General features: G+C 32.5%; 99 protein-coding genes (1 of these 99 running past the window's edge). 30 read left to right on the top strand and 69 right to left on the bottom strand.

The annotated features are described in order from the left end of the window. From Q0910_RS20725 to Q0910_RS20745, 5 genes are all read right to left on the bottom strand, one after another. Positions 1 to 266 (bottom strand): hypothetical protein (locus Q0910_RS20725; RefSeq protein WP_299220842.1); only part of this gene is annotated, 266 nt, incomplete at its 3' end. Positions 267 to 448: 182 nt separating this feature from the next. After that, complete coding sequence (locus tag Q0910_RS20730; RefSeq protein ID WP_299220845.1) at positions 449 to 886, bottom strand: hypothetical protein; 438 nt, start codon at positions 884 to 886, stop codon at positions 449 to 451. Positions 887 to 981: 95 nt separating this feature from the next. Next, positions 982 to 2,118 (bottom strand): hypothetical protein, encoded by a 1,137-nt coding sequence (locus Q0910_RS20735; protein ID WP_299220848.1) that lies wholly within the window; start codon positions 2,116 to 2,118, stop codon positions 982 to 984. A gap of 309 nt (positions 2,119 to 2,427) precedes the next feature. Continuing rightward, the gene (locus Q0910_RS20740) at positions 2,428 to 4,650 is read right to left on the bottom strand and encodes a response regulator (RefSeq protein WP_299220850.1); all 2,223 of its coding nucleotides are present in this window, start codon (positions 4,648 to 4,650) and stop codon (positions 2,428 to 2,430) included. A 532-nt stretch (positions 4,651 to 5,182) separates the two neighbouring features. Beyond that, on the bottom strand, positions 5,183 to 7,399 hold the full coding sequence (locus tag Q0910_RS20745) for a response regulator (protein WP_299220853.1): 2,217 nt from the start codon (positions 7,397 to 7,399) through the stop codon (positions 5,183 to 5,185). 336 nt (positions 7,400 to 7,735) lie between these two features. Here Q0910_RS20745 and pbpC point away from each other — a divergent pair, with 336 nt between their 5' ends. Next, complete coding sequence (gene pbpC, locus Q0910_RS20750; protein ID WP_299220856.1) at positions 7,736 to 10,021, top strand: penicillin-binding protein 1C; 2,286 nt, start codon at positions 7,736 to 7,738, stop codon at positions 10,019 to 10,021. Between the two features lie 62 nt (positions 10,022 to 10,083). Here the strand turns inward: pbpC and Q0910_RS20755 are convergent, their stop codons facing one another. The 8 genes from Q0910_RS20755 to Q0910_RS20790 form a co-directional block, all read right to left on the bottom strand. Next, positions 10,084 to 10,989 (bottom strand): hypothetical protein, encoded by a 906-nt coding sequence (locus Q0910_RS20755; protein ID WP_299220859.1) that lies wholly within the window; start codon positions 10,987 to 10,989, stop codon positions 10,084 to 10,086. A gap of 285 nt (positions 10,990 to 11,274) precedes the next feature. Continuing rightward, positions 11,275 to 11,745 carry a CYTH domain-containing protein gene (locus Q0910_RS20760; protein ID WP_299220862.1) on the bottom strand — a complete coding sequence of 157 codons (471 nt, stop codon included), beginning with the start codon at positions 11,743 to 11,745 and terminating at the stop codon, positions 11,275 to 11,277. An 18-nt stretch (positions 11,746 to 11,763) separates the two neighbouring features. Further along, a complete protein-coding gene (locus Q0910_RS20765) occupies positions 11,764 to 12,261 on the bottom strand; it encodes a hypothetical protein (RefSeq protein ID WP_299220864.1) in 498 nt (165 codons plus the stop codon). Positions 12,262 to 12,301: 40 nt separating this feature from the next. After that, positions 12,302 to 13,135 (bottom strand): DUF2911 domain-containing protein, encoded by an 834-nt coding sequence (locus Q0910_RS20770; protein WP_299220867.1) that lies wholly within the window; start codon positions 13,133 to 13,135, stop codon positions 12,302 to 12,304. A 23-nt stretch (positions 13,136 to 13,158) separates the two neighbouring features. After that, a complete protein-coding gene (locus Q0910_RS20775) occupies positions 13,159 to 14,262 on the bottom strand; it encodes a helix-turn-helix domain-containing protein (RefSeq protein ID WP_299220870.1) in 1,104 nt (367 codons plus the stop codon). 76 nt (positions 14,263 to 14,338) lie between these two features. Then, a complete protein-coding gene (locus tag Q0910_RS20780; RefSeq protein WP_299220873.1) occupies positions 14,339 to 15,037 on the bottom strand; it encodes a hypothetical protein in 699 nt (232 codons plus the stop codon). Between the two features lie 106 nt (positions 15,038 to 15,143). Further along, positions 15,144 to 15,812, bottom strand: coding sequence for a nucleoside-diphosphate sugar epimerase (locus Q0910_RS20785; protein ID WP_299220875.1), 669 nt, complete (start codon positions 15,810 to 15,812; stop codon positions 15,144 to 15,146). 143 nt (positions 15,813 to 15,955) lie between these two features. Next, positions 15,956 to 16,468, bottom strand: coding sequence for a hypothetical protein (locus tag Q0910_RS20790; RefSeq protein WP_299220878.1), 513 nt, complete (start codon positions 16,466 to 16,468; stop codon positions 15,956 to 15,958). Between the two features lie 214 nt (positions 16,469 to 16,682). Between Q0910_RS20790 and dinB the strand changes: the two genes are divergently transcribed. Both dinB and Q0910_RS20800 read left to right on the top strand, forming a co-directional pair. After that, positions 16,683 to 17,780: a DNA polymerase IV gene (gene dinB, locus Q0910_RS20795; RefSeq protein ID WP_299220881.1), complete on the top strand. Its 1,098-nt coding sequence runs from the start codon at positions 16,683 to 16,685 to the stop codon at positions 17,778 to 17,780. Between the two features lie 54 nt (positions 17,781 to 17,834). Beyond that, a complete protein-coding gene (locus Q0910_RS20800; protein ID WP_299220884.1) occupies positions 17,835 to 18,584 on the top strand; it encodes a hypothetical protein in 750 nt (249 codons plus the stop codon). A 5-nt stretch (positions 18,585 to 18,589) separates the two neighbouring features. Here the strand turns inward: Q0910_RS20800 and Q0910_RS20805 are convergent, their stop codons facing one another. The 3 genes from Q0910_RS20805 to Q0910_RS20815 all read right to left on the bottom strand — a co-directional run bounded on the left by Q0910_RS20805 (position 18,590) and on the right by Q0910_RS20815 (position 22,176). Then, a complete protein-coding gene (locus Q0910_RS20805) occupies positions 18,590 to 19,735 on the bottom strand; it encodes a methionine aminotransferase (RefSeq protein ID WP_299220887.1) in 1,146 nt (381 codons plus the stop codon). Between the two features lie 453 nt (positions 19,736 to 20,188). Further along, entirely contained in the window at positions 20,189 to 20,347 is a 159-nt protein-coding gene (locus Q0910_RS20810) for a hypothetical protein (RefSeq protein WP_299220890.1), read from the bottom strand. Positions 20,348 to 20,499: 152 nt separating this feature from the next. Further along, positions 20,500 to 22,176, bottom strand: coding sequence for a helix-turn-helix domain-containing protein (locus Q0910_RS20815; RefSeq protein WP_299220893.1), 1,677 nt, complete (start codon positions 22,174 to 22,176; stop codon positions 20,500 to 20,502). Positions 22,177 to 22,478: 302 nt separating this feature from the next. Between Q0910_RS20815 and Q0910_RS20820 the strand changes: the two genes are divergently transcribed. From Q0910_RS20820 to Q0910_RS20830, 3 genes are read left to right on the top strand one after another with little or no spacing between them, the layout of a single operon-like run. Next, positions 22,479 to 23,144: a succinate dehydrogenase cytochrome b subunit gene (locus tag Q0910_RS20820; protein WP_299220896.1), complete on the top strand. Its 666-nt coding sequence runs from the start codon at positions 22,479 to 22,481 to the stop codon at positions 23,142 to 23,144. Positions 23,145 to 23,154: 10 nt separating this feature from the next. Next, the gene (locus Q0910_RS20825) at positions 23,155 to 25,170 is read left to right on the top strand and encodes a fumarate reductase/succinate dehydrogenase flavoprotein subunit (protein ID WP_299220899.1); all 2,016 of its coding nucleotides are present in this window, start codon (positions 23,155 to 23,157) and stop codon (positions 25,168 to 25,170) included. A 6-nt stretch (positions 25,171 to 25,176) separates the two neighbouring features. Beyond that, entirely contained in the window at positions 25,177 to 25,923 is a 747-nt protein-coding gene (locus tag Q0910_RS20830; RefSeq protein WP_299220901.1) for a succinate dehydrogenase/fumarate reductase iron-sulfur subunit, read from the top strand. Positions 25,924 to 26,023: 100 nt separating this feature from the next. On the opposite strand, the gene Q0910_RS20835 is transcribed toward Q0910_RS20830, so the two are convergent. The 3 genes from Q0910_RS20835 to Q0910_RS20845 all read right to left on the bottom strand — a co-directional run bounded on the left by Q0910_RS20835 (position 26,024) and on the right by Q0910_RS20845 (position 29,598). Continuing rightward, positions 26,024 to 26,191: a hypothetical protein gene (locus Q0910_RS20835; protein ID WP_299220904.1), complete on the bottom strand. Its 168-nt coding sequence runs from the start codon at positions 26,189 to 26,191 to the stop codon at positions 26,024 to 26,026. A gap of 190 nt (positions 26,192 to 26,381) precedes the next feature. Continuing rightward, a complete protein-coding gene (locus Q0910_RS20840) occupies positions 26,382 to 27,212 on the bottom strand; it encodes a cupin (RefSeq protein ID WP_299220906.1) in 831 nt (276 codons plus the stop codon). Beyond that, positions 27,196 to 29,598: a M28 family peptidase gene (locus Q0910_RS20845; RefSeq protein WP_299220908.1), complete on the bottom strand. Its 2,403-nt coding sequence runs from the start codon at positions 29,596 to 29,598 to the stop codon at positions 27,196 to 27,198. The genes Q0910_RS20840 and Q0910_RS20845 overlap by 17 nt, the downstream gene beginning before the upstream one ends. A 311-nt stretch (positions 29,599 to 29,909) precedes the next feature. Here Q0910_RS20845 and Q0910_RS20850 point away from each other — a divergent pair, with 311 nt between their 5' ends. Beyond that, positions 29,910 to 30,380, top strand: a complete 471-nt coding sequence (locus tag Q0910_RS20850) for a CBS domain-containing protein (protein ID WP_118459419.1) — start codon at positions 29,910 to 29,912, stop codon at positions 30,378 to 30,380. Positions 30,381 to 30,389: 9 nt separating this feature from the next. Here the strand turns inward: Q0910_RS20850 and Q0910_RS20855 are convergent, their stop codons facing one another. The 14 genes from Q0910_RS20855 to Q0910_RS20920 all read right to left on the bottom strand — a co-directional run bounded on the left by Q0910_RS20855 (position 30,390) and on the right by Q0910_RS20920 (position 50,070). Further along, positions 30,390 to 31,103: a GIDE domain-containing protein gene (locus Q0910_RS20855; RefSeq protein ID WP_299220910.1), complete on the bottom strand. Its 714-nt coding sequence runs from the start codon at positions 31,101 to 31,103 to the stop codon at positions 30,390 to 30,392. A gap of 1 nt (position 31,104) precedes the next feature. Continuing rightward, the gene (locus Q0910_RS20860; RefSeq protein WP_299220912.1) at positions 31,105 to 31,455 is read right to left on the bottom strand and encodes a hypothetical protein; all 351 of its coding nucleotides are present in this window, start codon (positions 31,453 to 31,455) and stop codon (positions 31,105 to 31,107) included. 146 nt (positions 31,456 to 31,601) lie between these two features. After that, complete coding sequence (locus Q0910_RS20865; RefSeq protein WP_299220914.1) at positions 31,602 to 33,080, bottom strand: cellulase family glycosylhydrolase; 1,479 nt, start codon at positions 33,078 to 33,080, stop codon at positions 31,602 to 31,604. 263 nt (positions 33,081 to 33,343) lie between these two features. Next, complete coding sequence (locus Q0910_RS20870) at positions 33,344 to 34,246, bottom strand: histone deacetylase (protein WP_299220917.1); 903 nt, start codon at positions 34,244 to 34,246, stop codon at positions 33,344 to 33,346. A gap of 6 nt (positions 34,247 to 34,252) precedes the next feature. Continuing rightward, positions 34,253 to 35,749 (bottom strand): hypothetical protein, encoded by a 1,497-nt coding sequence (locus Q0910_RS20875; protein ID WP_299220920.1) that lies wholly within the window; start codon positions 35,747 to 35,749, stop codon positions 34,253 to 34,255. Positions 35,750 to 35,863: 114 nt separating this feature from the next. After that, positions 35,864 to 36,682 carry a hypothetical protein gene (locus tag Q0910_RS20880; protein ID WP_299220923.1) on the bottom strand — a complete coding sequence of 273 codons (819 nt, stop codon included), beginning with the start codon at positions 36,680 to 36,682 and terminating at the stop codon, positions 35,864 to 35,866. Continuing rightward, on the bottom strand, positions 36,683 to 37,570 hold the full coding sequence (locus Q0910_RS20885; RefSeq protein WP_299220926.1) for a DUF488 domain-containing protein: 888 nt from the start codon (positions 37,568 to 37,570) through the stop codon (positions 36,683 to 36,685). It lies immediately after the preceding gene. Positions 37,571 to 37,592: 22 nt separating this feature from the next. Further along, a complete protein-coding gene (gene metG / locus Q0910_RS20890; protein ID WP_299220929.1) occupies positions 37,593 to 39,659 on the bottom strand; it encodes a methionine--tRNA ligase in 2,067 nt (688 codons plus the stop codon). Between the two features lie 193 nt (positions 39,660 to 39,852). After that, the gene (locus Q0910_RS20895) at positions 39,853 to 41,466 is read right to left on the bottom strand and encodes a DUF1501 domain-containing protein (protein ID WP_299220931.1); all 1,614 of its coding nucleotides are present in this window, start codon (positions 41,464 to 41,466) and stop codon (positions 39,853 to 39,855) included. 7 nt (positions 41,467 to 41,473) lie between these two features. Next, a complete protein-coding gene (locus Q0910_RS20900; protein ID WP_299220934.1) occupies positions 41,474 to 42,934 on the bottom strand; it encodes a DUF1800 domain-containing protein in 1,461 nt (486 codons plus the stop codon). 476 nt (positions 42,935 to 43,410) lie between these two features. Then, positions 43,411 to 45,024 carry a DUF1501 domain-containing protein gene (locus tag Q0910_RS20905; RefSeq protein ID WP_299220935.1) on the bottom strand — a complete coding sequence of 538 codons (1,614 nt, stop codon included), beginning with the start codon at positions 45,022 to 45,024 and terminating at the stop codon, positions 43,411 to 43,413. Positions 45,025 to 45,031: 7 nt separating this feature from the next. Further along, positions 45,032 to 46,492 carry a DUF1800 domain-containing protein gene (locus tag Q0910_RS20910; RefSeq protein WP_299220938.1) on the bottom strand — a complete coding sequence of 487 codons (1,461 nt, stop codon included), beginning with the start codon at positions 46,490 to 46,492 and terminating at the stop codon, positions 45,032 to 45,034. 391 nt (positions 46,493 to 46,883) lie between these two features. Continuing rightward, a complete protein-coding gene (locus Q0910_RS20915) occupies positions 46,884 to 48,518 on the bottom strand; it encodes a DUF1501 domain-containing protein (protein ID WP_299220941.1) in 1,635 nt (544 codons plus the stop codon). Between the two features lie 7 nt (positions 48,519 to 48,525). Beyond that, positions 48,526 to 50,070 carry a DUF1800 domain-containing protein gene (locus tag Q0910_RS20920; protein ID WP_299220944.1) on the bottom strand — a complete coding sequence of 515 codons (1,545 nt, stop codon included), beginning with the start codon at positions 50,068 to 50,070 and terminating at the stop codon, positions 48,526 to 48,528. Positions 50,071 to 50,172: 102 nt separating this feature from the next. On the opposite strand from Q0910_RS20920, the gene Q0910_RS20925 reads away from it, so the two are divergent. The 11 genes from Q0910_RS20925 to Q0910_RS20975 all read left to right on the top strand — a co-directional run bounded on the left by Q0910_RS20925 (position 50,173) and on the right by Q0910_RS20975 (position 61,124). Further along, positions 50,173 to 51,069, top strand: coding sequence for an LD-carboxypeptidase (locus tag Q0910_RS20925; protein ID WP_299220946.1), 897 nt, complete (start codon positions 50,173 to 50,175; stop codon positions 51,067 to 51,069). A 1-nt stretch (position 51,070) separates the two neighbouring features. Then, positions 51,071 to 51,430: a YraN family protein gene (locus Q0910_RS20930; protein WP_299220949.1), complete on the top strand. Its 360-nt coding sequence runs from the start codon at positions 51,071 to 51,073 to the stop codon at positions 51,428 to 51,430. 27 nt (positions 51,431 to 51,457) lie between these two features. After that, the gene (locus tag Q0910_RS20935; protein WP_299220951.1) at positions 51,458 to 52,354 is read left to right on the top strand and encodes an aldo/keto reductase; all 897 of its coding nucleotides are present in this window, start codon (positions 51,458 to 51,460) and stop codon (positions 52,352 to 52,354) included. A 139-nt stretch (positions 52,355 to 52,493) separates the two neighbouring features. Continuing rightward, a complete protein-coding gene (locus tag Q0910_RS20940) occupies positions 52,494 to 53,618 on the top strand; it encodes a helix-turn-helix domain-containing protein (protein WP_299220953.1) in 1,125 nt (374 codons plus the stop codon). A 56-nt stretch (positions 53,619 to 53,674) separates the two neighbouring features. Further along, positions 53,675 to 54,151 carry a DUF4440 domain-containing protein gene (locus Q0910_RS20945; protein WP_299220955.1) on the top strand — a complete coding sequence of 159 codons (477 nt, stop codon included), beginning with the start codon at positions 53,675 to 53,677 and terminating at the stop codon, positions 54,149 to 54,151. 1 nt (position 54,152) lies between these two features. Beyond that, positions 54,153 to 55,523, top strand: coding sequence for a serine hydrolase domain-containing protein (locus Q0910_RS20950; protein ID WP_299220957.1), 1,371 nt, complete (start codon positions 54,153 to 54,155; stop codon positions 55,521 to 55,523). Between the two features lie 329 nt (positions 55,524 to 55,852). Then, on the top strand, positions 55,853 to 56,776 hold the full coding sequence (locus tag Q0910_RS20955) for a hypothetical protein (RefSeq protein ID WP_299220959.1): 924 nt from the start codon (positions 55,853 to 55,855) through the stop codon (positions 56,774 to 56,776). Positions 56,777 to 57,149: 373 nt separating this feature from the next. Then, positions 57,150 to 58,172, top strand: a complete 1,023-nt coding sequence (locus tag Q0910_RS20960; RefSeq protein WP_299220961.1) for a hypothetical protein — start codon at positions 57,150 to 57,152, stop codon at positions 58,170 to 58,172. Between the two features lie 570 nt (positions 58,173 to 58,742). Then, a complete protein-coding gene (locus tag Q0910_RS20965; RefSeq protein WP_299220963.1) occupies positions 58,743 to 59,864 on the top strand; it encodes a helix-turn-helix domain-containing protein in 1,122 nt (373 codons plus the stop codon). A gap of 80 nt (positions 59,865 to 59,944) precedes the next feature. Continuing rightward, entirely contained in the window at positions 59,945 to 60,865 is a 921-nt protein-coding gene (locus Q0910_RS20970) for an SMP-30/gluconolactonase/LRE family protein (protein WP_299220965.1), read from the top strand. Positions 60,866 to 60,953: 88 nt separating this feature from the next. Then, positions 60,954 to 61,124 (top strand): hypothetical protein, encoded by a 171-nt coding sequence (locus Q0910_RS20975; RefSeq protein ID WP_299220967.1) that lies wholly within the window; start codon positions 60,954 to 60,956, stop codon positions 61,122 to 61,124. Positions 61,125 to 61,232: 108 nt separating this feature from the next. On the opposite strand, the gene Q0910_RS20980 is transcribed toward Q0910_RS20975, so the two are convergent. The 3 genes from Q0910_RS20980 to Q0910_RS20990 form a co-directional block, all read right to left on the bottom strand. Next, the gene (locus Q0910_RS20980) at positions 61,233 to 61,598 is read right to left on the bottom strand and encodes a hypothetical protein (protein WP_299220969.1); all 366 of its coding nucleotides are present in this window, start codon (positions 61,596 to 61,598) and stop codon (positions 61,233 to 61,235) included. Between the two features lie 87 nt (positions 61,599 to 61,685). Further along, a complete protein-coding gene (locus tag Q0910_RS20985; protein ID WP_299220971.1) occupies positions 61,686 to 62,882 on the bottom strand; it encodes a serine hydrolase domain-containing protein in 1,197 nt (398 codons plus the stop codon). 89 nt (positions 62,883 to 62,971) lie between these two features. Beyond that, entirely contained in the window at positions 62,972 to 63,883 is a 912-nt protein-coding gene (locus tag Q0910_RS20990) for a helix-turn-helix domain-containing protein (RefSeq protein WP_299220973.1), read from the bottom strand. A 293-nt stretch (positions 63,884 to 64,176) separates the two neighbouring features. Here Q0910_RS20990 and Q0910_RS20995 point away from each other — a divergent pair, with 293 nt between their 5' ends. Continuing rightward, positions 64,177 to 65,229: a hypothetical protein gene (locus tag Q0910_RS20995; RefSeq protein WP_299220975.1), complete on the top strand. Its 1,053-nt coding sequence runs from the start codon at positions 64,177 to 64,179 to the stop codon at positions 65,227 to 65,229. Between the two features lie 393 nt (positions 65,230 to 65,622). On the opposite strand, the gene Q0910_RS21000 is transcribed toward Q0910_RS20995, so the two are convergent. The 8 genes from Q0910_RS21000 to Q0910_RS21035 all read right to left on the bottom strand — a co-directional run bounded on the left by Q0910_RS21000 (position 65,623) and on the right by Q0910_RS21035 (position 76,564). Beyond that, positions 65,623 to 65,901, bottom strand: coding sequence for a hypothetical protein (locus tag Q0910_RS21000; protein ID WP_299220977.1), 279 nt, complete (start codon positions 65,899 to 65,901; stop codon positions 65,623 to 65,625). Between the two features lie 399 nt (positions 65,902 to 66,300). Further along, positions 66,301 to 66,912 carry a hypothetical protein gene (locus Q0910_RS21005; protein WP_299220978.1) on the bottom strand — a complete coding sequence of 204 codons (612 nt, stop codon included), beginning with the start codon at positions 66,910 to 66,912 and terminating at the stop codon, positions 66,301 to 66,303. A gap of 106 nt (positions 66,913 to 67,018) precedes the next feature. Beyond that, positions 67,019 to 68,440 carry a sulfatase-like hydrolase/transferase gene (locus Q0910_RS21010; protein ID WP_299220980.1) on the bottom strand — a complete coding sequence of 474 codons (1,422 nt, stop codon included), beginning with the start codon at positions 68,438 to 68,440 and terminating at the stop codon, positions 67,019 to 67,021. Positions 68,441 to 68,625: 185 nt separating this feature from the next. Further along, positions 68,626 to 71,994, bottom strand: a complete 3,369-nt coding sequence (mfd, locus tag Q0910_RS21015) for a transcription-repair coupling factor (protein WP_299220983.1) — start codon at positions 71,992 to 71,994, stop codon at positions 68,626 to 68,628. 166 nt (positions 71,995 to 72,160) lie between these two features. Beyond that, positions 72,161 to 72,955 (bottom strand): tryptophan-rich sensory protein, encoded by a 795-nt coding sequence (locus Q0910_RS21020; RefSeq protein ID WP_299220986.1) that lies wholly within the window; start codon positions 72,953 to 72,955, stop codon positions 72,161 to 72,163. Positions 72,956 to 73,212: 257 nt separating this feature from the next. After that, positions 73,213 to 74,355: an aminotransferase class V-fold PLP-dependent enzyme gene (locus Q0910_RS21025; protein ID WP_299220988.1), complete on the bottom strand. Its 1,143-nt coding sequence runs from the start codon at positions 74,353 to 74,355 to the stop codon at positions 73,213 to 73,215. A gap of 150 nt (positions 74,356 to 74,505) precedes the next feature. Further along, entirely contained in the window at positions 74,506 to 74,679 is a 174-nt protein-coding gene (locus tag Q0910_RS21030) for a hypothetical protein (RefSeq protein ID WP_299220991.1), read from the bottom strand. A gap of 139 nt (positions 74,680 to 74,818) precedes the next feature. Continuing rightward, positions 74,819 to 76,564 carry an AraC family transcriptional regulator gene (locus Q0910_RS21035; protein WP_299220994.1) on the bottom strand — a complete coding sequence of 582 codons (1,746 nt, stop codon included), beginning with the start codon at positions 76,562 to 76,564 and terminating at the stop codon, positions 74,819 to 74,821. Positions 76,565 to 77,006: 442 nt separating this feature from the next. Between Q0910_RS21035 and Q0910_RS21040 the strand changes: the two genes are divergently transcribed. The 3 genes from Q0910_RS21040 (at position 77,007) to Q0910_RS21050 (ending at position 78,176) form a co-directional block, all read left to right on the top strand. Beyond that, positions 77,007 to 77,525, top strand: coding sequence for a hypothetical protein (locus tag Q0910_RS21040; protein ID WP_299220997.1), 519 nt, complete (start codon positions 77,007 to 77,009; stop codon positions 77,523 to 77,525). Positions 77,526 to 77,638: 113 nt separating this feature from the next. Continuing rightward, on the top strand, positions 77,639 to 77,800 hold the full coding sequence (locus Q0910_RS21045) for a hypothetical protein (RefSeq protein WP_299220999.1): 162 nt from the start codon (positions 77,639 to 77,641) through the stop codon (positions 77,798 to 77,800). Positions 77,801 to 78,023: 223 nt separating this feature from the next. Next, complete coding sequence (locus Q0910_RS21050) at positions 78,024 to 78,176, top strand: hypothetical protein (protein WP_299221002.1); 153 nt, start codon at positions 78,024 to 78,026, stop codon at positions 78,174 to 78,176. A 644-nt stretch (positions 78,177 to 78,820) separates the two neighbouring features. Here Q0910_RS21050 and pdeM read toward each other — a convergent pair. The 5 genes from pdeM to Q0910_RS21075 form a co-directional block, all read right to left on the bottom strand. After that, positions 78,821 to 79,459 carry a ligase-associated DNA damage response endonuclease PdeM gene (gene pdeM / locus Q0910_RS21055; protein WP_299221007.1) on the bottom strand — a complete coding sequence of 213 codons (639 nt, stop codon included), beginning with the start codon at positions 79,457 to 79,459 and terminating at the stop codon, positions 78,821 to 78,823. 75 nt (positions 79,460 to 79,534) lie between these two features. Next, a complete protein-coding gene (locus Q0910_RS21060) occupies positions 79,535 to 82,015 on the bottom strand; it encodes a ligase-associated DNA damage response DEXH box helicase (protein WP_299221010.1) in 2,481 nt (826 codons plus the stop codon). Positions 82,016 to 82,081: 66 nt separating this feature from the next. After that, positions 82,082 to 82,411, bottom strand: a complete 330-nt coding sequence (locus Q0910_RS21065; RefSeq protein ID WP_299221013.1) for a GIY-YIG nuclease family protein — start codon at positions 82,409 to 82,411, stop codon at positions 82,082 to 82,084. 4 nt (positions 82,412 to 82,415) lie between these two features. Continuing rightward, positions 82,416 to 84,086, bottom strand: a complete 1,671-nt coding sequence (locus tag Q0910_RS21070) for an ATP-dependent DNA ligase (RefSeq protein WP_299221016.1) — start codon at positions 84,084 to 84,086, stop codon at positions 82,416 to 82,418. Beyond that, positions 84,083 to 85,111: a ligase-associated DNA damage response exonuclease gene (locus tag Q0910_RS21075; RefSeq protein WP_299221019.1), complete on the bottom strand. Its 1,029-nt coding sequence runs from the start codon at positions 85,109 to 85,111 to the stop codon at positions 84,083 to 84,085. Before Q0910_RS21075 ends, Q0910_RS21070 begins: the two co-directional genes overlap by 4 nt. A gap of 268 nt (positions 85,112 to 85,379) precedes the next feature. Between Q0910_RS21075 and Q0910_RS21080 the strand changes: the two genes are divergently transcribed. Beyond that, positions 85,380 to 85,811, top strand: a complete 432-nt coding sequence (locus Q0910_RS21080) for a TerB family tellurite resistance protein (protein WP_299221332.1) — start codon at positions 85,380 to 85,382, stop codon at positions 85,809 to 85,811. 37 nt (positions 85,812 to 85,848) lie between these two features. Here the strand turns inward: Q0910_RS21080 and Q0910_RS21085 are convergent, their stop codons facing one another. The 5 genes from Q0910_RS21085 to fbp all read right to left on the bottom strand — a co-directional run bounded on the left by Q0910_RS21085 (position 85,849) and on the right by fbp (position 90,385). Then, positions 85,849 to 87,387 carry an ATP-binding protein gene (locus Q0910_RS21085; RefSeq protein WP_299221023.1) on the bottom strand — a complete coding sequence of 513 codons (1,539 nt, stop codon included), beginning with the start codon at positions 87,385 to 87,387 and terminating at the stop codon, positions 85,849 to 85,851. A 4-nt stretch (positions 87,388 to 87,391) separates the two neighbouring features. Then, positions 87,392 to 87,883 (bottom strand): Rab family GTPase, encoded by a 492-nt coding sequence (locus Q0910_RS21090; RefSeq protein WP_299221025.1) that lies wholly within the window; start codon positions 87,881 to 87,883, stop codon positions 87,392 to 87,394. Further along, positions 87,870 to 88,694: a cell envelope biogenesis protein OmpA gene (locus Q0910_RS21095; RefSeq protein WP_299221028.1), complete on the bottom strand. Its 825-nt coding sequence runs from the start codon at positions 88,692 to 88,694 to the stop codon at positions 87,870 to 87,872. Before Q0910_RS21095 ends, Q0910_RS21090 begins: the two co-directional genes overlap by 14 nt. 17 nt (positions 88,695 to 88,711) lie before the next feature. Then, entirely contained in the window at positions 88,712 to 89,065 is a 354-nt protein-coding gene (locus Q0910_RS21100) for a fructose 1,6-bisphosphatase (RefSeq protein ID WP_299221030.1), read from the bottom strand. 309 nt (positions 89,066 to 89,374) lie between these two features. Next, a complete protein-coding gene (gene fbp, locus Q0910_RS21105; protein WP_299221033.1) occupies positions 89,375 to 90,385 on the bottom strand; it encodes a class 1 fructose-bisphosphatase in 1,011 nt (336 codons plus the stop codon). A 176-nt stretch (positions 90,386 to 90,561) separates the two neighbouring features. Here fbp and Q0910_RS21110 point away from each other — a divergent pair, with 176 nt between their 5' ends. The 3 genes from Q0910_RS21110 to Q0910_RS21120 are packed head-to-tail and all read left to right on the top strand — an operon-like array spanning position 90,562 to position 94,201. After that, the gene (locus tag Q0910_RS21110) at positions 90,562 to 91,041 is read left to right on the top strand and encodes a GNAT family N-acetyltransferase (protein WP_299221036.1); all 480 of its coding nucleotides are present in this window, start codon (positions 90,562 to 90,564) and stop codon (positions 91,039 to 91,041) included. Between the two features lie 44 nt (positions 91,042 to 91,085). Then, positions 91,086 to 92,339 (top strand): aspartate kinase, encoded by a 1,254-nt coding sequence (locus tag Q0910_RS21115; protein WP_299221039.1) that lies wholly within the window; start codon positions 91,086 to 91,088, stop codon positions 92,337 to 92,339. A gap of 53 nt (positions 92,340 to 92,392) precedes the next feature. Further along, a complete protein-coding gene (locus Q0910_RS21120) occupies positions 92,393 to 94,201 on the top strand; it encodes a lysophospholipid acyltransferase family protein (RefSeq protein ID WP_299221041.1) in 1,809 nt (602 codons plus the stop codon). 54 nt (positions 94,202 to 94,255) lie between these two features. Here Q0910_RS21120 and Q0910_RS21125 read toward each other — a convergent pair whose 3' ends face one another. From Q0910_RS21125 to Q0910_RS21150, 6 genes are all read right to left on the bottom strand, one after another. Beyond that, the gene (locus Q0910_RS21125) at positions 94,256 to 94,681 is read right to left on the bottom strand and encodes an arsenate reductase ArsC (RefSeq protein ID WP_299221089.1); all 426 of its coding nucleotides are present in this window, start codon (positions 94,679 to 94,681) and stop codon (positions 94,256 to 94,258) included. Between the two features lie 18 nt (positions 94,682 to 94,699). After that, entirely contained in the window at positions 94,700 to 95,197 is a 498-nt protein-coding gene (locus tag Q0910_RS21130) for a GNAT family N-acetyltransferase (RefSeq protein WP_299221093.1), read from the bottom strand. Then, positions 95,198 to 95,683, bottom strand: a complete 486-nt coding sequence (locus tag Q0910_RS21135; RefSeq protein ID WP_299221095.1) for a DUF6428 family protein — start codon at positions 95,681 to 95,683, stop codon at positions 95,198 to 95,200. It abuts the gene before it with no gap. Positions 95,684 to 95,716: 33 nt separating this feature from the next. Further along, positions 95,717 to 96,040, bottom strand: coding sequence for a metalloregulator ArsR/SmtB family transcription factor (locus Q0910_RS21140; protein ID WP_299221097.1), 324 nt, complete (start codon positions 96,038 to 96,040; stop codon positions 95,717 to 95,719). 85 nt (positions 96,041 to 96,125) lie between these two features. Further along, positions 96,126 to 96,512 (bottom strand): TM2 domain-containing protein, encoded by a 387-nt coding sequence (locus tag Q0910_RS21145; protein ID WP_299221100.1) that lies wholly within the window; start codon positions 96,510 to 96,512, stop codon positions 96,126 to 96,128. Between the two features lie 152 nt (positions 96,513 to 96,664). Then, positions 96,665 to 97,090 carry a MarR family transcriptional regulator gene (locus Q0910_RS21150; protein ID WP_299221103.1) on the bottom strand — a complete coding sequence of 142 codons (426 nt, stop codon included), beginning with the start codon at positions 97,088 to 97,090 and terminating at the stop codon, positions 96,665 to 96,667. A 204-nt stretch (positions 97,091 to 97,294) separates the two neighbouring features. On the opposite strand from Q0910_RS21150, the gene Q0910_RS21155 reads away from it, so the two are divergent. After that, positions 97,295 to 98,242 (top strand): hypothetical protein, encoded by a 948-nt coding sequence (locus tag Q0910_RS21155; RefSeq protein WP_299221105.1) that lies wholly within the window; start codon positions 97,295 to 97,297, stop codon positions 98,240 to 98,242. On the opposite strand, the gene Q0910_RS21160 is transcribed toward Q0910_RS21155, so the two are convergent. The 8 genes from Q0910_RS21160 to Q0910_RS21195 form a co-directional block, all read right to left on the bottom strand. Next, positions 98,237 to 98,620: a VOC family protein gene (locus Q0910_RS21160; RefSeq protein WP_091411717.1), complete on the bottom strand. Its 384-nt coding sequence runs from the start codon at positions 98,618 to 98,620 to the stop codon at positions 98,237 to 98,239. The two genes, Q0910_RS21155 and Q0910_RS21160, sit on opposite strands and share 6 nt — an antisense overlap. A gap of 50 nt (positions 98,621 to 98,670) precedes the next feature. Then, positions 98,671 to 99,129 carry a DUF1801 domain-containing protein gene (locus tag Q0910_RS21165; RefSeq protein WP_299221107.1) on the bottom strand — a complete coding sequence of 153 codons (459 nt, stop codon included), beginning with the start codon at positions 99,127 to 99,129 and terminating at the stop codon, positions 98,671 to 98,673. Between the two features lie 10 nt (positions 99,130 to 99,139). Continuing rightward, on the bottom strand, positions 99,140 to 99,661 hold the full coding sequence (locus Q0910_RS21170; protein WP_299221109.1) for a DUF4199 domain-containing protein: 522 nt from the start codon (positions 99,659 to 99,661) through the stop codon (positions 99,140 to 99,142). Positions 99,662 to 99,811: 150 nt separating this feature from the next. Then, positions 99,812 to 100,228: a response regulator transcription factor gene (locus Q0910_RS21175; protein ID WP_299221112.1), complete on the bottom strand. Its 417-nt coding sequence runs from the start codon at positions 100,226 to 100,228 to the stop codon at positions 99,812 to 99,814. Between the two features lie 276 nt (positions 100,229 to 100,504). Further along, a complete protein-coding gene (locus Q0910_RS21180; RefSeq protein ID WP_299221115.1) occupies positions 100,505 to 101,125 on the bottom strand; it encodes a hypothetical protein in 621 nt (206 codons plus the stop codon). Continuing rightward, positions 101,119 to 102,081 carry a 2-hydroxyacid dehydrogenase gene (locus Q0910_RS21185; protein WP_299221117.1) on the bottom strand — a complete coding sequence of 321 codons (963 nt, stop codon included), beginning with the start codon at positions 102,079 to 102,081 and terminating at the stop codon, positions 101,119 to 101,121. Before Q0910_RS21185 ends, Q0910_RS21180 begins: the two co-directional genes overlap by 7 nt. 64 nt (positions 102,082 to 102,145) lie before the next feature. Beyond that, positions 102,146 to 102,763 (bottom strand): glycoside hydrolase family 19 protein, encoded by a 618-nt coding sequence (locus Q0910_RS21190; RefSeq protein WP_299221120.1) that lies wholly within the window; start codon positions 102,761 to 102,763, stop codon positions 102,146 to 102,148. After that, positions 102,760 to 103,542, bottom strand: a complete 783-nt coding sequence (locus Q0910_RS21195; protein WP_299221122.1) for a hypothetical protein — start codon at positions 103,540 to 103,542, stop codon at positions 102,760 to 102,762. The genes Q0910_RS21190 and Q0910_RS21195 overlap by 4 nt, the downstream gene beginning before the upstream one ends. A gap of 182 nt (positions 103,543 to 103,724) precedes the next feature. Between Q0910_RS21195 and Q0910_RS21200 the strand changes: the two genes are divergently transcribed. From Q0910_RS21200 to Q0910_RS21210, 3 genes are all read left to right on the top strand, one after another. Further along, complete coding sequence (locus tag Q0910_RS21200) at positions 103,725 to 105,398, top strand: tetratricopeptide repeat protein (RefSeq protein ID WP_299221125.1); 1,674 nt, start codon at positions 103,725 to 103,727, stop codon at positions 105,396 to 105,398. A gap of 151 nt (positions 105,399 to 105,549) precedes the next feature. Beyond that, a complete protein-coding gene (locus Q0910_RS21205) occupies positions 105,550 to 114,369 on the top strand; it encodes an immunoglobulin-like domain-containing protein (RefSeq protein WP_299221127.1) in 8,820 nt (2,939 codons plus the stop codon). A 283-nt stretch (positions 114,370 to 114,652) separates the two neighbouring features. After that, positions 114,653 to 115,087, top strand: a complete 435-nt coding sequence (locus Q0910_RS21210; protein ID WP_299221130.1) for a hypothetical protein — start codon at positions 114,653 to 114,655, stop codon at positions 115,085 to 115,087. Positions 115,088 to 115,153: 66 nt separating this feature from the next. Here Q0910_RS21210 and Q0910_RS21215 read toward each other — a convergent pair whose 3' ends face one another. Further along, on the bottom strand, positions 115,154 to 115,343 hold the end of the coding sequence (locus tag Q0910_RS21215; protein WP_299221133.1) for a Gfo/Idh/MocA family oxidoreductase. Its footprint extends 899 nt past the window's final position; only the last 190 of its 1,089 coding nucleotides appear in the window; its start codon lies off the right edge, out of view — the gene reads right to left on this strand; it ends in the stop codon at positions 115,154 to 115,156.

The raw sequence follows: 115,343 nt of genomic DNA on the forward strand, positions 1-115,343 counted from the left end.
CCAAAAACAAATGTTTTTATTTTCAAGTCTTCCAGTTGAACACCAAAATTTGTTACTTTATCACAAATATCAACCTTCAGAGTATTTTCTATTAAATTCAGAATACTATCCGGTTTCGAGTCTAATTTGAATTCAAAAAGTTTTAATTCCGTATTTGGTTCTATTAGTTTAAGTTGATTTTTACAGTATCCTGATTTAAAATCATTCCCGCAACTATAAATTAGTATTGTAAGTATCAATAATCCAATAAAACTTATTTTTTTCATAATGATGTACAACGTTTAATATATGTGTCGTAGCAGGGCAAAATGTTACCCTGATTTTCGATATTTCTGCGCATTGGTTGCTACTTTTTCCAGTTTTGCAAACATTGCGCCATTGCAAAAATACTTAGACCATTCGATTTATCACTTAGCTGCTATGATCACATATATGGTGTTACCCACATTTATTTTTCCATTCGACTAAATTCAATTCTTTCCGTTTCGCAATTACCTAAGTTAGTTCTCCCCCAAACGTATTCCGTCAAGTTTTCACAATCAACGTATATTTTTCCGTTTTGGATTTTAAAACTTTTAAGTTTAGGTCTTTTTGATGGTGGAAAATTAGTTTCCAGTTCTGTTATTAAAATTTCATTGTCTTTTATGTTAATCGTTCCATTAACTGACATTTTACGGTTTTTGCTTTCCTCAAGAGTTTCTTCAGAGTCAGATATTGGCCATTCATTCAGGACAAAGATTTGTATTGAGTCCATTTCAGAATTTATATAAAGTTCATAAAACAAATCATTATTCTCCGCTTTGAAATTCCCTCCGTTTTTGAATCCTGTTTTATTGCAACTTTGAAGTAATAAAATCAGAAATAGTATTGACAATTTTCTTTTCATTCTACGTTTTGTCTAATTGTGGGTAACGATTAATATAACAAACGTTGCTGACTCGAAGAGCAGCTATGTTTTGTTATATAGTGTTATAAGCTTTTTTACTTTTCAGATTCCAATTTTTCCAGTCTTGATTGTAATTCAAGGAGTTTTTTATTTTGATCTTTTAATACTTCAATTTCTTTTTGCTGTTGAATTGTATAAAGAGTCAATTCCTCGATTTTTTGGAGTAACTTAGAATCCATTTCACCTAGGAAAATTCCATTTTCTTCTACTTCCTTTGCACTTGGTATATCTTTTAAATGACCATTTTCTTCGATATGATTTTCTACTTCTTTAAGTGTTGGTAATTTGTAATTGTCATAGAAAACAAAGTCTGACCAACCAGTCTCTACTTTTATTTCTTTTGCTCTTATTTTTCCATTTACTGCCAGTTTCCAAGCCCCTGGGTTAATTGTTCCAATTCCCACATTACCTCCGTGAGGTTGGATTAAAGTGTTTTTCCAACCTGTACCTTGATCAACTGAAACCATAACTCCAGCGTCAATATTCTTATCGTACCCAAGAGAAATAGTTTTTGTAATATCAGAAGGATCTGCAACAGCTAAGACTTTTGGAATACTTGGACCTTCTACTTGATTAGTCCCAGATATAAACAAGGTAGACAACGGGTTTGTTGTTCCAATGCCTATTTTTCCGTTTTTTAAATTCATTAAATTTTCATTTAACCCACCGTTTCCACTAATGTTAAAAGCTCCACTAAACCCTGTTTCTTTTATTGAAAAGCTGTTATCTTCATTTGGAATTAATCTCCAACTTTTATTAATATTTGGATTGGTAATTCTTAATCCTCCATTAACTTCTAGTTTTTCATTAGGTGTAGTTGTTCCAATTCCAATATTACCGTTACTTGTAATTCTCATTTTTTCGAAATCACCTCCTCTAGTGGAGAAAGTCATAGCTCCAGCACCTAAAGCAGTATTCTCTATACCTAAAGAGCCATATTTGGTATTAGTAGTAGTTGTTACAAAGTCAATTACGGATTTGGTCCCAATTGTAGCATTTTTGTTCTTAATAGTAATTCCAACCTCCCCTCCTGGATTTATGTCCTCAATTTGCAATCTGGATATAGGCGTGGTTGTTCCTATTCCGATATATCCATTTGGTAGTTCAGTAATTTGAGAATTTGCTCCAAAAGTAACTGCTATTAAAGCAATTATTAATGTTGTTTTTTTCATAATGTTTTTTTGTTTATTAATGATCTATATAAGTAAGTGTCTCATTATTTTAAATTGTTACTACTAAATTATGAGAAATTGCTTATAACATGGTTATATACGTACTAGTACGCATATTTCTTTTATATATTCAATTATAAACGATTACAAACGTATAATAAACGTTTAATTCTACGGTTAATTTTTAGTATCCGCTCAGAAAGTAACGTAAAATTCCCTACATCACAAAATAAGATGGATATGAACAAGGTGTTTTGTACTATATTTCCTGGATTAAGAATAAGATCTGATATAGTAACCTTGGATTGGTTAGGTATTCGTCTCAGAACTGTTAATGATCAAATTTTTATGGATAGCATCTCTAAGATCATTTTTGTTTAGCGGTTTATTGATGAGGTCATTCATACCTGCTTTTTTACATTCATCTCCTACTTCGCTTAATTCTGAAGCAGTTAAGGCAATAATAGGTGTAGTTGTATCAAATTCCCGAATTTTTAATGTCGCCTGCATACCGTCTAGCACAGGCATATTAATATCCATCAGCACTAAATCAAAAGTTTGGTTTTTCAAAATTTGAACAGCTTCCAATCCGTTTTCTACCATCGTACAATCACAACCAATATTTTTTAATAGGTTTTTGGTAACCAATTGATTTACCTTATTATCTTCTGCAACTAGAATTTTTGCAGAGATACTTCCTGTTTTTTCTGGATTTTTAGAATCACTTACTATATCATTTAGACAATCTTCAATCTCCACGTCTAGATCAAAGTAAAATATGGATCCTACATCTTTTTTGCTTTCGAAATGAATCTGACTACCCATTACCTGAACCAGATTTTTAACAATAGATAATCCTAGACCAGTTCCTTGTTTATTGTCATACACACTGCCGATTTGAGAAAACTCTTCAAATATGTATTCTTTGTGGTCTTCTGGTACTCCCATACCTGTATCTTCTACCTCATACCGAAGTCTAACAGTTTTCGTATCTGTCGATAAAGGTTTAATTCGGAGCCAGATTTTTCCTTTATCCGTGAATTTGATAGCATTCCCAATTAAATTAATCAAAACTTCGGATATTCGTAATGCATCAATATTAACTAGTTTAGGGATGCTATGGTTATACTCCAGAATTAATTGATTTTCCTTTTTTTGAGCTTGGTACTCAAAAGATTGTAAAATGTTTTGAGATAATGAAAATAGATCTGTGGGAGTCTTGACGAGTTCTCTTTCTTCAGAATCTATCTTACTTATTTTTAGCACCTTATTGACTAAATCTAACAGGTAATCTGCAGAAAATTTCAATGAATTAAGTAGTTTTTTATCTTTTTCTGTTTTTGCATCATTCTCTAACAAAATAGAAGAAATACCGACTACACCATACAATGGTGTTCTTAATTCGTGACTAATAGTGGATATAAATTGCGATTTAATCTTACTTAACTGTTCGGCTTGTACCTTAGCTTCTTGGAGTTCAGCGTTTTTGATTTCCAGAATCTCGGATATTTTTTTCTTAGATTTATATCCTCTGTAATAAAAGAAAACAATTCCTGCTAATAAAAGTAAGCCTACGAAAGAAATATAATTAATAGTTTTATTATTCTTGGCAATGTTTTTTAATAATTGTTTTTCTCTTCCGGCAGTTTCTAATTCTTGTTCATACTGATCAATTTTGAATTGAATTTTTGCCGTTTCTTCATTTTTTATTCTTGCCTCTTTAAAAACTTTGAGCTCACTTGCATAGAACTTTTTTAAATCTGCATTTGCTTTGGGATAATCCCCAAAATTTTCATACATCTGCGCTCTATATCGATAGAAATAACTTTTCCCCTTTTGCCAATATGCTTCTTCGCTTTCCAGAGTTTGAAACATTTTCTCAAAGTTTTCTTCGGCCTTTTTGAGATTCCCTAAATATGCATAATTACGTGCTCTAACAAGATGTAATGAGCTTTTTCCTAATATGTCATCTTGATGAATAGTACTGGCAATACTATCCACTTCTTTTAGATAAGGTGCAGCTTCATCAAAGCGATTCAGATCCATATAGGTCCAGATCAAATTGGTAAGCGGAATGATAAAGTTGTTTGACGGGACCTTACCTCTTGCTATATCTGCTCCTCTTTTATAATAAATCAAAGCATTTTCATAGTCTTCATTATCCTCATAATATAGATTAGCTAAGCTTTGCAAAATATAGGGCAATAATCTTTTAGACTCTGATTTGTCGCTGTACTCCAGCGCTTTTTGCAAATGTGTTTTCGCATTTTCATAGTCAATAATTTCGTATTGTACATTACCCATTACTAAGTAAGAATGGGATAAATAATGATAATGATTAAGTTTTTTTGCAATAGTCGTGGCCTTGAAAGCTAGTTCTAGGGCTTTGTACATCTCGTTCTCCATCATTAACTCCTCTGATGTTCTGATAAGAACCTCTAAGGTGTCAATTTTCTCAAAAGACGGTCTTTCTTGCGAAAAGGAAGTTAGAGAAAGAATAAAAATAAATATGTAAATAGTATTTCTTTTCAATGCAAAACAATTTTTAGTAAAAATAGATATAGTAAACAAGAAAGTTTCATATCCCATTTTAAATTACGTAAGCCACAATATTTCGAGTTAGATTTGAACAGACTTTTACAGCTAAATTGTTTTTAAGAGTCATATAATTTAATGAAATTATAGGGTTTTTCTGTTATAATTTAAAAGAAAACTAATGATTATACATTCTTATTTGTTGTTAAAAAGGGGATATTTCCTCTTTTTTTTGACAAGTGTAGTTGAATGAATTAAATATGTTCCGAAACCTAGTACTAGAGAATTAAATGTAAGGTCATTACAAAAAACTTTGAAGTGGTTCAAAAGATTGTTTCTTTAATGAGTAGATTTATGAATCTTGACTTACTAAATAGATATAGGAAAATAATAAATACTTATTTCTAGTTCACGGAAAACAAAATAAAATAATGAAATTAGATTTAAACAAAGAAGTATCAAGAATGGAAGAATTTTTCACATCATTTTATTAACCATTTATTGTTGTTAAATACTGTGATCCTGTGTTTTAGATTTCGTTTTCAGGACTATTAATGATTAAGTTTTTATGGATCGCATTTCTAAGGTCGTTTTTGTTTAACGGTTTATTGATGAGGTCATTCATACCAGCTTTTTTACATTCATCTCCTACTTCACTTAATTCTGAAGCAGTTAATGCAATAATAGGTGTAGTTGTATCAAATTCCCGAATTTTTAATGTCGCCTGCATACCATCAAGGACAGGCATATTAATATCCATTAGGACTAAATCGAAAGTTTGCTTTTTCAAAATTTGAACAGCTTCAAATCCGTTTTCTACCATCGTACAATTACAACCAATGTTTTTTAATAGGTTTTTAGTAACCAATTGATTTACCTTATTATCTTCTGCAACTAGAATTTTTGCAGAGATACTTCCTGTTTTTTTCAAATTTTCCGAATCACTTACTATATCATTTAGACAATCTTCAATCTCCACGTCTAGATCAAAATGAAATATGGATCCTACATCTTTTTTGCTTTCGAAATGAATCTGACTACCCATTACCTGAACCAGATTTTTAACAATAGATAATCCTAGACCAGTTCCTTGTTTATTGTCATATACACTACCGATTTGAGAAAACTCTTCAAATATGTATTCTTTCTGATCTTCTGGCACTCCCATACCTGTATCTTCTACCTCATAACGAATTCTAACGGTCTTCATATCTGTGGATAACTGTTTGATTCGGAGCCATATTTTTCCTTTATCTGTAAACTTAATAGCATTCCCAATTAAATTGATCAAAACCTCGGATATTCGTAATGCATCAATATTAACTAGTTTAGGGATACTATGGTTATACTCCAGAATTAATTCATTATCCTTTTTTTGAGCTTGGTACTCAAAAGATTGTAGAATGTTTTGAGATAAAGAAAATAGATCCGTTGGAGTCTTGGTAAGCTCTTTTTTCTCGGAGTCTATTTTGCTTATTTTCAAAACCTTATTAACTAAATCGAGCAGGTAATCTGCAGAAAATTTTAGTGAGTTTAGTAATTTTTTATCTTTTGCCGATTTAGTGTCATTTTCTAACAAAATAGAAGAAATACCGACTACACCATACAATGGTGTTCTTAATTCGTGACTAATAGTGGATATAAATTGCGATTTAATCTTACTTAACTGTTCGGCTTGCGCCTTAGCTTCATAGAGTTCCGTATTCTTTAATTCAAGAATTTCACTAATTTTTTTCTTAGATCGATAAGCTCTAAAATAAAAAAATAATACTCCGATCAATAGTAATAGGGCTGCGGAGGATATAAAAATAATAATTTTGTTGTTTTTATCAATGTCTAGTAATAAGGCCTTTTCCCTTTTGGCTACCTCAAGCTCTCTTTCATATTCATCTACCTTAAATCTGAACTTTGCAATTTCCTCGTTCTTGGTTTTTGCGTTTTCAAAAACTTTATGGTCATTTTTCAATAATTTTTTAAGATCCTGTGTAGCTTTGAAATAATCCCCTATATTCTCATACATTTGTGATCTATAGTCATAAAAATAACTTTTACCTTTAACCCAGTAGCTTTCTTTTTCTAATTGTTTCAAAGATTCGCTAAAAGCTTGTTCAGCTTTACCGATTTCTTTATTGTTGGAATAGTCTCTTGCCTTAAGAAGGAACAAGGAGCTCCTGTCTACTTGTAAGCTATCTGGAATTGTTTTTTCAATACTATCTGCTTTTTTAAGATAAGGTTTTGCTTCGTCAAATCTATTAAGATCCATATAAGTCCATATCAAATTATGTAAAGTAATCTGATAATTATCTGGATAGCGTTCTTTATTAGTTAGTTCTAGTGCTCTTTTGTAATAAACCAGAGCATTTTTAAAGTCCTTATTGTCATCATAATATATATTAGCAAGGCTATGTAATATGGCAGGTAGGAGTATTTTTTCTTCTGTTTTTTCTGTATATTCTAAAGATTTTAGCAGATTTTTTTTAGCATTTTTATAATCTATGATTTCATGTTGAATTGTTCCCATTATCATATAGGAACTCGATATGTAATAATTATCTTGTACTTCGTGTGCATAACTAACAGCTTTAAATGCGTATTCCAAAGCCTTATACATATCGTTTTTGTAGCTTAACTCTTCTGCAGTTTTTAACAAATAATCGATACTGTCATTTTTTTCAAAAGAAATATTTTCCTGTGATAAAGAAGAATAGGAAATAAAAACTATAAATAGAAAATAATATTTTTTCAACACAAAAAAGATTTTATCAAATGGATAACAGACCTTAAAATGTACAGATGCTTTCTTGTAGCACTTGTAGTAATTGTTATTATCAAAAGGATTCGTGTGAAGAATAATACCTGATAAATGCAAAATCCCATAAGTTAGCGAATTTATGTATTCTTTTGATATAATTAAGAAAGAAAAATTTACGAAAGGAATTTTTTCATAGACTATAAAGAATCTTTTATTTACATAAATTTTAGTACCATTGTCTAAATATATTAATTGTCGGTAATAGTGTTGAATACTCTTAAAAATTATATAAAGAAACACCCTAAACGATTCGTTATTATTGGAATATTAATGATTTGGTACTATTTCTCCTTACCAAAACCATTGTTTGATGATCCCGCAGCAACAGTGATTGAAACTAGATCCGGTGAATTACTAGGCGCTAAAATTGCTTTAGACGGGCAGTGGAGGTTTCCTGAAACAGATAGTGTTCCAGAAAAATTTGAACATTGCATACTCGCATTCGAGGATCAACAATTTTATAGACATGTTGGATTCAATCCGGTTTCTATGATAGAGGCTGTAAGCGAAAATATAAAGGCAGGTAAAGTAGTGCGTGGAGGAAGTACTATAACACAGCAAGTAATACGATTAGCTCGAAAAGGACAAAAACGAACCTATTTTGAAAAACTAATCGAACTAATTCTATCCACAAGACTGGAATTTGGAACTTCTAAAGAGGAAATTTTAAAGCTTTATGCTTCTCATGCACCTTTTGGAGGAAATGTGGTGGGGATTGATATGGCTTCATGGAGATACTTTGGTCTTCCTGCACACCAATTATCCTGGTCAGAAAGTGCAACACTTGCTGTTTTACCCAATGCTCCTTCACTAATTTATCCCGGAAAAAACCAGCTAAAGCTATTAGAAAAACGAAACCGACTACTCAAAACATTGTTAGAACAGAAAACAATTGATTCTATAACCTATGATTTATCTATAAGTGAATCATTACCTCAAAAGCCATATAGTCTTCCGCAAACCACGCCTCATTTACTAGATCGACTAGCTAGAAAAAATAGAGGGAAGCGATTACGAACTACAATTGATGTATCACTACAACAGCAGGTAAATCAACAAGTAAAAAGACACTATAACATTTTGCGCCAAAATGAAGTATATAATATGGCGGTTTTGGTATTAGACGTAAAGACTAGAGAGGTTTTAAGTTATGTAGGTAATACACCAACTGACAAGACGCATCAAAAAGATGTGGATATCATTCAAGCTGGCAGAAGTACCGGAAGCACACTAAAGCCTTTATTGTATGCCGCTATGATGGATAAAGGTGAATTATTACCAGAACAATTGGTGTCTGATGTACCTACAGTTATAGCAGGATATGCTCCTATGAATTATGATGAAACCTTTAGCGGAGCTGTTCCCGCGAATAGAGCTTTGGCAAGATCGTTAAATATACCTGCGGTTAGATTGTTACAACAATATGGATTACAGCGATTTCGGGATGAAGTACACGCTTTTAGAATTAAAGACCTTTCGTACAGCGCAGATCATTATGGATTATCACTAATTGTTGGCGGCGCCGAAGGAAATCTTTGGGATTTATGTAAGACGTATGCTGGATTTGCAGGGACATTAAATCATTATGAAAATACTTCTAGCGAATATTTTGTAAATGAATTTGCAGAACCCATAATTCTTGCTGACAAAAAGGTTGATTTTGGTAAAAAAGTAAAACAAAAACCAATATTTGGCGCTGGAAGTATTTGGCTAACTTTTGAGGCTATGAAAAAAGTAAATCGCCCGGAAGGTGACGAGGCATGGGAATTCTACGATTCTTCACGAGAAATAGCTTGGAAAACAGGAACTAGTTTTGGCAATCGAGATGCGTGGGCGATTGGTGCCAGTAAAGATTATGTGGTAGGTGTCTGGATTGGTAATGCAGATGGAGAAGGAAGACCAGAACTCACAGGATTAAACTCGGCGGCACCTGTTTTATTCGATGTAATTAATTTATTACCTAATTCTAAATGGTTTCCTGCTCCGTATGATGATTTGGTACAGGTAAATACTTGTACCAAAAGTGGATTTTTAGCCGGAAAAGAATGTCCAAGTAAGGAAATGTATATTGCTGCTGCTGGAACTAAATCAAAACCCTGTCCATTTCATCAATTAGTGCATTTAGATCCCACAAAACAATATAGAGTGAATTCTTCTTGCGAATCGGTAGATGCCATGATTCATGAACCTTGGTTCGTATTACCTCCTTTACAGGAATATTATTTTAAAACTAAAAACGCTGATTATCGATCTTTGCCTTCATATCGATCAGATTGTACAAAGGAATTGTTAGGAAGTATGGATTTTATTTTCCCCAAAGGCAATAGTAGTGTCTATTTACCCAAAGGATTTGATGGCAAAACAAATGAAGTAGTTCTAAAAATAGCGCATACGCAGCCAGAAGCGAGAGTGTTCTGGTATATAGATAATCAATTTGTAGGTGTGACCAAACAGTTTCATGAAATGGCTGTAAAACCAACACCCGGAGAACACCTTATTACTGTTCTGGATGAAAAAGGGAATGAATTAAGAAGGAAGATAGAAATCAAAGAATAGCATCATAAAAGCAGCCATAGAGCAATTACAATTCTATGACTGCTTTTTTAATTTAGAAATAGTTATAATGAAGAATACACCAAGCCGAAACTTAATGCGGATTCTTTACTAAAATTACGACCATCTAAAGTACTTGTGTAACCAGTAGAAACCCCTAGCTTATTCTTATATATGGGAATATATAAATTAAAAGAAAGGTTTGTGAAATCTACTTCGGTTTCTGGAAGTATATTAGGACCTCCTGCTTCAGCAAATTCTGGCGTTCCAATATCTAATCCAGACATAGAGTCCTGTATTTCTAAATTAGCGTGGACATAAAAGAATGGATTATAATATCCTAACTTAAATCCGTATAACACAGCATTGGGAATATCAAAATCTTTACTATCTCGATTACTATATCCTACTTGAACCTCTGTAAAGATGTTAAGCGAACTGATGTAATTTAGAATAACTGCACCATTGATAGTGGTTGCTTCATTTCCTAAAGAGAGAACTCCTGCTCCTTCATAATCACCTATTGGAAATGTGATTCCTGCTGCTCCACCTAGCGTAACTTTAGAATTACTATTTAAAGGCTTTTCGAAAATTTTTGCTTTTGCAAAAATTCCTAAATCTTGAATACCATCTACCTGATCTGTTTGTTGTACAGGATCAAGAACACCATCTTGACTTTTAGTAGAAATATAAGGTAATGTTACTACTGTGGATAACCAATCATTAACAGTATAAGAGGCGTATAATGAGAAGATATAAGAAGAAATATCTCCTAATCCGGCAGGGTTTCCTTCTGATAACTCAGAACCTCGATAAAACTGATCAAAACTTTTGTAGGAATAAGTCGGAGCAACAGTCAATGTTTTTTTTTCTGAATAAAATCCATTGATTGGAAACTGAGCGATTGCAGTAAAAAGCGGGCAAAATAGCATAAGCCCTAAAATGTAGTGCATTATTGATTTGTGTAACATGAAATATATTTTTAGGTTAATAAGACGTTTTAGACGGGAAATATCACCTAGGTTAACACGTAAAAAATGCAAAGAATATGTTAATTCAAATACTGTTATTTTCTAAGACTTTTTTTTATTGATTTCTTGTTTTTGAAGAAGTTTTTTTGGGGAATTTTCGTTTTTAAAAAAATATGAAACAAATTTTTGAAGAATTGATTTTTTGTTAAGATTTGTGGTCTATCAAAAAATAACATTTAATTGTGAGTTTAGTTATAGTGCTTTTTGAAATTATTTTTAATAGTTTTAATTCCAGTTTTTAAAAGGATCCTTACTCAATTGAGAATTATAATACCTCGGATTTCCGGTAACTTCTTTTCCTAACCAATTGGGTTTTGTAAAAGCTTCGTTTTCATCACTTAATTCGATTTCTGCAATAGTTAATCCTTTATTTTCCTCAAAAAACTCATCTACTTCGATAATATGATTACCAGACGGGATTTCATATCTCGTTTTTTTGATGACTCCTTTTTCGCAAATGTTTATAAGTGCTTCCGCTTCAGTAACAGGAATTTCTTTTTCCCATTCAAAGCGTGTAGTACCGGACGCATTACCAATACCTTTTACAGTAATAAAAGCCAGTTTTCCTTTAATTCGAACTCTAACCGTTCTCTCAGGATCGGTATTTAGAAATCCTTGTACAATAAGGGTACTTTTTTTAGCTTCTTGCTTGTAGATTTCTGATGTAACTAAGAATTTACGTTCTATTTCAATCATAGTTTTTTGATTCTTAACTTATTTGATGCGAAGCATCAATGCTTCATATGGACTACAATCTCCAATATTTTTTTCATAAACAAACGCTATCTCAGCTTCTTTTTTACTCGAAGCTTGTATCCTAATTATAATTTTGAAATCTTCTTTTTGATCTTCGAATTGAATAAATGAAAATTTATAATCTCCTTCTGGATATGAATTAATTTTGGGACTAATTTTTAAATCTTTACGAACAGCATTTCCACTACACTTACCTTCGCATAGTTGATTGTCATACATTAGATCATATTGGATTTCAGACAATGAAATCCAGTTAATACCTAATTTTTGAAAAAAATCATCATCTGTACCCTCTGCTTTAGCCAGAAAAACCATGTCAAATGAATTATCTGATGTCTTGGTAATTTCATTTTTCTCAGTTATAGAAGATTCTGGTTTTTCTTCAATCTTAACTTCGGTATTTGTTGTATTCTTACAGCTTGTAAAAACAAATACAAGTAGAAATAGATACTTCATTGTATTTAAGTATTAATTTAATCTGCGAGAAAGATATTGTTTATCTAGACCATTTTTTGATGTTTTTTTCATTTAATCTGATAAAGTCTTTGTTTTTTGCTTTTTTAGATAATTCCAAAGATCTTTTGGCAGCTGTTATAGCTTCTGTTTTTCTATCTAAATCAGCGAGGATTAACGCTTCTCTATACACCTGAAAAAATAGTGGATTCTTACCTTTAGTAGCTTTTTGGATATAGGTTAAAGCTTTATCCAAATCTGTTTGTGCTTCGTGCAGGTATAATGCAGCCTGGAAATATTCAAAATCAGTTGGGCCGGAAATGGTTTTTTCGATACTTGCCATTGTCTTTTTGTGTGTATCAAATTTTAGTGGTAAGGCTATTTTGACCTGATCCCAAGCAAAAACCAACTGCGAACTATCTAAAGTGATTTGATCAATATAGATCATAAAGGTCTCTAAGACTTCATTTAGTTCGATATGCTCAGCAGTAAAACTGGTGATAGGCGTTTGATCTACATAGGTGTTCCAATTGCCAGATTTATAGGTGTAAAAATATACTTCCCAAGTGTTTTTTCCTGGTTTAGTAAGAACAGCGTAAGAACCTTTTTTTATAGATGTTTCAAAAATGGTAACATCATCGGTAAAAGTGATCTTAGTTGCGGCATTAGCACCGGTTCTCCATAGTTCATTATAAGGGATGATACCATTTTCTCCAAAAATAGTTCTACCTCTTTTACTGGGTCTGGAATATTCGATTTCGATTTCAGTCAATCCAACTGTTTGCGCAGTCTTTGACGTTGGACTGAGTGCAGGAACGGTAAGTTGGGCATTAACTGTTGCTACAGTAATAATGCTGATAAAAAATATTTTGAACATAATTTATTGAAATTTTGATATGATTAAAGATTAGAAAAATATTCTTTTGGGGTAGTCCCCATTAAATCTTTAAACGATTTGTTAAATGTAGTTTTAGAGTTGAAACCTGCCTCTTGTGCAAGTCCAAAGAAAGTCATGTTTTTAGCTTGATCTGTTTTTGCCAAGGCTATAAATTCTTTGATTCTATAGTAGTTTACGTACTCAAAAAAGTTCATGCCTATTCGTTCATTAAGTAATCGAGCAATCTCGGGATTACTTACTCCTAGCATTTCTGCCAATTCTGATTTTAGAAGTTTTCTATTTAAATATGGTTTTCTTTCCTCCATTAAACTCTCTAATTGAGATTTTAAGGTATCTAATTCTGGGTTTGATAATTTGGATTGCGCATATTTTTTTGGAGTTACTAGCTGAGTAACTTTGAATAACTGAGGTTCTTTTATACTATAAAATGTAATAAATAGAATAATAAGAGCTATGCTTATCCATATTACCTGCCAAGCAGATTTTTCTAAGAACTGGTATCCCAAGAGCCAGTATATAAACATACTAAACCAGCAAAGCATACAGATTCCTATAGCTATCAGAAAATTTAAGAAAAACTGAGATTTTACAGTATAACTTAATTCATTTTGGATGTCTTTTCTAAATTTTAAAAAGATTCTAAAACTTAAGACCCAGTATGTGATGTTAAATAGTAATCCAGTGGCAATAAAAAGTAAGGTAAATCTAAATTGCTCTCCACTTTCCAATCTTTCTTGTAATACGTCGTCAGATGGGAGGATAAAAGTGGCAGTTACAAATGTATTATACACCAAAGCTGGCACGTAATGTAGTAATTCTTTATACGAGAACTGCTTGTTTAATAAACTGGATCGAGTAAATAGGTAGATCGTAGCACCAAATAAGAGTGTTGCGAATTCAGAAAAAATAACCCATCGGTAATTATCTCCGAAGAAACCAGATATGTATAATATACGACCGCTTAATCCTATCGCTAAAACAAGTACTAAAAAAGCAATATATCTATTGATGCTTTTTCTTTTTTTTGGAGAAAAAACATAAATAAACAGTAAAAACAAACTTTGAAAATACCCGAAATAAACTAATTGATTAAGGAATGATTGCATATTGGTAATAATCTGTTTCTTTTGTTTACCCAGCTGATGCTTTAAAAATTACAAAACATAAACTGGGTTTAATATACTAGTTTAATACAAATTGATTTACATGTAACACGCCTTTGTGATTCATGGTAAGGTTTTCTTTGTAAAAAGCATCAAATTCTTGTTTATTCTCCCATTGAGTGATAACTAATAAATCGGGATTATGATAATACCCCAAAGGTGATTTTCCATTGGTTAATTGAAGAATTTTTTTTCCTCCTTTTGCTTTCGATTTTTGTAACCAAAGTTCTGTGAATTTTTTGAACGATTCAGTATCTTTTTTCCAGTAAGATGTAGCTACAATATATTTACTCCTGTCTATTTTGAACGAAATGTCTTTTGGCATTTCATAGTAGGTTAAATTAAATATAGACCACATATTTCTACGTTGTACATGGAAATCCGGAACTATATCTTCAATTTCTGAAATAAATTGTTCACGATTTTTTAAGTCATTCCATTTGCCAAAAATAAAAGTAGTAGGTTGAATGTTTCCCTGAGTTGTTTCTTTGATACTAAATCCAGGTTGTGGTCGATAGGTTCTTTTAAAAGCTACAGGGAAGGCGGTCTTTTTGTATCTTTCAAAGTCTTTTTCGATATCTGGTTTATTGGTTAGTAAGAGAATATCTAGAACTTCTCCTTTTTTAAAGTCAAAGGATTTTACATTGGATTGAGCAACAAGACTTGTTGTTAACAGACAAGTCAAGAAGACTAGGGTGAAATTTTTTAATAACTTCATTGTTTGTTTTTTAATGATTCATAATTTTCAAACAAATGTAGAAGCTGTTATGGATATTCAGTAATTATAGGAGCTCAGAAAGATACGGATACCGTATATGAACCAATTAGATGCCTTTTTTCGTATGAATTACTTTGATTTGATCAGAAACTACTCTTTTACTATTGAATTCATTGTTCGCTAACCATATCATTGCTGAAACGATCGTTTCAGGATGAATCGAACGATATTTTTTTAAAGATCCGAGCAATAGAGGATTTATTACTTTCATTAACTGTTTAAAGAAATATTCTCCAGTTCTTTTTTCATGTCTTTTACCACTAATTAATGACGGTTGCAAAATATGTGTTTTAGGAATTTCCATAGTTAAAACTGTTTCTTCCATTTCGCCTTTGGTACGATTATAAAATACCCGACTTTTTGGGTCCGCTCCTAAAGCAGAGATAATTATAAAAGTTTTAATATTGTTTTGCTTACAAAGTTGCGCTGCTGTTACCGGAATACCATAATCAATGGTGCGATACAATCCTTTATCTGGGGTTTTGGCATTCGTAGTTCCAATACAACAAAACACTTCATCTCCAATAAAATCTATCGCAATAGTTTTTAATTGAAGCATGTTAATTAGATGTTCTTCTATTTTGGGATGAGAGATTCCGACAGTTTTTCTGGAGAACAACTTAATTTTAGAGTAACGATCATCATCGAGTAATGTGTCTAAAAGAATTCTTCCTGTTAATCCTGTTGCTCCTAATATGATTGCTGTTTTAGCCATCTTACAAATTTAACAAGAAGAATCGTATGTCTTACGAGATAATTAAGACCAATCTTGTATATCTTTTATACAATGCACTAAGCACCTCAAAGATATGGGTAGCTCATTTCCTTTTTTGTTGTAGTAAAAAAATGATGTTAATGTTAATTTTGCGCTACCATTACCATACTGCTTGGTTTGCAGTCTTCATTTTCACCATCTTGGGAAAGAGATAGATCAACAACAGCTTTATCTTTGTTTGTAGAATCTATGTGTAAAACAATTTTATAACCTTGTTTGCTTTCTTGGTATTTTTTAACTTCGAAAGAAGCCCCCTTATAACTATTCATAAAAGGTTCTTTACCGGGTTTTAATGCCGTAGCTTTTCCGCCAATAGTAGTTTTTTTACAGGACTGATTCTCAAACACAAGCGTATATTGTATAGTGTCCTCTGATAACCAGGAAACAGATAATTTCTGGGTAATGTTACCAGTTTTATCGTTTTGAGTAGCTATATATGTTTTTTGAGTAACAGTTACAGGGCTATTTTCCTCGTTTGTAGTATCAACCTCTTCTGTAGGGTTAGTTTCGCTTAATTTATTATGGTTGTCAGAAGGCTTACTTTCTGATTTACAGCATATAAAAGCAAAAAGTAGGAGTAGGGTATAATTTTTCATTTTTTAAATATAATTTAGTTCAAATTGATTGGGATCAATAAAGCAAGATATTATTTTTATCTGATAAAATCCTTACAAATATAAGAATATCATTTTTTAGAAGTATTTAATACTGGAATATTTGCTTAGATGCTTTTGTAATGAAGATTTAAAGTCAATCGATTATGAGCTCTTTTGAATAGTTTATATCCACTATTTTTGTAGGAGACAAATAATGAAAAGTCAGAGAAAAATCATACACGTAGATATGGATGCATTTTATGCATCTGTTGAGCAAATGGACAATCCAGAGCTTAAGGGAAAACCTCTGGCTGTAGGTGGTGGTGGAAAGCGTGGTGTTGTTAGTGCTGCGAGTTATGAAGCACGCAAATTTGGTGTTCGTTCTGCAATGCCTGGGTTTACTGCCAGAAAGTTATGTCCTGATTTGCTTTTTGTGAGGCCAAGATTTGATCGGTATCAGGAGATTTCGAAACTAATCCGTAAAATATTTTTTGAGTATACAGATTTAGTGGAACCTTTATCACTTGATGAGGCGTATCTCGATGTAACCGAAAATAAAAAAGGAAATCCCAGTGCATCTTTAATCGCTCAGGAAATCAGACAACGAATTTTTGATGAAGTAGGATTGACCGCATCGGCAGGAATATCTGTCAATAAATTTATCGCCAAAGTTGCTAGCGATTATAACAAGCCTAACGGCCAGAAAACCGTAAATCCAGAAGAAGTCATAGAGTTTTTGGAAGACCTGGATGTTAAAAAATTCTACGGAGTAGGAAAAGTGACACAAGCTAAAATGTACCAATTAGGGATTTATACCGGAAAGGACTTAAAAACGAAATCAGAAGAGTTTCTGACCCAACATTTTGGTAAATCCGGAGGACATTATTATAAAATTGTTAGAGGAATTCATTTGAGTGAAGTGAAACCAAATCGAGAACGAAAATCTCTTGCTGCAGAAAGGACTTTTAGCGACAATATTTCTTCTGAAATATATATGCTGGAACGACTAGAAAATATTGCAGAGGAATTACAAAAGCGCTTAAAAAGAAGTAAAGTAGCAGGGAGAACAGTGACGCTAAAGATTAAATATAGTGATTTCACACTTCAGACCCGAAGTAAGACATTACCTTATTTTGTAAATGATGCAGATATACTTTTGGAGACGGCAAAGGAATTACTATATCAATCAGAAATGAAGAACTCAGTGCGATTGTTAGGAATTTCACTTTCTAACTTAAATACGGGTAAGAAAGATCAAAAGAAAATAGAAAAACAAGAAGTAGAGATTATTCAGTTAAGGTTTGATTTTTAGAAACTATAATTTGATAAGGAAGAGTTTCTAATTAAACTGTAATTTGCACGTATCATGACTATGAGTAAAAAGGCTAAATTTAGGGTTGCGATTACAGTTGTTTTATTGATACTTTTATTTTTGTATCACCTAAGTCCATATAAATTAGAATTTCTTGGACACTACAATAAAATATGGGCACATAGAGCTAATAGTACAGAAAAACTTCATTCGGCATTACAATATTTTAGAGGAGTAGAATTAGATTTGATATATGATGCAGAAGGGGATTTTTTGGATATAAATCATTCCACTTCAGAATCAATAGGTTTAAAATTTGAAGACTATTTTGACACTTTGGATAAAACGCAACATCCTTTACTGTGGTTAGATATCAAAAACCTGAATAAGGATACAGCTGGCGATATTTTAGATAAATTACTCCGGATTTTCGGGAAAAGAAATTATCCCTTGCAAAATATTTTAATCGAAACACGTTATGCGGAGGCATTGCCAATATTTACCAAAGAAGGGTTTAAAACTAGTTATTATTTGCCATATGATTTAAGGAAAAGAGATGAAGATAAGTTACAAATTGTGATACGAAAGATTGAAAAAATCTTAAAAGAACAACCTAATATTGGAATTTCGACAAATCATAAGGATTATAGAATCATAAAGGAACATTTTCCAAATCGCATAAAATATATTTGGGTTTTGGTACCCATCCTGAATATTGATTTTTTCACTACCAAAGAGATTCTAAATGATGAAAAAGTTGAGGTTGTATTGGTAAATTATAATGCGCTAAAAGGGAATCGATAAGATTTTTATATGTTACATAAAATTTCTGCTGCGCGTTTTAATGTATCTTCTGTTTTTGCAAAACAAAATCGTAGTACTTTATCATCCTGTTGATTTAGATTAAACACAGAAACTGGAATTGAAGCGATTTTGTGTTCTTTTGTTAGTCTTTCGGCGAAAGCCACATCACCTTCATCGGTAATAGCAGAATACTCTAACAATTGGAAATAAGTTCCTGCTGCAGGAATGTATGAAAATCTGGAATCTTTTATTAATGATAAGAATATATCTCTTTTTTCTTGATAAAAATCCGGCAGGGATAAATAATGTTCAGGTGTTTTTAGATATGCTGCCAATGCATATTGCATAGGATGACTACTGCAGAATACGTTAAACTGATGCACCTTTCTGAATTCTACCATCAGATCTCTAGGTGCTATACAATATCCCATTTTCCAGCCAGTTGTATGAAACGTTTTACCAAAAGAAGCTGTAATAAAAGCTCTTTCTGCTAATCCAGGAAATCTGGCAATACTTTGATGTTCCTGACTATCAAAAATAATATGTTCATAGACTTCGTCGCTTAGTAAAATAATATCAGTATTTTTTAATAAAGCTTCCAGCTGAAGCATGTCGTTTTTTGATAAAACAGTTCCCGTTGGGTTATGAGGAGTGTTGATGATGATCATTTTTGTTTTGGACGTAATTTTACTGGCAACTTCCTTCCAATCAACGGTAAAATTAGGTGCTGACAACTGAATCGGAATGATCGTTCCGCCGAATAATTCTATAGAAGGTTCATAAGAATCATAGGCTGGTTTAAAAACAATAACTTCGTCTCCGGGATGAATAAATGCTGAAATAATGGTAAAAATAGCCTGCGTAGCTCCAGAAGTAATCGTTATATCTGTTTCGGGATGGTAATTGCTATTGTAAAGAGCATTAGTTTTTTCCACAATCACCTCTCTTAAAGACAATAAACCAGACATAGGAGCATATTGATTATGTCCTTGCTGCATGCCAATGGTCACTAAATCAATTAGTTTTTTGTCAGTTTTAAAATTTGGAAATCCTTGAGAGAGATTAATAGCTTCATAATCATTTGCCATTTTACTCATTACAGTAAAAATTGTAGTAGATACGTTGGGCAATTTTGTTTGGATATTCCTCATAGTTATAAATCAAAAAATAGAAGGTATAAAAAAACCCTGAAAATGACAGGGTTTACTGTTGAGAAATTAAATTAATATCTAAAATATATGGCAATAACCTTGGTTACATCTATCTGAAAAATCGCCTGTTACTTCCCAACAATCCTGTGATGTTTCACAACGTAGATTTGTTCTGCAATAATAGCCTCCGTTGATAGATAGTTGTTCTGATTTGTCCAATTTGGCAACGTCTTTTAATTTTAGAATTTTTGATAACATAATTTTGTGTTTTAAACTATTGATGTTTTACCTACTCTATTAAAAGGTTTTCGGTTTACCCTTGTTAAAATCAAGTACTCATCATACAGTGATTTTCAACTCAAGTTATATCGAAATCAATAGGTAAAAAAACAAAACATCCGTATTTTTCGAAAAATACGGATGTAAAATAGGGGTTAATTAAGAAGTTTGATTTTAATAAACGTTATCACAAAGACAAATACTCTCGTGAGTACCCATATCAGGTTCAATTACTTCGCAATCCCCACCTTTTATCTTATACATAGAATTTGTGTTGATCTTAGCGATAGTTAGCTTTTGTAAGGTAATTACCTTTTGTTCTTTTGTTTTCATGATTATAATATTTAAGTTAAACAATGAATATTAAATCAAGGTACTTTTAATACCTGGTAATTCATAAATTGGTAACCGTATTTTAAAGAAATTAAGGTGAAGTTTAGAGGTTAGATTAGTTGTTTTTTTATTGCTTTCTAACTGTTTAAGCATTATGATTTTTTTTTGGAATCCTTCGTCTGATTATTTATTTTTTTAATATAATACGAAGGATTTAATCCAGTTTTTGATTTAAAATGTTTAGTAAAAGAATTATCCGTTTTATATCCAATTTCTAAGGCAATTGATTTTACCGAAAAAGATCTAAATTTTCTATCGTTTTTTAATCTTTTTAGAGCGTATTCAATTCTTAAATCATTTATATAATCGTTAAAACTATTTGCCTTATGTGTTTTAATGATTTTAGATAAATAGGTAGTATTCGTTTTTACTTTTTTGGCCATTGATCTTAAATCACAATCGGTATTTAAAAAAAACTCTTGACTTTCTAGCTTATGCAATCCGTTAAGAACATCATTAACTTTTTTGTCATCAATTATAATAGCCTTAGGATTGTTCTTTTCTTTGGATTCTAAAGTGTTTATTTTTTGTATTAATGTATCAAAACGCACTTTATTATTTTTTTGTTTTCTGAAGTATTTAAAAAGAATGAACATCAAAAAAACACAGACGAATAGTAGTATAAAGAACACATACTCCTTATAACGTGCTTTTAATTTGTTTTCTAGTTTTTGAGTATTCTGCTTATGTAATTTATTTACTGTTTTATTTGTTGCATCTTGAAACTGCGCCTGTAGTACTACGACTTTCTCTAAGTATATTGATTCTTGTTTTTTGTCAATTACTTTATAGCATTTTGCGAATAACTTATTTATATCTATGAATCGTATGTTTCTTGAATCTTTTTCTTCTAATAGAGGTTCGGTATTTTTTAAATAAGAAATAGCTTTGTTGTATTCTTTTTGCTCATAAAAACAACTTGCCAGAAAATAATAGAGATTTAGTATTGATTTTTTTTGGGTAATCTTCTTATTTATCAGAATATCCTCAGCTAAATATAAATGCTCCAATGCCTGAGGTAATTTATTTCTATTAAATGATACGATGCCTTTTTTAGTTAATAAATCAATATGTCCAATAGAATAATCTAAAGATTCTGACATTGCTATTCCTATATCTGCATAATGTAGGACTGAATCATATTTTTTTTGATCGAGATATGTTTCACTAATTATGGTAATAAATTTAACGTGGTCTATGCTATTTTTATAAGATGAATTTTCAATAAGTGATAAGGCGTTTTTACAAACCTCTAACGCTTTATCCAATTGCTGCATTCTTCTAAGAATCATTGCTATTCCAGAATTTACAGCAAGTTGATATTTTATATTTTTATTCTTTTGTAAAATTTTTAGTGCGAGATCATAAGAATCAAGGGATTTTTGATTTTTCCAATCTTTCAGATAAGCATTCCCTAATTTTATATAACATTTAGATAAAAATGTATCGTCCTCTATTTTTTTTGCAAGTTTGGCGGTTTTGTTCAAATAATAAGTACTACGTTCATATTCTTCTTTATTATAGAAGAATGAAGCTATGTTATAATATTGTTGAGCTAAAATTAGATCGCTATCAGAAATTTTATTAAGAGCACTTTCATATACTTTACTTTCTTGGGGATTAGAACGTTTTATATATGCTACAATTTGTTTCGGAGATTTAGTCGTTAAGCTATCTGGTATACTTATTTGAATTCCATTAGCTAATACACTTTTGCTAATGAATAAGAATGTGATAAGAAAACATGTTGACAGGAATTGTTTCGTCAAAAAAGTCATTTATTTAAAATTCGATGATTTCTCAAAAGTAATGTTTTTCATTTTTTAAGTTATTACAGAAAATAATAACTTCCGAAAGTGTTGTGTTAGGAAAAATTTACACGATTATAAAAAAGTAATATTGTCTTTTGTTTAAAGATAGTATTATATTTCAAACGATTTCGTAATGAAAACTCAACAAAATTTAAAATCTATTTTAATTCATTATAAATACTGTATTACTGGTTCAAAATCTTGTTAAAAACAAGTTTGAAGCTTATTTTTGCTAATCAAATTTTTAAACATTCTTTATAATGAGTGGATTGATAAAATCTTCAATAGCTAGAAAGGTTGCGATGGCACTTTCGGGACTTTTCTTAGTATTTTTCTTATTACAGCATTTTACCATCAATTTTACTTCTGTTTTTAGCCCAGATACTTTTAACGAATTATCGCATTTTATGGGTACAAATCCATTGGTGCAGTTTGCTTTACAGCCAGTATTAATTTTTGGGGTAGTTTTCCATTTTATTATGGGATTTGTTTTGGAAATAAAAAATCGAAACGCTAGAGCAGTTAAATATGCAAAATATAACGCTGGAGCAGGTGCTTCCTGGATGTCCAGAAATATGATTCTTTCCGGATTAGTGATTTTGGCATTTTTAGGGCTACACTTTTACGATTTCTGGATTCCGGAAATAGTACATAAATATATAGAGTTCGCACCAGAAGACCCTTCACGTTACTATCATGAATTGACAGAGAAATTTGTAAGTCCGGTACGTACTGGATTATATGTGCTGTCTTTTGTTTTCTTGGCATTACATTTATGGCACGGGTTTGCATCATCGTTTCAATCTGTTGGTTTCAATAACAAATTTTCTGTTGGAGCAACTAAGTTTGCTAAGGTATTTTCGATTGTAATCCCACTAGGATTTATTATCATATCCTTAGTCCTTCATTTTAATCATAATCACTAAAACCACTATTATGTCAATTTTAGACTCTAAAATACCAGAAGGTCCACTGGCAGATAAGTGGACAAAACATAAAAATACAATTAACCTGGTGAATCCAGCCAATAAGCGTAATATTGATGTTATTGTTGTTGGTACTGGATTAGCAGGAGGAAGTGCTGCTGCTACACTGGCAGAACTTGGATATAACGTAAAAACATTTTGTTATTCTGATTCTCCACGTCGTGCGCACTCTATTGCGGCTCAAGGAGGAATCAACGCAGCAAAAAATTATCAAGGAGATGGTGATTCTAATTACCGTCTTTTTTATGATACTGTAAAAGGAGGGGATTATCGATCTAGAGAAGCAAATGTTTACAGATTGGCTGAAGTTTCAGGAAATATCATCGATCAATGTGTCGCTCAAGGAGTTCCTTTTGCACGCGAATATGGTGGGTTATTGGACAATCGATCATTTGGTGGTGTATTAGTATCACGTACTTTTTACGCGAAAGGGCAAACTGGTCAGCAGTTATTGCTTGGGGCATACTCAGCGATGAACCGTCAGATCAACCGTGGAAAAATACAAGCTTTCAATCGTCACGAGATGTTAGATCTAGTGAAAGTTGATGGCAAAGCAAGAGGAATTATTGCCAGAAATTTGGTAACTGGAGAAATCGAACGTCATTCTGCACACGCTGTAGTATTGGCATCAGGTGGATATGGAAACGTATTCTTCTTAAGTACCAATGCAATGGGAAGTAATGTGATGGCAGCCTGGAGAGCACACAGAAGAGGAGCTTTCTTTGCAAATCCATGTTATACACAGATCCATCCAACATGTATTCCGGTGTCAGGAGATCATCAGTCTAAATTGACTTTAATGTCAGAATCTTTACGTAATGATGGTCGAATTTGGGTTCCAAAAAGAAAAGAAGATGTAGAAGCGATACGTGCTGGTAAATTAAAACCAACACAATTATCCGAAGAAGAAAGAGACTATTACTTAGAACGTCGTTATCCTGCATTTGGTAATTTGGTTCCTCGTGATGTAGCTTCTAGAGCGGCAAAAGAGCGTTGTGATGAAGGTTTTGGAGTAAACAAAACCGGAGAAGCTGTGTATCTTGATTTTGCTGCTGCTATTCAACGATACGGGAAAGAAAAAGCATTGACTTCAGGAATTCATAATCCTACTGCAGAACAAATATTGGAATTTGGAGAAAAAGTTATCGAAGAGAAGTATGGTAACTTATTCCAGATGTATGAGAAAATTGTGGATGAGAATCCGTATAAAACTCCAATGATGATCTATCCGGCTGTACACTACACAATGGGAGGTCTTTGGGTAGATTATAACTTACAAACTACAGTTCCTGGTTGTTATGCTGCTGGAGAAGCTAATTTCTCTGATCACGGAGCAAATAGATTAGGAGCTTCTGCATTGATGCAAGGATTGGCCGATGGATACTTCGTATTACCATATACTATTGGAGATTATCTATCTCACGATATACGTACCGGAAAAATCCCAACGGATACACCAGAGTTTGATCAAGCTGAGAAAGATGTAAAAGATCGAATTGAGAAGCTAATGGGTGGATCCGGAGAGCATTCTGTTGATTATTACCATAAGAAATTAGGTAAGATCATGTGGAATAAATGTGGAATGTCTCGTAATGAGAAGGGATTAAAAGAAGCAATTGATGAAATAGCTGCTTTGAGAGAAGATTTCTGGAAAAACGTAAAAGTTCCCGGAGCCGCTAATAGTATGAATCCAGAATTGGAAAAAGCCGGAAGAGTTGCTGATTTCTTGGAGTTAGGAGAATTATTTGCAAAAGATGCTTTGGATCGTAACGAATCTTGCGGAGGACATTTTAGAGAAGAATCTGTTGAACAAGATGGTGAACAGAAAGGAGAAGCTCTGAGAGATGATAAAAACTTTAAATACGTTTCTGCCTGGGAATATAAGGGAGAACCTAAAGATGCTGTCCTTCATAAAGAAGACTTAGTATTTGAAAACATTGAATTAAAAACACGTTCTTATAAATAAAAAGCTATGAATCTTACATTAAAAATATGGCGTCAGAAAGACGCTCAATCCAAAGGAAAGATAGTAGAGTATCCAATCTCTGGAATTGAAGGAGATATGTCTTTTTTAGAAATGCTAGACGTGTTAAACGAAGAGTTGATTACTAAAGGTGAAGAACCTGTGGTATTTGACCATGACTGTAGAGAAGGTATTTGTGGAGCTTGTTCATTACAGATCAATGGAGAGCCTCATGGACCAGATAGGTTGATAACCACCTGTCAGTTGCATATGCGTAAGTTTAATGATGGAGATACTATTTTTATTGAGCCATTTAGAGCGAAGGCGTTTCCGGTTGTTAAAGATTTAATGATTGATAGGAGCTCTTTTGATCGTATACAGCAGGCAGGAGGATTTATTTCTGTAAATACTTCAGGTAATACTATTGATGCTAATGCGATCCCTATTCGTAAGGAAGATGCAGATGAAGCAATGGATGCAGCAACCTGTATTGGTTGTGGAGCATGTGTTGCGGCTTGTAAAAATGCATCTGCGATGTTATTTACTTCGGCGAAAGTGTCACAGTTTTCATTATTGCCTCAAGGGCAAGTAGAAGCTACCGAGCGTGTAATGGCTATGGTAAACCAAATGGATGAAGAAGGATTTGGTAATTGTACGAATACTGGAGCTTGCGAAATAGAATGTCCTAAAGGAATTTCTTTAGAAAATATTGCTCGTATGAATCGTGAGTATATGAAAGCTAGTTTGAAAGGGTGATTTATTTCTGAAATAATTATTCTTTAAAATATAAAAAGCCTCTGATAAAACAGAGGCTTTTACATTGGATGTTTTTACTAAATCGCTTAATTAGGATAGCCTATCCTTTTCCGATAGCGGCATTTAAAACGCCACCTTTTATATTGGAATTCATCTCAAGATCACCACCTATTTCACTTCCGTTGCCATTTCCACCATAAATTGATGATAAATTGACTGTTTTATAACTTGCAAAGTTACTAATAGCAGTTGTTTTTTGATTTTTCATGACATTTTAAGTTTTGTGATTACACTAATTTCCCTGTAAGTTTAAGTAAAAAAAACAAAAACTATTAAAGTTGTTTGAATTTTTCTTTTAAATAGAAAGATTTCATAGTTATAAATTTGATAATGGATTTGCTTTGCCTAATCCGTATGGAGAGGGATAATTAATTGATTCCCTTATCAAACGGATAGAATCAAGGGTTTTTATCGAATAAATTCAAATTCCTTTTAAAAGTATATCCCAAAACTTTTAAAGTCTTATCAGAATTAACAATCTTCCCTTTTGAAAGAGTTTCATAATCATAATCAGGAATAGGTAGTTCCATTTGTTTGCAAATCATACTATAATACTTAGCTTTTGGAGGATGCTCTGGATAGGATGTATTAAAAACATCATTCCAATGATCCATTTCTATTATTTTTTTGATAACACCAATACAATCTTCTCTATGAATAAGGTTTATGGGTGCAAGTGGATTTTTGATATTTTTCCTTTTCGAAAGCATAGTTGCTGGATGTCTTCTGGAATCAAATAAACCGGCAAAACGAAGAATAGTAGTTTCAAAGTTTTGATTATCTCGCAGGATTTTTTCCGTTTCTATTAATTGTTTTCCGGCATTTGAAATAGCATTTGGACACGTTTCAGATGTAATCAAAGGAAAACCTTCAAGATCTGCAAAAACCGATGTAGAGCTAATAAAAAGCACTTTTTGGATAGTAGATTGCTCAATGATTGGGATTAGATGTTGGATTTTGCCTACAAAATTACTTTCTGGATTTCTTCTTAACCCTGGAGGTATATTGATAATCAGGATTTCACTTTTGGCTAGAAAAGAATCAATAGCACCTTTAGGACGATCTTCTGTGACTTCCGTTAGGTACGGATCAATACCCTGATTTTTAAGGTTAACTAATTTGTTTTTTGAGGTTGTGGAACCTTTAACAATGTGTTTTTCTGTAAGTAAAGCTTTTGCTAATGGTAATCCTAACCATCCCGTACCTAGGATACTAATTTGTTTGCTCATTATCTTCTGATAAATTTTGAGATTGATCTGTTTGCAAAGATGTAGAATCCTGAGGTTTTTCAACATACTCGAATCTCAATGTTTTTTTAATTGTAATGGCATCATTAAGCACAAAGGGTTTTGGAATCATCGTTTCAGAACGTTTTGAAACAGAGAGTAGATCATTTTCCAGCAGATCATATGAAGATTCGTATACAACAATTTCTGGTACAGAATCCTTATGAAATTGCATTCTTAGCTCTAAAGGTTCATTATTTCTTAGGTGATATGTTAACAAACGGTTACTCCAGCGATTAGTGAATGCATTGTATACAGATCCATCTTTATAGGTTACATCTTTTGGAGCAACTCCATTTGCCAATAAACTTTCAAAATTAAAAGACTTACGCATAAACAAATCAATCCTGTTGATATCGCGTTGAGGACGTAGGCAAATATCCAGTATTCTTTTATCTCCCTTTATACTATCAAAAGAGGTTTCAACTTTTACAGATTTAATATCTTTTAGGGGAGCATTATTCACATAGTTGAAGGAGTTACTGTATTTACTCTCAATAGTATTTTGATTCCAATCTTTAGCTAGATTTTTAAGTCGATCTATATGGTTTTTTGTCCAGGAATCTAATGTATGGTCATAAGACGCCCAATACGCTTTATTTTGGTCTTCGTGTACTATATATACTAAACTATTTGGTTTTTGCCTTTCTTCAGTGAAATCAGACTTAAAGTGAGATGCCCCAAGGCATACTAATGCTAACACAAATATAACAGTGCCCAACATACTTTTTTTAGTATAAAAACCTACTACAGGTAAGAGCAATGTACAAAGTAAAACTGTTAACACTGATGAAGCAAAAGCAATTTTTAATCCTAAAGCAACTGGAAATGTCGCGATAAACGGTACAATCATAAAAATAGCCGGCAGACATAAAATGAGCATTAGTATTGGAAATGGTCTTTTCTGATTAATCAAAACAAACTGACATAGAAGACAGAGAAGTACAGGTATGATAAAATAACTAGCACCTTCTAAATAAACAGCAGCAGCTCCACAAATTAGGATCCAAAAAAACAAAGGAGCTACTAATATACTAGGTAGTTCCTCTTCATTATCAAAAATACTATATACTTTAAAGAAAGCAGCGACAGCCAGTAATACAGCTCCCGCTATGTAGTAATATCCGTTATATGGAAAACCATGCAAGATATCATTGTATTCTGGATATATGATCAATGCCAATTTCCAAAGTCCGAAACCTAAAACTCCAGCTAAACCTACAGAAATAATAAATGCTAAAAACCCACTTCCGACTTCTCCTGCATTAATACGAAATCTAGCTTTTCCGTACATTATGAAACCTATAAATAGTAAAATTGCTAACCCGAGTAATGGATAAATCCAACTAAATGGATATTTAATAACCTTAAATATTGGGGCGTTAAAATATAAAAAGTCCTCTTCTGATTTCAGATTCGTAATATCAGAATTGGAAAAATAGGTTAATAGCGGCATTAAATAACTACCTTGATGTTGTAGTGTATTCAGATCTAGATTTTGCCAGGTATCATTGGCGGTATGATAATCAAAGTGATCATCAATAAAAGCAAAATTATATCCTTCTATATTTCCATGTCTCCTAAAAACGGTTAAATCAGTGTCATTAGGTAATAATTTATAAATACTATAAGCCAATGAGTTTGTTACCGGAAACTGTGGATCAGCTTTTATGAATTCTTCAATCATCTTACCATTCTTACCATTGGTTTCCATCAGCATATAGGAATTTCCTCCACTTCCTCTGGCTTCAAAATTTAGTACAAGACCTACATCTTTTGACCAAGGATGTTCGGTTACAAAGAGATCAGCACCATTTAAGCCTAATTCTTCACCATCTGTAATACATATGATAATATCATTTTTAGGAGTTTTGTTTTGTGCTATATATGCTCTAACACCTTCTAAAATAGTTGCAACTCCACTTCCTGCATCACTTGCCCCATAAGAAGAATGCTGACTACTATCGTAATGTGAGAGAAGGAGTAATGCCTTACTGTCTTCTGATGTACCTTTGATTTTGGCAATAATATTTTGAGGTTTGCTCATACTACCTTTATCACCGATAGAAAAACCTTCCTGAATTTCGGGTGACAAGCCCAGTTTTTTGAGTTCTTCTATGATATAATCTTTAGCTTCGTCGTGCGCTGGGCTACCTAAGTAATGGGGTTTCTCAGATATTTTTTTGACATGTTCTAATGCCCGCAAAGTAGAAAATTCTTGTTCAGGAGTATCGAGACCAGAAATTTGTTGAGGCATACTACTATAAAAAGTATACCAAACAGATAAAACAATTAGTAAAAGTGTGAGTACTGAAAGAATTTTTTTCATCAGTTATTGGTTGTTTGTGTTAGTTTGTATGAAGAAATGTAGGGTAAGATTTTATAACAAAAATGGAAGCATGAAAAAGAAATGTTAGTAATCTCACTTTTATCAATTTGATTCCTATTTGCCTCATTTATTTAATATCTATTAAGATAAGTGTCACGAGCGTTAGTTTTTTTAATAATAACTAATATTTATCTATTTTATTGGTTGCGATAAAGGTAATAAAATAAGATTTTACTATTATAAATGTTAAAAATCCATTGAATAAGTAATGTAAAATGACTATATTTAAGATTCACTAAATCACTATTATTATGGGAATTATAAGTTTTCAGGGCGCTAGATCTAAGGTAAAAAAACAAGATAATACACCAATTAAAGTTTCGGATTATATGACCAGAAATTTGATTACTTTTTCTCCAAAACAGTCTGTTTTGGAAGTAATGGAGTCATTAGTAAAAAATAAAATTTCAGGTGGTCCGGTTGTCAATGAACAAAATGAATTATTGGGTATTATTTCTGAAGGAGATTGCATCAAACAATTAAATGAAAGTCGTTACTATAATATGCCTATTGATGACGCCAATGTAGAAAGGTTTATGGTAAAAAATGTGGAAACCATTGATGGAAACATTAGCATTTTTGATGCTGCAAATAAGTTTTTAGAGACTAAAAGAAGACGATTTCCAATTTTAGAAGATGGCAAGTTAGTAGGGCAGATCAGTCAAAAAGATGTAATGAAAGCTGCTCTAAAAATGAATAGCCAAAATTGGAGAGATAAGTAGAACTAGGTTCTATTTCTTTTTTAACTCTTGTGCTTTGGGATCATCTGTTATGATTAGCTTGTTTTCACTATTACCAGATATGTATAAACTTTTAGAAGAGTATGGATCGAGATTATGATCGGACTCTTTCCAATTTCCTGTACCCAATATTGTAATTTTTTCTCCTATTTCAATGACTCCTTCTCTATAACGTATGCTTTTGTTAAAACCAAACAATCCAGTACTATCTTTACCATGTGATTGTAGATATTGTTCTAAAAATTTCGGGGCGTCATTCCAGGTTCCTGATGTATATTCTATGTCTTGATCAAGATAAACAGTTTTAGCGCTTTTCGGAATTTTTGTAGAGACTATAGCTTTATCACCCTGACTTTCAATGATAAAATCCTGAAATTCCTCTTCTTGAATAATGGTTCTCCAGGAACTGCTTTTTCCATTGCTTCTTTTTTCTTCTACCTGTATTTTATAATACAAACATTTCCTTTTTCCGATAGGAGATATAAAAGGTTCATTAATAGGAAAAGCTTTCCCCTTGATTTTTATATATTCATTTTCTTTACAGAGTTGAATTTTCTTGAAAGGATACTCCTTTAATTTCCGGAGCATTCTGTTTTTCTTACTGTATATTTGCGAAAAAATTAGAAATATAATAACTCCAAAAAGGAAAATAAAAAAGAAACCTCCGTTTCCCAGATCAAGTTTTAAAATGTTAAGAACATACATACTAGCTATTTCTTTTGACTAAGGCGTAATATTCATTTTCTAGCGGAAGGTACCCTTGGTCATATACAAAATAATATATCGTACCGACTTTAGTTGTATAAATGCTAGTGAAATGTTGAAAATCAAACCCTTTAGCGATAAGTTTTGATCTGGTAGTTTTTGTTTTCTCGTTGGGATTGAGTTCTTCTAGTATCCTATAGTTTTTTCTAAGGCGATTATTAATATTTCTTACCAGGTTTTTACTATCCTTATTGATTTTATTGTTAAAAGCATTTCTGCAGTAATCACTACAGAACTTTTTATCTGCTCGACCGATAATTTTTTCGCCACATTCCGGACAGTCTTTTTGCATTGCGTTATATTTAAATCAGCAAGATACAATAATCCGATTTAATCGTTTGTAATCGGCTTCTGTGTACACTATTTTTTTAAGTATTATAAACAAAAAAGCAACTAGTTACCTAACTAGTTGCTTTTACATTAGTTTAGCAAGATCTGTTATTTAATAAGTATTTTTTTAGTGAAAGTTTCTTTCGAATTTGCAAGAGTTATCTTAGACATATACATCCCTGCAGCTAGTTTGGAAACATCATATGCGTAGCTGTTAGAAGACAATACTTTATCATCAAGTAGGTTTACTTCTCTTCCGTTAAGATCATAAATACCTATCGTTGCAATAGTTCCTTCTTTAAAATTAAAGTTTACTATTTGGGTTGCCGGATTCGGATATACGCTAAATGAAATATCTGATAGATCATTTACACTTAATACGTTACCTGCAGAGCAGTTAGGGATTGGATTTGATAAAATTGGCTGTAAATAATCCATTTTCCATTGCACTACGGTGGTCCAATCATCGGCTAGAATACCTCCTGTGTCACCAGAGTTAGGGTTTAACGCCCAAAAGGTAAAGTGCAATTTTTTTTCTTTTATAAAATCTATAAACTTTGCAAACCAGATTTCATCTAGTCCACCTTGCCCTTTTATCCCTAATTCTCCAACAAGTAAAGGAGAGGTTCCGTTAGTATTAAGGAAGTTAAATTGTTCTTCCCAAATGCCTGGCATATTCTCAGGGAAATCAGGAGCGGAGAACCAAGTTTGTTCAAAAACTGTTGGACCATATTCGTGAGGTGAATACATTAATTTGTTTGGGTTACTTAAAGTAATTGGATAATCTCTTGCACCTTGTAAGTTTCCTCCCCACCAATAAGAAGTTTGTGTACCATCTGGTTTTGTATAAGCCTCAATTCCTTCTACCATGATTAATACATTAGGATTTGCTTCTAAAATTGCATTTCCACATTTTTCGGCAGCCATTCTCCAATCTGTAGCCGGATCATTGTTACCCCATCTAGCTCCTAGAGGATTGTCAATTTTTCCATTTGGTTCATTATTGATATCCATACCAATAACGGCATCATATTCTTTATAACGGTCCGCTAAAAATACCCAATCATCAATCCATTGTTGTTCTGAAACATTATCAGTATACCATAATTTTTCAACGAGATATGCATCAGGATTTCTAGAGTGGCAATCAAGAATTATTTTCATATCATTCTCCTGACACCACTTTACCACTCTATCTAGTAATTCTAATGGAGTACTGTAATTTGCTTCTTCCTCATTCATAGGTGTTACACCAGTATACGGATCAGTGCCATAAGAACTGATGTTTATAGAAGCACCATCTCTTAGCATCATATTGTGCCAAGGTATTCTAAAACAATTAAAACCTAGGTCTTTGGATTGTTGTAAAACACTTTTGTGATCTCGAGACCAGATTCCATGAAAACTGCTGAGTTGCGTTTCGAAACCAAACCAGTTAACTCCGGCTAGAATTACTTCATTTCCATCAGCATCTAGCAATTTATTGCCACTTGTAGATAACCAATTGCCTTCGCAATTATCAGTTTGCGAGGTAGCATTGATACATATAAGCAATGCACTCAATAGGGTAATGTAAAAACTTTTCATTTTGATGATTTGTGTTACGGTTAATAAGCATCTATAACGATTGCGAAAAAGCTTTTAGTATTTCATTATTAGCAGTATTGTACATAAATTGAATTTTTATGGAAAACCTTTTAATCATTTTGATTTTTAGTGTTTTATCTATTAAATCTTTAGTTTGTTTAGAGATTTCGTAATAAAAAAAGTAAGAATTCTTTGTTGTAAAGTAATTAGAATAGATGTGTATGGGATATAACTTACAAGTGTTTTTTCTTTATTACAGAATATTAGAAATAGATGTCTTGTGCTAGCCTAAAAGTGTTAGCATGTGCGTCAATGATAATTTTGATATCTGGGGAGTATCCGCCACCCATAGAGCACATTACCGGGATCGAGAGATCTTTACAAGTTTGCAGTACAAAACGATCTCTTTCTTTGCAGCCATCAATCGTACAACCCAATCTACCAAGTTTATCTGAAGCCAAAATATCTACACCACAGAGATAATAAATAAAATCTGGTTTTTGGTTTTCTATAAGGGTAGGAAGGGTTTCTTTTAAGATTTTTAAATAATCTGCATCTTCAGTTCCATTATCAAGAGGGATGTCTAAGTCGGATTGTTCCTTCTTAAAAGGGTAATTACTAGCTCCATGCATTGAGAATGTGTAAACATCTGCGTCATTCTCAAATATCTCAGCGGTTCCGTTGCCCTGATGTACATCCAGATCAACGATTAATACTTTTTTTGCCAATTGCTTTTGCAATAAAAATCTTGCTCCAATAGCTTGATCATTTAATAAGCAAAAAGCCTCACCGCGATCAGTATACGCGTGATGCGTTCCGCCTGCAATATTCATAGAGATTCCATATTTTAATGCATATTCTGAAGCTTTAATGGTACCATCGGCAATGATTACCTCGCGATCTACAAGCTCTTGGGATAAAGGAAATCCAATTTTGCGTACCGCTTTTCGATCTAATGTAAGTTTCGTGAGCTCTTTATAGTATTCTTGGGTATGAACAGCTAAAATAGGTCGAGAATCAGGTATTTGAGGTGTAAAAAAGTTCTCTTCTATACAGGTGCCTTCATGAAGCAATTGTTTAGGTAACAACTCATATTTAATCATCGGAAAACGATGCCCTTCCGGTAAAGGATGTTTGTATATAGGATGGTATGCTATCTTAAGCATAGAGAGCTATTCTTTGAAGCTATATAATTCATAGGTTCTTTTTTTGGGATCAAAGAAACCGTAATGTAATCTGTCCTTATGTAAAAAGATATTAACCGCTTTCGTTTTGATGTCTAAATTGTCTTCGAATTCAAATAATCGATCATAACCATTCTTTTTAATATCGCCTTGTATATGATTAAAGTTATTATCAAACAAACAGTTGATATATGTAGATTTTGTAGTTGTATAACTACTATAGTTATAGAACGTCGGATTAAAACCTATCCATACACCAGTAGAACCGCCAACAGTCCCTCCCATACCAAATCCACCATTAAAACCATTCATTCCAGCATATCCATTACTGGTAGTAATTTCTTTTGTACCTCCAAGCACGATATTATATTCATTGTCTACTTTGTACACCGATATCCCTAAATCGGAGGAAGAGATTTTTCTAAGATATTTGGATGTTTTTTCCATTTCTCTAACTCGATTTTCTGAAAAACCAGGAAGTATACCTCCTCCTTCCTGAATGATAGGAGAGTTTTTAAATCGAATCGTATCTTCTTTGGTTACTTTATATTCTTTAATTATTTTTTCAGTCTTAAGATCTAACACAGTAAACTTCATTTTTTGGTTAGAACTGGCAATCTGAAAAAGCTTATTGTCGAATATATATGAATTACTTTTACGATATCCCTCTTCAGTTTCAGACGGCTTATCATAAGATTTTACAATAGTTTCAAATGTTTCTAGATCAATAAAGCACAATTGAGTTTTTTTATGATCATAGTCAAAACTAAAAACCAATTTATTGTTAAACTGATATAGTTTGTTTTCTTTTGAAGTCGTTTCAATAACATTGGGATTACTTCCTTCTATTTTTTCAATATCTATAACTGAGCGTGAAATTCCACCAGCATCAGAAAGCAACAAATAGTACGCATTTATAGTGTGATTTCTGCTTCCGGGATTTGGATATTCTAATTCTTTTAAAGAAACTGTGTTTTTAGTAGGTGTAAATTGTTTATCAAAAGTGTAGATATTCAGATCCGACGATTTTTTTGTAATGGTGATTATATGAATTTTATTATTGTAAACAACACTTTCTACATATTTCTCCCCTTTAATTTTAAAGTCTAAAAATGTGTTTTTAGCTGTTTTTGTGTCAAAGTCAAAAGTCTGTACACCAAATTTAGTGCTCCAACTATCACTGAAGAAAATGGAATACGTATTTCCTTCAATATTATACCCTAAGATGTATCTGTATTTAGAAGGGATTGTTTTGGTAGAAATCTTAGATGTATTGGAATAACTACTATCTAACAAATGTGCGTGAAACTGTCTGCCTTCTTCTAGTAAAAGCATTAAATCACCAGTAAGTTGATTAGGTAATGCATAAGACTCTTTTTTAGATTGAAATTTCACAAAACCATCTTCTAGTTCAAATACTTTCTCTTGTGCACTGGCAAAAAAACATATAGATAGTAAGCTAAAAAGTATTATATATCGTTTCATTTTTTATAAATAAGTTCCTTATATATGTCAATTTTCTAGGCAATAACTCATATTTAATCATCGAAAATCATACTATTAATACAAGCTTGTATATAGGATGACATGCCGCTTTAATTATAAATTTAGACTTAATTGCTTTTCCAATTTTGGATAAAAAACGCCAATGATTACAAAAGGATTTGTAGCTCTTCTCCTATGCCATTGCATAGTTGTTCCAAGGAATAAATAGATATCATGCTCTTTAGTAAATTGGTTAAAATATTTCTCCTCTACCTTAGCAAGAGCTATTTTCTCATCTTCATTGGAGTCTTTTAAACAATTCCAATATAATTGAAAAATTTCCCAATCCTCTATCATTAACCTACTGGAGACTCCCTGGTCATCTTCAAAAGTATAATAGAATTTATAAGGAACCTTTGGAATTAGTTTTTCAGGATCACTTTCGATTTCAGCAAATAAATCCGTCTGTTTTCTTAGTTCTTTCCACTCGTTTTTCCATTCTGCGTCATCTGCTTCATATTCAAACCTTGTAATTTGCGAAGGCTTAAAAGTTACTAAAGAAACATTTGTAGGACTTTTAGAATCATCAATAAATTTAGCTTTATTAGTATAAATATTCTTTAAGCAAATTTCCTTTCGTCTGCGCCAATAATTTTTGGTATCTATTTTGTCAAGAATCTTTATGTCATAACTATTGGGGGAATGACTTTCAGGGCGAAAATCGTCAGTTCTAACTTTTAAATCAATTTCAATCCAAGTATACTTTTTAAAACCAACATTTTTCTTTAAATCTTTTAGAAAGCTTAATGGAACGGGGTAAATTCTGATCCAAGAACCATCTTCTAAAAAACCTGCTGTGCAAACTAATTCATCATAACTCCTGGAGGGTAATGGATAAGTGGTAACAGAAATTAGTACTTTAGTTTTTGCCATTTAAATATGTTCAAGTTTATATTTAAATGTTTCAAGATTTGCAATAGATTCGGATAGATGTTTTCTATGACATTGGCATATATTAGCTTCAAAACATGTTAAAGCAATTCTTTCCTTTTGCTCTAATAACTTAAGAATTTCTAATTGAGTATTCTTAGTAGTTGCAAGTTTGTTTTTTTTGTACTCTTCAAAAAGAGTATCATAATCTGACTGTCCATTTAATTTTCTTCTTTTATCAGATTCAATGCCCACATCAGGAAAGTGTAAGTACTCGATTCCAACACCATTGCAAGCGTTTTCAAGTTGCTTTTTGCTAAAACCATATTTCATGCTCAAAGCATTTTTTCTAACATCACAAAGTAACTTCACATTATTTCTAATTAGCTTATTAAGGTATTTCTCTAATGAAATTCCTTCATAACCAATTGTAAACAATACAGTTTCATTTTCTGAAGACCTATAGTTGTTTAAATTTTTCAGTTCTTCACTATTTAAATACTTTTCCGTAATTATACTATTAATGGCATAATAGGGATATCTTTTGTAGGTAAGCTCTATTAAATCATTATTAGTTTTTTTACCGTAAATAATCTTGAAGTCGGATATTATTTTTTTGTCTTGTTTGTTTAATTCGTTCAAATAATTATGATCGTTTTCCTTTTTCCAATTTTTATCATCTGAATTTACTATTCCATATTTTTTTAATGTCAATAGATCTTGATTAGCTTGGAAAGAATAACAGCCATATTTATATGGTACAAAATCATAGGTTTTTCTCTCAGGTTTGTATCTACTATATAAAAACAAAAGTTTCTGCAATAAAATTTTGTCAAGTTTGTTGTCAAAAACTTGCAATAAGGAAAGAACTATTTTTCTTCGATAATACATTTCGTAAAGTTAAGAATACAATTTAACTAATCACTGCTCCAGGATTGACTCCATCTTCATCCGGATTTAGAAATACTAGTTTTCCATTAGGAGTTTCTGTCATAAGAATCATTCCTTCGCTTTCTACGCCTCGTAATGCACGTGGAGCAAGATTTACTAAAACAGTTACCTTTTTACCAATCAAATCTTCAGGTTTAAAGTGTTCTGCAATTCCTGAAACGATCGTTCTAACGTTAATTCCCGTATCTACTTTAAGGACTAATAACTTCTTAGCCTTTGACATTTTCTCCGCTTCTACAATAGTTCCTACTCGTAGGTCCATTTTAGTGAAATCCTCAAAAGTTGCGGTGTCTTTTTGTGGTTCTATGGTTTTATTTTCAGCTTCGTTGGCTTTTTTAGTAGCTTCTAACTTATCCAGTTGTTTTTGGATATCGGCATCTTCGATTTTAGAGAATAACAGTTCTGCTTTTTCTATTTTATGAGCCGCTGGAAGTAACACTTCTTTGGTTGCAATTTCGTTCCAATACGTTTTTAAGTCATCAGAATTAACAGCTAGAATATTCTTTAGTTTCTGAGAAGTAAATGGTAAAAAAGGTTCTGATAAGGTGGCTAAAGCCGCAGCAACTTGTAAGCCGACATACATAATGGTTTTTACACGTTCTGGATCTGTTTTGATAAGCTTCCAAGGTTCTTCGTCTGCCAGATATTTATTACCCAATCTAGAAACGTTTAGCAATTCCTGAGAGCCTTCTCTAAAACGATATCTTTCGATAGAACTACTAATAACACTTGGATATGCTCTTAATTCAGTCAATGTTTGTAGGTCTACTTCAGAAAATTCGTTTGGAGCAGGAACTACACCATCATAGTATTTGTTAGTTAGTACAACAATTCGGTTGATGAAATTTCCAAAATTACCTACCAGTTCATTATTGTTCCTATCCTGGAAATCTTTCCAGGTAAAATCATTGTCCTTAGTTTCTGGAGCATTTGCCGTTAAGGCATATCGCAATACATCTTGTTTGCCTGGAAAATCTTCTAAATATTCATGTAACCAAACCGCCCAGTTCTTTGATGTAGAGAGTTTGTTTCCTTCCAGATTTAAGAATTCATTAGCAGGTACATTTTCCGGTAAAATATAACTACCTTCCGCTTTTAGCATACTTGGAAAAATAATACAATGAAATACGATATTATCTTTACCAATGAAATGTACAAGCTTAGTATCTTTATCTTTCCAATAAGGTTCCCAGTCTTTTCCTTCTCTGGCAGCCCATTCTTTAGTAGAAGATATATATCCAATCGGTGCATCAAACCAAACATATAATACTTTTCCTTCTGCACCTTCTACAGGAACAGGAATTCCCCAATCTAAATCACGAGTCACTGCTCTTGGTCTTAACCCATCATCAACCCATGATTTGATCTGACCATATACGTTGGTTTTCCAATCTTTTTTATGACCTACTAATACCCATTCTCTAAGAAAATCTTCATATTGATCTAATGGTAAGAACCAGTGTTTAGTCTGTTTTAAAGTTGGTTTTGCTCCAGAGATAGTCGATTTAGGGTTTATTAAATCTGTTGCATTTAATGAACTACCACAATTTTCACACTGATCTCCATAGGCTTCTTCGTTTCCACATTTTGGACAAGTACCGGTAACAAATCTATCGGCAAGAAACTGATCTGCTTCTGCATCATATAATTGCTCTGATGTTTCCTCAATAAATTTTCCATCTTCATATAATTTTTTGAAAAACTCTGAGGCTGTTTCGTGATGAATAGGAGCAGAGGTTCTGGAGTAATTATCAAAGGTAATTCCGAAGTCTTCAAAAGATTTTTTGATGATTGCGTGATACTTATCTATAATTACTTGAGGGGAGACTCCTTCTTTTTTTGCACGCATAGGGATGGCAGCACCGTGCTCATCACTACCACAAATAAACGCCACATCGTTTCCAGTGATTCTAAGGTATCTAGAATAGATATCTGCAGGAACGTAAACTCCCGCAAGGTGACCTATATGGATAGGTCCGTTTGTATATGGTAAAGCTGATGTAATTGTATATCTCTTAGGTGCGTTCATAATGCTTGTAAAAATGAGGCACAAAGGTACTAAACACTGAGATAAAATAAGAAGGCTTTATTTAATTAATATGAAACTTAAATAATGTGCTATTGCTAAAGGTATTTGAAGATCTTTTACATATAAAAAATAAAAAACAGTATCAGAAATTAATCTGATACTGTCTAACATAAAATTAGGATTTTGAATCCAGTTATAAAATCATTACCGGTTTGCTATATTGTTGCTTACCTTTTGTAATTCGATATGCATAAAATCCTTCAGATAACCTAGTCTTAGCGGCCTCTTTTACATTAATAATATACTCTCCTTCTAAGAGAAGCTCATTTTTTAAATTTGTTATTTTTTGGCCGGTTATACTATATAAATCTACATTAACATGACCAGCTTTAGCATTGGTAATATGAATAAAAGATTGATTACCGGTATAAGTGACCGTATGACTTAAGTTTTGCAAATCCGGAATTTCTTCATCTATACCTAGACTATTACAATTAAAGCCTAAGTTGAGAGAATTATATTGTTGGCCTAGAAGAACTTGATCTACAACATTACCGTCTATGCATAACCATTCTTTCATTATGGAAGCATAAACTTGTCTAAAATCATTTGTATTATATAGATTCCCTCTTCCGTTTAAATTTGATAAGTCTGGATGTTCTCCTATAAAACCATTACCAGCTAATCCAGTTCCAAAAAGCATCATAGGAGCAGCAGTACCGTGATCTGTTCCGCGAGATCCATTTTCTTTTACCCTTCTTCCAAATTCTGAAATAGTCATAGCTACAACTTTATCATCCCATCCTGCATCTTTAAGATCATCATAAAAATGAGCCATTGTTTCTGATAGTTGGGTAATAAGCTGTTCCTGTCTACTTAACTGGTTATTATGAGTGTCAAAACCGCCTAGAGTCACAAAATATACTTTAGTTCCTAAATTACCCTTTATTAGTCTAGAAACCACACTTAATTGTTGCGACAATTTATTGTCGGGATAGTTTCCAAAGTCAGATGTGCTTTCATAGGCATCATTAATGACACCAGCATAGGTAAATGTAGTATTAGCAACACCTCTTAAAAATCCTACTTTTTCTCCGTGTGTGCAATCCGAAAGATTACTTAAATCATAAAGAGATCCATTTTGAGCAATTTCATAGAGTTTTTTAGGGTCAGCTACAGAAAAAGCAAAGTTATTTTGATCTCCATTAAATATGAGATTACCACTGCTTCCTATTTGGATCGCGGCTGGACGTTCTGGAGGGTTTAGTAAATAGTCTGGATACAAGCCTTCAAAATATCGTCCCATCCATCCGGTATCTTCCTGATCTGTTACATCAGAAGTTGCCCAAATATCAGAACCGGTAAAATGTGACAATGAACTTTCCTCATATCCAACACCATGAACTATTTTCATTTTGCCATCACCCCATAATTGCTGAAATTTATTGGCATAATTGGGCATTCCATAATCATCATTAAGATTGAATAGTTGATTTTGTTGTATTCTTATATTAGGACGAGCATTGGCATAAGCATCGTATTGATTAATCGGGACCACAGTATTTAATCCGTCATTACCTCCTTTAAGTCTAACAATAATAAGGACTCTATCTGTTTCTGATTCGTTCAAGGCAACGGATAATGGTGAAGGATTTGATACAGATAAGGCTGTGTTAGCAAATGCTACTGTACCTCCACCAACAATGCCCAAAGCCTTCATAAATGAACGTCTATTCCATTTTTTATGTTCCTGATTATTACAACTATCAGGTTTAGGAGGGGAGTTTTTATAATGAGTATTACACATGATTTTTCTATTTAAGTTGGAATTCGGGAATCGTTATAAGAAATTGTAAAAGTCTGTAGACTTGCCTGGGAGCGGTATTCCAGTCAAGATTCCAGGTACCATCTTCAAAATAGTTTTCAGGAACCTGATCTTTAAAAATTTCTAATCCTTGACTATATTCCGTAGCACTTAGTAACTCTTTAGATAGAAAATTATCCATAATTGATCTAGATACTAGTTCCACGTCATTAGAGTTTCCATTAACTATGCTTTTAGCTATCATTCTGAATTGCTCTCTATTATGATCCCAGGCTTTAAATAAAAACAAACGAATTCTATCCCATCGAATTGTTATTGTACCTGAGCTTATCCAGTCTTTATCTCCTTGCCAACCAGCAACATCTACAGGACTTAGTAACTCTTGTCCTAGTTCTGTACACCCAAAACGTATTATGTTGATAAATTCATAGTCTGGCGCCATTTCAACATGTAGTTCTTTAAAAAAATTGACTTGGATATCAATAGGGCTTTTAATAACTACGCCTAAACTTTTTTCATTAAAGAAATGTTCACTCTTAAACAATTGTCTCAATACAGGAGCAATTTCGAAGTTATTGTTCAGAAAGGTCTGTGCAAGTTGATTTACAATGTCTTCGTTTATAGCAGGGCTAATAAAATAACGATAGAATTTGCCACATATGAATTTTGCAATTTGTGTAGGCCTTTGCTCAAACAAAATCCGGATAACATCATAATAATCCCAATTACCTTCTTGACCAAAAATGATCTTTTCATTATTGTCAAATTTATTTCGATCAAAGGTAATAGGTCCTAACCTTAGTTCTCTTTTATTCCAACCGGTTAATGCTCTGGAAGTTTCAACAATATCATTTTGGGTATATCCATTATCTACACCTAGTGTAAATAGTTCATAAAGTTCTCTAGCATAATTTTCGTTAGGACTGTCTTTTATATTTTCAAATCCATTTAGATAAATTAACATGGCCGAAGAAAGACCTATATCAGAAGTAAAATCTTTAAAGTTGCCCAAAGAATGGAGTTGTAATAAATTAAAATATTGAAACATATATGCAGGACTTCTATAAATAACATCCTCTGTTACAAAATGATTGCTCCAAAATAAAGTAAGGCGATCTCTAAGATTATTTTGAAACATATCTGCTACCATTTGGTTTTTCCAGTCTATTCGGTAACTACCTAAAAGTTCTGGTCTGGCATCAAAATCTTCTTTTGTCCAATAACCCCATTCTGGTGCTGGAGTTGGGTTTAGATTCAAAGCTTCATCAATAAGATTATCAATTAATGTAGAAGGATTTTGATTAAGAGCACTGTCCACCATTTCGGGAGTTGCTCCAAAACCAAGTCTTCTATACAAATGATTAACCTTTTGTCTATCCCAGGGATTAGAATTAGTAGGAGAGTAGACATTTAATGAGGCAACGTTACATGAGGTATCTGTTGTGATCATAAATGATTTGGGTTAGTTAAATATTTATTAATTGCTTAGTACAACCAAAGCAAGTGATGTTCTTCACTTTATTTATACTTTACAAACTGCAAGAAATATTTTTACACAATAATGCTGAAATAAAAAAGGTTAAATAGAGTCTAGATTAAACAATCTGGACTTAATTTAGTTTAAGGAAGCTTGCAAATGTTTGAATCATTGAAGAGAAATATGTTTTTAATCTCCTAATGTCAATTATAATATTAACCCAAGCACATTGATATAAAACCAAATAGAACAAAAATTTACAGATTATATATGTTTTTAAATGACTGAAGCAATAAACACTGAGATAAAATAAGAAGGCTTTATTTACTTAATATAAAACTTAAATAATTTGTTATTACTGAAGGTGTTTGAAGATTTTTTTACATAAAAAAACAGTATCAGAAATTAATCTGATACTGTCTAACATAAAATTAGGATTTTGAATCCAGTTATAAAATCATTACCGGTTTGCTATATTGTTGCTTACCTTTTGTAATTCGATATGCATAAAACCCTTCAGATAATCTGGTCTTAGCTGCTTCTTTTACATTAATAACATGTTCTCCTTCTAAGAGTATTTCATTTTTTATTGTAGCTATTTTTTGTCCCGTAATGCTATATAAATCAATATTTACGTGACCTACTTGAGTGTTGGTTATATGAATAAAAGATTGACTACCAGTATAAGTAACCGTGTGGCTAAAATTTTGAAAATCAGGAATTTCTTCATCTGTACCAAGACTACTACAATTAAAGCCTAAGTCGAGAGAATTATATTGTTGGTCCAGAAGAACTTGATCTACAACATTACCATCTATACATAACCATTCTTTCATTATCGAAGCATAGACTTGTCTAAAATCGTTAGTATTATATAGATTTCCATTTCTGTTCAAGTTAGATAAATCAGGATGCTCTCCGATAAAACCATTACCATCTAAACCAGTTCCAAAAAGCATCATAGGAGCAGCAGTACCATGATCCGTTCCACGAGATCCATTTTCTTTTACCCTTCTTCCAAATTCTGAAATTGTCATAGCTACAACTTTATCATCCCATCCTGCATCTTTAAGATCATCATAAAAATGAGCCATTGTTTCTGATAGTTGAGTAATAAGCTGTTCTTGTCTATTTAACTGATCATTATGAGTATCAAAACCACCTAGAGTCACAAAATACACTTTAGTCCCCAAATTACCCTTTATTAACCTAGAAACCACACTTAATTGTTCTGACAGTTTATTGTCTGGATAGTTTCCGAAATCAGATGTGCTTTCGTAGGCATCATTGATAACACCTGCATACGTAAATGTAGTATTAGCAACACCTTTTAGATACCCTACTTTTTCTCCGTGTGTGCAATCCGGAAGATTACTTAAATCATAGAGAGATCCATTTTGAGCAATTTCATAGAGTTTTTCAGGGTCAGCCACTGAAAAAGCAAAATTATTTTGGTCTCCATTAAATATGAGATTACCACTGCTTCCTATTTGGATTGCTGCTGGACGTTCTGGAGGATTTAACAAGTAGTCAGGATATAGGTTTTCAAAATATCTTCCCATCCATCCAGTATCTTCCTGATCCGTTACATCAGAAGTTGCCCAAATGTCGGAACCTGTGAAATGCGATAGTGCACTTTCCTCGTATCCAACGCCGTGAACTATTTTCATTTTACCATCACCCCATAATTGCTGAAATTTATTAGCATAATTAGGCATTCCATAATCATCATTAAGATTGAATAACTGATTTTGTTGTATTCTTATATTAGGACGAGCATTAGCATAGGTGTCGTATTGGTTAATTGGGATCACAGTATTTAATCCGTCATTACCTCCTTTAAGTCTAACAATAATAAGCACTCTATCTGTTTCTGATTCGTTAAGAGCAGCTGACAGAGGCGAAGGTTTTGATACAGATAAGGCCGTGTTAGCAAGTGCTACAGTTCCTCCTCCTACAATACCTAAAGCTTGTAGAAATGAACGCCTGTTCCATTTTTTATGTTCCTGATTATTACAACTATCAGGTTTAGGAGTGAAGTTTTTATAATGAGTATCACACATGATTTTTCTATTTAAGTTGGAATTCGGGAATCGTTATAAGAAATCGTAAAAGCCCGTAGACTTGTCTGGGAGCAGTATCCCAATTAAGACTCCAGGTACCATCTTCAAAATAGTTTTCAGGAACCTGATCTTTAAAAATTTCTAATCCTTGACTATATTCTGTGGCACTTAGTAACTCTTTAGAAAGAAAATTATCTAAAATTGATCTGGACACAAGCTCCACATCAGTAGAATTACTACCCATAATATTTATTGCAAGTGTTCTAAACTGTTCTTCATTATGTCTCCACGATCTCCATAAATACCAACCAATTCTGTCCCATCTTGTAGTTAAGGTACTAGAATCAATCCAATCTTTATCTCCTTGCCAACCAGCAACATCCACGGGTTTTAGTAATTCTTGCCCTAATTCCTGACATCCACCTCGTATTTTGTTGTTAAATTCAAAATCTGCTGGTAATTCAAAATTTAGATCTTTAAAGAAATTAATCTGTATATCTGTAGGACTTTTAATAAGGACACCTTGACTCTTTTCGTCAAAAAAATGTTCACTTTTAAATAATTGTCTTAATACCGGTGCGATTTCGAAGTTATTATCCAGAAAGGTCTGTGCAAGTTGATCAACAATATCTTCGTTTACAGTAGGGCTAATAAAATAACGATAGAATTTGCTACAAATGAATTTTGCAATTTGTGTGGGTCTTTGCTCGAACAAAATCCGTATAACATCATTATAATCCCAGTTACCTTCTTGGTCAAAAATTATTTTATTTTCATTATCAAACTTGTTATTGTCAAAAGTGATTGCTCCCCAACGTTGTTCTCTTTTATTCCAGCCGGTTAGTGCTCTGGCAGTCTCGACAATATCATTTTGTGTGTATCCATTATCTACACCCAAAGTAAAGAGCTCATAAAGCTCTCTTCCGTAATTCTCATTAGGCCTATTTTTCGTGTTTTGATATCCATTTAAGTAAATTAACATGGCCGAAGAAAGTCCTATATCTGAAGTAAAGTCTTTAAAATTACCTAGCGAATGAAATTGTAGTAGATTGTAATATTGAAACATATAAGCAGGGCTTTGATATGTATTATCTTCTGTTACAAAATGATTACTCCAAAATAAGGTAAGACGATCCCGGATATTATTTTGAAACATATCTGCTACCATTTGGTTTTTCCAATCCCTTCTATATGAAAAAGGATTTTCTGGTGTGGCATCAAAGTCATCTTTTATCCAATAACCCCATTCTGGTGCTGGAGTTGGGTTTAGATTCAAAGCTTCATCAATAAGACCATCAATTAGATTTGAAGGGTTTTGATTAAGAGCAATGTCCACCATCTCGGGAGTTGCACCAAAACCAAGTCTTCTATACAAATGATTAATCTTTTGTCTATTCCAAGGATTTGTATTAGTTGGAGAATAGACATTTAATGAAGCAACATTACACGAAGTATTTGTTGTCATCATAAAAGTTTGTGTTAATTAAGAATATTGTATTAGTTTAATTTTTGAAACGTAATTATTTGACAGTTAGTTTCTTATTAAGAAACATTTAGCCATTATTATGAAAATTTTTGATTTTGTTCGCTATGAGAACAAAACCCTTCTACTTATTACCAAAATAGACTTAAACTTATGGATTTAGTAAATGATTATACGTTTGCTTTTAGTATACGTTGCTAATTAGCGAGTATTCGTTTTTAGAGTAGTATTTGGATTGCTAAAAAATGTTAAAATAGCTTATAATTTTCTTAAAAACAGGGTTTTACTATTTTGGTACTTCAGCTTATGTTGAAACAAAAAAGCACTAATTATAAGTAAATAATTAGTGCTTTTTAAAAAGTAGTGTTTTTTCTTTCTAGGAAATCATCAGTGATCTGCTAAATTCACCTGTTCCGGTTTCAATTCTATATACATATTGACCTGTACTTAATCTGGTTCCGGCGGATTCTTTTACATCTATAATGTGATCTCCTTCCAGAAGCATTTCATTTCTTAACGTGGCTACTTTTTGCCCAATGATGTTAAACAATGTAATATCTACGTGAGTTGTTTCTGGATTATTGATATTGATAAAGGTTTGTCCTCCATCATAGGTTACTATATGCGAAAGTGTTTCTCCATCTCCAGGTATGTTTGGGCTAACTCCACCACAAGTAAATCCTAGGTCCAATGATTCAAACTCTGCACCAAGTAATGCATTATTTACTGTGTCCGAATCGATACATAACCATTCTTTCATAATGGTAGAATAGATTTGTCTAAAATCATTGGTGCTTTCTGCATTAAAACCAACGTTAGGATTTTCAGGGAGTGTAGGGTGCTCTCCTATAAAACCATTACCATTAAGTCCTGTTCCAAAAAACATCATCGGCGCAACCGTACCGTGATCAGTTCCTAAAGAACCATTTTCTACCAATCTTCTTCCAAATTCAGAGATTGTCATAGTCAAAACTTTATCATCCCATCCAGAAGCTTGTAGATCTGCATAAAAATTACTAATCCCTTCAGAAAAAGAGTTCAGTAGTTGTTGGTGTCTTTGTATTTGATTGTTATGAGTATCAAATCCACCCAGCGTAACCATATATACTTTGGTACCTAAATTTCCTTTTATTAAACGAGCAACAATTCGCATTTGTCTAGCGAAATTATCATCTTCTAAATACCCTCCAAAATCTGTAGATCTATTAAAGGCTTCAGAGATTGCTTCGGCATACGTATAGGTTACATTGGTGCTTTCTCGTATAAAATTTAATCGATCACCATAGGTGCAATCAGGAGCAGGGTCTAGACTATACCCTAAATTGTCAATATATTGTTCTAATCTTCTTGGATCTGAAATAGCAAATGAGAAATCATTTTCCGGACCTCTAAAAATTAGGTTTCCAATACTACCTATCTGAATAGATGGTGGACTTTCTGGTGGGTTAGTAATATAACTAGGGTATAATTCCTGGAAATACCTACCCATAAATCCAGATCGCTCTTCTTCGGTTAGATTGGTATTTGCCCAAATATCTGTTCCTCTAAAATGAGATAAGGTTTGATCTTCATAACCAACTCCGTGTGCAACTTTCATTTGTCCATCTCCCCATAAGTTTTCTAACTTATTCATAGGTTTAGGCATCGCATATTCATTTTCTTCTAAGTTTATGAATTCACTTGGAGGAATTTTAATTAGCGGTCTGGCATTTGCATAAATATCATATTGATTTACTGGAATAATAGTATTGTAACCATCATTTCCACCACCTAACCTGCAGATGATTAATATTTTGTCAGTTTCAGCTTGACTTAAGGCTAGTGATAACGGTGAGGGTCTGGAAACAGTAAGATTTGTATTTGCTAACATCATAGATCCACCTCCTACAAGTCCTAAGGCTTGTAAAAATGATCTACGATTCCATTTTTTATGTTCGTCTGGATTACAAACTCCTTCTTTGGAGGTTGTTTTTGTTGCTTTTATATTGTTGGGGTGATGCGTATTACACATAAGTTTATTATTTAAGTTGGAATTCAGGCAATTCATCGATATGACTAAGTAGCGCATAAAATTGATCAGGAACTCCTGACAAATCTAAGGTCCAAAGAAATGGAGCTACTGCATCTGGTTCGTAATAATTTTCCGGATAAAATTCCTTAAAAATAGCTAAGGCTTCATCAAACAATGTTTGATCTTCTAATCCTCTAGGTAGAAAATAATCTAGAATTGCTTTTACTACAACGCTTACCTGTTCGCCTTGTAAAGTATTATTTACGAAACCGTCTGCTAAGGTCCCGATAGGCAGTTGATTTAAGAATTGACCAAATTGTGCCTGATTTTGGGAGTAAGAAGTATTAAGAATGTTTTGAACACCTTCCCATCTACCAATTAAATAATCCGGACTAATCCAATCTTCATTTCCTTGCCAGCCTTCTACATCAATTGGATTAAGTACTTCTTGTCCTATAGTAGTGGTTCTACCTAATAAGGAGTTTAGTGAATCCAGTGTAGGTGGTGATTCGAAATGTAATTCGTTAAAAAAGGAAACGAATAAATCAATAGGACTTTTAATAATTGCACCGATTGCTTCTCGATCAAAAAAATGTTCACTTTTAAATAATTGACGAAGTACGGGGACAATTTCGAAGTTATTATCAATAAATGTCTGCGCCATTTGTGCTACAATTGCCTCATTACAAGTAGAACTGACAAAGTAGGTATACAATTTGCCACAGATATAATTAGCAATTAGTGTTTCGCGCTGAGTGAATAAATGAGCGATTACATCATCAGGACTACCAAGACCGTAATATCCAAAATTGGCAGTTTGCCCAAAAATATCTTTGGTATCATTACTAAATTGTTCTGGATTAAAGGTAATAGGTCCCCACGCAATATCATTAGTCTCTACCCAACCTGTAATGGCTTTAGCAGTTTCGATAATATCGTTTTCATTGTATCCATTATCCACACCAAGTGTAAATAGCTCATACAATTCTCTAGCGTAGTTTTCATTAGGTCTATCTCTGGTATTTTCATCACCATTCAGATAAACTAACATAGCAGAAGAAATACCTATATCATATACAAATTGTCTAAAATTACCAAGCGAGTGAAATTGTAACAGATTGTAATATTGATATTGATAGGCAGGGCTTCTGTAGACTTGGTCTTCGGTTACAAAATGATTACTCCAAAACAATGTCAATCGGTCTCTTAATCCGTTTTGAAGAAAATCATATATCATTTGTCTTTTACCTTCATCCTGGTAAAAGTTGATATCATTATCTTCATTAGCTTCTTCTGCAGCTTCGAATTGATCTCGATTCCAGAAACCCCATTCAGGAGGAGCATTAGGAGCCAATGCAATAGCGGCATCAATTAAAGAATCCACTAATGCTGATGGATCGTTTTGATTTAAAGCATCAGTTACTTGAGTTTTAGTAGCTCCAAAGGCAACTCGGCGGTATAAGTGATTGATTTTACTGACATTCCAGGGGTTCTCGGATGTGGGAACATAGGGGTCCAAGGATGCTAAGTTACAAGAAGTATCAGAGATCATAGGCAATAGGTTTATTAGTGTTAAGGGACGATTTTCACTGTAATATAATAGTTTAGAACGAAAACATTTGTTAATTAGTATTATAAATTGAAATTTTAAGAAATGTTGAAGCCTGACTTTGTAAGAAAAGGAGATAAAATAGCCATAGTTTCTACAGCAAGAAAAATTATAAAAAAAGAGATTAATGAAGCCATTGAGGTATTAAAAAAATGGGGTTTAGAACCTGTGATTGGTGACACTATTGGGCTAGAAAACAATCAATTTGCAGGTACTGATGAAGAGCGAAGACTGGATTTTCAGAAAATGCTAGATGATCCCGAAATCAAGGTTATTTGGTGCGCGCGAGGCGGTTATGGGACTGTGCGAATAATTGATTTATTAGATTTTTCTACCTTCATAAAACATCCCAAGTGGATTATAGGGTATTCTGATATTACTGTATTACATGCTCATATTCATAATTTTAATATCTCCACCATACATGCGGCGATGCCTGTGGATATTCATAAAGGATCTGAAGATGCAAGAAAATCGCTAAAGAGCACGTTATTCGGAAAAATGGTGGATTATATCATTCCCGCTTCAAAAAAGAACAAGTGTGGGAATTGTAAAGGAACACTTATTGGTGGAAATTTGTCAATTTTATATGCTTTATGTGGTTCGGTTTCTTCTATAGATACCAAAGGTAAAATACTTTGTATTGAAGACTTAGATGAATATTTGTATCATATTGATAGAATGTTACAGAATCTAAAACGTAATAGATATTTTGATGATTTAAAGGGACTGATTGTCGGTGGTATGACCAAAATGCACGACAATAATATTTCTTTTGGAAAAAATGCTAAAGAAATCATATTAGATATTGTAAAAGAGTATGATTTCCCAGTAGTATTTGATTTTCCAATGGGACATATAGAAGATAACAGAGCATTAGTTTTAGGAGCTGAAGTTTCTATAGAAATGAATCAGAATTCCGTAACGCTAAAATATATCTAGTATGGCAGAACATAATACACTGGGCAAAGAAGGTGAAAAATTAGCGGTAACGTTTTTACAGAAACATGAATATAATATTCTGGAAACGAATTATAGATACCTGAAAGCTGAAATTGATATTATTGCCCAAAAAGGAGATACTATTATAGTTGTAGAAGTGAAAACCAGAAGCACACCCGAGTTTGGAGATCCTCAGGATTTTGTAAAACCAAAACAAATACAGTTATTGGTAAAAGCAATTGATCATTATGTAGTGGAGAATGATCTGGATGTCGAAGTCCGTTTTGATATTGTTGCAATCATAAAAAATAAACTAGGAACCAGAATTGAACATCTCGAGGATGCTTTTTATCATTTTTAATAGTATTTATTTAATAGAATAAAAGAAATGAACTATCGTAAACTTGGTAATTCAGAATTGAAGATTAGTGAGGTGTCTTTTGGATGTATGTCGCTACAGGAAGATTTTAATATTACAGAGAAATTGATACATCTGGCTTTTGATAAAGGAATTAATTATTTTGATACTGCTGATTTATATCAACATGGTCAAAACGAGGTGATGTTAGGCAATGCAGTTAAAGATTTTAGAGATAAGGTACTCATTGGAACAAAAGTTGGAAATCAGCCGCGCAAAGACGGTAATGGTTGGGATTGGAATCCTAGTAAGGAATATATCATAAAGTCGGTTGAAGAAAGTTTAAGAAGATTACAAACTGACTACATTGATCTTTATCAATTACACGGTGGTACTATTGATGACCCTATAGACGAAACTATAGATGCTTTTGAAATATTAAAAAAGGGAGGGAAAATAAGATACTACGGGATCTCGTCCATACGACCCAATGTGATTAGAGAATATGTAAAGAGGAGTAATATTTCTAGTGTTATGATGCAATACAGCCTCTTAGATAGAAGACCAGAAGAATCCTGCTTACGTTTATTACAAGAAAATAATATTGGAGTACTGACAAGAGGATCCATAGCCAAAGGATTATTGGCCGGAAAACCACCAACGGACTATTTAAATTATACTATTACAGAAGTAAAAAAGACGATTGATTTGGTAAAAAACATATCCAGAGATAATAGATCAATGTGCCAAACGGCTATTCAATTTGTATTGGAAAACATTTCCGTAACTTCTTCAGTGATTGGTGTTCGAACTAAAGAACAGTTGCTCGAATGCGTATTAGCTTCAAATATTAAAAGGTTGTCAAGTGAAGAATTAATATTGCTTCAAAATAGTCTGAAGCCGAATCAATATGATAATCATTTGTAATGTAAAAAGAGTGTTAGGTCGTTAAAATAATATACACCATTATGTTTTTAATGAGGTAGTAAACGGTATGATTGTGCCCAATCGGTCGCTTATATTTCTAAATTCTCTTAGATTTGAAAGGTAACTCTTAACCTTGTGTATGAATTCATTTGGAATTATAGATTTAATGTTGTTTTTAGGAATTAGTCAAGGTGTTTTCTTGGCTATTACATTGCAATTTTTGTCAAATAAAAATCGCTCTGCAAATTTCATTTTGTCTATCATTCTATTTTTCTCTTCTATTATATTAATAGGAAGGTTATATTATTTTGTTTTTAAGGATAGTGTGTTTTTATGGCGATTAGGAATGCTTGTAGATAGCGCTATATATTTATTTGGACCTCTATTGTATTTGTATGTTAGGCGAATGATAGTCAGTTCCAAAGAGAAGCCAGTTCTAAAGTGGGTAGAGTTTATTCCATCGGGATTACACTTAATCTATGTACTGTGGACTTATAGCTTATCTATGAATGAAATTTCTGAGATGTACCACGATGGTTTCTTTGTAATTCCGTATTTTATTGTAGAGATTTCTATTATCACTGTATTCACAACCTATATAGTAAAATGTTTCATGCTATTACGAAGATTTCGATTGGCAGAAGAACGAGTCTTATCTTTTCATCAAGAAATATATTTTTATCTGATTACATTGGTGGTGGTTTTTTCTGTTTTAACGTTCTTTTGGTTCTTAAACCTGACAATAAGTTTTATTATAAACGTATACAACCCATATTTTAATTACAATATTGTTTGGTTATGTGTTCCTGTAATAATGTATGTTGTAGGTTTTTATAGTTTTAAACAACCAGAAATATTTAGAGTACCTATTTTTTATCCCAAAAAAGATCTAACCAGAAATAGGCTTGGGAAAGACAAAATCGAAACACTTACTAGTTCATTAGAGCATTTGTTAATTGTTGATAAAGTTTATCTGAATCCAAATCTTACCCTCAGAAAACTAGCTGCAGAACTAAAAGTATCTTCTAACGATTTATCGTGGTTTCTAAATAAAATACACAAGTGTAACTTTTACGAATACATTAATAAATATAGGTTACAAGAGTTCATTGCTAAGATTCAAAAAGGAGAACACGAGCGACATACTATTTTAGCATTGTCGTTTGATTCCGGATTTAATTCGAAATCAACTTTTAACAAAGCTTTTAAGACGATATTAGAAGATACACCTAGTAATTTCATTAAAAAGATGTCCAGTATTTAAGTCTTTATTTTTAGAGTGGATAAGAATAATCAGTCATTAATCAAAAAATAAAATCAATGAAGAAACTAAAAATCAAAAACTCTTTTTTATTAATGTTTGTGTCGCTTTTTAGCATGCTCTTTTCGCAAAAAACAATGGCTCAAAAAGACATTTCTTCTTTAGAATTTAAAATAAGAAAAATGGACAGTTTACTTTTTCAGGTAGGGTTTAACGGATGCAATAAAGAAGTTTTTAAAACTATTTTGACAAAGGATATAGAGTTTTATGATGATCGGTCAGGTTTAAACACTTCTCTAGAAAAGGAACTAGCCTCATTTAATGATAAATGCTCAAAACCTTTTTCTGTTACTAGAAGATTAGTTTCTCATACGATTCACGCTTTAGGAGATTATGGAGCTCTTCAAAAAGGGACGCACAACTTTTATGTAGACGACAAAAAAGTAGAGACGGCTAAATTCATTACTATATGGGAAAGAAAAGATACTATTTGGATTGTAAAACGTGCTATCAGTTATGACCATAAGAACCTATAATATGAGAGCAACGTTATTTTTTTTCATACTACTCGGTATTGTTATAACCTCTTGTAAAGAGGGAAATAAAAATCACAAACAAGTTGAACCTTCTGTTTTTAAGGATAAATACAGTGTAAAACTAGATTCACTTATACCCAATCTTTTGTTAGAATATAAAGCACTATCGGTTGGTGTTGGTATTATAAACAAAGGAGAAATAGAGTTTATAAAAGTATATGGAGAACATCAAAAAGGGATCAAAGCACCCCAAAATACTTTATTCAATATTGCCAGTATTACGAAACCAGTTGTAGCCACTGCAGTTTTAAAATTAGTAGAACAAGGGAATTGGGATCTTGACGAACCACTTTATAAGTTCTATGTAGATCCTGATGTTAAAGAAGATAGTCTTTCTAGAATGATAACGACTAGACATTGTTTAAGTCATACTACTGGATTTAAGAATTGGCGATGGGATGAGAAAAATGGAAAGTTGCGGTTTAATTTTAAACCTGGAGAAAAATTTCAATATTCTGGAGAAGGAATGGAATATCTACGACAAGCGGTAGAGGGTAAATTTGGTATTGGTTTAGAAAAAATTGTTGATTCCCTTGTTTTCAAACCTCTAAAGATGAAAGATGCTACTATGGGTTGGATTAAGGATGGTGATACTGCGAGATTTGCAAAATGGTATAATAGTAAAGGGATACTTCATCAAATACCTCATAAAACTGAAAAAATTAATGCAGCAGATGATATGATTCTAACCGTAAAAGATCTGGCATTATTTGGTCAAGCCATCATGGATCAAACACTGCTTAAAAAATCTATTTATGATGAAATGGTAAAACCGCAGTCTGCAATAAATAAAAAACTTAATCAAGGGTTAGGCTGGGTTGTGTATAATGATTTACCCAATGATGAGATGGTTTTAAACCATGATGGAGGTGATCCAGGTGTTGTTACAACACTTATTTTATTACCAAAAAATGAAAGCGGAATTATTGTATTTGTCAATAGTGATAATGGTGCAGGTATAACCAATACGATTACAAAAGAAATAATGATTCATGGGACTGATATTATTGAAGGGCTGCATTGGGATAATAAAATACCTCAAGAGATAGCTATAGAAGATGAGTTATTGTCAAAATATACGGGCACATATCGTACGGATAGAGAATTTTCTATAACTTTTGATAAATCAGGAAATACCCTTATTACTGAAAGTGATGTTTTTCCTAAGCTAAAACTACATGCAAAATCAAAAAATGAGTTTTTTGCACTTCCTTATGAGATCTATTTCAAGTTTATCGAAGAAGAAAATAATATGAAATTTCAACTTTTGACAAGTGAAAATATAGTAGAGTTAGAGGGACTTAAACAATAGTAATACCAATTTGGGGGTATAATAAACTTCAAAAATAATATGTACAGATACATCTGTGATTTTTGGTTTTAGAGATACATATTTCTCCTTGATCATTATAGTTTTTATGAAGCTGTCCGAAAAGCACAATATTTACAATACTGTCACATTGAGCGGAGTCGAAATGTACTAAAAACCAAGTGTAGTTATTTCTCGACTCCGCTCGAAATGACAGAGAAATCTACTTTTCAGACAGCCTTATAAAATAAGAACAATGTCTTAATGTGCCCAAAGCGTTGATTTATAATATGATTAGGAATTAATATTGGAGAAACTTTAAAATCATTATTATGAAACAATTTAAAAGAACATTCAAATGGGTTTCCTTATGCAGCGTGCTAATAGCACTAATTTCTTGTTATGGAGATGGTATTGATCCTAAATTAGAAGTAGAAACAATTGTCAGCAATTTTGCAGCGAATGGGGCTGTATCTGTTGACAGAAATGGAGATGTGTACGTTTCAGAGTACGGCAGATTCGTTGATACTGGCGGCAGTGGAACTCGAGTTTTTAAGTTAGATGCTACAGGAAGAATCTTAGACACAATACAAGGTTTATCTGGTCCTATGGGTACAGCAAAAGACTCTAAAGGAAATTTATTTGTAAACAATGCAAATAATACAATTAATGGCCAGGTTCTAAAAATTACACCTACAGGAGAAAGAGAAGTGATTGCTACAATTGATAGTTGGCCGAGTAGTATGACAATTGATAGACAGGACAATCTTTATATTTCTAATTATACGGCACCAACGGTACACAAAATTTCTGCTACCGGTGAAGTGATAGAATATGCGAACGATCCAAGATTATTAGGAGGAGTTGGAATTGATTTAGATAGTAAGGGAAATGTAATCGTGGCAAATTTTTATACAGCCGACATCTATTCAATCGATAAAAATGGTGAAATTTCACTAATAGCGAATATTCCTAATATTGTTATTCAGAATTTTGGTATCGGTTATATCACTGTAATTAACGACGTTATTTTTGCTACTGGAATAGCTGTAAATTATGTTTACAAAGTAACCTTGGATGGTGAAATTGAAATAATTGCTGGTAATGGAGAAGCTGCACAGGTAGATGGTTTACTGTTAGAAGCATCTTTTAGTAATCCTAATGGAATAGCGGCAAATAAAAGGACAAAAACATTATATATCTCTGAATATACTGGAGTGGGAGGATTACGTAAAATTGATTTAAAACCTTATTAATGCTGTATTACTTTGTGTAGATCAATTGGTGAACCTGTTTAATTAATTGTTATAAGGCTAATTCGAATATTAAAAAGATCGAAATCTTCAGGTCTCGATCTTTTTTTAGTTATGGGTAACAAAAAATAGTATTAGGAACTTTTAAGTAACAAACCTCATTCGCGAAGAGTAGACAAAATCCTGATTGTCTATAAAATGTTCAGGAATTAATCATTTTTAAAATCAAAAATTATGTTACAAAACATTCTCCACATCAGAATCTGATTAATTCTTAGAGCTAACGAGTGAAAAAATCGCCTGAAAACAGGAATTCATAATTAACTGATTATCAATAACTAAATTTGATGTTAGTTGAGATTAAAAATCAACAAAAATGAAAATCAAATCATTACTTATACTGTTATTTGTTTGTTATCAAAGTTTCTCTCAAGTTTCAGTTGGTCCTAAACACATTGGTAGGTCTTCAAAATTCAAAAAAGGAACATTAGACAAATTCAAAAATACAGAAACTGTTTTTGTATTGTCTGATATATATGACAAAAATACTTACGAAAAAATATTGAAAGACTCTTGGAATGTTACTCCATATAAATTAGTGAATAAAAAAGATTTTGATATTGAGGATTATTTAAGTGATAAATATTCAATAGCTCGATTAGTTGGTTTTAAGAGAATAAAACAAATGAAAACAGGAGGAACAGCGACTTCCTTATTCACCTATATTGATTTTAAAATATACGATAAGGAAACCATTTTCAAAAAATTAAATAAACTTTCCGAAAAAAAAAGAGCTAAGAAAAAGAATAATATTATTAATCGTAATTCAACTAACATTGCTCGTTTTTATATTTTCCCAAAAGATGATTTCATTAGTACTGCATTAAGTCAAGATACGGAAACTATTGTTACTTCTATGTACACAGATGATATATTTTTCAATTATAAACCTGGTTTGTTAAAAAATTATTTTCAGAAAATAAATAGACTAATCAAGAAAGAAGAAGAGTATTGGATGTACAAAGATGATTATCAATTAGAACTAAAAAAACTAAACTCCAATAAACTCTATATTCCTTCATATATGACTATAAAATATAATGGCTGGACTGGTCAGGATAGTGAAGAAGATGATGAGAACATTAAAAAGATTTTTAAAAAATATGAGTTTCAATATGAAATTTTACAAGATAATGACTTGAGTGATAGAATAATGAATAATGAAGAAATTTACTATTTAAGATATGTAAGAATGAACGCAGAACGTTTTTTACAAGTTGTCAATTCAAAATCAGGTGAGATTTTATATAGAAACTATATAACTGGACTCTCCTATAAAATAAAATCCAAACATATATCCGATCTGAATAATAAAATTAAAAAAGCTTTGAAAAAATAAAGAGCAATTGATAACACTATACAAACAAAACACAACTCCCTTTCGGTCATTAACGTTTGTTATATTAACCGTTGTAAAACATTCAACACATCAGAAGGTATAGAAATTCTTACCAAGAGCAAACAAAAAGTAATTATAGCAGGACAACGTTTTGTATGTACTTGCGGGTTTAGTGGAGGAGGAATGCCTACCTATATTGAGGGTGCCACAATTGGTGAGGCATTACAAATGATGGGCGGAATCTGCAATGGACAAGGAGCTCAATGTAATGAAGCATCTTCTATGGCAGGAGCATCATAAATAAAACAAAACCTGAAGAATAAGAATAGTTCATTATTCTTCAGGTTTTTATGGAAAACTCTCTAAAAAAAAGGGGAATTTTCTTCTTTTATTTGTGTCCTATTGCTGAATACAAATTAATCTTAAAACTAAATTATTAGCTGTTAAATTAAGAACAACTGTAACTTTTATAGTATAAGATTGTTTATAGTAAGAAGTATTTGTGTACCCAATCGGTCGCTGATATATCTAAATTTATTTAGATTTGAAATATAATTTTTAACTGCATATATGAATTCTTTTGGAATAGTAGACCTAGTATTATTTTTAGGAATTAGTCAAGGTATTTTTTTGGCTATTACTCTTTCACTACTCCATAATAAAAACAAATCAGCTAATAGAGTATTGTCTTTTATATTACTCATAGCATGTATTATGCTTGTCGGAAGAGTATTTTATCCGAGATTTAATGGAGCATTTTTTTTCAGAATAGCAGGATTTGTTGATACATTGATTTTCGTTTTTGGACCTTTATTATATACCTACATAAGAAGATTAACCTTTTATGAATCCCCAGATTATAAGATTCCCTGGTATCATTATATGCTCGCTTTTCTACATGTAATGTTTTTTAGTTGGACGTTGTCGTATTCTATAGAAGAATTGAAAACGATGGCTAACGCAGGAGATTTAGGTCTTATTTATTTTGTTATAGAGACTTTAGGTTTAATAAGCAATGTAGTATATACAATTAAATCATACTATTTACTTAGAGTTTATAAAAGAGAAGAAAAAAAGAATCTTTCTTATTCACAGAAAATTCAAACTTATATTAACTTTTTTTTGTTAGGAGTTTCTTTTTTTATGGTTTTATGGATGATTAGCTATACAAATACTTTTTTTGTACGCCGTAGAGAACTATCGTTTATTAGTTATCATTTAATTTGGGTTTCAATACCTGTATTTATTTATATTATTGGCTTTTTTAGCTTGAAACAACCAGAAATATTTAGAGTTCAGCTTATTAAGAAAAAAACGATTTCAAAAGAAAGATTGAATGGAGAAGAATTAGAAACATTAAAGAAAAGTTTAGAAGATTTAATGGTTCATAAAAAAATATACCTTAATAATGAACTTACATTAAAAGATCTTTCTAAAGAGCTTAACGCTTCTACTAATAATGTATCATGGTTACTCAATAATATACATAAGTGTAGTTTTTATGATTATATAAATAAGTATAGAGTCCAAGAGTTTATTTCTAAAATTCAAAAGGGAGAACACTTTAATCATACCATTTTGGCTTTGTCATTAGATTCGGGTTTTAATTCGAAATCAACTTTTAATAAAGCTTTCAAAATGATTAAGAATGATACCCCAAGTAATTATATCAAAAGATTAAAAATTACCTAAAAAAGGTTTTACAGGATACACACGGTCGATTATTAAACGCTTTTGATTCAATTTTGAGCATAACTTTAAAATTAAATCAAATGAAACGAACAGTTAATTATTTTTTCATAGTTAAGAAAGCAATCTACTCTTCAATTATGGTACCCGCTCTTATTTTGTCTTTATTCCTTATTTCCTGTAGACCTGGAGAGGTCCCTAATATAAAAACTACGGTAGAGACGGTAGTTGATGGTTCAATTTCTGATGGGTTGGCTCTAGATCGCAAAGGAAATTTATATGGTTCTGATTTTTATGGAAACACAGTTTACAAAATGACTCCTTCTAGAGAAGTAACAGTTTTTGTAAATGGTTTGGTTTCCCCAAATGGGATTGGTATTAATAAGAATAGCGAAATTTATATTTGTGATAATTTTGGAAACGCTATTTATAAGTATTCAGAAGAAGGTACACAATTAGATAGTATTCCTGCAATTTCTCCTGCTGGTATAAAACGAATCCCAGGGACTAATGATATGTTATTTGTAGAGTACAATACCAATACGATTAATATATTATCAGAAGACAATACAATTACTAAACTACACGAAGGAGCGCCTATTAATGGACCTGCCGGAATTGCCTTTGACAGAAGAGGGAATACGTATATAGGAAATTTCAACGACAGAAAAATTTATAAATACAAGGATGGAAACCTGACTTTTATTGCTGAGCTTCCTGCTGGAGCACCAAATGCTAATTTCTTAGGGTTTTTGACGTATGCGAAAGGTTTTCTTTTTGCAACTCAGCTGGGAGAGCATAAGATTTATAAAGTCAATCTTAACAAAGAAAATGAAGTTGAGGTATTTGCAGGAAGTATATTGGGTAACGATGATGGAGATATTTCTGAAGCTACGTTTAATTTTCCAAATGGAATTTTGGCAAGTCCAAATGGCAAAGTTTTATATGTGTCAGATGCCGGCACAAATAATCTAAGAATTATTGAAAGTAGCATCGATTATTAATTTAGATCATTAATAAATTAGGGGAATTTTCCTATTTTATTTTGTAACTTACTCTCACAATGCAAATTAATCTTAAAACCAAATTATTATGTTAAAATCAATTTTAACTCAACAAGGAGTAAAAGAATTAAACAAAAAACAACAACAGTCTGTTAATGGAGGAGGAGGTTTAAACTCCGAATGTCACTCAGATAGTGAGTGCGACCATCCATTAATCTGTGCAGGATGTTTATGTAGACCAGTTGGTGGACCGTTTTAATTAAAGAAGAATAATTTTTAAGGCTAATTCAAATATTAAAAAGGTCGGAATCCTAAGATTCCGACCTTTTTTTTATTCTTTTAATATAAAAGTTTAGGTTTTTCATCTTCACATGCTACTCCATATTGGCTTTGGCTCAATTGAACAATCAGAGATGATACCCCATTTTTTATTAAACACATCTTCTAAATCTGTATATGCGTTCACTTTTTTTAGGAAATCTTCTACATCGATAGTTGTGGAATATGCTATATAATCCTTCGGTCCTCCACAAGCTTTAGCTCCAATTGCCGTATATGTCCAATTAGTAGCATCTATGCAGGAGGTACTGTTGGCAATGGTTTGTATTTCATTAAGCATTGCAACAAGGACTTGTTGCTCTTGTTCCATTGAGGAAGTTGTATCGTCATCATCATTACAACTATTAAAAAGAGTAGCAAATAAAGCGATACCAATAACCAATAAATTTCTCATTTTTTTACCTTTCTTAAATGATTCATTATTTTAAAAAAGGTTGCGTAGCATAGTTCTTTACTTAGGAATCTCACTTTTTCGAATATGTCATTTTTTGGTTATAAATATTTTTGCTAGCTCGTATGAGTAGGTAAATAAGTCGGATGTGGTGCCACTTCGATTCATTAATATGGATATTGATAAATTATATTCCGGAAATAGAATAAAGACGGATGTGGAACCTGCGGCAGTTCCAGCGTGGTGAATGATTTGTACTTTGTGGTTTTGGTCAAACATTTTTTCGGTAAAGCTGTTACGCCATCCCATCGCATAGTTTTGTTTATTGATTTCGCCTGTGTCTAATTGCACTGGTTCTATAAGAGTTTCTGTGGTGTCTTTATCTAAAAATTTATGGTTTAGAAAAGCATTACCAAGTTTTACAAGAGCTGTTGGCGTAGCAACAAATCCGCCTCCAGCCCATTTATTACTATTATTGACTTTGAAAGTTTCTTTGTACATGTTTTCATCTACATCATAAAATTTTGAAATATTCTTTGTAGGCATAGAGGATGTTTCACCATTGATGTGTTTAATATTTAAGGGACTAAAAACGGCTACTTCCATAAAACTCAAAAAATCTTTACCAGAAGCACCTTCCATCATAGCACTGAGCAAAGTATAATTGTACGAACTATAACTAAAATCTGTACCAGAATGAAATAGTAGCGGAGAATCACTAAAGATTTCTATACTTTCTCTAACGCTGGTATATTCTTCATTATTAAGGTGTTCCCATATAGGAAAGCAAAAACAAGTACCGTAATTTCGTATTCCAGAGGTATGTGATGCAAGCTGTTTTAGTGTTATTTCAGAGAGTTTCTCGTTCGCGTAGGGGACAAGTTCTTTGACTTTAGCATCCCGATGTAATGCGCCACTCTGCAGAAGCACACCGAGTCCTAATGAGGTTACCGCTTTTGATGTACTTCCGATTCTGAATTTTGTATCCAATCGTATTTCTGTAGCATTTTGGATATCTTCATATCCAATAGCATTAGACCAAATGATCTTTCCGTTCATTCCGGCAGCGACCGATAATCCTGGCGCTTTAAGATGCGTAAACATTTCTTTTAAGATACTATCGGCTTTTTGTTCCATTTCATTATCGTGATTCTCGATGGGTTCTAACTCACTAATCTTTGGAAAGGTATTCCAGCCCGATGTATAGGTCATAATAGGTTCAAAAAGAAAGAAACATAAGATTAGAATTGGTAGGATTACAGAAGTGATTATGATGCATTTTTTCATGATGATGCTCGTTTTGAAATTTGACAAATGATTTCCTGTCATTGAATCAGTATTCAATGATATTTTAATGTGAATAAATACCAGTTAGATTATTCGGTGGCCAGCGTTTTTTCTTTAGCCTTAATCATCTCACAGACTTTAAAAAGTAGAATGATTTCTAATAAAATGGTGGGTGTAAGAAATACCAATCCAACAAAAGATAGCAGTACAGTGGTCATGAATGCATAGGTAATGATTTCGAAAATCCCCGTAACTGTGGCGATGGTTCCTAAAGCATTCTTAAGCCTTAAAACAGATATCCCAAATAAGATTCCTATGATTCCGTAGGTCATGGCTTCTGCACCGATAACAATATGATAATCAAAATCACCGATGTATAAGGAAATGATGTCAAATCCATAAAACAGAATGGTGATAAAAATGAACATGAACGCAGTTATTTTTAGCAAGTAGTTTTTAAAAATCTTTCCGGTAAGTACAAAACCACGAGTAAAAAGAACAATAGAAGTTACTAAAACTATTTTCAGAAAAATATATAGCCACTGATTAATTACCATCTCATTTTCTTCAATTCGGTAATAATCTACTATAATTTCTACAAAACCAACCAGAAAATATATAATACCACTAATCCAGGCAATGTTTAGTTGTCTTGTCAGAAAACTTGCTTCTTTTTCATCATCTATTTCGAGTAGAAATATCTTTTTAAATTCTTTTGTTACTTTAGAATTTTCAGTTTGTATTTTTTCCAGGTCGTAATCCAGTGCAGACAAAATTGTTTTTATCGTATAGCTTCTAGGTGTTACTTCACCGGCTTCAATTCTTTGTATGGTTCTAACACTAATATTACATTGTTCGACTAACTCTTCTTGGGTAAGTCCTTTTGATTTTCTGAGTTCTGATATTTTTATACCTAATGCTGGCTGTTCCATGATCTTTAAGTTTTTAGTTTCTGTTGAAGTAGAATTCTCTGCAGTAGAATTACTAGAACTTGTTTTCATTTGATACAGCAATATTAAGTTTCAGAATTAGTTTCTCAAATTTTTTGTCTTGACTTTGACCCGACATTAACCTGACACTTCCTTTTAATAAAGGGTTTCAGGAGTTTTGTGTTTTTCTTTTGAGTTAGAAATATAGGAATTATTCTAATATCTAAACTCATGTTTTTTGATTAAGTGGGTAACAAAAATTTAGATAAAGAACTTGATAGTAATTAAACTCATTCGCGAAGAGGAGACAAAAACCTGATTGTCGATAAAATATTCAGGCATTAACTTTTTTAAACCTTTATAAAATGAAAAAAATAACAACGTCAAAACTGCTTCAGATATTAGGAGTTTTTTTATCTATAATGATTGTTACCTCTTGTGACAATAATCAGGAAGAACTTTCTTTTGAGGAAGATTCTATAGAAATATCGACAGCCTCACAAAAGACTACAACATTACCAAATAGATTTCAATTTTATTGCGGAGCCAGTGGAAATGATAGGATCATTAGTTCTAATAGTATTACAGGAACGGGAAGCTGGACCTCTGGTAGATATGTTCCTGGAGCAGGTCTTACTAAAACACATATTAGTGGCACTCAATACGGAAGTAGGGTAGCCATTGTGTATAGAGGTCGTAGTAATACCGGTAAAATTTATTATACCATTTCCAATAATGGAACTGATTTTAGCACAGAAAGAACAGTTCCTGGTGCACTAACATCTAATAAAGGATTAATTAGAACGGTATCCAAAAACGGAGAACTATATGTGTTTCATACAGGAAAAACATCGACCGGACGTATTTTCATGAGCAAATTTAATGGTACTAGTTGGACGACGAGTAGACCAGTGACTCCAAGCATGAGTTTTAACGATTTTGACATAATAGAAAAAAATGGAGTATTTCTATTGGCTATGATGGGTAGTGTGCATTTAAACTATTTACGTAGTGTAGATGGGTTAAATTTTCAAGACTTAAACATTAATATTAGTATTCCTTTTCCTGAATTTCAGTCTCCCGGTAACGCTCTGGATATTGCCATAACCTCAAGAACCGATTCCAGAAGATTGAATCATGTTGTGATTAGAACAGATAAAAACGAAATGTGGACATCTTCTTTTGGCAATTCCTTAATCCCTAACACTTTCCAAAAAGTAGAAGTCAGACCAAGGGATTATGCTAAAACAGATCAACGTCCAGGAATTGCTACTAATGGAACTCAAGTGATATTGGTATATGAAGGGAATAGTTCTAGTAATATATACTATGCTTTTAGAAACGGATTTTTTTGGTCACAGACTAAAACAGGTATAAAAACAAAAAATTCTGGAGTAGATCTTTTATACATTAATTGAAAATGAATGACGTTTATTATTAGTTTCATATATATTAATAACGTTAGCCTCTATACCTGGATACCATCTCATCATTTTTTTGGTAAGGTTCTCAAAAGGCAGATATAATCCTATTGTCTGGATAAAAATGAGTAGGTCAATCATTATTGAAAAACACAAAAAATTAAAACAGGCGGTCCAAAAACCGCCTGTTTTATCATAAAATTTAAACCTTTTTTTTGAAAAGCGGTATTATCTCTAGTAGAACTACTAGAAGTTGTTTCTATCTGATTCAGCAATATAATTGTAAGAAATAGTGTCAATTATGCGAACGTAAGAATCTGTTTTTTTAAAAGATATATACGCTATAGTGAACTACTTTTTTTTACAGGAAACAGCAATGTACATAAGATTTTATGCGCACATTTTTAAGTTATTCAGATAACTTTTAACTTCTATATACATAGCTTCTTTGCTATACATATCATCGATGTTATTGCTGTAATGATAACCAAATGAATAATTCATGGAAAATTCTTCTATATTAATGAGTTCCGGATAACTTTTGTAGTTCTCTATTTCCTCGGCAAATCTTCTTTCTATATTAGAATAATTAATTGTATAAAGTTTATGGCTATTTAGTAGTATTGCTAAAGATTCCTTTAAAAAACTGAATTTCTCCTTTCTTTTCATAGTCTAAGTTGGTTTTGTCCTTATAATTCGAAATAAAGTTAAAAATAAAATGAATATTTCCTCATTTTTTAGTGATGACTAGTATCTAAAACATCGATTAAGTGTAATTTTTTATCGACTAAAGGAGTTAATTGTAATAAAATGTGATCATGTTTACGTCATTCAAAAATTTTGAGTGTTCTCATAGATAAATTGCGGAGGCTGTAAAACCTTTGCTATTCATTCCCGCACCACCATTATAATCAGTTAGGGTTCAGCCTCTCCAAATGTTTCATGATTGATCTTAGAAGGATGGACTTGCTACATATCCACTATTTTGAGCCAATACAATGATCGAATTGAATAGCGATAATATGATAAAACCTATGTTTTTCACTTAATAGAGTTTCTTGAGAATTATTATTCAGTTTTAAACAAAATAATCTTTACTGAATTATCAAATAATCTTCTATACAAAGATAAGCGCTGTCTCAGGGATTTTATGTTCTTCAATTCAGCGAAAATCCATAGATTTTTATCCTTTTCAGGAAAATAGAAGCTTAAAACGGAATAATCAATAGCATTACTGGAAATCATTGTTGTTGGATACTTACTCAGTAAACTTTGTAGTTCTCGTATTTTAACTTTTAATTTTTCTCCTTCTAATAGACTTAAATCCGAAGGGAAATAGAAAGAAGTATTAAACCCTTTATTTTTAAAATGATTCAAATACTTTATGTTCGGAGATTCAACAATTACATTCTTAGGGTTAATTATATTTTTATCTGTCAATTCTTTTAGATATTCGGAAGCTATAATAGCATTTTCAGGAGTTAGATTTTTTAGATCTAACCAATATAGTAGCTTAGGGTTTTCGGTTGATTCTGCAAGGTATCCTCTTAAATATAGTCCTTTAGATTGTTCAGGAGGATGATAGATGTCAAATACCATAGAATCTGATTTGAAAACGACATCTAATTCAATTCCTTTATAGATATATTTTGCTTTTTCGAGTTTTTCTAAATTATTCACTCGATGAGCCCATATTTTATCCGAAAAAAATAATTTTAAAATGAAATTCGAATAAAAACAAAAAAGGAATAGCCCAATAACTAGTATGCAGACACTCCAGATATTTCTATTTTTCTGAAGTCTTTTTATATATTTCATCAAAATTTTTATTTTCCTGAATAATTCTAGGCCTTTCAGAAAATTCCTCGTTAAATATACTTCGATTTTTGTCAAATCCGTCAAATTTTATTTCACTTAGATCTGATACAGCCTGTATTAATTCATCGGTCATGAATTTATTACGAAGATTAAATTTAGGTTTGCGTAAACTTCTATATTTAGGAGAAACCCAAAGAATAAATGGTATTTCATACATTGATTTTGTTGCAGAACCTTCGAAATGACCGAAAGAATCGTCATTTTCATAAACTTCTTCCCCATGATCTGCAAAGTATAATACATAAGATGTTGTATTACTTGCTTTAACCTCTTCAATAATTTGTCTAACTACAAAATCATTATAGCGTATTGCATTGTCATACTGAGAAATTATTTGCTCCTTTTCATCATGAATTTTAGAAGGGATAAAATGATTAAATTCTTTAGGATAACGCTTATTATAGTCAATGTGAGTGCCTAAAAGGTGAACAAAAATGGCTTTTTTGGATACAGAATCGTTTATGGCTTTTTTCAATGGTTTTATCAATTGATAATCATAAGAGGTTTTTTGATTATAATTAGCAATGTTAATAAAAGTTTGAACATCGGCCCCTCTAGCGATTTTTGTTAGCCGGGTTTCATGTAAGCCTACAGGCCTTTGATTAGATAACCAATACGTTTTGAAACCTGAGGCTTTCATTAATTGGATAATACTAAGATCATTTAATTTTGAAGGGTTTTCATAATTACTAAGAGTAAGGACTTTAGTTAAGGATTTTATGGTATATGTATGGGGGCTTATTACATTCTCAAAGACGAAAAGCTCCTCTATTATTTCATCTAATTTTGGAGTAGTATTTCTACCGTATCCATACAATCCCATTTTATTTTTTGTAGTAGATTCCCCAATAATAAATACATAAGTTTCTTCTGTCGCAATCTCATTTCTATTGATGTTATAAAAAGAATGGTTTTTAGTGTTTAGTCTAAAACGATCAAATTTTTTGGTCTCTTGATGGTATTGAACAGTTGTTTTTATAAAAAGATAAGGTACGTTATAGGTAATTAACTTTGTGATTTTTAAAAATATAATTGATGCAAGTAGAATACTAAAAATACTCCCGTATCGAAATATTTTTGTTGAATCAGGAAGAAAAATGTAATCATTAAACCATTTTTTAATCTCAAAATAGCTAATTAAAATTATGGCAAAAATAATTATAGAAAAGCTTATAATATTTATGTTGAGATAGGCACTGATGAATTCCGAAGCTTCATTTAGATTAGTTTCAACCAAAATATAAATACACGAAGGATTAAAGGTAACTCCATATAGATAGTAAAAAATACTTTCAAACCAGATAAATAGTCCAATACTTGTATATCCCAAAAAAAATAAAATTCTTTTTACTTTATAATTTTTAAAAAGGAAGAAAATAATTAAGAAGAGAGTATAGAAAATAATATTCTCGACTAAATTATATACTCTGCTAATGTTGAATTCCTGGAATATAATCTCAAAAAAGAAAGCGAGTACAGCAGGGAAAAAATAAATAATTAAATAAAAATATTTTTTCATTCGCTATGTTGCTTATTTGTGGATGAAAAATGAAAAGGCTGCAAAACCTTTAATCCTTTATTCACCGTATCTATATTTTCGAAAGTTACTAATAATCTCAGTCCATTTCTAGTATTTTTTTCCTTCATTTTGCACTTGTCAGGATTTTTCTGTACAAATTGTAACACCCTGGAAAATGTAGGAGTTTGATAGAAACCGGATTGTTGATCACTGATAAAATATCCGATCAGTTTATCTTGTTTCATAATGATCTTTTCTAATCCGATAGAAGTGGCAATCCATTTGATACGCACAGAATTTAATAAATCCACCGCCTGATCCGGGATTTCCCCAAAACGATCTACCAATCGTTTCTCGTAGGCTTGCAGCGCTTCTTCATCTTTGATCTCATTGAGTTCTGTATACAGATTGAGACGTTCGGTAATATTGTTGATATAGTCATCCGGAAAGAGCAACTCAAAATCAGTATCAATCTGCGTATCTTTTAGATATACTTTTTCTTTTTGATCATCTTCATATAAGTCAGCAAACTCATTTTCTTTGAGTTCTTCGATTGCTTCATTTAGTATTTTTTGATAGGTGTCAAAACCAATTTCATTGATAAAACCACTCTGTTCTCCACCTAATAAATCTCCTGCACCACGAATTTCCAGATCCTTCATAGCGATATTAAACCCACTACCTAAATCCGAATGCATTTCTAATGCGGTGATACGTTTTCTGGCATCATCGGTCATCGCAGAATATGGTGGTGTAATGAAATAACAAAATGCTTTTTTATTACTTCGACCTACACGACCACGCATCTGGTGTAGGTCTGACAGTCCAAAGTTATTGGCATTATTAATAAAAATAGTATTGGCATTGGGCACATCTAGTCCGCTTTCTACAATGGTAGTAGAAATCAATACATCAAATTCTCCATTCATAAAGGAGAGCATCAAACCTTCTAGTTTTTTGCCTTCCATCTGTCCGTGACCTACGGCAACTTTGGCATCCGGAACCAGGCGTTGCACCATTCCGGCAACTTCCTTGATATTTTCAATACGATTATGAATAAAATATACCTGTCCACCGCGTTGTATCTCATAACTTACAGCATCTCTAATGGTTTCTTCTGTAAATCGAATCACATTGGTTTCTATTGGATATCGATTGGGCGGAGGTGTGGTGATGGTAGATAAATCCCGAGCTGCCATCAAGCTAAATTGTAAGGTTCTTGGGATAGGTGTAGCGGTTAAGGTAAGTGTATCTACATTTTCTTTGATGGTTTTCAGTTTATCTTTTACCGAAACTCCGAATTTTTGTTCTTCATCAATCACCAGTAATCCCAGATCCTTAAATTTTACATTTTTATTCACCAATTGATGGGTTCCTATGATGATATCAACTTTACCAGCAGCTAGATCTTCCAGCGTTTCTCTTTTTTGTTTTACCGTTCGGAAACGGTTTACATAATCTACCACTACCGGAAAATCTTTCAGGCGTTCCCTAAATGTTTTTGCGTGCTGAAATGCCAGAATCGTTGTAGGAACTAGTATCGCAACTTGTTTTCCGTTATCAACTGCCTTAAAAGCGGCTCTGATAGCAACTTCGGTTTTACCAAAACCAACATCTCCACAGATCAGTCGATCCATAGGTCGTTCACTTTCCATATCCGCTTTTACATCTGCTGTAGCGGTACTCTGATCCGGAGTGTCTTCGTATATAAAAGAAGCTTCTAATTCGTGTTGTAAATAACTATCCGGATTGTATTGAAAACCTTTTTGCAATTTTCGCTTTGCATACAACTGAATCAAATTAAACGCAATATGCTTTACTCTTGCTTTGGTCTTTTGCTTTAGGGTTTTCCAGGCTTTGGAACCTAACTTATAGATCTGTGGCGGTTTGCCATCTTTACCATTAAATTTTGAAATCTTATGAAGCGAATGAATACTGAGATACAACACATCTCTTTCTCCATATATCAGTTTGATAGCTTCTTGTTTTTTGCCTTCGACATCTATTTTTTGTAACCCACCGAATTTACCAATTCCGTGATCGATATGTGTTACGTAGTCACCAACTTCGAGGTTGGTCAATTCTTTGAGCGAGATAGCTTGCTTTTTAGCATATCCACTCTTTAGATTAAACTTATGATATCGCTCAAAAATCTGATGATCGGTATAGCAGGCTATTTTACGATCGTGATCAATAAACCCTTGATATGCAGAAAAAACAATCGTTTCATATTGTTTTACATCCAGGTCTGCATCATCAAAAATATCATGAAAACGTTTAGCTTGTTGATCACTTACGCAGAAGATATAATTCTTATAGCCTTCTTCGTGGTTTTCATTCAGGTTTTTGATTAGTAAATCAAATTGTTTATTGAAAGAAGGTTGCGGTTTTATGTCAAACTTAATCGCATAATCAGCTTTGGTCAGTGGTCGACTTCCTATTTCGATTAAGGTAAAATCCAGTAATTGCTTTTTGATTAATGCTGAAGAAGCAAAAAGTTCCTCTGGAGTTCCGTGTTTGATATCCTCAGACAGCGTTTTGAAAGCTTCTTTAGCTTTTTCAAGATTTTTGTCGATTCTCGCGGAAAGCAGGTCAATATCTTTAGCAAAAACCACAGTTTTAGAAGCGATATATTTCAGAAAACTTTCACGAGTTTCCTGCATTGCTTTATTTTCCACATTCGGAATGATAGAAATTTTCTTAATCTGATCTGTAGATAATTGCGTCTCTACATCAAAGGTTCTGATACTATCAACTTCATCCCCAAAAAACTCTATACGATAGGGTTCATCATTACTAAATGAGAATACATCTACAATACCACCGCGAACCGAAAATTCTCCAGGTTCGGTTACAAAATCTACTCGTTGGAATTGGTATTCGAATAATACTTCATTGACAAAATCCAATGATAAGGTATCGCCAATTGCAATCTTCAGTGTATTTTTCTCCAGCTCTTTTCTGGTGACTACTTTTTCGAATAAAGCATCCGGATAGGTAATAATCAGCGCAGGTTTTTTTCTGGAATTAATTCTATTCAGCACTTCTGCTCTTAAAAGAACATTCGCATTATCCGTTTCTTCAATCTGGTAGGGTCTGCGATAACTTCCTGGATAAAACAATACATTTTTATCTCCAAGTTGCTGTTCTAGATCATTAAGATAATATGCCGCTTCTTCTTTATCATCAAAAACACACAAAAAAGGGGTGTCTGCTTGCTCAAAAGCAGTTGAAATTACAAAGGATAAAGAGGATCCGATAAGACCTTGTAGATGTGTTTTACTTTCGGATTGGGCAATAGCATTCCCTAGTTTCTGAAGAGACAGAGACTGTGCAAAGGTTTGCGTGATTATATTTTTACTCACGTAGCAATAATTTTAAACAAATATACTATCATTCTTTTAGTTATAACAAGCCTGTATATAGTGATACGGACTAAAACCAAATATTTTTTAAAGTTTTGATAAGAAACTTTCGCAAGTTTCCCGTTTTGAAGTTAAATTCTAGTAACATATTCTAGTTAAAAAGAAATTATCTAAATCGCTCTATCAATTTTTTTCCAGGATTGGTGGTTCTATTCAAAAATCCATGAACACCAGCGGCAAGTACTAATATAATAGCACCTATAATTGCTGTGTACGCGATGGAAGTATAATCACCGTTATGTCTTACATATATTGCTGTTAGTGCCCATGCGCCGACCAATGCAAATTCTCGCATATTTCTTTTGATAATCATATAAATATTAAGAAGCACGGCTATTGTAATCATCGTAATGGTCCAGCTAACTTCGGAAATACCAAAACCATTCCAATCAATTTTAGAGAGGTATGCGGATATATTAGCAATGGTAGCTACAGCAATCCATCCAGAATATAAACAAATAGGCCACCAAACAAAAGCAATGGTTCCGATAGGAGCATCCCAGCGTTCCATATTGGTGTTAATAATAATTTTTAGTAATGAAATCAATATACCTATCATAATTAGTACAGAAAGTCCAGTAAATTCATAAACGAAAGCGAGTACCCAACAACCGTTTAGTAGATTGGCAATCATAAACCAATACGAAGTTTGTTCTATAAATTCAGCTTTTTTTGAACTAAGAAATGCATTTCTTATTTGATAGATGGAATATGCAATTAAACCAAGAAAAATAATCCCCCAGATTGCAAATGCATAGCTGGCAGGAGTAAATAAATTATCATATGTATTACTCAATTCTCCAATAGTTGTATTATTAAATCTAAGTGCTTGTGAAAGGTAATTTATGGCTAAAACAAATACAACAGATAGTAGATTAAGGATCGCTAATATTTTCTTCATGATATTATTTTACGCTTCTAAAGGTAGTGTAAAAGACTCATACAGCTTAATCCAAAAGAGTAAATTGGTGTCTTTATAGCTTGAATTCGATTGTAATAGATGAATTGAAAAAAGCCGTCAAATTGAGTGATTTTTCATAGTGAAACGAAGAAAAATTGTATCGAAATTAGGCTTTTGATTTAAAATCCATTTGTCTTCGATACAATCCGCCTGAGGCGGATCTGACTGACGTAAATTTTCTTATATCGAGCGCAGGTTTATATAAAACAATTCAATAGTTTCTCAAAATCTTCTTCGGTATTATACACATTACAAGAAACTCGCATAGCATTTCCTCTAAAAGAGACAAAAATTTGTGCTTCCTTCAATTTTGCCTTAATCTCTTCTACATTGATATGATTAGGAAGATAGATTCCGAATAAATGATACGCTCTATATGCATCATCTTCGATAAAACATCCTAATTCTCGGAGTTTCTGTACAGCATCTTTGGAAATACTTTTTCCATATTCCTGAATGTTTTTTGGTTGCCATTCGATCAATTGTTCGACGGCTTTTATCATCATCGGCGTTAATACAAAATTACTAGATTCTCCAACAGAGTATCGAGCTGCTTTTTCCTGATATTGATCTTCGTATTTTGTAAGTCCAGAAAAGTCTTCGCTATTATATCGGTTCATCCAATTATGTTCGATCGGTGTTCCATTATTAAAAGCATCACTGTAATAAGCCATGCCAATAGCATAGGGGCCTAATAACCATTTATAACCACCACAAACCAAAGCATCTGGCTCAATTTCTTTTATAGAAAATGGCAATGCTCCAACGCTTTGCGTTCCATCAATGACTACCATCGCGTTTACGGTTTTGGTTTTCTCGCGAATAGCTTGCAGGTCAAATAAAGTTCCATCTGCCCAGTGTACTTGCGGCATTGCAATTACTGCGGTATTTTTAGTGATAGCTTCCAGAATATTTTCATTCCAACACTTACCTCTATTTTCTAATTCGATAGGAGGTTTAATAATTTTGATGGTTGCATCATTTTTCTTTGCAACTTCTTGCCAGATATATACATTGCTAGGAAATTGTTCATCTACTAAAATGATTTCATCCCCTTTTTTAATGGGCACATTATTAGCTGCATTAGCAATACCATAAGAAACCGATGGAATGATCGCAGTATTTTTATAATCCTTGGCGTCAATGAGCGTTGCAAAACGCTGTTTCAGAGTTTCTTTTTCATTAAAGAAATCTTCAGGGAGGATTTCGTTAGGATGTGCTTTTCTTTTTACGGATTGTACACCTATTTCGGTTACCGATTTCAATTGAGGAGCCATATAGGCTCCATTGAGATAGGTAATTTCTTCGGATAGATCAAAAAGATGTTTTTGGTGTTGCATGTACACTTTTTTAGTAAAGAACTAAAATTAGTGTATCGATATCATATGTAAAAGTGTTTATGAAAACATTAGGAATACCTTGTTGTTTTATTGAATTCTTGATATACTTAAAAAGTTTAATGCCTTTTACTCTTTTAAATAAACTTTATTTTATCCGTTACAATTATCTTCTGAATCGAGAAGTTCAGTATTCGTTTTAGTTGAAATGCCTGTACAATTTAAGGTTTCTGGATACATAATAGGAAAACTTCCTCCTTTAATATGGTGCAGATTATTTAGTCTGGTAATAACTATTTTTTGTAGGCTTAATTTTTTGTTTTTCATTCTCTTTTTTTAATATGACAGTTCGTATTATTGTTGATTCGAAGATAAGTAGACTAATACAATTACATCTTACTTTTTTATGACTTTATATCCGTTTTCGGTGAAAACGGGGTGATAAAATGAGATTATTATAAATGGTTTACTGATCGTTATAGTTCGCTTCAATTTGTTTTTCTAATTCTTTAATGAAATAAGAAGGGTGTATTCCATTTTGTTTATAAAATGCTTTAGAGAATGCATCCGTAGTATTAAAACCCATTTCTTGTGCAATTGCTTTTATCGTATAGTTTCTAAATTTAGAGTCTGTTTTAAGTCTTACTATCGATTGGTCTATTCTAAGACCATTGATGTAACGATTAAATGATTTCTCTTTATAGGTATTAATAATTTTAGATAAATATTTAGAATTAGTTCCAAATCTTTTTGCTAAAATATTTACGGATAAATCAGTTTGTATAAATCCTAATTCATCTTCAAAACTAGTTAATTTGTCAAGTATCTCCTTTATACTTTCTTCAGGAATAGCAAGTTTAGTTTTTTCGGCTTTTGGTATTATTGGCTTGTCTTGTTTTGCTTGAGAATCAGGTTTGTGATACAGTGTTTCAAAACGTCGTCTGTATTGCCTTTGTCTACGATGATTAATCAACCATAAAACAAGTAATAAAAGACTAATAATAGTTAATATGCTAATGATTGTATACGATGTTTTTTTTCCGGTCTCCAAGCTGTCTATAATTTCTTGTTTTTCGGAAAGTAGCCTCGGCGTATCATAATTTTGTACTACGGTTTTTATTAGATATCGATAATTAGTGTGTAGTACACTGTCCACAGTGATTAGCTGTTTGATATATTTTAATTGATTATCCTTATCGCCTAACTCTTTATAATAATTGATTAAGATTTCATAATTCTCTCGATTATTTGGCATAATCTCAGATATTTCTTGAAATATATCGTCCACTTTTATATGTGCAGCAATAGCGTCTATTTCTTTTCCTAAAGCCGTTAATGTCTTTCCATAAAAAAAATAAGCCATAGATAGATTAGCCTTATCTTCGTTAATTTTCAATTGTTCAATAGCAATTGATAAACTATCTTTTGCCTTGATAAAGTTTTTTTTATCAAATAAATTAATTCCTTCATTTAATGTAAAGTAATACTTGAAACTTTCGTCATTAAACTTTATAGATTCTGTATAGCCAAGAGTATTGATAGAAGTCGCTGAATCTAGTTTTTTATTCAAATTATAAGCATCAGATAATGCAAATAATGTTCTCAAATAGGTCCTTGGTTTTTTTTCTTTAATTTTTGAATAATATTGATAACATTGTCTAAGTTCTACTAATGCTGTTTCGTATTCCCCAATCCTACTTTTTAGGACACCAATATTTTTTTTGCTAGCATAAAAAAGATGAGTGTTTTCAAATTCTTTTGCTTTTTCAATGGTTTTAAGATACAAATCAAGGGCTTTCTTAAAATTACCTCGATTATATGCTATTGCGGCTTTATTATAATATGCAAATGTTGGATAAGACTTGGTTCTTAAGTTATTTGCATATAGAATCATACTATCCGCATATTTTTCAGTAATTTTTTCATCCTGAGTAATACGTGAGAAATAATAGAAGCCATCTGCTATTTTGGAGGTGTCCCTATCTTTTTTTGCTTTGAATAAATATGATTGAGCATATATTATTGCTTTTGATGAATCCTTTGCATTCTTGAATACCATTTTTTTTAGATATGTATATTCTTTGGTAAGTAAGCTATCAAAAGAGGTTTGAAAAGCAAAAACAGTGTTGGTGTTAAGAAATAAAAACAGTATTAAAAAAAGAACTGCAAAATGTTTAATTCTTATGCGTGACAAAGCAATGGCAAATGGCATATCTGACTATTTTTGTCGTACAAACCTAAAGATTTAGTATATAAAAAACTAACATTTAACTTTTTGTGTTTCATCACTTTTTTTGATTGATGTCTATTTTGTAGGGCTGTTTCTTATTGTAAAATTTGACATTCCTTGGTTCGGTGTTTATTGTTTTGATTTTTAAGTATTTATATTTTTTTTATAACTGTTGATTCCCAGAAAACATACTGTGTTTTCCCTGAAAGTCAGTTTACTTCATTTGTTTTCTTTCTATAGTCGCTTTTATATTTGTTCTCGACACAGTGATAATTATTTAAAAGAATTCGTACAAAATAAATAGTAAAGATTCGATTATAATTAATTTATTATTCTCTCCTTCGAATCAATATGAAAATCTAGACAGAATTCCTGAATGTCTATAAATGCTTAGGAAAATACAAATCATTAATTACTTGTACTCATGAAAAAAATCATTTTTGTCCTGTCTCTTTTTCTTGTTATTTCATGTAATAAAGAAGAAGATTCTGAAGAATTTTTAGATCGAAACGAAGGATCCTTAAATGCATCCGAAAAAGTGGATGCGTTGGAGCGTTTAGCGTTAGACTTTATGGATACTGCAGAAGGAAATAATGGTATCGAACTAGATGAAAAAACTAAGCTTAAATTGAAAAAACTTGCTTATTTAATTTTATCTGATATAAAGAAATTGAAAGAGGAAGACTTTAGAAAATGTGCTTATGGAGGTTCTCTTTGTGACGGGCCTTATTATGATTGTATATGGTGGGCTGCTTCTTGGGATAATCTATTACGTAAGTGTAATGGTCCTGAAGCTGATCGACCTTTTAATTGTGATCAGATTAGAGAAGACTATTTGGCAAATATAGACGAAATTGAAGCTACATATATTAGATGTACTAATCAATTTAATAGTTGTATAAGCAGTGCCTGCGGAGGAGGAGGTCCACAAGGTCCGCTATAGAGTTTTACAGAACTTGTCTCGCTCAGAATAAAGGTTACATAAAAATCTTAGACAGAATTCCTGAATGTCTATAAATGCTCGGGAAATTATACAAATTATTAAACAACTTGTTTATGTTAGAAAAGATTTTAAAATTAGAAAACACAACAAAACTTAGTATCAAACAACAAAAATCAATCAATGGAGGTTGGGGGTCTGCAGGTTGTTTTCCCCAATGCGGTCCTGGTGGTGGCGTTCCTAATTTAGGAACTCCTGGAAGATGTACTTGCTATTAATTAATTTTCGTCGGGTAGTGCAAATTTGTAAAAACAGATGTACATAATAATGGTATGGCTGTTTTCGAAAAAAAGAGATTATGTATCTCAACCAGATTTTTGAATCTATTCTTAAAACAAGGTAAGAATTAATACTTTAAGTCTTGGAAGATAAAATTCAGACAGAATTCCTGAATGTCTATAAATGCTTGGGAAATTATACAAATTATTAGATAACTTATTTATGTTAGAAAACATTTTAAACTTAAAAGGGATAAGTCAATTAGACAGAAATCAACAGATCATTGTAAAAGGAGGTAATAAAAACGCAAATGACAGTCCTTTTGATGAAGAAACACCAGGTGGAGGTTGTTATTCAACTGGAGGTTGTCATTAAAAGTAAAACAGCATAGTTTAGACTTAAAAATACTTGTTTTTTGAACAAGTATTTTTTCTCGACAAAGGGCTATTTTTTTACAGACTTAGTTTAAGAGTAGCTTTTAGATGTTTTGGGCTTTATTAATCTGAAAATCAAAGACGTAGCAAAGAAGATTCTTGGGGTAGAATTCTTTGAGTATGCTCTAGAATAAACATAAGGAATATAGCTTATTACAGTGAGTTTGTCATCAATCAAAAAAAGTACGGATTTTTATTTCATAGGGATATTCATATTAAGACAGAATTCCTGAATGTCTATAAATGCTTGGGAAATATATAACTCTTAAATATCTAAAATTATGTTAGAAAAGATTTTAAAACTTAACGGAATTCAAAAATTAGAAAAAAAGCAGTTGAAAGATATAACTGGTAATGGGTGGGAAATACTTTGTAGTTCTAATTTTTGTTACCCTCACTGCTCAACTATAGGTTCAGCTTGTCATTAAAAATTATTGAGAACAAAAAGACCGTTATGAATACGGTCTTTTTTAATATTATATATTTAATTATTGATTACCTGAGGACGTAAATATGTGAGATCTTTGATAGATTAAATAGTCAGAAAAGCAAAAAAATACTTTTGATTTTGCACATGCTATTCTATTATTGATGCACTAAAATAACTTCCTTTTTGGTGATAGCATATATTTTAGTTTTTTCGGTAGGTTTTAGTGTATGATTACCGGTAAATTCTCCAAAAGCAGGTAGAATCAATTGATTTTCTTTCTGATAAAAACAAGGTAAGCGAAGACGCTGTTTACCTAGTCCGCCTAAAAGTACTCCAGGATGAATATGACCACAAAAATTGAAAAGTCCCTCTCTTTCTTCTGGATGATGACTAAGCAAGAAATTATCTAAAATCAATTCTGAACCTATTTTGATTCTAAGTTCTTCGTATTTACGAGGTGAGATAATATCATGGTTTCCTACAACAAGAAGAATTTCAGAATTCATTTTAGAAACCCAATCAGAAAACAATAACCACTCATTATTAATGTAACTATGGAACAGATCTCCTAAAAAACAAATTGTTGAAGGATTAAAAAAAGAGATTACCGTATCTAATTGTTCAAAGTTTTTGAGAATTGCTTCTTGTGGTACTGCACTGCCATGTTTTCTAAAATGTGAAACTTTACCAAGATGTAGATCAGCAATCAATAACATGTTTCTTTCTTCCCAGAACATAACACCAGTTGGGTGAAGAATAAAGGTTTGATTTTGTATCTGTATGGTTTGGTTCATTACTGAAATTAGTTTTCAAATAACACCTCCCTCAATCCCTCCTTTTTAGGAGGGAAGGTTTAGTTTCTTAAGCAATCATTTTTTGGTTAACAAAGCTACCATCTTTTTAATACGATCTTCTAGTTTTTCACTAGATAATTTTTCTCTTGAGAACCGATCAGTAATAATTGGAAATGAAAAGGGAGTAGGCTTTTTGCACGATTTCCAGACGATGGATTGCCGTTCAATTCTTTCCAGGGCTTTTTGTAATCTTCCTTCTTCTAATTGATGTTCGAAGGTTTCTGTAAAAGCCTGTCTATATAATAAATTTTCGGTCTCATAATCTCTGAATACATCAAATAGTAATTGTGAACTAGATTGTAGATGTTTGGTTTTTAACATTTTATCAGGATACCCCGTAAAAACCATCCCTGATATTACTGCGATATCTCTAAATTTACGTCTGGCCATTTCTGTAGCATTCAGACTTTTTTGAAGATCACTATGCATTTGATCCTTAGTAAAAAGATCGTTATCTATTACTTGTTGCATATCAATTTTCTGATCTGATAGTAGTTCAAAACCATAGTCGTTAAATGCTATAGAAAAAGAAATAGGAAATAAAAGACTAATTCTATATGCTAACAAGCTTCCTAAAGCTTCATGCACAAATCGACCTTCGAAGGGGTAAAAGATGGCATGATATCCTTCTCGTGTTTTAAAGGTTTCAATTAAGAATTCATCGGGTCCGGGAACAATACTTTCTAATCGTTGTCTTTCGAATATGTGAGACAATGATTTTAATTCTACTGATTGGGTGTTTATATTTTTAATTTGAGATGAAGAAGCAGTATATAATTCATTACGCAGTAATTCAGACATTTGGGAGGTAAGTGTCAATCTACCGCCCATCCAACTTGGAACTTTAGAAGTTTTCTTAGAGGATTTACGTACTAAAACCTTCATCTCTTTTATACGTACAAGTTCCAGATTTCTTCCTGCAAAGGTAAAAACATCTCCAGGGTTTAATTTTGAAATAAACCATTCTTCGATACTGCCAATATAGCCTCCTTTAAGATATTTAACCATTAAAACTGCATCGCTAACGATCGTCCCGATCTGTAGCCGATGACGCATCGCAATCCCTCTATTATTTACTTTGAATAATCCATCTTCTAGAATTTCTACTTTCTTATACTCATCATAGCTTTGGAGGCTTTGACTACCTTTGGTTATAAAATTGAGGATCCATCTCCAATCATCTTCAGAAATGGCTTGATAACAGAAGGTGTTTTTAACTTCATGATAAATATCTTTTGGATAAAATCCATCAGAAACCGCAAGTGTAGTAAGGTATTGGATAAGTACATCAAAGCTATTTAGATAGGGAATACGATCTTCTACTGTATTATGTTTTACAGCTTGCTGTAGCGCAGAAGCTTCGATCAATTCTATGGCATGAGTTGGTAAAAAATAAATAACACTGGTTTTACCAGGTTGATGTCCACTACGACCTGCACGTTGCAGAAATCGCGCGACTCCTTTTGGGCCTCCAATCTGAATAATTGTTTCTACTGGAGCAAAATCAACACCTAGATCGAGACTTGATGTACATACTACTGCTTTTAGGGATTCATTACGAATAGCTTGTTCTACCCAAAGCCTTGTTTCTTTGTTGATACTGCCATGATGCATGGCCATTTCTCCTGCAAATTCGGGATATCTTTGTAATATTTTTTGAAACCAAATTTCACATTGACTTCTGGTATTGGTAAAAAGTAAGGTGGTTTTACTTTTTCTGATGATCGGTACTACTTCATCTAATAAGTGAATTCCTAAGTGGCCACGCCAAGGGAAAGTTTCCATTTCATCAGGAATAATACTTTTTACTTTGATTCTCTTTTTGAGATTTGCTTTGATCAAAACTGAATTTTGTAGTGCTTCTGATTGATGTCCTAACAATACTTCTCGAGCCTGTTCTAGGTTTCCAATTGTTGCCGAAATTCCCCAAATTCGAAGATCTTTTGATATCGTTTTTAACCTTGATAAGGCCAATTCTATTTGTATACCTCGTTTCGTGCCTAATAGTTCGTGCCACTCATCAATAATAATGGCAGAACAATCTTTGAAGGTTTTGTCATATCCCTTTGATGCTAAAAGTAGTTGTAAACTCTCGGGTGTGGTAATGAGCAAATCTGGCATAGATCGCCTTTGTGCTGCTCGTTCTTTTTGGGAAGTATCACCCGTTCTTATTCCGACTGTAAGTTGTGTGTTTAGATCTTCAGCAACTCTTTCTGTCGCTTGTTTAATTTCTTGGGATAATGCACGTAGTGGTGTAATCCAAATGGCTTTCAATCCTTTTTTATGTTTGGTTTGATAATCAGGATTATTTTTGATGTAGTACAGAACAATAGGAATCCAAAGCGCGTAGGTTTTTCCGCTTCCTGTAGGAGCGTTCAATAATCCATGTTTGCCTTGTAGAAATGCTTTCCAACTTTGCTTTTGAAAAGGAAAAGATTTCCAATGTTGTTGTTCGAACCAGGATTCTGTAATATTGAAGAGTTCTTTTTGCGTCATATTACGAGCGAAGCGAAGTAATCTGTTTAATTTTAGTTCTGGACATATTGAAGCGAAGTAATCTGTTTAAATTTTGTTTTTCAGTTCTCTTAATTCTAGATTTTGATCGATCCAATCAATTGATAAATCTTCCCAATCAGGATTTATACTATTTATTAATCTTTCTTTTCTTTTTCTATTTCCTGCTTTTAATTGTTTTTCTCTTTCAAAGGCTTTTTTAACCGAGTCAAGCTCTTCAAAATAGACTAACATGTAACAGTTGTATTTCGCAGAGAATGAATTTTTAAAAGTCTTGTTTTTGTGTTCATTCATTCTTCTAATGATGTCATTTGTTGCTCCAATATATAATACAGTTTTATTTTTATTGGTGGTTATATATGTATATCCTTTGTTCATTTGATCATGTATTCTTTTGCTTTGATTTAAGTTTTAGTTGTGTTTTAACAGATTCCTTCACGGTGTTCGGAATTAGTACTTTCAAATCTTCTAAGGAGTTTGCCTCTTTTATTTTTTTATCCTGTCGCCATCTCAGAATTCTTGGAAAACGAGTAGCAACACCGCTCTTATGTCTTTTGGATAGTGCGATTCCTTCAAAAGCAATTTCGAAAACTAACTCTGGAGTTACGCTTCTTACTGGTCCAAACCGTTCTAAAGTGTTTGCTTTTATAAACTTATCTACTTCTCTGAATTCAGCATCGGTAAGACCAGAATAAGCCTTTGCAAAAGTGACTAACTCTGTTTTTTCTTCGTTCCAGAGCCCAAAAGTATAATCGGTAAAAAGATTTGATCTGCGACCATGTCCCCGCATTGCATAGGTTAACACCGCGTCTATAGTTAAGGGGTCTACTTTCCATTTCCACCAATCTCCTTTTTTGCGACCTACTAAATAAGGAGAATCTTTTCTTTTTAGCATCAACCCTTCGGATCGTACTTCTCTGGATCGGTTACGCTCATCAGCCACTTCCTTCCAAGAGGTAAAAGTCATTTTTTCTGAGAGAAGAAGTGGTATTATGGATTCTGGATCAAGTCCAGAATGACAGGTCTCTTGAAATAGTTTTTCCAATAAATCACGACGTTCAGAAAAAGGAAGGTTTCTAATATCTTTTCCTTGCCATTCTAAAAGATCATATGCTTTTAAAATTACTGGAGTTTTTTCGAGTAAATTTTTAGAAACGGTCTTTCTGCCGATTCTAGTTTGTAAATCATTAAAAGTTCCAATTTCTCCGTTAGGAAAAGGTAAGATTTCGCCATCTAATACAGTTCCGTTAGGTATGATATTTAAAAACTTCTGAAATTCTGGATACTTGTCCGTTACCAATTCTTCGCCACGACTCCAGATAAAAAGTTCATTGTTTCTGATAATAACTTGTGCTCTAATACCGTCCCATTTGTGTTCTGCATACCATTCTTCTGCATTCCCTAGATTTGAAACTTCGTTTTCGATGGCATATGCAAGGTAGAAGGGATAGGGTTTCGAAAGAAAGTCAGATTCTTTTTCTTCTAATACTAAATCCTGAAATGTGATTGTATTGGGATTCCAATTCCCCATCAATTTATAGGCTAAAATATCCTCATCAATTTGTGTAGCTTTCGATAAGGCACGTGTCATTAATTTTTGACTTACTCCAATCCGAAACCCACCGGTAATAAGTTTTGTAAAGACAAAGCGTTCATAGTAGTTAAGAACTGTCCAGTTTTTCTGAAGATATGTACGTTTTTCTTTATCAGACTCTTTTTTCAGTCTAATCATTTCCTGAAGAAATTGAGTAAGCGTTTTTTCAGAGCTTTTTTTTGAGATCGGAATTACCAAAGCAATGGTTTCTGCCAGATCTCCTACAATATGATATGATTCTTCAAACAGCCAAAGTGGGATATTCGCTAATTCTGAAGCCCACGTTCTTAGCAATGTTGTATTTACTGGTCTTGGAGGTCTACGATGCGAGAGTATGGCAATAGTCCAAACTTTATCGTCTTCTGGTGCTTGCTCAAAATAAGATGCCAGTGCATTTACTTTTACATTGGTTTTGTTAGTGCTGTCTAAAGTTTTGATAAGGTTTGCAAATTGCTTCATTCAACTACCTCACTTTCTTTTTTAGATTCCATTTCAGCGAGCTCTCCTTCGTATTGCGTTTTCTCTGTTCGGGCATCATAGCCAATTTCCCGAAGATATTTAGAGAATATTTCGGTATATCCGTGTGTGCTTATAATTTTAGTAGCTCCAGTTTCTTTAACAGCAGTTAATAATCCATCCCAATCACAATGATCGGAAAGCACGAATCCTTTATCAATAGCTCTTCTTCGGCGAGCACCTCTAAATGTCATCCATCCACTAGCTGAAGCGGTTACATATGGAACCATTTTTCTTATCCAAGTACTGCCATGGGTACTTGGTGGGGCTATAACTAAGTTTCCAATAAGCTCTTCTTTTTTAGTTTCTTTTGTGATTAAGGTAGTTTCTGGAAAATCTATCATAGGTCTTATAACATTCGTCATATTCTCGATAGCACCGTGTGTATAAATCTTACCAATCTCGGGGTTTAGGTTTTTTAATAATCTTTGCGCTTTTCCAAGGGAATATCCAAACAAGATAGAGGTTTTTCCTTCAGCTTTATTTTCTGCCCACCATTGGTTAATATTTCCGAAAACCTCTTTCTGGGGAGTCCATTTGAATGCTGGTAAGCCAAAAGTACATTCAGTGATGAATGTGTTACATTTTATAGGTTCATAAGGAATAGAAATACCATCATCTTCTATTTTGTAATCTCCTGTAAAGACCCAGACTTCTCCTTTGTGTTCAACCCTAATCTGTGAGCTTCCGATGATATGTCCTGCAGGGTGAAAACTAAACTTTACATTATTTACTATGAATATCTCTCCATACTTTTTTCCAATAACTTTGATGTCTCCTAATCGATGTTTTATGATTGGGATATTGGTGTGGTGCGTTATATACTGTTTATGTCCCCATCGACTGTGGTCTGCATGTCCGTGCGTAATAATAGCTTTATCTACAGGTTTCCAGGGGTCCAAATATACTTTTGCCGCCGCGCAGTATATTCCTTTATCTGTAAATTGAAGCAAGGGGGTTTTACTCATTTTCGACAATAAAAATTGAAAATTATCAGAAAGTTAATAATTAGTAATCTTCTTATCGTGCTTTTTTGAAAGTATTAGTAATTGTTCTACTTTTTTTAAATGGAGTACGTAGATATTCTTCTTTACCCTATGATTGAGATATTCTTGAAATAGCTCAATGAGTAAAACTATATATTGAGAATAGGTTTTGATTATAAAAACACCTGTTTTAAATTTTAAAAGGTGTAGAGTTTAGTTATATTTGCGGCAAATTAAACAAAAGTACATGATGTCTATATCTGATTTATTTGATAGTGGTTTTCAAAAACGAAATCAAGATCATTTTGCTGCGATCGTTAGAGTAGCTATGAGTGATGGAATAATAACGGATGAAGAAAGAGCTTTCTTAGATCGATTAGCTCGAAATCTTAATATTTCTGAGAATGATTATAAGGAAATATTAAAAGATTACGCTTCTCGTCCTATCAATCCTCCAACAAGTTATGATGCAAGATTAGAAAGACTTTTTGATTTAGCTAGAATGGTATATGCGGATAATATAAAAGGAGATGATCAAGTTATTTTATTAGAAAAGTTATGTATAGGACTAGGTTTTAGATCAGATAATGCTAAGTATGTTGTAGATAAAGCCCTTTCATTAGTAGACAAAGAAGTAGATGTAGATACTTTTGCGGATGAGATTAAAAATATGAACCGATAACTTTTATCGTTTCAATAAATTATATAAAAAAGCCGCTTTATAAAGCGGCTTTTTTAGCTATTTGTTTAACTATTTTGTAGATTAAATCTTCTTGTTCAAAAGGTTTGGCAATAAAGTCATCCATTCCAGATCGAAGACATTTGTCTCTTTCTATTTGAGTAGATTTTGCCGTAAAACCTATTATAGGAACTTCTGAAATTACTTTGTCTCCATAGTTGTTTCTTATCATATGGGTTGCCTGATATCCATCGACCTTGGATAGTTTTAGATCCATCAACACCAGATCATAATTTCTTCTTTCCAGATAACTGATAGCTTCTTCTCCATTAATAGCTACATCGACAAAGAAACTACCATGACTGATCAGGATCTTCATGATTAAAAATTGAGTAGCTTCTTCATCTTCTACTAGCAGTACTCTGAATTTCTTTTTAGATTCCGGTAGACTATATTTTTTCTTTTTCTTTTCGGGAGAGGATTTTGTAACTTCAAACTTAAAAGGTAATTTGATATCGAAAATGGTTCCGTGTTCCGGTTTACTTGTTACTTTAATTTCTCCGCCAAGTAGATCTACCAAATCTTTTACAATTGCTAATCCTAATCCTGTACCTGAAATTTGTTTATCCTCATTAAAACGCGTGAATCTATCAAAAATAGTTGCAAGGTTTTCTGTCTGTATTCCTAATCCAGTATCTTCAATTTTAAAGCTAACGCTTAACTTATTGGTGCGTTGATAATTTTTAGTAACCGAAAGACTTACTTTGCCTTCTTCTGTAAACTTGAAGGCATTGTTAAGAATGTTGTTTAAGATCTGAAATACACGGGTTCTATCTCCAATAAGATATTCCTGGATGTTAGGATCAATATAAGTTTCGAATTCTATCTCTTTATCTTCAGCTAGTTTAACATAAGTTTCTTTAAAACCTTCTACAAGATTAATAAATAGAAACCGCTCTTCGACAATCTTAATTTTACCGGATTCTATCTTAGCAATATCAACCATATCCTCAATCAGGCTATTGAGGTGCAAGCTTTGCCGCTTTATGATTCTTGCTAGTTCTTCTTGTTCAAAATTTAAGTTTGTTTTTTCTAATACTTCTATAAATCCTAAAATCCCCGTTAATGGTGTTCTGATTTCATGATTTATATTGGAAATAAAACTATTTTTAAATTTCTCTTTTTCAAGAAGGTATTGATTCTTAAGTTCTAATTCCTTACTCTTAAGAATAGATTCATTTTTCTGTTGAGCTATTTTGTTAAGCTCATAATATTTTGAGGTATAATCAAATAGTAGAAGGATAACCTCCTGAGCGTTTACCTTTATTGTTACATCACAAATTTTTTCAAGTTTTCCATCTTCTAGATGAATGCAGGGGAAATTATATGTAGTTTCTTCTTTTTCAAAATCCTCAATAAAACTTTTTAATATTTCAAAAAAAGGATGCGCATCATAGATAGAAGTTCCTACTTTCCATTGGAATACATTTGCATCGGTTTCCTTGATTTTTCCATCATGATGAACTACAGTGCATTGTGTTTTTTGATTAAATAGCAACCTTTCTTCTTGATATGTCATAATACTAGGCAGTTATTTCCTTGGCAAGATCTAAGAAGAAATCCTGCACATTTTTATTAGTTTTTGCACTCGTTAAACAATCAACAACAATATTTTGTTCTTTGAACTTTGTTATAGTTTCCTTTTCATTCACTAAATCTAATTTATTACCTATAACCTTAATCTTTACTTTTGGATGGTTTTTAGCTAGATACGCCAGATCCTTATTAAGGTCTTTATAGGTATCAATTCTGGTTAGATCAAATACATAAATAAAAGCATTGGATCCCAATAGATATGATTTTCTTGTATCTTCTATATCTGCGTGACCTTCAGTATCCCAAATGATCATAGATAGTTCACGCCCATCAGGCATTTCGATTACTTTCTTTTTTATCTGAACACCAAGTGTTACTTTATAATCTTCAGAAAATTCGTTGTCGATAAAACGTCTGAATAAGGACGTTTTTCCAACACCAAAGTGTCCTAAAAGCACTACTTTTTTAGACAATTTCATCTTCAAAATGTTTTTTTAATTTTTTAGTAAAAAGCTCACTGTTTTCTAGATCTCTTTTGGAAATATTATGTTGAGCAAAATTAATAATTTGATCTTCTAATACCTCTTTAAACATCATATTATATGCACCAGAAATAACGGCGGCAATATAATAAGAATAAAAATTTTGTACGTGAATAGTATATAACTCGTATTCGATTGTTTCGAGGTTTTGATTTCCTCCCTGAAAAGCATCTTCTACAAAGCTTTTAATAGCGGTTAGCATACCAGCGACCATATCCTTGTCTACAGTGTTTTCTGATAAAGGGCTGTAGTCTGCTATCAATAATCCAGAATCTTTTTCAATGACGAACATTTGGATCAACCTTGGTTTTGCATAATCAGTGATGACTAAGTCACCATCACTAATTCCTTGTGCTCTAGCTTTGGTTCTTTTAAACCAATTTTTGAAAGAGAAAGCCTGTCGGGTTTTTTTATTAATATTTTCACTCAATATTTTCATCTCGTGTGCGATATATTTCTTTATCATCTTACCGATAATAGGAAACAACGCTTCGACTACGGCATCCTGTGAATTTTTGATTTCTTCTTTTAAAGCTTCTGTAATGGTTGGCCCCAGAGTTTTGGGTATTTCCTGAACAAATTCTTCTAATTTATCATCTATAATAGGGTCAACCTTATGAGAAAGTTCTTGTTTTTGATGAACTATTTTACTTAGTTCATCGACTTTTTTTGCAATGGAGTCTGCATACTCCTTCTCTTCAGTAAGAAGAAGTTCTTTAAGAATCTTAAGTTTATCCTGCTCTTCCATAATCTAGGATAGACAGATTACTTCTTGTTGATTTTCTCTCCCATAGCGATCAGGAGATCACCTAATGTTTTTCTATCCACCTTTTTATCATCCAGCATTTCTACCTTATCCTCCAGATTATCCTCCAATTCTGTAATTCTAATATTGATATCAGTACTAAGATTGTCTATTGCCTGGTTTAATTCTTTACGAGTATTTTCGATGAAATCTTCAAGCTCCTTTTTTTTAGAAGAAATATCTTTTTTTACTGCATCAAATTCAGAATTGTAAGCTGCAATATTCTCTCCGAAGATTAGGTTCTTTATTGCTTCTATTTTTGAAGATGGATCGTTTACTACTTTTTCTTCAACAGCCTTATTTTCTTTCGCCATTTTGGTTAATTTATGTTGTTGTTTTTATGAGCTATACGTAAATTTAACATAAAAACATTAAAAACTAGGGTTATGGACTGATAATGTTAAATGTTGTTTGCTTTTATGACGAGTAAGATAGATTTATTTAACCATAGACCTTAAAGAGGTTATGTGGGGAGAACTCTTTTGGTTTTTTATCTATAGTACAAGAATAATAAAAAATAATAGTATTCAGTTTGTTTATCTATCATTTTTTTTGAATGATAGATAAAATAAAAATGAGTTTAAAAAAAATGTAGAAATGACTTTCTGGAATTCTCGGATCTTTTATGATTCCGTTGCCTTCATAAAAGATTCTACTTTTTCTACCATATTTTTACTACCACAAATAAAGGGAGTACGTTCATGTAATTCTGTTGGTTTGATCTCTAAAACTCTTCTGAATCCATCACTGGCAGATCCTCCTGCTTGTTCTGCTATAAAAGCCATAGGATTACATTCATATAATAAACGAAGTTTTCCATTAGGAGATTTAGATGTACTTGGATACATGTAAATTCCACCTTTAATCATATTACGGTGTATATCACTCACTAATGACCCAATATATCTAGAAGTATATGGGCGGTCTTCTTTTTCTTCTTGACAGTATTTTATATAGTCTTTGATTCCTTGCGGGAAATGAATATAATTACCTTCATTTACTGAGTAAATGTTGCCATCCTCAGGAAATGTCATATTAGGATGTGATAAATAATAGGTTCCTAAAGCTGGGTTTAGCGTAAAACCATTAACACCATGTCCTGTAGTGTATACCAGCATTGTCGAAGTCCCATAAATAATATAACCCGCAGCAACCTGTAAATTACCTGGTTGTAGGAAGTCATCAATAGTCACAGGTGTTCCTGTAGGGGTTACTCTCCGATAAATCGAAAAGATGGTCCCAACCGAAACATTAACATCGATATTAGAACTACCATCTAATGGATCCATAAGAACAACATAATTGTTCCTGTGATCACTTTTTTGCCCTTTAATGGTAATAAAATCATCATTTTCTTCAGAAGCTATTCCACAAACAATTTCTCGATTTGTAAGTGTATTGATAAAGGTTTCATTAGCAAGAACATCTAGTTTTTGTTGATCTTCTCCTTGTATATTAGTCTCACCAATCGCTCCTGTAATATCAACCAAGCCAGCCTTGTTCACCTCATGGTTTACCATTTTTGCCGCTAAACGAATTGAATTGATCAATCGAGAAAGTTCTCCACTGGCATATGGGAAATCTTTTTGATTTTCAATAATAAACTCTCCTAAGGTTTGGTTTTTTCTTGCCATCTTGGTTATGTTGATTTTGTGCAAAAATATTATTTTTTAGATAACTACAACGTTTTCGCTATCCTAATTTGTTAAACTTTTTTAAGAATTATAAAAACTGAAATTAGATTGGTATAACATTGTAAAATTGTCTGGTTTCTGATACATATTTTATAGTTTTGATAAACTTTTGACCTATGGATTATATAATTAGAGATGCTGTGGCCGATGATATGCCACAAGTACTAACACTTATTGAAGAATTAGCAATTTTTGAAAAAGAACCGGATGCTGTAGACGTAACAGTTAAGGACTTAATCAAAGATGGTTTTGGAGCACAACCATTGTTTCATTGCTTTGTTGCCGAAACAAAGGATGAAATTGTAGGTTTAGCATTAGTTTATTTTAGATTTTCTACCTGGAAGGGAAAAACAGTACATCTTGAGGATCTCATAGTTAGAGAGTCTATGCGAGGAATTGGTGTCGGAATGGCATTATACAAAAGAGTTATGTTATATGGAAAAGAAAAAGGAGTAAAAAGAGTCGAATGGAATGTTTTAGATTGGAATAAACCAGCGGTTGATTTTTACTTAAAAAGTGGTGCTAAAATTCTGGAAGGATGGCAAGTTGTGCAAATGGATGAGCAAGGATTAAATGAATTCGTTTCGAAAATTTAATATTGATCTATGGAATCTGAGATGGTCACAAAATTAATATATTAATGAAAGTTTTTAAGTTTGGTGGAGCATCTGTAAAAGATGCTAAAGGAGTAAAAAATGTAATCGAAGTATTAAAGAAAGTAGGTAATTCTAATATAGTGATTATTGTTTCTGCAATGGGTAAAACTACCAATGCTTTAGAAATTGTTGTAGATCATTACTTAAACAATAGTCGAGAACTTAAAAACTCCATAGATTTTATAAAGAAATATCATATTGAAATACTAAAGGATCTTTTCGAAAATAAACAACATCCGGTGTTTGAGAAGGTCAATTCACTTATTTCGGATATGGAGACCACGCTAAAGAGAAATAAGTCCGTTCAGTATGATTATGTATATGATCAAATAGTTTGCTACGGAGAATTAATTGCCACAACGGTAGTTAGTGAGTATTTATCTTTAGAGGGATATGCTAATAATTGGTTGGATGCCAGAGAAGTTATCAAGACAGATGATATCTATCGCGATGCAACGGTTAACTGGGAGGTAACTCAACAAAGTATTACCGAAAAAGTAGATAAAAAGGGGTTGACAATAACACAAGGTTTTATTGCATCCGATGCTAATAATTTTACTACCACATTAGGTAGAGAAGGTAGTGATTATAGTGCTGGGATTTTTGCATATTGTACAAATGCCAATAGTGTATCTATCTGGAAAGATGTTCCTGGAGTACTTAATGGAGATCCAAGAGTTTTTGAGAACACTAAGTTGCTTTCACAAATTTCGTATGAAGAAGCTATAGAATTGGCTTTTTATGGAGCTTCGGTGATTCACCCAAAAACCTTACAACCATTACAACGAAAAGAGATTCCTCTATATGTTAAATCATTTATTAATCCGCTGGATGATGGTACTTCTGTTAAAAAAGGGCAAAGATTAGTACCTCACATACCTTGTTTTATTGTGAAGAAAGATCAAATATTGCTGTCACTTTCTTCGTTAGATTTTTCTTTCATTGTAGAAGATAACATAAGTGAAATTTTTAGTCTTTTTCATACCTATCACTTAAAAGTAGATCTTATTCAGAATTCTGCAATAAGTTTTTCTGTATGCTTGGATGATAAATTCAATCATTTTGATCAATTGTTGTCACATTTAAAGGCAAAATTCAGCGTTGTATATGAAAAAAGTGTGTCTTTATACACGATTAGACACTTTGATGAAGAAGCAATACAATCTTTAGAAGAAAACAAGGATATTTTGCTTAAACAAAGTACAAAAGAAACCTATCAAATGGTTGCAAAACAGTAAGATGTCCTATTGCATGATTTTGTTATATTTGTAGTTAGCACAAAACGTATTTAATGGCGGTAGTCACCTCAAAAGAAGTAGCCAAAGGGCTTAAATTGGATAAACTTGGCTTTATTGGCACTTTTATTGGTTGGATGATTCTAAAAATCACTCGGTTATCAAAAGTTAATCGCCATTATGATAGTATTAGCCACTTAGAGGGTAAGGAATTTGTTAATAAGGTTTTAGATATTTATGGAGTTACTTTCGAAATTCCACCAGAAGACCTAAAACGATTACCTAAAAATGGTGCTTTTATTACATTATCAAATCATCCACTTGGTGGACTAGATGGGATCTTGTTGCTTAAATTAATGTTTGAACATCGTTCTGATTATAAGATAATAGCGAACTTCCTTTTACATAATTTTTCTCCTTTGAAGCCATATATCATGCCTGTTAACCCTTTTGAGAACAGAAAGGAAGCAAAGTCAAGCATTAAAGGAATTAGAGAAGCAATTTTACATCTTAAAGACGGAATGCCATTGGGGATTTTTCCTGCAGGCGAGGTATCAACCTTCAAAGAAGGTAAACAATATGTTGATAAACCTTGGGAAAAAGGAGCAATGAGACTTGTGAAAAAAGCAAAGGTTCCGGTAATTCCGATATATTTTCACGCAAGAAATAGTAGGCTTTTTTATAAGCTGGCATCGATAAATGATACATTGAGAACAGCTAAACTGCCTAGTGAACTTTTTTCGCAAGAGAATAAAGTAATAAAGGTTAGAATTGGTAATCCAGTATCTGTTAAAGATCAGGAAGAATATAGTAATATAGAGAATTTTACAAATTTTTTACGTAAAAAAACCTATATGTTGGCTAATCCTTATGAGAAAAAGACATTGATGGAGTCTATACCTCAAAATTTAAAACTTCCGAAATCTCCAAAAGAAATTGCCTCTGGAGGAAGTATTAATTCTATCGAATCCGAATTAGAATATTGTCGTAACAATGATAAGCGTTTATTAGCTAGTAAAAACTATGAAGTTTTTCTAGCTAAAAAAGAGGTGATACCTAATGTTGTTCATGAAATAGGTAGGTTACGAGAAATTACTTTTCGAGAAATTGGAGAAGGAACAAATCAATCCATCGATTTAGATCCATTTGATGATTATTATCATCATATGTTTTTATGGGATATAGGAGCAAAGAAGATAGCAGGTGCTTATCGCATGGGAATGGGTAATGAAATCTATGCTAACCTAGGTATTGATGGGTTTTACTTACAAGATCTATTTAGGTTCGAACCAGAACTTCATAAAATGATGAGCGAATCCATAGAAATGGGTAGAGCTTTTATTATTAAAGAATACCAGCAGCGTCCTATGCCGTTGTTTTTACTTTGGAAAGGTATTGTACATTGTACACTCCGTTTTCCTGATCACAAATACTTAATTGGTGGAGTAAGCATTAGTAATAAGTTTAGTAATTTCTCTAAATCATTGATGATTGAGTTTATGAAGTCTCATTATTACGATCCGTATGTAGCTCAATATGTTAGGCCGAAAAAGGAATTCAAGGTAAAACTTAAAGATGCTGATAAAGATTTTGTGTTTGATGAGAGTAGGAGCGATCTCAACAAATTCGATAAGATTATTGATGAAATCGAACCAGGAAGCCTTCGTATACCTGTTTTAATAAAGAAATATATCAAGCAAAATGCAAAAGTGGTGGCATTTAATGTAGATCCATTGTTTAATAATGCCGTGGATGGTTTAATGTATATTCGTATAGCAGATCTTCCTGATAGCACAGTAAAACCTGTTATGGAAGAATTTCAGGCAGAATTGGAGCAGAAATACTTTAAGAATGGTGATAAATAATGTAAACAGAAACCTTCAAGATTTTTAGTGCCCTGAAGGTTTGTTATAACTGTTTTACGAAATACCCTTTAGGACATTATTTTCTACAAAATCTTTACAATACTCTTTAATTTGATTTCTTGTTTTAGTGAAAGCTGCATGAATTTCCTCTTCTGTTCCTTCAACTTTTGAAGGATCAAAAAAGTTGTAATGTAAACGTTCTGCTTTACCTGGGAAGAAAGGACATCTTTCTTTTGCGTTATCACAAACCGTTAGGATATAATCAAAATTTATATTCAGATATTCTTCAAGATTGTTAGATGTATGATTAGAAATATCAATTCCATCTTCTTTCATGATCGAAATAGCCTTCGGATTTACTCCATGAGTTTCTACACCCGCGCTATAAATGGTTGCATTGTTTTTTGCAAAATACTTTAGATAGCCTTCTGCCATTTGACTTCTGCAAGAATTTCCTGTGCATAGTACTAAAATGTTCATTACTGTGGTGTTTTTTGGTTATATTATTTTTTTACTTCTACGTTCTAAAATGGTATTGTCATGCCAGGTTTCTTGTAGCTTACCTACTTTTTCCCGATATCCAATAATCCTGAATCCTAAAGAGGTGTGTAATTTGATGCTAGCCGCATTATTACTAAAAATTCCTGCTTGCAATGTCCAGAATCCTTCTTGCTCACTTTCCTCAATAAGTTTTGCCAAAAGTAGCTTTCCTATACCAAAATTTCGATATTTTGATGTTATGTAAATGCTAACTTCAGCAACACCGCTATATACATCTCTATTAGAAACCGGTGATAGTGCCGCCCAGCCTATAATTTCATTTTTCAGGACAGCTTTTAGCCTACAAGACTTACTATGTGATTGATTCCATTGATTCCAATCAGGTACATTAGTTTCAAAAGTTGCTATACCGGTATCAATCCCTTCTTTATAGATTTTGGCGATATAGGACCAATCCGATTGATTAAAAGATTGTATTTTAATCTTGGAGTTCATCTAACAACATCCACTGCCTGGTGCACATGATGTTGCTTCTACAGCAGATGGTTCTGGAACACCGCAGGTTTCTTTGGCTTTGCAATCTGTCGGTTGTACAGCTAGTTTTATGATCAGTTGTCCATCGTTAATTGTAGCATTTGTAACGTGTAAATGTGCTGTGTGAAACATAGCATTTCCGTATTCAATTTTTACTGGAGCATCCATATCATATGCTGTCATTTTTCCTACTTTACGAAGAATACCTAACGCTTTGTAAGCGCTTAAGTAGTCACGCTTTCCTAGTTCGCTTGGGCTTTCCCATAACTGAATAATCGTTTCTTTCCAGGAATCTGTTCCAGCTCCACAATCTACAGAATCAATAGAAACATGTTTAACTTCCGTGATATGATAATTAGCACCTACTAACATTCCCGGAGCATATTCAAAGAGTAGGGGTTTATCTTGATGTTCTCCCAATAATGAGATAAATTCTGATGTATTCATAAGGTTCGTTTTATAATTAATTTCTTGTTAGTTCTAACAGCAATTTTGTTTTGTAGTATTAAAAAATGAGTTTAGGTTTTGTTGTAATTCATTCCATGTATCAATATTGATACAATAGCACATGCTTTTTCCTTCGACCTCTCCTTTTAGCAATCCAATACTTTTTAATTCTTTAAGGTGCTGGGATATGGTAGCTTGTGCTAACCCAATTTCTTCTACCAGATCATTACATATACAAGCATTCTGTTTACTTATGTATTGCAGTATGGCAATTCTAGCAGGATGACCAAGTATTTTAAAGAGTTGAGCTAGCTCATTCTGTCTTTGATCAAAAATTTGAGTTTTAGTAATACCCATGACTTATATTTTAATATCGCAATATTACGATATTAAAATGAAATAAAAAAGCTAGATTATTATTTTCTAGCTTTTTACATATTTTTTAGAACCAAGGTTTTTTTCCTACTTGATAGGTTTGATAAAATTCATCATCTGATTTGGTTAGGTAGATAATTCCTTCTATTAATCCAATAAGACTAGGTACCCAAATAAAAAGTAATCCAACTGCCAGACAAGATAGAACGTATGCTGCTAAAGAAATACCTAAAAGGATAAAGCCTTCTTTTTGATATCCTAAAATGAATTTGTGTATTCCTAAACTACCTAGTAGAATAGCTAAAATACCCGCTAACACTTTTTTATTATCCTTAGAATCAACAAATTGTTTTGCTTCTTGAGTAAACTCTTTAGCACTTTCTTTTACTGTTTCTGCTGCTTCTTCGGCTCCTTTTTTTAAATCGTCACCCAAATTGTTGTTTTCTTCACTCATAAGTATGTTTTATATACAATTGATTAATGCGTAGAAAGTTACAAAAAAATATGATTGTATAGGATGATCCTGAAAAGGTAACACTATAGAATTGACATGTTTTTGTTAATTTGATGATTTGTACATTTTCAATGATTTCCTAAAAATGAGAGTTATGTATCTCTAGTTGCTGTAAACAATAGTTTTTTAAGCAGCGGCACTAGTTGTTTTTGCTCTTTTTCAGAAAGACCACTAACCGCTTTACTTGCTTCAGCGAAACGAACTTTGATAGCTTTATCAATTATTTCAACTCCTTTTTTTGTAAGAGCAGCGGCCTTAATACGTCCATCTTTTGGATCTGGAGAACGATAAACAAGTTCCATTTTTTCTAGTCTGCCTAATAGTGCTGTCATAGCGCCAGATGTTACTAATACTGATTCTCGTAATTGTTTGGGCGTTAAGAGATAGGGTTTCCCGGATCGTCTTAATGTAGCTAGTACATCTAGATCCGTATAATAAATGCCACTATCTTTCAAAGCAGCACCAGCACTTTTTTCTAACTTTTTGCCAAGTTGCATAACTCTCCCTACTATTTCCATAGCGGATGGGTCTAGCTCTGGACGTTGATTTTTCCAATCAGAAATTAAATGGTCGATGATGTCTTTTTCTATCATATAAAAAAGGTAAATGTTTGTTTTTCAGAAATAAAATTACAAAATATATCTCAATATTAAGATATTTTATATAGATTTGCAAAGTATCTTAATATTAAGATACTTTTTAACCCTTAAAAATGTAAAACAATGAAACTTATCACTTTTTATTTATTTGGAGTAGCATGTACTTTTTTAATTTTGGGATGCGAATTTTCTAAGACGAGTACTAAAAACACTATAGCAGAAAACACTATAGCAGAGTACAAGGAGCCAATAAAGTATAATTATGCCCCAACAGTATTATCTAAAGACACTACTCAGTTATGGATTGCAGAAGGTTCCATAGAAAAGGATACAGTACTTATTCTTGGAGATGGAGGCCCTAAAAATCAGTTGGATTATGAGTTTAATGGGAAGATTTCGATGTCATATCTACCTAACTTTAAGAATTATTATAACGTCAACCTTCATCAAGCTACTACGTATAATAAAGAAATTTTTAATTGGAAAGATGAATTTAACTTAGAAATGGCAGAGAAAGAAACCGCCAATACTTCAGAAATCATGTATCGTGCGATCAAATATTTTAAGGATCGTGGTAAATATGTTGTTGTTGCAGGTCACTCGTACAGTGCATTTGTAATTCCAAATTACCTTGCCAATTATCCTTCCTTAGCGGATAAATATATAATCACTGGAGGAAGATTTAAGGCAGATTCTCTGCAGACCGTATATCAACTTAAAGATATAAATGCCAATTTTCAAGAAGACGGTAAAGCACTGAGAATACCTGATGAGAATAGACCTCCTAATCCAAACCGTTCTAGGAAATATTTTCAAATAAGAACGGCTAAAAACTTCCTAAAAGCTGCTATTGGACAACATGATTATACCCAACTATTAAAAGATAAAGAAGACTTATCTAATATCACTTTTTTCTACGGTAACAAGGATGGAAATGTAGGTGTTCCCACCTCTTATGAATTAGACTTTCTTAAATCTAAAAATGTTCAGGTTATAGAAGCAGATAGTGATCACTATAATATCTGGAAAACAATGATCGATAAGATAGAGTCTGGAGATGTAAGCTTATAAAAATGCTTTATCTATGGGTTCCCATAGTTCAATTTTGTTGCCTTCGGGATCCAGAATCCATCCGAATTTTCCGTATTCGTATTCTTCGATTTCGCCAACTATTTTTACCCCTTCTTCTTTTAGTACTTTTAGAAGTTCTACTAGATTTTCCACTCTAAAATTCATCATGAATTCCTTTTTGCTGGGAGAAAAATAGTTGGTATCTTCTTTAAACGGGCTCCACTGTGTAGAACAATCATTTCCATCTTTATCTTTCCACCAGAAAGTACATCCATAGTCATCAACAGGTAATCCTAAATGCTTACCGTACCATTCTTTTGTTGTTTTGGGGTCTTTTGTTTTGAAAAAAAAACCACCTAATCCTGTTACTCTTTTCATCTGTTTTTTTAATTTGTTTTTTCTTTATAGAAAGAATAATATTACTGTTTTTATTTATTTTTTATAGCAGACTCATAGGTATCTATCCATTCTTGTGGAGTCATTTTGGTAGCTAACTCGCCGATCAATTGTAAAGGAATTTGATCGATTTTTTTAAAACGGATACAACTTTTTCCCATGTCTAATTTTGTTTTTACATATTTTGGATATTCTCCTACAAACCAATCCATTAAATTCTTATCAGCATAAATCCCAGAGTGATAGATGGCAATAAAATTTTTCTGAGAAGCAATATTCATAAAAGGTAATGGTAATTTAGAATCACAATGATATCCATCAGGATATAGTTCATGTGGAACTACATAACCGATCATTCCGTAGCTAATTACTTCAGAAAATCCTTTTGGCAAGTTGTCTAAAATAACCTGTCTAAGGTTTTGCATTACTTCTTTACGTTCTTCAGGAATTGCCTCAATATATTCATCTGGTGTATTGGCTTTGTATTGCATACTGTTAGCTTTAATTATTAGTTGAAGGTTTTCGTTGTAGAATGAGCCCTGAAATTAGTGAAATTATAAATCCTATGATAAGTACAGTTGCCGACATTAATAAAAAATTCATCAATGGACTGGAGAACATTTCTTTTTGAGCTTCTAATTCGGCTAGTTTTATCTTATATTCTGCTTCAGGAAGAGAGTTTGATAGTTGTTCGACCATACGAGTATAGTATTCTGTGGTAAAATCGGGATTGATATATTTTATATAAATCACATCCAGAAGTCCAAATGCAATAGCAGCAAACAGAGAAATGAGCACACCTATTGCTAATGCTTTTCCAAAAGATACGACTCCGTTATTTTCTTTATCTCGATAGTGTTTTATCCCAAAGAAGACGAAAATTAAAGACACTACCATGGTGGTATAACCAATAACCTCTTGCAAGCCGTATGATAGATTTTTACCTAAAAACAATGCTAATAGGAATAGTACAGATATGGTTATTGCTCCATATACTCCGTAGCGTAAAACAGTATTTTTCATTTGTATGTTTTTATTTAATGATTTATGTCAAAAGTAGTTTCGAAAACTAAAAAATCACTCATACTAAAGTATGAAATTACCATGTTTTCAAAAAATGTACGCATCGGAATGCAATAAACAAATTGTACAGGACTCTTGTATAAAAATCTTTTACAAAGGGATAATCTGAAACTCTTTTGCAATTTGTATGGCTTGAGTTCTACGTTTCGCGTCTAATTTTACTAACATGTTAGATACATGGGTTTTTATGGTGCTTTCGGAAACAAAAAGCTTTTGCGCAATCTCTTTATTTGATAATCCTAAAGCTATTTCGCACAACACTTCATATTCACGTTTGCTTAATCCTAGAGTTTCTATTTTTTTGTGATCGATCTCTTTAGTGATGCCCTTGTACTTATGTAATACTTTTTTATTAATAATAACTCCAATTATGAAAAAGACAATGGCGATTCCGGCAATAATAAATTCTATTGAGGTATTACCAGAAACAAGACTATATGTACTTAACTGAAAAAGTGTAAGTAATGCTACAACTAAAGCTCCAAAAATAAAAATGGTTTTCCTCACGATATAAATGTAATAAAACTGAAGTTTAATACCATATAAGCCAGTTGTTAAGTAGTTTATTTAAAGTGAATTTGATGTAAGAATATATTAGAGTAGTATCTAATTCCTTATTACCTATGTTTATAAGTTTCCTCTCCCTTTGGGAGAGGATTAAGGTGAGGGCTTTGGTGCGAAAACCCCTCATCCTTTCTCTACGCTCCATCTCGCCCATTACCATAGCACTGTCGTCCAGGGAGAAGGAACACATTTTGATTTGAAATATTAAATAGTTTTAATTTATTTAGACAGTAAATTGATTTCTTGCCTTAGATTATTTTTCGCTTGATTTTCTAAGGTATTATAGAAATAATCAGTTTTAAAAATCCTGGGCATATCGATAAAGTGTTTTAATACCTTAATTCGGCCTTTGTTATACATAAAGTCGGGATAGTATTTGTATTCTTTCCTTACATTCTTATAGTATGTTTCGTAATCTGCCCAAGTACTCCCCAAAATAGAAAGGTCGGCATCGGTGAAATGATTGACATCCATTTTCTCCGAAATTTGATGTCCTTTTGTTGCAAGGATAATTTCTTTACAAAGTTGTATTCTTTCAGGATCTATGGATAATGAACGAAGTACATCGATGGCTTTTTGTGCACTCTGTTCTTCATTATCTTGTTTTAAAACATTGTACACAAAATCATGATAGAATATTGCAAATAAAATAATATCCCAATCCAAAATTTCTTCTTGTATCGAAAGTAAGTTATAATATAAGTTTTCCAGATGCGATAGGTTGTGATAATATCTATTTTTCTTACTATGATTTTTAGCGATTTCATCCCATAAAGAATTGGCATATTCTTTATCTACTGAATATTTAGATACGAGCGATATAAAAACTTCTTTTAGCAAAATTCGGCTTTGATTTTATCTACAATGGTTTGAGCAAGTTTTTCTTTAGACTCCTCAGTCCAACCTGCTATATGAGGGCTTAATATCACATTATCTAATTGCAGTAATTCTTTTAATGGTTCCGGCATCTTGACAGAGCCTGATATGATGTTTTTTTCAGTAGTGAACAGGTTTTCAAAAGAAGATTTTTCATATTCTAACACATCCAATCCAGCACCTAAGATCTTTCCGGATTTTAGTCCTTCTACCAAATCTTTTGTGACTACACTATTTCCTCTTGCAGTATTGATAAGCCAGAAAGGTTTTTTGAACTTATTGATAAACTTAGTAGTAATCATTTTATCGGTTAGTGGCGTCCAAGGAGTGTGTAAACTCAAGACATCTGTTTTTTCAAAAAGTTCCTCTAGTATTACCTGCGTAGCGTCGCTATTCTCTATATCAGGTTTGATATCATAACAGATAACTTCTACATCAAAACCTCTTAGTTTACGCGCAAAAGCTTTACCCATATTACCATAGCCAATGATGCCAACTGTTTTTAGGTCGAGTTCTATGCCTCGATTTTCTTCGCGATTCCATTGTCCATTTCTTACCTGATGATCCGCTGTGTTTAATTTATTGAATAACGATAGGATCATTCCTAGCGCGTGTTCTCCTACAGCATTACGATTTCCTTCAGGAGCAGAGAAGAGTTTGATTCCTTTTTTTTCTGCATATTCAGTGTCGATACTCTCTAATCCCGCACCTACACGACCAATAAACTTGAGGTTTTTTGCCTGATCCAAAAAAGCTTGATCTATCTTAAAACGACTTCTGATAATAATACCATGATATTGGCTAATTTTTGCTTCGATTTCTGATTTGGTCGAAGTATAATCTTCTTCGTTTTCAAAACCTACATCACTTAGTTGCTGAATTAGTAATGGATGATTGGCATCTATGTGAAGTATTTTCATGATTTGCTTATTGGTATTTCAAAAATAACCAATAAAAGATGAAATATTTTTAATGAAAGTACAATTATAGCTTAAATAGTTTTTTAAACTCTTCTAAGAAATGTTGTCGGCTTTGTAATCCATTATATCCACCGTTAATAAGTTTAGTGACCATATGGATATCATCAGCATCTGCATATTTGTTGATGTTTCTTTTCTGCCAATACCAGCAGGCAGAAGTTAATGCCCACTCTGGATTCGAAACTTTATCAGGATTAGATATGAAATCCTGTTTGGTAGTGTTAGAAAGCGCTTGGTAGTTTGATTTTCCTGTTAATTGTATCAAACCTCTTCCTCTATATTTCCATCCATCACCACTGGATTCTGTTCCATTACCCATTCTGTTGGCATATACTTTATTAGCAATTTTTTCTGGCTGTCTCGCATAAACGTTTGCAGCTTCTAGAGTGGCGAAGTATTTCCTAAACACCCCATATAATGCTTTTGCAGAATAGTTTAAGTTTTCTGATACGAACTTAAATCCACCACTTTCATGAGCTACCTGAGCAAGAAAATGTGCTTTTCTTAAAGGAGTATTGATATCGTATTCTGGTAAAACGGTGTCAAATAAAGACACATATTTGCTTGCGTACTTCCAGTTTACATCTGGAATTAAAGTCTTGAAATTTTCTTCTGTAATCATGATGCTGAGCTTGAAGGTATGAAAATGGCTTTTATTCTATCAATAATACCTTGTAAAATGCTAAAAATAGCATCTGATGAAAATCCACCAATAAGAGCCATTAATCCTTTATTAAATAGATTAATATCCTGAGCGTCCTTTTGATAAAAAGCGATAATCTCTGAAGAAATCAAACCGGCAATAACACCTAATACAATTAGTGCTATGTAATATATAGTATCTTCTGGTACCAAAGTACCATTTTTTACTGCTGCACTTACACTTTTAAGCAGGTAGAAAAGAACTCCCAAACCAGAGATGGCCGTTAAGAACCCGAGGTTTAGAAGTAGGGACACTCCTTGATTGTCCATAATGCCTTTATCCAATGAATCGTTATTTACATCGGGAGAAAGACCGGTAATAATAAATGCAGCAAGAAAAAAAAGTGCTAGAAAGATTAGATTTCTTACAAGAGGAAGCTTACTGAATAATGTTTTTTCTTTCCCTTGTTGATATAGTTTTTTAGTGTATTCAATGGACTTAGGAGTTGCAGGAGCAATATTTTTACACAATAAATTATGGGCATTTATTAAATCATCTACAGAACTGTTTTGGATAAGGGTATTAACCTCTGTGTTAATGGTGATACCATTATAAATCGCAAACGAAAGCATGTTATTTATCTCGTTGCTTAACTCATTAATAATTTCTTTAGAGATTCCTGGAACAATTTCTGGTTTTGGGGAAATTGTTTTAGTTGTCTCGACCGGGGTTTTAGTTGTATCGGTTACAGTAGCCATAATTTTGGATTTTGAAACTAATTGTTTAGTGCCTTAAAACTATAAAATTTAGACCAGTAAAAAACATAGTATTTATACGTGTTTTTTGATTTTTAAATGGTATTTAAATTAAAACGTGAATGATATTTCTAGTTTGTGTGTTTAAGAGTATTTTCAAAACTTTATTAGTAAGTTTGTGTATCATGAACCATTATTTTATTTCCTTTTTCCTCCTCTTACCTCTATTTTCCTTAGCCCAGGGAGTAGATTCTACCTTAGTCCGTTTACAAAAAGAAGTTAAACTAGCTCAGACAGATTCTATAAAAATAAACGCATTACTAGCATTGGCAGAAGTGCAGTATGATAGAGACTTTAGCATGACAGAGCAACTCGTTGATGAGGCGCTGCAACTAATATATGCAGCGAATGAAAAACCGAATCAACAACAATTAGCTAAAGCGTATGTTGTAAAAGGTGTGATTAACCGCAGAGAAGCAAATCATGCTGAAGCATTGGATTATTATTTTAAAGCTAAAGAGATTTATGAAAGTGAAAATGACTCTTTGCACGTATCTGATGTCTATCACAATATGGCCATGGTATATCGACATCAAGATGCTCATGATAAGGCTATTTCCTTGTATAAAAAATCAATAAAAATCAAAGAACCTTTTAAAGACACTCATGGTATTGCTGCTGGGTACAATATGATGGGTGTTTCCTATAGACAAAGTAAAAAGTTAGATTCTGCTCTCATTTGTTATAAGGAGGCAAAATCACTATTTATTACTATCAATAGTAACGATGATGTGCAAAGGGTTAATAATAATTTAGGAGCCTTATATAGAGAATTGGGTAATATCAATGAAGCTATTAAGTTAGGATTCGAAAATGTTAAATATGCGAAAAAACATAACAGGGCATATTCTTTATGTACAGCATACTATAACATTTCTAACATTTACAAAAGAACCAAAGAATTTGATAAGTCACTTATATATGCCGATTCTTCATTATATATAGCAAATAGAGAAAAGTTTAGGGAACGTATAGCAAAAGCATATCTTAGAAAGAGTTATCTATTTGCTCAGATAGGAAATTATAAGGGGGCTTACAATAACTACCGCATGTTTAATAGGCATTCTGATTCTATTTTTAATATCGAAAACGTAAAAAAAATTCAAGCTTTAGAATTAAATTATAAATTTAATCAGGAAAAACTGGCTGATAGTCTGGCTTTTGCACAAGAAAAAAGAGAAGTAGCATTGTTGGCTGAAGCTGAGAAGTCAAAAAAATGGTTGTATTTTATACTTTTTATAATAACTGCGGTGGGAGCAATAATTATCGCCATGCAAGTCCGCCGTAATTACAAAAGCAAAGCAAGCATTATTGCAGAAAAACTAGAAAAAGAGAAAGCTCAAAAAGAATTGCTAGATCAAAAAATTATAGTCAAAGAAGAAGAAATTAAAAGGTTGGTAGCTGACAATACAATGCGTCTCAACTTTAAAGAAGAGCTACTCAATCAACTTAAAAAAGAATTGGCAGAAAAGAAACCAGAAGAGCTAAGAGCTTCTTTAACCTCGCTAACCAAGGAATTGAAATCACAAATTGGTACCGAGGGTAAACTTACAAGTCTACAACATAAAATAAGTGATATTAATCAGGGTTTTGATACTAAACTTTTAAAATTATATCCTCAACTTACTAAAACGGAAAGAGAAGTCTGTGCCTTGTTACGATTAAATTTATCCATTAAAGAGATAATGACTATTCGTAATGCCTCTCAAGATGCTATTAAATCTGTTCGATATCGTATCCGTAAAAAACTAGGGTTGTCTGCAAAAGAAGAACTGGAACAGTTTATACAATCCTTGTAAAATCCTGTTGTTTTTCAGGTAAAATTACCTGATTATGAGTTTTGCCACTTTTTGTCACCGCTAAAATTGGGACACAAGAGGGTTCTAGATTTATTATTGCACAAAATTTATGATCCGATCATAAAAGATCAATAAACCTAAAGCCCCTTATATGAAGAGAAAACTACCTTTCGTTTTTTTAGTATTCATTAATTTTATTGTTTTTGCACAGGAAACCTATGTTCCTGATGATAATTTTGAAGCCTTTCTTGAAGCTAACGGTATGGGTAACGGAATTGCTAATGATGATTATGTTACTTCAGCTAATATTTCTTCAGTAATTTCATTAGATATTTCTTCTCAAATGATTGCCGATATTACAGGTATTGAAGATTTTACTGCATTAGAGGTTTTAGATTTTTCAAATAATGGAGTAGGGGATTTTGATTTGTCAAATAATAGCACCTTAAAAGAATTGTATTGTGCTACAAATGGAATGAGTAATATCAATATTTCTGCCAACGTAAACCTAGAAATTTTAGATTGTTCTGATAATAGCAACACAACAATTGATGTAAGCACTAACGTCAAGTTGAAAGAATTAAATATTTCAACCAATGGTACCACTTCATTAAACCTGGGTAGCGTTTCAACTTTAGAAAAAATAGACTTGAGTAATAATAACTTAACAGGTCTTGATGTAACTAATTTATCCAATGTTACGGATCTAAATTGTGATACGAATTATACCCTAAATATTACTGATTTTAGTTCACTAACGAGCCTTGTAAATTTAAATTGTAGTAATACCAACTTAAGAAGTTTAGACTTATCGAGTAATATATTGCTAGAAGCACTTACCATTGATTATATGTCAGGTTTTTATTTAAACCTTTCAAGTAATACAGCCTTAACAAGTTTCTCGGCTATGAGTAGTGATTTAAATAGTCTAAACATTAAAAATGGGAACAATGCTAATATTACGTCATTTGATGCTCGATTTAACCAATTTACTTGTATACAAGTAGATGATCCTACTGCAAGTTACTTAAGTACATGGCAAAAAGATAATAAAGCTTCTTTTCAACTGGATTGTAGTGAAACTAATATTCTTGATGAAAATTTTGAATATCATTTAGAAAATCACGATGCTGATGGAAATGTGGTTGCCGTTGGAAGCTCAAACAGTATGGGAAATGGAATTTTGGATGATGGAAAAGTTTTCACTTCAAGAATAAAGGATGTTACCTTTTTAAATATCTCAGGAAATAGTATCGATGAACTTGACGGATTAGAAGCCTTTGAGTCGTTAGAGATTCTAGATTGTTCGGAGAATAATTTTAACGAGTTTGATTTTTCTCAGCTTCCGGAACTAAAAGAGTTATACATACATGATCTGTTTTTTGCAGTTTTAAATCTATCGAGCAACTTGAAAATAGAAAAGTTAATCTATAATGATGCAAATAGTACTACCCTAAACTTAGGAAATAATGCAGTTATTAAAGAATTAAACATTGGAGGAAACAATATTACTTCATTTGATGTATCGCCTTATGCATCGTTAGAAATTTTGAATATTGATGATAACTATCAAATTCTTCCTATCAATGTTCGTCCATTAACTAGTTTAAAAGAATTAAATGCAAATAATACAAGTTTGCAAAGTTTAGATGTGAGCCAGAATGTGTTATTAGAAACATTATCTATTGATCGAGCTTCAGGGTTTTATTTAGATCTTTCTAGTAATACTGCATTAACTCGTTTTTCTGCTCGTACTTCGGATATGTCTGGAATCAACATACAAAATGGAAACAATACGAATATTACTTTTTTTGATGCAGAACAAAATAATTCAACTTTAAGATGTATTCAAGTAGATGATCCCAATGCTTCGTATTTAAATACTTGGAATACAGATAGTGAAGCTACTTTTCGTTTCAATTGTGGAGAAACCAATGTACCCGATGAAAATTTTGAAAATTATTTAGAAACACATGATGCAGATGGAAATGTAGTTTCTGTTGGTGATGCTTCTAGTATGGGTAACGGAATAGAAAATGACAATAAAGTATATACTTCAAATATTTCGAGTGTTGTAGAATTGGATATTTCGGGGTTAACTATTAGTGATGCCACGGGTATTGAAGATTTTGTAGCATTACAAACTTTCAACTGTTTTAATAATTCATTATCTAGTATTGACCTTTCACAGAATGTAGCATTACAAACCCTAGCCATAGGAAGAAATAATCTTACAAGTTTAGATTTATCACAAAATACATTAGTAACTTTTGTAAGTTGTTTACGAAACCAAATTACAAACTTAAATGTTTCCCAGAATACAATGTTGGAAACTTTAGGATGTAGTAATAACCGGCTTAGTAACCTTGATATTACCAACAACCCAGCATTAAAAACACTATCATGTTACACTAATCTTCTTGGTAGTTTGGATGTAACACAAAATCCATTATTAGAAGATTTGGATTGCGTAGATAATCAGCTTACCCTTCTGGACGTTTCTCAAAACTTAGAATTACTAGAATTACAGGCCTATGAGAATTCGTTAACAAGTCTTGATGTAAGTAATAATGTAAAGCTAGTCGAGTTATTTATAGAAGATAACCAAATTACGAGTTTAGATGTTTCAAAAAACACAGTTCTAGAAGATTTATCTTGCGCATACAATGCATTAACTTATCTCAATATTAGAAACGGGAATAATGCGAATTTAAACCCTAGCGATTTTGATATTCGTAATAATCCAGGACTTACCTGTGTAGCGGTAGATGATGTTGCATATGCAAATGTTAATTTAAGGGATAAGGATACGCAAACGGTTTATGCTACTTTTTGTAACCAAACCTATGTACCTGATGATAATTTTGAAAATTATTTAGAAACACATAACGAGTTTGGTACAGTAGTGCTTGTTGGTGACCCAACTAGTTTAGGTAATGGTATTGCTGATGATAATTACGTAGGAACAGAAAGAATACAAAACGACACTGTTTTGGATCTTAGTAATCAGGGAATTGCTGACTTTACGGGACTAGAAGATTTTGAAAACGTAGAAAGATTGTATACAAATAGCAATACAATTTCCAACTTAGATCTTACGGCAAATACAAAATTAATTGAAATTAGCTGCCAGTCCATGGGACTTACCGGTATCAACATATCGGGATTAACCTCTCTGGAAATAGTAAGAGCTAGAGATAACAATTTATCAATGATAGATGTAAGTTCTAATGTAGCATTGCATACCTTAAATTTAGATGATAATAATTTTAGCAACATAGATTTAAGTGCAAATGCTGCATTAATTGATTTTAGAATAAGAGAAAATACGATAAGCACCTTAGACCTTTCAAGCAATATTAATTTAAAGAGTTTATATGTAGATGATAATTCACTATCCACTCTAGATGTATCAAATAATACGCTAATAGAAACATTACGATGTGGAGGGAATCAATTTACAACCATCGATATAAGTTTACTTTCTAATCTTGATAGTTTTTCTATAGAAGATACTCCTACACTTATAGTATTAGATATTACTAATAATACTAATCTGGAAGATATCGATGTGAGTAATACATCATTATCTTCTTTGGATTTATCAAATAATACCGAATTAATTGAAATATATACAAATAATGCAGCTATCACAGGACTAGACTTTAGTAATAGCCCAGATATAGAATATGTAGAGTGTCAAAATGGACAATTAATATCCTTAAACTTTAAGAATGGAGCTAATAATAGTGGGATGGAAGTATACGCTACTGGAAACCCTAATTTAGTTTGTATTCAGGTTGATGATCCTACAGCTAGTTATTTAAGTAGTAGTAGCTGGGAAAAAGATGCTACGGTTAGTTTTAGTGACGATTGCAATTGGACCTATGTGCCCGATGATAATTTCGAGAACTATTTAGAAACTCATACCGCTGCAGGAGGATTCGTTTCTGTAGGAGATCCAACAAGTATGGGTAATGGAATAGCCAATGACAATTATGTAACTACTGCTAATATTGAAAATGTAATGAATTTATTTATTGCTTTTCAAGGGGTTACTGATGTAACAGGCCTAGAAGATTTTACAGCTTTACAAACATTATTTATCTTTAGTAATACATTAACTGATACTGATTTAGACCTTACAAGTAATTCTAATTTGATAAGAATAGATGGAGGAGATATGGGATTAACCAGTATTAATGTTACAGGATTAACAGCTTTAGAAAGAATAGATATACCTCGTAATAATTTTACAACGATTGATCTTTCCACAAATACTGCTTTAAAAGAATTAATAGTTTCTTCTAATGATTTATCTGGTTTAGATGTAAGTAATAATATCTTATTAGAAGATTTACAAATTCATGAAACCACTTTAAGTAGCATTGATGTTAGTGCTAATGTCAATCTTACTCGAATTATTGCTTCTTTAAATCAATTTACATCATTAAATACTCAAAATAATGTACTACTTGAAACTTTAAATTTATCTAGAAATCCATTGACTTCATACGATGTAAGTCACTTGTCAAATCTTCAAGATTTAAGTTTTGATGAAACCAATATTACTTCGATTGATATTAGTCAAAATACCAATCTAGTAGAGTTTAATGCAAGAGATATAGATGAATTGGTAGAGTTGAATGCTAAAAATGGGAACAATAGCAATTTTACAGAATTTAGGGTAACGGGTTGTCCTAATTTAACTTGTATTGAAGTAGATGATCCAACTGCAGGTTATTTGTCGGGTTGGGAGAAAGATGCCACGGCAAGTTTTGCCGAGTATTGTCGATTTACAACGATTCCTGATGCTAATTTTGAAGCCTATTTAGAAACACATAACGAATTTGGAGGAACTGTTGCTTTAGGAAGTGCCAATAGCTTAGGAAATGGAATCATTGATGATAATTTAGTACCTACTGGAAAAATTGAGGCAATTCAATTGCTAACTCCAAGAAATGAAGGAATAGAAGATTTTACAGGAATAGAAGATTTTACAAATTTAATTCGTTTTTGGATCGATGATAATCCACTAGCGAATACTAATTTAGATTTAACGAATAATCTACTATTAGAAACAGTAACTGCTGAGAATACAGGGATTACGAGTATTAACATAGCAGGGTTAATCGTACTAAGAGGTTTAGAAGCACCAAATAATAGTCTTACTAATATAGATATCTCTACCAATACGGGGTTAAAGTTTTTAAACCTAGCGGATAATGATCTAACTACTATAGACGTAAGTAATAATGATTTGACCAGCTTAACAGTTACCAATAACAGACTAGGTGCAATTGATGTAAGTGATCAAACCAATCTAATATCTCTATACTGTGAGAATACCAATATCACAGCATTAAATATTCAGAATAATCCATTGTTAGAAAATTTAGGGTGTGGTCTGAATCCATTGAGTAATCTTGATGTCGCTCATCTTTCAGGGCTTCGTGATTTATCATTTAGTACTACTAGTATTTCAGAGATAGACTTAAGTAACAATACCAATTTAAGTATATTAGAATGTGATAGTACGCCGCTTACATATTTGGATTTAAGTAATCAGAGTACTTTGGATAATTTATCGTGTAAAAATGCACTTCTTACCAATTTGAATTTACGAAGTGGTAACAATGCAGATTTGGATAATGTAGATGTTACAGGTAATCCAAGTTTAACCTGTATAGAAGTTGATGATCCAACTGCTCCAGTCGTAGCAGGTTGGTTAAAAGATGCTACTGCTAATTATGCAGAGTTCTGTAGACTAACCTATGTGCCAGATGATAATTTTGAAACTTTTCTGGAAAATAATGGTTACGGTAACGGAGTAATTGATGATTATGTATATACAGCATTAGTAGAGATTTCTGAAGGATTTAATCTGCATAATGGATTGGTTGCGGATATGACAGGGATCGAAGACTTTAGAGATATGTGGTTCTTAGGATGCCGTAACAATACTAATTTGATAAGTATTGATTTAAGTAAAAATACAAAGCTAACTAATGTTACATTAGCCAACAATAACCTAGCAAGCTTAAATGTAACAAATAATACGTTGCTTGACAAACTATATTTAGATAGGAATTCTAACTTAGGACCTGTAGATGTTTCTATGCTTAGTAGTTTGACTACACTGAGTGTTTCGGATACAGGGATTAATGCTATAGATATTTCTAATAATCCATTATTGCGATTGTTAAATGTTAATGATAATAATTTTACGGAGTTTGATATTTCAGCATATCCAAATATTATTCAATTAAGAATAGCTAATAACCAATTGACATCATTAAATGTAGCGAATGGAAATAACGATAATTTCACGTGGTTTGATGCTTTAGGAAATCCTGATTTAACTTGTATTAAAGCTGATAAAGTAGTTCAGTTATATCCAGATATTTGGCAAAAAGATGCTACGGCTAGTTTTGCGTTATATTGTGATGTAACCTATATCGCAGATGCTAATTTTGAAAATTACCTGGAGACGCATGATGCAGATGGAAATGTAGTTGCTTTAGGAGATGTTGTAAGTTTAGGTAATGGTATTGCCGATGATAATCAAGTATATACGGAGAAAATAAATAAAGTCGTTGATTTAGATGTAAGTAGCCTTGATATTACAGATTTAACAGGAATCGAAGCTTTCGTTGCTCTTGAATTATTGAACGTTGATTTTAATGATTTAACAACCTTAGATGTCAGTTATAATACCAATTTGAGAATTTTGGATGCGGCGGAAAACGATTTTATTTCTTTAGACTTTACGGGGCATCCAGCTTTAGAAGAAGTAAATTTGCGTTCTAATGCTATCACAAGTTTATTGGTAGATAATAACCCGAACTTAAAAAAGTTAAATGTTGGTAAAAACGGTCTAACTTCTTTAGATCTTAGTTCTTGTACACAATTAGAAGAACTTTCTGCTCACCAAAACTTGTTAGAATTACTTAATGTAAGAAATGGTAGTAACAACCTAATTACAGATTTCTTTGTTCTTTACAATCCGAATCTAACATGTATTCAAGTAGACGATTCTACTGCTTCATATTTAAGTAGCTGGGGAAAAGATGATATCGCTAGTTTTAACGAAGATTGTGTTGCACCAGTAATTATCTTAACAGGAGCGAACCCACAAGAGATTGAATTGGGAGCTGGGTATATGGAATTAGGCGCTACTACGGATGATGGATCTAATGTGGTAATTAATGCTACAGACTTTGTAGATGCAGTTGGTAGTTATACGATTCGATACAATGCTACAGATGTGTCAAACAACGCTGCAGTAGAGGTTACTAGAACTATAAATGTGGTTGATACAACGGCACCTGTGATTACTTTGGATGGAGATAATCCACAGACTATTGAATTGGGAGCAGGATATACAGAATTAGGTGCTACGACTGATGATGGTAGTACTGTGGTGATTGATGCTACTGATTTTGTAGATGATATAGGTACTTATATAATCAGCTATACTGCCACAGATGCTTTTGGAAATATTGCTGTAGAAGCAATCCGACTTGTCGATGTAATAGATACTACCGCTCCAGTTATTACACTACTAGGAGAGGATCCACAAACTGTAGAACTTGGGGCAGGCTATACAGAGCTGGGTGCAATAACTGATGATGGAAGCAATGTTGTGATTGATATTTCAGATTTTGTAGATGCAGTAGGTAGTTACATGATTAGATATAATGCAACGGATGCATCAAATAACGATGCAATAGAAGTCATCCGAACCGTAAATGTAGTCGATACTACAGCTCCAGTTATTACTTTAACAGGAGATAATCCACAAATAATTGAATTAGGAGCAGGATACGCCGAATTGGGAGCAACCACAGATGATGGAAGCAATGTTATGATTGACATTTCAGATTTTATAGATACAGTTGGAAGTTATACGATTCGGTACAATGCAACAGATGCTTCAAACAATATGGCTATAGAAGTCATCCGAACCGTAAATGTAGTCGATACTACAGCTCCAGTTATTACTTTAACAGGAGATAATCCACAAATAATTGAATTAGGAGCAGGATACGCCGAATTGGGAGCAACCACAGATGATGGAAGCAATGTTATGATTGACATTTCAGATTTTATAGATACAGTTGGAAGTTATACGATTCGGTACAATGCAACAGATGCTTCAAACAATATGGCTGCAGAAGTAACCAGAACCGTAAATGTGGTAGATACTACTAACCCAGCTGTAGTATGTCAAAACATAACTGTACAGTTAGATAACACTGGAAATGTAAGTATTACAGCTGCAATGGTAGATAATGGTTCTACGGATCTATCTGGGGTAGCATCGTTAGCTGTAGATATTACAGATTTTGATTGTGCCAATATTGGAGACAATCCTGTTGTACTAACGGTTAATGATACCAATGGAAATAGTGATATATGTATGACAATAGTTACCGTTGTTGATAACATAAGTCCTGAATTTGATACTTCAACAGTGCCAACAGATATAGAAGTACCTTTTGATACTGGAGATATGTATACACTCGAAGATTTCACAGTGGGAGTAGTGATTACAGATAATTGTGATACTAACAGAGCTGTTTTGACTTCGACGATTACTCAAAATCCGGTCGCAGGAACTTTATTAGGTGCAGGAGATCATATTATTACCCTCACTGCTGCTGATACTAATTCGAACGAAGAAAATGTAACATTTACTATCAGTGTAGGTAATGTATTAAGTATTGAAGAAAATGAGCAAGATAGTTTTACACTCTATCCTAATCCAGCGAAACAACAGTTTCAGGTTTCAGGGTTTTCAGGAGAAGCAGAGCTATCCGTCTATGATGTTAATGGACGTAGTTTACTTATAGAAAAAGTAGATACTGGCCAATCTATATCTATTCAGGAGTTACCAAATGGGGTATATTTTGTAAAAATCGCTATAGGAACCACCTACAAGACGATTAGATTGATGAAAAACGAATAGACAGAACCCTTTATTTTTTTGCAAGAAAATCAGTGCTACGAAGTTAAGGGGTCGTAGATACATGAAGTTGCAAGATAAAACCACTCAAGTAATTGGGTGGTTTTTTATATATTTAATTCAAGTTTTAGTATAAAGTAAAAACTCACCTATTAGACATTATAAAAAAACACTACAACACTTATGTGAAACGAGTAGTTTTATTTTGTAAATTGATCGAGAAATAGGAAAGTATTACTATTAAACCTTATTGAATTATTTTAATAAAACCCAAAATTAAGACACTATGAGATCAATATTACTATCATTACTTATTATTACCCTTCTTGCTTCTTGCAAGTCTCAGCAAAAAAGCGATACCTTGAGTGGAAATGAAGATATTGAAAACATTACAGAGGATGAATTACTTACAGGTAAAGTTCTAGGTAAGAGAAAAAAGAAAATGCAATATGTTGCTGTAAAACTAGTAGTTGATGAGAATACTTGCATGAAAGCCTATACTGACGAAGATGGGTTATATGATTTTTTAATCAATCCTAGTAAAATGAAAGCGGATAGCTATTTTGAATTTGTTTATAAAGGATATGCGAAAAAACAAGTTCCATATAGTGAAATAGCAAAAAAAGGTACTGTCATTCTTAGTACCAAAGGAGATGTGGTAACAAGCACGGATTATCGCCTTTTTTATGAATCTGTACGTGCCTGTAAAGATGAATTATAGTTTATATCAAAAAAATAGTATTTATTTAATCCAGAGTATTACGAAATATGATTCGTAGGATAGCAACTATATTAAATTAATTTTACGCTTACTTTTAGCGGAGTTATAAATAGCTTCTACAATTCTAATATCTTTCATTCCTTCTTCACCAGGGACGAGGATATTGGTATTATTAAGTATGGATAATGCATCGTCATCCATTTGTTTAGCTTGTTGATTTTCTATATAAGTATTGAGTAGTTTTCCATCACTAGTC

Origin of the sequence: uncultured Aquimarina sp., assembly GCF_947495315.1 — a bacterium.
Taxonomy (GTDB): domain Bacteria; phylum Bacteroidota; class Bacteroidia; order Flavobacteriales; family Flavobacteriaceae; genus Aquimarina.

What these genes read in the sequence shown, in the direction of transcription:
- Q0910_RS20730 (WP_299220845.1), bottom strand. Translation starts at nt 886, where the DNA reads ATGAAAAGAAAATTGTCAATACTATTTCTGATTTTATTACTTCAAAGT.
- Q0910_RS20735 (WP_299220848.1), bottom strand. Translation starts at nt 2,118, where the DNA reads ATGAAAAAAACAACATTAATAATTGCTTTAATAGCAGTTACTTTTGGA.
- pbpC (WP_299220856.1), top strand. Translation starts at nt 7,736, where the DNA reads ATGATTTGGTACTATTTCTCCTTACCAAAACCATTGTTTGATGATCCC.
- Q0910_RS20755 (WP_299220859.1), bottom strand. Translation starts at nt 10,989, where the DNA reads ATGTTACACAAATCAATAATGCACTACATTTTAGGGCTTATGCTATTT.
- Q0910_RS20760 (WP_299220862.1), bottom strand. Translation starts at nt 11,745, where the DNA reads ATGATTGAAATAGAACGTAAATTCTTAGTTACATCAGAAATCTACAAG.
- Q0910_RS20765 (WP_299220864.1), bottom strand. Translation starts at nt 12,261, where the DNA reads ATGAAGTATCTATTTCTACTTGTATTTGTTTTTACAAGCTGTAAGAAT.
- Q0910_RS20770 (WP_299220867.1), bottom strand. Translation starts at nt 13,135, where the DNA reads ATGTTCAAAATATTTTTTATCAGCATTATTACTGTAGCAACAGTTAAT.
- Q0910_RS20775 (WP_299220870.1), bottom strand. Translation starts at nt 14,262, where the DNA reads ATGCAATCATTCCTTAATCAATTAGTTTATTTCGGGTATTTTCAAAGT.
- Q0910_RS20780 (WP_299220873.1), bottom strand. Translation starts at nt 15,037, where the DNA reads ATGAAGTTATTAAAAAATTTCACCCTAGTCTTCTTGACTTGTCTGTTA.
- Q0910_RS20785 (WP_299220875.1), bottom strand. Translation starts at nt 15,812, where the DNA reads ATGGCTAAAACAGCAATCATATTAGGAGCAACAGGATTAACAGGAAGA.
- Q0910_RS20790 (WP_299220878.1), bottom strand. Translation starts at nt 16,468, where the DNA reads ATGAAAAATTATACCCTACTCCTACTTTTTGCTTTTATATGCTGTAAA.
- dinB (WP_299220881.1), top strand. Translation starts at nt 16,683, where the DNA reads ATGAAAAGTCAGAGAAAAATCATACACGTAGATATGGATGCATTTTAT.
- Q0910_RS20800 (WP_299220884.1), top strand. Translation starts at nt 17,835, where the DNA reads ATGACTATGAGTAAAAAGGCTAAATTTAGGGTTGCGATTACAGTTGTT.
- Q0910_RS20805 (WP_299220887.1), bottom strand. Translation starts at nt 19,735, where the DNA reads ATGAGGAATATCCAAACAAAATTGCCCAACGTATCTACTACAATTTTT.
- Q0910_RS20810 (WP_299220890.1), bottom strand. Translation starts at nt 20,347, where the DNA reads ATGAAAACAAAAGAACAAAAGGTAATTACCTTACAAAAGCTAACTATC.
- Q0910_RS20820 (WP_299220896.1), top strand. Translation starts at nt 22,479, where the DNA reads ATGAGTGGATTGATAAAATCTTCAATAGCTAGAAAGGTTGCGATGGCA.
- Q0910_RS20825 (WP_299220899.1), top strand. Translation starts at nt 23,155, where the DNA reads ATGTCAATTTTAGACTCTAAAATACCAGAAGGTCCACTGGCAGATAAG.
- Q0910_RS20830 (WP_299220901.1), top strand. Translation starts at nt 25,177, where the DNA reads ATGAATCTTACATTAAAAATATGGCGTCAGAAAGACGCTCAATCCAAA.
- Q0910_RS20835 (WP_299220904.1), bottom strand. Translation starts at nt 26,191, where the DNA reads ATGAAAAATCAAAAAACAACTGCTATTAGTAACTTTGCAAGTTATAAA.
- Q0910_RS20840 (WP_299220906.1), bottom strand. Translation starts at nt 27,212, where the DNA reads ATGAGCAAACAAATTAGTATCCTAGGTACGGGATGGTTAGGATTACCA.
- Q0910_RS20845 (WP_299220908.1), bottom strand. Translation starts at nt 29,598, where the DNA reads ATGAAAAAAATTCTTTCAGTACTCACACTTTTACTAATTGTTTTATCT.
- Q0910_RS20850 (WP_118459419.1), top strand. Translation starts at nt 29,910, where the DNA reads ATGGGAATTATAAGTTTTCAGGGCGCTAGATCTAAGGTAAAAAAACAA.
- Q0910_RS20855 (WP_299220910.1), bottom strand. Translation starts at nt 31,103, where the DNA reads ATGTATGTTCTTAACATTTTAAAACTTGATCTGGGAAACGGAGGTTTC.
- Q0910_RS20860 (WP_299220912.1), bottom strand. Translation starts at nt 31,455, where the DNA reads ATGCAAAAAGACTGTCCGGAATGTGGCGAAAAAATTATCGGTCGAGCA.
- Q0910_RS20865 (WP_299220914.1), bottom strand. Translation starts at nt 33,080, where the DNA reads ATGAAAAGTTTTTACATTACCCTATTGAGTGCATTGCTTATATGTATC.
- Q0910_RS20870 (WP_299220917.1), bottom strand. Translation starts at nt 34,246, where the DNA reads ATGCTTAAGATAGCATACCATCCTATATACAAACATCCTTTACCGGAA.
- Q0910_RS20875 (WP_299220920.1), bottom strand. Translation starts at nt 35,749, where the DNA reads ATGAAACGATATATAATACTTTTTAGCTTACTATCTATATGTTTTTTT.
- Q0910_RS20880 (WP_299220923.1), bottom strand. Translation starts at nt 36,682, where the DNA reads ATGGCAAAAACTAAAGTACTAATTTCTGTTACCACTTATCCATTACCC.
- Q0910_RS20885 (WP_299220926.1), bottom strand. Translation starts at nt 37,570, where the DNA reads ATGTATTATCGAAGAAAAATAGTTCTTTCCTTATTGCAAGTTTTTGAC.
- metG (WP_299220929.1), bottom strand. Translation starts at nt 39,659, where the DNA reads ATGAACGCACCTAAGAGATATACAATTACATCAGCTTTACCATATACA.
- Q0910_RS20895 (WP_299220931.1), bottom strand. Translation starts at nt 41,466, where the DNA reads ATGTGTAATACTCATTATAAAAACTCCCCTCCTAAACCTGATAGTTGT.
- Q0910_RS20900 (WP_299220934.1), bottom strand. Translation starts at nt 42,934, where the DNA reads ATGATCACAACAGATACCTCATGTAACGTTGCCTCATTAAATGTCTAC.
- Q0910_RS20905 (WP_299220935.1), bottom strand. Translation starts at nt 45,024, where the DNA reads ATGTGTGATACTCATTATAAAAACTTCACTCCTAAACCTGATAGTTGT.
- Q0910_RS20910 (WP_299220938.1), bottom strand. Translation starts at nt 46,492, where the DNA reads ATGATGACAACAAATACTTCGTGTAATGTTGCTTCATTAAATGTCTAT.
- Q0910_RS20915 (WP_299220941.1), bottom strand. Translation starts at nt 48,518, where the DNA reads ATGTGTAATACGCATCACCCCAACAATATAAAAGCAACAAAAACAACC.
- Q0910_RS20920 (WP_299220944.1), bottom strand. Translation starts at nt 50,070, where the DNA reads ATGATCTCTGATACTTCTTGTAACTTAGCATCCTTGGACCCCTATGTT.
- Q0910_RS20925 (WP_299220946.1), top strand. Translation starts at nt 50,173, where the DNA reads ATGTTGAAGCCTGACTTTGTAAGAAAAGGAGATAAAATAGCCATAGTT.
- Q0910_RS20930 (WP_299220949.1), top strand. Translation starts at nt 51,071, where the DNA reads ATGGCAGAACATAATACACTGGGCAAAGAAGGTGAAAAATTAGCGGTA.
- Q0910_RS20935 (WP_299220951.1), top strand. Translation starts at nt 51,458, where the DNA reads ATGAACTATCGTAAACTTGGTAATTCAGAATTGAAGATTAGTGAGGTG.
- Q0910_RS20940 (WP_299220953.1), top strand. Translation starts at nt 52,494, where the DNA reads ATGAATTCATTTGGAATTATAGATTTAATGTTGTTTTTAGGAATTAGT.
- Q0910_RS20945 (WP_299220955.1), top strand. Translation starts at nt 53,675, where the DNA reads ATGAAGAAACTAAAAATCAAAAACTCTTTTTTATTAATGTTTGTGTCG.
- Q0910_RS20950 (WP_299220957.1), top strand. Translation starts at nt 54,153, where the DNA reads ATGAGAGCAACGTTATTTTTTTTCATACTACTCGGTATTGTTATAACC.
- Q0910_RS20955 (WP_299220959.1), top strand. Translation starts at nt 55,853, where the DNA reads ATGAAACAATTTAAAAGAACATTCAAATGGGTTTCCTTATGCAGCGTG.
- Q0910_RS20960 (WP_299220961.1), top strand. Translation starts at nt 57,150, where the DNA reads ATGAAAATCAAATCATTACTTATACTGTTATTTGTTTGTTATCAAAGT.
- Q0910_RS20965 (WP_299220963.1), top strand. Translation starts at nt 58,743, where the DNA reads ATGAATTCTTTTGGAATAGTAGACCTAGTATTATTTTTAGGAATTAGT.
- Q0910_RS20970 (WP_299220965.1), top strand. Translation starts at nt 59,945, where the DNA reads ATGAAACGAACAGTTAATTATTTTTTCATAGTTAAGAAAGCAATCTAC.
- Q0910_RS20975 (WP_299220967.1), top strand. Translation starts at nt 60,954, where the DNA reads ATGTTAAAATCAATTTTAACTCAACAAGGAGTAAAAGAATTAAACAAA.
- Q0910_RS20980 (WP_299220969.1), bottom strand. Translation starts at nt 61,598, where the DNA reads ATGAGAAATTTATTGGTTATTGGTATCGCTTTATTTGCTACTCTTTTT.
- Q0910_RS20985 (WP_299220971.1), bottom strand. Translation starts at nt 62,882, where the DNA reads ATGAAAAAATGCATCATAATCACTTCTGTAATCCTACCAATTCTAATC.
- Q0910_RS20990 (WP_299220973.1), bottom strand. Translation starts at nt 63,883, where the DNA reads ATGAAAACAAGTTCTAGTAATTCTACTGCAGAGAATTCTACTTCAACA.
- Q0910_RS20995 (WP_299220975.1), top strand. Translation starts at nt 64,177, where the DNA reads ATGAAAAAAATAACAACGTCAAAACTGCTTCAGATATTAGGAGTTTTT.
- Q0910_RS21000 (WP_299220977.1), bottom strand. Translation starts at nt 65,901, where the DNA reads ATGAAAAGAAAGGAGAAATTCAGTTTTTTAAAGGAATCTTTAGCAATA.
- Q0910_RS21020 (WP_299220986.1), bottom strand. Translation starts at nt 72,955, where the DNA reads ATGAAGAAAATATTAGCGATCCTTAATCTACTATCTGTTGTATTTGTT.
- Q0910_RS21025 (WP_299220988.1), bottom strand. Translation starts at nt 74,355, where the DNA reads ATGCAACACCAAAAACATCTTTTTGATCTATCCGAAGAAATTACCTAT.
- Q0910_RS21030 (WP_299220991.1), bottom strand. Translation starts at nt 74,679, where the DNA reads ATGAAAAACAAAAAATTAAGCCTACAAAAAATAGTTATTACCAGACTA.
- Q0910_RS21035 (WP_299220994.1), bottom strand. Translation starts at nt 76,564, where the DNA reads ATGCCATTTGCCATTGCTTTGTCACGCATAAGAATTAAACATTTTGCA.
- Q0910_RS21040 (WP_299220997.1), top strand. Translation starts at nt 77,007, where the DNA reads ATGAAAAAAATCATTTTTGTCCTGTCTCTTTTTCTTGTTATTTCATGT.
- Q0910_RS21045 (WP_299220999.1), top strand. Translation starts at nt 77,639, where the DNA reads ATGTTAGAAAAGATTTTAAAATTAGAAAACACAACAAAACTTAGTATC.
- Q0910_RS21050 (WP_299221002.1), top strand. Translation starts at nt 78,024, where the DNA reads ATGTTAGAAAACATTTTAAACTTAAAAGGGATAAGTCAATTAGACAGA.
- pdeM (WP_299221007.1), bottom strand. Translation starts at nt 79,459, where the DNA reads ATGAACCAAACCATACAGATACAAAATCAAACCTTTATTCTTCACCCA.
- Q0910_RS21060 (WP_299221010.1), bottom strand. Translation starts at nt 82,015, where the DNA reads ATGACGCAAAAAGAACTCTTCAATATTACAGAATCCTGGTTCGAACAA.
- Q0910_RS21065 (WP_299221013.1), bottom strand. Translation starts at nt 82,411, where the DNA reads ATGAACAAAGGATATACATATATAACCACCAATAAAAATAAAACTGTA.
- Q0910_RS21070 (WP_299221016.1), bottom strand. Translation starts at nt 84,086, where the DNA reads ATGAAGCAATTTGCAAACCTTATCAAAACTTTAGACAGCACTAACAAA.
- Q0910_RS21075 (WP_299221019.1), bottom strand. Translation starts at nt 85,111, where the DNA reads ATGAGTAAAACCCCCTTGCTTCAATTTACAGATAAAGGAATATACTGC.
- Q0910_RS21080 (WP_299221332.1), top strand. Translation starts at nt 85,380, where the DNA reads ATGTCTATATCTGATTTATTTGATAGTGGTTTTCAAAAACGAAATCAA.
- Q0910_RS21085 (WP_299221023.1), bottom strand. Translation starts at nt 87,387, where the DNA reads ATGACATATCAAGAAGAAAGGTTGCTATTTAATCAAAAAACACAATGC.
- Q0910_RS21090 (WP_299221025.1), bottom strand. Translation starts at nt 87,883, where the DNA reads ATGAAATTGTCTAAAAAAGTAGTGCTTTTAGGACACTTTGGTGTTGGA.
- Q0910_RS21095 (WP_299221028.1), bottom strand. Translation starts at nt 88,694, where the DNA reads ATGGAAGAGCAGGATAAACTTAAGATTCTTAAAGAACTTCTTCTTACT.
- Q0910_RS21100 (WP_299221030.1), bottom strand. Translation starts at nt 89,065, where the DNA reads ATGGCGAAAGAAAATAAGGCTGTTGAAGAAAAAGTAGTAAACGATCCA.
- fbp (WP_299221033.1), bottom strand. Translation starts at nt 90,385, where the DNA reads ATGGCAAGAAAAAACCAAACCTTAGGAGAGTTTATTATTGAAAATCAA.
- Q0910_RS21110 (WP_299221036.1), top strand. Translation starts at nt 90,562, where the DNA reads ATGGATTATATAATTAGAGATGCTGTGGCCGATGATATGCCACAAGTA.
- Q0910_RS21115 (WP_299221039.1), top strand. Translation starts at nt 91,086, where the DNA reads ATGAAAGTTTTTAAGTTTGGTGGAGCATCTGTAAAAGATGCTAAAGGA.
- Q0910_RS21120 (WP_299221041.1), top strand. Translation starts at nt 92,393, where the DNA reads ATGGCGGTAGTCACCTCAAAAGAAGTAGCCAAAGGGCTTAAATTGGAT.
- Q0910_RS21125 (WP_299221089.1), bottom strand. Translation starts at nt 94,681, where the DNA reads ATGAACATTTTAGTACTATGCACAGGAAATTCTTGCAGAAGTCAAATG.
- Q0910_RS21130 (WP_299221093.1), bottom strand. Translation starts at nt 95,197, where the DNA reads ATGAACTCCAAGATTAAAATACAATCTTTTAATCAATCGGATTGGTCC.
- Q0910_RS21135 (WP_299221095.1), bottom strand. Translation starts at nt 95,683, where the DNA reads ATGAATACATCAGAATTTATCTCATTATTGGGAGAACATCAAGATAAA.
- Q0910_RS21140 (WP_299221097.1), bottom strand. Translation starts at nt 96,040, where the DNA reads ATGGGTATTACTAAAACTCAAATTTTTGATCAAAGACAGAATGAGCTA.
- Q0910_RS21145 (WP_299221100.1), bottom strand. Translation starts at nt 96,512, where the DNA reads ATGAGTGAAGAAAACAACAATTTGGGTGACGATTTAAAAAAAGGAGCC.
- Q0910_RS21150 (WP_299221103.1), bottom strand. Translation starts at nt 97,090, where the DNA reads ATGGAAATAGTAGGGAGAGTTATGCAACTTGGCAAAAAGTTAGAAAAA.
- Q0910_RS21155 (WP_299221105.1), top strand. Translation starts at nt 97,295, where the DNA reads ATGAAACTTATCACTTTTTATTTATTTGGAGTAGCATGTACTTTTTTA.
- Q0910_RS21160 (WP_091411717.1), bottom strand. Translation starts at nt 98,620, where the DNA reads ATGAAAAGAGTAACAGGATTAGGTGGTTTTTTTTTCAAAACAAAAGAC.
- Q0910_RS21165 (WP_299221107.1), bottom strand. Translation starts at nt 99,129, where the DNA reads ATGCAATACAAAGCCAATACACCAGATGAATATATTGAGGCAATTCCT.
- Q0910_RS21170 (WP_299221109.1), bottom strand. Translation starts at nt 99,661, where the DNA reads ATGAAAAATACTGTTTTACGCTACGGAGTATATGGAGCAATAACCATA.
- Q0910_RS21185 (WP_299221117.1), bottom strand. Translation starts at nt 102,081, where the DNA reads ATGAAAATACTTCACATAGATGCCAATCATCCATTACTAATTCAGCAA.
- Q0910_RS21190 (WP_299221120.1), bottom strand. Translation starts at nt 102,763, where the DNA reads ATGATTACAGAAGAAAATTTCAAGACTTTAATTCCAGATGTAAACTGG.
- Q0910_RS21195 (WP_299221122.1), bottom strand. Translation starts at nt 103,542, where the DNA reads ATGGCTACTGTAACCGATACAACTAAAACCCCGGTCGAGACAACTAAA.
- Q0910_RS21200 (WP_299221125.1), top strand. Translation starts at nt 103,725, where the DNA reads ATGAACCATTATTTTATTTCCTTTTTCCTCCTCTTACCTCTATTTTCC.
- Q0910_RS21205 (WP_299221127.1), top strand. Translation starts at nt 105,550, where the DNA reads ATGAAGAGAAAACTACCTTTCGTTTTTTTAGTATTCATTAATTTTATT.
- Q0910_RS21210 (WP_299221130.1), top strand. Translation starts at nt 114,653, where the DNA reads ATGAGATCAATATTACTATCATTACTTATTATTACCCTTCTTGCTTCT.